Below are 113,560 nucleotides of genomic sequence, written 5' to 3' on the forward strand. Positions count from 1 at the left end.
TTTTCTCTATCCACAGCACAGATGCTGCGCCAGAAGAGTTGCGTCGCTACGCCGAAGAGCTGCAACGCCAAATCAAAGCCGTCGACGGCATCAAAAAGATCGAGCTACACGGCGTTCAACCTCGCGTTGTGCACATCGATATGCCAGACGAGCGCTTGGCTCAATATGGTTTGTCGATCGCACAAGTTTGGAACCAACTGAGCACACAAAACAGCACGTTCGAAGCGGGAAAATTCGATGCAGGTACAGAACGTATTCGTATTGCGCAAACCAGTGAGTTTCAGTCTCTAGAAGACATTCGCAATTTAATCATCAATGGTGGCACCGGCGAGTTTGGCTCGGGGTTGATTCGTCTTGGTGACATCGCCGACATCACCATGGGTTATCAAACACCAGCATTGGCAGAAAACCGCTACAACGGAGAGCCCGCTGTCACCTTGGCGGTGAGCCCAGTTCAAGGCATTAACGTGGTGTCACTTGGCGATACGATTCAAGACATCATCGCTAACTACCAAGCATCACTGCCGCTGGGTGTCGACATCTCGACCGTTGCTTATCAACCTGAAGAAGTACAAAAGTCTATCGACGACTTTGTTGGCAACCTGCTTGAAAGTGTCGCGATTGTTTTTGTGGTGTTGTTGGTCTTCATGGGTTTTAAGAGTGCAACCATCGTTGGCGCAAGCTTGCTCCTGACGATTTTGCTCACGCTTGTATACATGAACATCGCCAGCATCGATTTGCACCGTGTCTCGCTAGGTACGTTTATTCTCGCACTGGGCATGTTGGTGGATAACGCCATTGTGATCACCGATATGATGATCGCCAAGCTCAACAAAGGTATCGAGCGAACTCGCGCCGCGATTGATTCCGTCAAAGAAACCGCTGTGCCACTTTTAGGCGCAACTGTCATCGCGATTATGGGCGCAAGCCCAGTGTTGTTCTCCAAAACCGACTCCGCCGAGTTTGCGAGCTCTGTGTTCTACATTGTGGCATCGTCACTGTTGCTTTCATGGATCGTCGCGATGACGTTTACGGTATTAATGGCGTGGATGTTCATCAAGCCAAAAGCTAACAGCGAAGAGACCAAACCGAGCCGTTATAAACAGTTGGTATTCTGGACGGTGGACAACCCGCGTAAAGCATTAGCCGCTTTGGTTCCGTTGATTTTAGTCACCGCCGTGGCAATCCCGTATGTGGCCGTGAACTTTATTCCTCAGTCGGATCGCTCAATTGTGTTTCTCGATTACTGGCTACCCAATGGTGCCAAGATTGAACAAACCTCGGCAGACATGCGTAAAGTTGAAGAATGGTTGGTCGCACAACCAGAAGTGGAAAGTATCTCTAGCTATGTCGGCACCAGTGCACCTCGCTTCTCGGTAACGGTAGAGCCTGAGCCGCTCGACCCTGCCTACGGGCAGATTCTGATCAACACCAAAGACTACGAGAGCATCAGTTACTTGGTGACGCGTGGTGATGATTGGCTGAAAGAGGCGTTTCCGGATGCCGAACCTCGCTTCCGAGCACTGAAGTTGGCAACCAAAGATAAGTTCGCGGTTGAGGTGCGTTTTTCTGGTCCGGATGAAACCGTATTACATCAACTAGCGGCGGAAGCGAAAACGATTTTTGCTTCAAACCCTGATGCAAAATACATTCGCGATGATTGGCGCCAAGAAAGCAAAGTGCTCAAGCCGATTCTAAACCAAGACAAAATGCGTCAAGCAGGCATTAACCGCGCCGATGTCGCTTTCGCGCTAAAACGTGCATCAGACGGCATGCCGCTCGGACAAATGAACCTGAATGATGAGCTGATTCCAATTCAGTTACGTGGCACATCGCAAAACATGGCGTCACTAGAAACGCTACCTGTGCGCTCGCTACTTGGCTTTAACAGCGTTCCGCTTGGTCAAGTGGTGGATGGATTCGAACTGGTCACCGAAGAGAGCATGATTTGGCGACGCGACCGCGTGAAAACCATCACGGTTCAAGCGGGTGTGAGCCGAGACTCCACGCCAGCGAACGTTAGAAACGCCATTAAAGATCAGATTGAAGCTATCCAACTTCCGGCGGGTTACAGCATAGAATGGGGCGGCGAATATTACGATGAAGACAAAGCGGTCAAAGACATCATGAAGCAGCAGCCAAAGGCAATGCTGATCATGGTGATCATTTTAGTCGCGATGTTCAACGGCTTTAAGCAGCCAATCATCATCCTCGCAACGCTACCACTGGCAGCATCAGGGGCAGTGTTTGCTCTGCTTGGATTCGATAAACCATTTGGCTTTATGGCACTGATCGGAGCTATCACACTAACCGGGATGATCATCAAAAATGGCATCGTACTAATGGATCAAATTGAGCTCGAACGCACAAATGGCAAGAGCTTGTCTGACGCGATCAAAGAAGCCACGGTCAACCGTACTATGGCCATTTCTATGGGTGCGTTAACGACCGCGCTCGGCATGATCCCGCTGCTGTCAGATCTGCTGTTTGACCAAATGGCGGCAACCATCATCGGAGGCTTGGCAGCCGCAACCATATTGTCACTGTTTGTCATGCCTGCGCTGTATCGCCTTGCTTACAAAGAAAAAGCACCATCCACACAAACCAACGCTGAGCTAGAGGAGGCGTCATCGTGAAAAAATTCATTCTAACGCCTGTCGTTCTAGCCCTAAGTTTAGCGGGCTGTGCAGTGGGGCCAAACTACCAAGCACCGACCACCAGCATGGCAGAAACCTACTTGAACGCCGAAAATGCAGGGTTGAGTACCGATTCACAACACGTTGAGTTTTGGTGGACTAAGTTTCACGATCCGGTGTTGAATCAAATGGTTCAAGACATACAGAGCCAAAACATTCCGCTGAAAGTGGCGGCCGAGCGGGTGAAAATGGCCAACAACTATAAAACCATGGTGGAGTCATTCAAGGTACCGACAATTAATCTCGGTGCGGGTTACATGAACTATCAGTTCAGTAAAAATGACTCTTCACTCGGTCCGATATTGAATCCGCTTAGTGATTCCGTGTCGGGTCTGCCACCTCAAATTGGTAACGTCACCCTAATGGATAATCAGCACGATGGCGTATTTGCAGGCGCGAGTATCGCTTGGGAGGCTGATCTGTTTGGGCGCATTGACCGCCAAGCGAACGCGGCACAAATTCGTCTCGAACAAGCTCAGATTTATCAAAGCGGCTTGAACACGGTGATCACGGCGGATTTGATTCACAACTACTTGCAATACCAAGGTGCAAGCGAGCGCCTTGAGTTGGCAAAGTCGAACTTAGAAGATCAACGACGTACACTCGACCTCGTCGAGAAAGTCGTGCGCAGCGGCTACGGCTCTGATCTCGATTTAGCCCAAGCAAAGGCCACGCTTGCGGCGATGGAATCGCTCGTTCCGCAGTTAGAGATTGCACAACAAGCGCACAAACATCGTTTAGCAGTATTGCTTGGTGAGCCGCTAACGCAAGTCGAAATCCGTCTGTCTAAGCAACATAGTGTACCTGTCATGCAGGACATGGTGCCGGTCGGTTTACCTTCCGATCTGTTGAAACGTCGTACCGATATCCGCTTAGCAGAGCGCGAAATGGCCGCGCTCAATGAAGAGTTAGCAGCAAGCGTTGCTGATCAATATCCGAAGTTCTTTTTGACGGGCGCTCCGGGGTTGTCGGCGTCAAGCTTTGACGATCTTTTCAGTAGCGATTCTTTCGGTTGGATGGGCGCGGCAGGCGTAAGCTGGAACTTGTTCGATGGGGGGCGTGGCGAGGCAATTGAAGCCATCAACCAAGCGCGTTTTGATTCGGCGACATTGTCTTATCAACATACGGTCGAGGCGGCTTTGGCAGAAACCGAATCCACGCTGTTTACTTATGGTCGCAGCCAAGAAAATCAGCGCCGAATCGATGAGGCATTGAAAGCCACCAATAACGCCGTCAACAAAGCCAAGTCACTGTACCGAGCTGGCTTGATTGATCACTTATCGGTTTTAGATGCGCAACGTCAGCAACGCATGATGCAAGATCAGCGAGTCGCAGCAAAGTTACAAACCGCACAAGCTACGATTGCGCTCTACAAATCACTTGGTGGTGATTGGACGCTACAACCAGAAGCACAACCCGAAACGAATGCCAAAGGTTAGGTTTCTTACAAGCCTCACACCTTTGCATCATAACGGATGCCGTTAAATCGGTTAAAAAGAGGCCACTTAGATGGCCTCTTAGTTTGTGAGGCAAATATTTCTACCACCTATACCCTCTCTCGGTTGTATAATGCATGCTCTGAAATATTTTGTTACGTTACTTCGGTAACCCTTGGATTACAACATGAACAACAGCAGATGGGTCGGCTTTATAGGCGGCACGATTGTCTTACTTAGTACCTTTATCCTCTTCGGATCTTCCGTCCACGCTGCTTGGTACCGAATCCCTGCGGAAGCCATTCATGGTATCGCCTTCACTCTGGCTTTTGGTTTAGGGTTAAACAGCCTACTGGCGTACGCGACGGCAATGCTTACTCTCGCAGCGCTATTCTACATAGGTTTTGTTGTTGGCTACCGTATTCATCAGAAACTTAAATAACCTTCTGTCTCAACCTGAGCTTAATAACGGATACTTAATAACTAAAAAGGGAGCAAAGGCCCCCTTCCCAGATATCAGCATATAGATGTTCTATGCCCGTTTTAATCATTGAGGTGGTATACCCTCAACGACTGTTGCATGCCTAAAACATCATCACCTAAATACTCAACCGTCATTGGAACGTTGGTCAGCAGAGTAAAACTGGAGTCACTGAACCTTCCATCAACATCACTTTCCAAATGAACAAAAAACGTAGGCTTGTCAGCAATCAATGTAATTTGGCTTCCTTCAATAGAGACATCAATATTGGCTTTTGCCATAGGCAAAGTTTTCAGCTCATGAGTGCAAAACCATGTGTTGCTTATTCTGTCTTCACCGATTTGCGCTTCAACATAGAAGAAGCCTGACGTAAGCTCATCCTTCTCAACCGATTCATCCAATTGCCACAAAATCGTATTGCTGTCTGCTATGACCGTTTGTTCTAAGCTCCAACATTGCTTTTCTTCCCCTTGCCAATCTACCCACTTGAGCAGTGCGTTGACGCTTGCGGGCTCTTTGGCATCATTGAGCAAATGCAGGCTCAACTTGCCTGTATGCTCGGAAAATACCAAATACTGCGGCGCAAAAAAGCGTTTTGCATGGTAGTGCAACTGCTTCCAACGACCACTGTATTCCAAGCTAGACCAAGAACTGACAGGCCAGTTGTCGTTGAGTTGCCAGTACAGCATGCCGCGACAAACTGGAGAAATGGCACGCCAATGATCGCACGCAGTTTTGATCGCGATTGCCTGCTGAACTTGGCTTAAATACAGCATGTTCTCGAATCCAGAGGGAAAACGGAAATAACGCGTGAACATCTCTGTGATGATACTGTTACCACGAGGATTCTTCTGATGTTGTTCAAAGGTTAGGGACGTGATATTCCAATCTTGCTCCGGGACAAACTGCTTAACTTCTGCAAAAGACGGCCAAGATTGAAAACCAAACTCAGAGCAAAAACGAGGATTCACGTCAAGGTAGGCATTGAATGATTTTCCTGAGTGCCAAACGTCCCAAAAGTGCATATCGCCTTTACTATCATCATGCCACGCGTCACCGAAATCCAGTTCACCATTACACGGGGAACTTGGCCAGAAACGACGAGCGCTATCTTGCTCGGTAATCTCCTTCTCAATCATGCGGTTGAGGCGATCGTAGTTAACCGTGTATTTGACTTTGTTGTGCTTGGATTCTTCATACCAACCAATGGCACCAATCACTTCATTGTCACCACACCAAAGTGCTATTGATGGGTGCTCTTTAAGCCTAGGGATTTGGTATCGAAGCTCATCTTCGACCTCTTTTAAGAAGTCATTATCAGATGGGTACAGTGAACATGCGAACATCATGTCTTGCCACACCAACAAGCCAAGTTCATCACAAAGGTTATAAAAGGTTTCACTCTCATACTGACCACCGCCCCACACACGTATCATATTCATGTTGGCGTCAACCGCACTTTGCAAAAGGTTGCGATAACGTGTTTCGCACTCTCGCCCCGGCATTGCGTCAATAGGGATCCAGTTGGCGCCTTTGGCATTAATTGGTACGCCATTGACGATAAACTCCATCGCAGAGCCATGTTCATCAGCTTGGTTATTTAGGGTTAACTGACGCAAACCAACGTTGCGCGTTAACTTTTGCTCTCTGCAAGAAATGGTAATGGGGTAAAGATAAGCTTCGCCATACCCCGATGGCCACCAGCGTTGAGGCTCCGAAATGTGGAACTGGCAATGATAGTGACCACTTCCGTTTGTTTGAATGCATTGACGCTCGCCATTAAATTCAACCATCATTTCATGGCGTTGACTGTCCGTTTCCACTTCAACTACTACATCAAGAAACACACTCTCATCGGCTTGCCATTGCTGCTCTGTCGAGAAGCATTTGAGCCAAAGCTCATTCACAATGTCGATTTGAATGGGGTCGTAAATACCCGATACCATCAAGCAAATGCCCCAATCCCATCCTGAATGACATTGCGTTTTTCGGATCAAATTCATATGCGGAATTTGATTATTTCCCATTGCGGAAGGGATTGGGAAAGGCAATTTTTTGGCGCGTTCCACACCTTCTATATCGACTCTGGCGAATTGAACAAGAACAGTATTTATGCCCTGTTTTAAATAAGGTTTGATATCAACTCGTTGTTGAGTAAACATGTTGCTGCAAGTTAGTGCTAACTCACCATTAATATAGAAGGTTGCCAAGGTATCGACACGAGTTAGCGTCATCCAAACTTGCTTGGCAGACAACGTAAACGCGTCGACTTCAAACTCACGCGAGATATGCCACTCACACTCTTCAATCCAACGAACTTTGTTTTCATTATCGGCAAAATAAGGATCCGGAATGCGCTCTGCTTGTAAAAGCGCCGAAATATTATCGCCCGGAATAGACATTGGAATTTCAATATCGGGACGCTGTGGCGAGGTAAGCAACCACTGTCCATTAAGTTCGAAATGAGCCATTGAGTAAACCTCAGTTTGGAGAAGAAACATGTTTGCTCAATGTAATCCTGAGTAATCCATGCAAAAACAAGGGAAATGTTATTTACATACGAAATGCGGTGCACTTCACGTAAAAACACTTTCCTTTGATCTCTACCCAAAAATCAGCAACTTGGCTAACCTGTTAAAAATTAATCGAAATCTAAGGTTATATTTGCAACTTCGACATGTTAACATCATCGGCTTTTTGAACATCCTCACACTTTTCGTCGAAACGATGTGAGGGGAAATGCACGGCTTCATAGCCCTAAAAAGCGAAGTAATTATGTCAAATATGACGAATGCCGCCTCCCACACAGCGCCTATTCAGGATGCTGACTATTCTGCTATTCATCCCCCATCTCTGCTCAAGCGCCTCGAACTCACCAATCCTGTCTTTTGGTTAAGTGGTAGCTTCCTCACTCTATTCGTTTTACTTGCCCTAACGAATACCGACTCTCTAACCGCAATGGTTAACACCGGCTTCGGCTTTGCTACTAAATATTTCGGAGCTTACTGGCAAGTACTGCTTCTTCTGAATTTCCTTATTGGTTTGGCTCTTGCGTTTGGTCGCACTGGTTATGTGCGTCTAGGTGGTCTAGCGAAACCTGATATTGATAACTTTAAGTGGTTGTCAATTGTACTCTGTACCCTACTTGCAGGTGGTGGTGTGTTCTGGGCCGCTGCTGAGCCTATCGCGCACTTTGTGACTGCCCCACCTTTATACGGTGAAGCTTCACCGAAAACTGCCGCAATCAATGCTCTATCTCAGTCTTTTATGCACTGGGGCTTCTTAGCTTGGGCGATCCTTGGTGGTCTATCTTCCATTGTCTTAATGCACTTGCATTACGATAAAGGCCTGCCTCTTAAGCCGCGTACTCTGCTTTACCCTGTGTTTGGCGATAAAGCCATTAAAGGCTGGATTGGTGATGTTGCTGACGCATGTAGCATTATTGCCGTAGCAGCAGGAACAATCGGCCCTATAGGCTTCTTAGGTTTACAAATTAGCTACGCGCTAAACTCATTGTTTGGCCTGCCAGATACGTTCGTAACGCAAAGCATGGTTATCATGGCAGCGATCCTGATGTATACCCTTTCCGCACTAAGCGGTTTAAGCAAAGGTATTCAAATCGTCAGTCGTTACAACATTATTTTGTCTGTGCTGTTAATTGGTTACATCCTGTTCTTTGGACCGACAAGCTTTATTGTTGATGGCTATGTACAAGGCGTTGGTCGCATGGTAGATAACTTCTTCCCAATGGCGCTTTACCGTGGTGATACGGGCTGGCTAAGCTGGTGGACAGTATTCTTCTGGGGTTGGTTTATCGGTTATGGCCCAATGATGGCGATCTTTATTGCTCGTATCTCTCGTGGTCGTACAATTCGCCAGCTGATCATGTCTATTAGCATCGCAGCACCGCTGATTACTTGCTTCTGGTTTAGTATTGTTGGCGGCAGTGGCCTTGCGTTTGAGCTTGATAACCCTGGCTTGATTTCATCTGCGTTTGAAGGCTTTAACTTGCCTGCAGCACTGCTAGCGATTACGGGTGAATTACCTTATCCAATGATCATTTCGGTTCTGTTCCTGATCTTAACGACAACATTTATCGTGACGACGGGTGACTCAATGACTTACACAATCAGTGTAGTAATGACGGGCTCAACAGAACCAAACGCAGTGATTCGCTCATTCTGGGGCTTGATGATGGGTATTGTCGCTATTGCGCTTATCTCAATGGGCTCTGGTGGTATTTCTGCATTGCAGTCTTTCATTGTAATTACCGCCGTGCCTGTGTCTTTCATTTTGCTGCCAAGCATTTGGAAAGCGCCTGGCATCGCAAGTAAAATGGCAAAAGAGCAAGGACTAGTTTAAACCGCCTCTCTAACCAATATGCGAAAAAGAGCCCTTCATTGGGCTCTTTTTAATTCTGCACTTCATCCTACGCTATCAATGCGAATCATCACTGCATCTGGACGCCAATACTCGAATTCGCAGTCCATTAATTTGCCATCTTGTTTGTAGTTTACTCGACGAATTTTCAGAACCGGCTGTCCTTCAGCCAAGTTCAACGCTTTAGCGACATGAGCAGGTGCTGACGTTGGAATCACATCAAAACGAGAGCGCTTTGTCTCGTAACCATACTTCTCACGATAAATGCCCGTCAGCGACATGGTGAGGTTCTCGGACAATATGCCTTCAAACAGTGCCGCTTTGAGTACATTTTCAACAAACAATACCGCTCGCCCATCAATAAAACGCAACCGTTCAATCACATAAATTGGGGTAATTCGCTCAACCTCTAACGATTTTGCATATTCACCTGCAGCCATTTCACTTCGTACGTTGAGTAACTTGGTTTCTGCAATACGATGCTGCTCTCTAATCATTTGATGGAAGTGAGAACGAGACAACGGGTTGTAACAGATCCGCTCTGGAGATACGTACCAGCCACGACGCTCTTCTCGGTAGATCAGGCCTTCAGTTTCTAAAGACACCAATGCATCTTTGATAGTGATTCGAGTCGTAGAAAATAGTTCACTGAGCTCTCTTTCTGATGGCAATTTTTGTCCTTCCGACATGATGCCGGAAAGAATCTGCTGCTTTAAGCTGCTTCTAATTTTTCCTAATTGGGTACCAAATTGTCCGGTGCCTGTCGCTCTCATTCTGATCTAGTCCAACGATAATTTGATGAACAACATAAGGCGTGTAAGTAACAAAAATATGACATTAATCAACAGAACACATATTGAGCGTATGAAATATAAGTGCCATAGAAATTCATAAAAACTGTCAAATTACTTGCGCTAAATCGTCACATTCCATCCATAGCATACAAAGCGAACTTACTGACCTAGTCCAGAAGGATGGAGACAATGAAAACTTTGCTAAGTCGTTCAATTACTGCACCAGCGGCAATCATCGCGGTAACGCTTGCAGCACCAACAGTAGCGAAAGAAGCCGATATTGAGTCATTGGTTACCGCAGCACAAAAAGAAGGGGCGGTTTACAGTGTAGGTATGCCTGACAGTTGGGCGAACTGGAAAGACACTTGGGCTGATTTAAAGTCAAATTACAACCTTAAGCACCAAGACACGGATATGAGCTCGGCTCAAGAAATCGCAAAATTCGAAGCTGAGAAGAACAACGCGACCGCAGACATTGGTGACGTAGGCTTTGCCTTCGCACGTGTAGCGGTTAAAAAAGGCGTCACTCAACCATACAAACCAACAACTTGGAATGACATTCCAGATTGGGCAAAAGACGAAGATGGTCATTGGGCACTTGCTTACACTGGCACTATTTCTTTTATCTCCAACAATAACCTCGTAAAAGACGCGCCAAAAACGTGGGATGACCTATTAAAAGGCGACTACAAAGTGACCGTAGGTGACGTAGGCGTAGCAGCACAGGCAAACAACGCGGTTCTCGCCGCAGCGTTCGCCAACGGTGGGGACGAATCCAACCTCAAGCCTGCGCTCAAATTTTTTTCTGAACTCGCGAAGCAAGGTCGTCTTTCATTTACCGATCCGAACATCGCCAACCTAGAAAAAGGCGAAGTTGAAGTGGCGATCATGTGGGACTTCAATGCGTTGAACTACCGCGACAAAATTGACCGCGACCGCTTTACAGTAAGCATTCCTCAAGATGGCTCTGTGATTTCTGGTTATACAACCATAATCAATAAATACGCGAAGAACCCTAATGCAGCAAAGCTTGCTCGTGAGTACATCTTCAGCGATCAAGGGCAAATCAACTTAGCAGAAGGTTATGCGCGTCCAATCCGCACCAACATCACACTGCCTCAAGCAGTGCAAGACAAGCTAATTGCTAATGATCAATACAGCAATGTTCACCCAGTGACTGACTTCTCAGCTTGGGAAAAGTCAGCACGTAAGCTGCCACGTCAATGGCAAGAAAGTGTCTTAATCCACCAGCAATAAGAGTGAGTCGTTATGAGCAATAAGGTCATCCTTGTTGTTCTAGATGGACTGAACTATCAGGTAGCCCGTGATTGCATGGGCTACCTCAATGGTCTTCTAGAACAAAGTCGTTCCCAACAAGAAACTCGCGCAACGCTTTATCCTGTGCAGTGTGAGTTGCCCTCAACGTCTCGCCCACTTTATGAGTGCATTTTAACGGGCGTTCGCCCTGTAGAAAGCGGCATCGTAAACAACAATATCGTTCGTCTATCCAAACACGATTCCATTTTCAGTTTGGCAAAATCCCAAGGCAAAGTGACCGCTGCGGCTGCCTACCACTGGGTCAGTGAGCTTTATAATCGCGCGCCATTTGAACCTGTTCGCGATCGTTTCACGCATGATGAAACCCTGAATATCCAGCACGGCTGCTTTTACCATTGGGATCATTATCCTGATGAAGCCTTGTTCCTGGATGGAGAGTATTTACGTCGCAACTATCAACCTGATTTTTTACTGATCCACCCGATGAATATCGACGATACAGGACATAAGTTTGGCCTAGACTCTCGCCAATACCGCAATTGTGCGCGAGGTGCAGACATTATTCTTTCCAACTACATCGAACAATGGCTTGCTGATGGGTATCAAATCATTGTGACCAGCGATCATGGCATGAACAACGATCTTTCTCACGGTGGGATTTTACCTGAAGAGCGAGAAGTTCCCCTGTTTGTCATTGGTGATAAGTTTACCCATCAAGATTGTCATATTAAGCAAACTGATATTTGTGGCACCGTTTGTCAATTGCTAAACCTTGACCACACCAAGCCATACACTCAGGAATTGTTAGCACTATGAGCAGTTCTGTCCTCTCCCCAAGCTCTAGCGAATCACGCTCAAATTTGGCAAGTACTTGGTTAAAGCGCTTTAAGCCAGCCGTTTGGTTGGCGCCTTTCGCGCTGTTTTTCTACCTATTTCAACTTGCACCGATGATTTGGGTATTGTTAAACAGCTTTATCTACGATGACAAGCTTGCCTTAGATAACTACATTGAAGTGCTCGACTCCGCCTTTATGATGCAGGCGTTTGGCAACAGCTTGTGGTTAGCTGTGTGGTCGAGCATTTTTGGCTTAGCCATTGCGACTTTGTTGGTCTCTTCTCTACGCAGAGTCGATTCTAAAGTCCGCGACGGTGTGATTGCGTTTACGAACATGAGCAGCAACTTTGCAGGCGTACCTCTGTCATTCGCTTTTATTATTATTTTAGGCACCAATGGGGCAATTACCCTTTTGCTCAAACAGTATGGCTTACTCGGTGATTTCGACCTTTATGGTAAATGGGGCCTGCTGGCCATTTACATCTACTTCCAAATCCCGCTGGCGGTGTTGTTGCTCTACCCTGCGTTCGACGCGCTGAGTGATGATTGGCAAGCAGCTGCTGCGCTATTGGGAGCCAAAACATCGCAGTATTGGGCGAAAATCGCTCTGCCAGTGCTCTCACCAGCCTTGTTCGGTACCTTTATTATCTTAATAGCCAACGCAATCGGCGCATATGCGAGTGTTTATGCGTTGACCTCCGGTAACTATAACGTCATCACAATTCGAATTGCGAGTCTGGTATCGGGAGACCTGTTCCTTGAACCTAATCTCGCCGCTGCAATTTCGGTGATTCTAATGGCGTTACTTGCCTTTATCACATTGATTAACCAATGGCTCATTTCGAAAAGCTATGCAGGTAGGAAGTAGTCATGCACAACGTTAATACTCGATTCCATAAAACAGTGGTTTATTCCATTGTTGGGATCATGCTCATTCCGATTTTAGCGACCTTTGTCTATTCGCTTTCATCACGCTGGGGCGCTACTGTGCTTCCGGATGGTTTCACTTTTGATTGGTACGTTAAATTGCTGACCGACCCACGCTTTTTGCAAGCTTTTGGGCGTTCGCTGTTTATTTGTATTGCTTCGCTAACCCTCAGTGTGATTCTAGTTCTGCCAGCGATATTCGTGGTGTTTTACTACTTTCCAAGGCTCGATAAGCTCATGAACGTATTGATTTTGCTACCATTCGCTGTACCACCAGTGGTGTCCTCCGTCGGCTTGCTTCAACTTTATGCTGACAGTGAAATCTCCCTTATCGGTACTCCTTGGATTCTAGTAGGTACTTACTTCACCATCGCGTTACCGTTCATGTATCGTGCGATTTCTAATAGCTTTGAAGCAATTAACCTTAACGATTTAATGGACGCTGCACACTTGCTAGGGGCAAGCACAACCAAAGCGTTTTTGATGGTCATTTTACCTAACCTCAAAAAAGGACTGATGGCATCGCTTTTCCTTTCATTTTCATTTCTATTGGGAGAGTTTGTGTTCGCCAATATTTTAGTCGGCACACGTTATGAAACCCTGCAAATCTACTTGTATAACATGCGTCAGACGAGCGGCCACTTTACGTCTGCCTTAGTGATGACCTACTTCCTATTTATTTTTTTACTGACTTGGTTGGCAAGTCGTTTCAGCCGAGGAGTCAAACAATGAGCTACGTAACAGCGAAAAATCTGACTAAACGTTTTGGTGATAACACCGTATTTGAGGACATTCACTTTAACATCGAGCAAGGTGAATTCATTACGCTTTTGGGCCCTAGCGGTTGTGGTAAATCGACGCTACTTCGCAGCCTTGCAGGGCTTAACCCTGTCGATGGCGGCGAGATTTGGGTAAACGGAGAAGATATCACGCATCAAGTCCCGCAAGAGCGTGGTATTGGGATGGTCTTTCAATCGTATGCGCTGTTTCCCAATATGACCGTTGAAGGCAACATTGCATTTGGCTTAAAAATGAAAAAGCTTGCGAATGATGATATTCGACGTGAAGTAGCTAAAGTCATCAAACTGGTGGATCTGGCAGGTAAAGAAAAACACTATCCACATCAACTTTCTGGCGGTCAGCGCCAGCGTGTCGCACTCGCCCGAGCGTTGGTGGTTAAACCTCGCATATTATTGCTTGATGAGCCACTTTCTGCGCTTGATGCCAAAATCCGCAAACATCTTCGTCAGCAAATCCGAGATATTCAGAAAGAGATGAATCTCACCACTATCTTCGTAACTCATGACCAAGAAGAGGCGATGATTATGTCTGATCGTATCTTCCTAATGAGTAAAGGGGAAATTGTTCAAGCAGGAACACCTGAAGAAATTTATACTCATCCTGCTAACGAGTTTGTGGCCGGTTTCATGGGGCACTACAACCTTGTAGAGGCCAATAAAGCCAAGCAACTCTTCAATATTGATACCGAATGGAAAGTAGCGATTCGCCCAGAGTCTATATATGTAAAAGAGCAAGGTCGTCAATATGATAGCCACATCTCAGCGCCACAAGTAGGTACGATCACCAACCACCAGCTTCTAGGTAATATTATTCGCTATCAAGTGAACGTTGAAGAGTGTGAGCTCACTGTTGACTTACTTAACCGCTCTTCAGAACGCTTACTAGCGAATGGCAGCCAACTAGAGCTACTCTTTAACCTAAACGAAATACAACCAGTGAGAGCCTAAACATGTCCAAACCTTTGTATGTTTTTGATATGGATGAAACCCTAATAAACGCTGACTGCGCAATGATTTGGAACGAGTTTATGGTTGAGAGAGGCATCGCGACTGATCCTTTATTTATTAAGGAAGATCAGCGTCTAATGGCCTTGTACTCTGAAGGCAAAATGGACATGGAAGATTACCTAGCGTTCTCCATGAAGCCACTAGAAAACATGCCGATTGAAGAAGTAAACGCCTTGGTTGAAGAATGTGTTGAAAGCCATATTCTGGCTAAACAATTTCCTCAAGCCAAAACTCTGATTGAGCAACTGTCTCGTGATGGTATAGATATGGTTATCATCTCTGCCAGCGTCACTTTTTTGGTGGAAGCCGTTGGTCGCCGTCTTAATATTCCAACCGTACTCGGAATTGATTTAATTGAGAAAGACAACTGTTATACCGCTGAAATCGACGGTGTCCCTAGTTATCGTGAAGGTAAAGTCACGCGCTTAAAACAGTGGCTAGAAAATCAGCCTGAGCCTTATTCTGAAATCCATTTCTATACCGATTCAATCAACGATTTGCCTTTATGTGAATACGCAGATTACACCTACCTGGTAAATCCATGCCCACGCCTAAAAGAACACGCGAATCGATCAAACTGGATGCTATTACGTTGGAATTAGGCTTCAGTCTTTATAGAAATAAAGGGCAGCTAACTGCTACTCTTTTCCTTTAATTGTCTGGTTATACGTGAACTCAAATTTGAGACCATCGAAAAACAAACACACCAGTAACAAAATGGCGTAAGCCATGTCGAATTATTAAAAATAATGAAGATTTAGCAGTGTGATATGACAAGATTTATATAACCAAAATGGATAAAGAAAGGGCCATCTATATCTCATGATGTATTCAAATTCGACAGTCAAGCATTCCAGGAACAATAGAACAACATATTCACAATCCAGACTAACGATAATGAAAACATTGATTGAAGAATTAACATTTTAACAATCATTGCAACAATGTTAACTTTAGCTCCGTTGGTCGCGCTGGTGGTAAGCCTCTCACCAAGCCTATTGTCAGTTTTATATGGACGTTCGACCACCTCCAAAATGAATAGACACCCAATTTGGTGCCCTTTATTACGCCCGCAGAGGAAATTCTTTGCGGGCTTTTTTCTTCCAGCTTTATTGGTCTGGCAGTAAAAACAAAAAAGCCAGCCTTTTATGGCTGGCAAGTAGAGCAACAAGGTCAGTGCTTACTGCTAACTAGCACTGAACTCGTATTGGATTCATTTCCGTCTGTTAGTCTCTTTATCGGCGGTTATGACTTGCTTGCTTTCTCTTTGTGGCACGTTACCTTTACTAACTGTTCTTGCTCATCTTTAATGTTTTTCACGATACGCTCATCGCGTGCGTGGATGGCATCCATATTCATTTGCTGAATATCTGCTACAGCTTCATGCTTCATTTCAGAAAAGTCCTGACGTAAATCTGAGCTCCACTCCTCTTTGTCTAAAGTGTTAGCAGCAGCGATTGGTGATGACATTACAACAATAAGACTTAGAGTAGATAGAAATACGCTTTTCATAATAAGCTCCTTGAGGATTAGCAGTTCGTTTTAGTTACAATTTATATACTGCACATACGATGCCAACTTTTATTTTGTTATTTTTCAATAACTTAACCAAGGCAATATATTCATCATTATCTCCATCTGGTAAATTTCGCTAACCTAGTGTTAAATTAACCAAGAGAATTAAACACGAAAAAGCATTCATAAAAAGAATAGTTTATCAGGAGATTTTCTCGCTGTTCTTTCATCGAATAAATTACGTAACAACCCACTCTAGAACTGCTTTGAATCAAAATACAGAAATAAAAAAGCAGCCCGAAGGCTGCTCCTAATCGTTAACATCAAGCTTGTTAACTCTATACATTTACTTCAACGCTCGACGTCACTGGCGACTTTCTGAAACGATTAATCAAACGATGGATAAACCTCTTAATCGATCTGAAAATATTTTTAATATCTTCAAGCATTAAATACAAACAAGGCACCAGCACTAAAGTCAGAATCGTTGCGTACAACACCGCAAAGCCCAAAGCTACAGCCATTGGTATGACAAAACGCGCCTGCAAGCTCGTTTCAAACATAATCGGCAATACACCCGCAAACGTCGTTATTGAGGTGAGCGTGATCGCTCGAAAGCGTGCACAGCCCGCTTCAACCACCGCTTGTTTGATGTTCATACCCTTTTCTCTCACTTGGTTTACGTAATCTGTCATAACTAGAGAGTCGTTGATAACCACGCCAGCAGCAGCGATCAAACCAAATGTCGACATCATACTGATATCCAAACCTAGCCAGAAGTGGCCCCAAATCGCCCCCGTCAGACTAAATGGAATGACTGACATTACAATCAAAGGTTGGGTATAACTTTTTAACGGTACGGCTAACAAGATGTAGACGATGATCATGCCTGCAATAAAGAACAGAATCTGTTCATTACGCTGCGCTGCCTGCTCTTCAATATCACCACCCAATTCCGTTTTCACACTCGGGAAGACTTGCTTCATGTCCGGTAAGATATTGTCGTCGATGACCTTCACGATTTCTTGAGGTTCAACCAATTCTTCGTCTATCGAACCATAGACATAAACGGTTTGATACCCGCCTTCACGTCGAATGCTACTCACGCCCGGCTGCTCGTTGATCTTCACCACATCACCCAGCATGACCTTCTTACCTGCTGGCGTGGTAATCACAGCGTAACGTAATGATGAAAATGCTTCACGTGTCAGTTGCGGGTAACGCACCATAACTTTGATTTCTTCACCATCACGAATAAGACGCTGTGCTTCACCACCGTAGAAGCTGCCACCCACTTGCTCTGCGATCATGGTGAGATCCAGTCCGAGATCGTACGCTACAGGCGCAAGAGAGAGGAGTACTTCTTTACTTCCTGAATCAATAGAAGATGAAATATCGTATAACCCTTCTTCCTGCTGTAAACGCTCTATCAAGTAACGCCCAGCCTCGTTCAATTCATTAATATTAGAACCAAACAGCAAGTAACCAAACTCATCTCTGTCACCGCCACCCGCGCTCTGCTCGCGGATTTTGATGCTCTTCATTCCAGGAATAACTGGCATAGCTTCACGCCAACGTCGAGCAAGTTCAAATGTATTGAACGGGCGTAATTCCTCATCAACCAATGGCACCAAAACACGGCCTTCGGTACGGCTTCTGTTGTATGAAAGCACATCACGAATCATACCTTGACCATGTTCTGCGATGGTCTCTGATTCAATTTTTTGCATCACACGTTCGATGGTCTTAAGAGCACTGATTGTTTGCTCACTTGAAACGGTATCGTTCATTTCAATAGTGATCGCAGGATAATCAGTAGGCACTTTAGGGTTAGGGATCACCCGAACATAATTCGCGTTGACCAAAGCCGCACTGATCAGCAGCAAACCGCAAAACACAGCAAACACTGTCCAGCGCCAATGCGTACATGTCGTGACAAAGTTACGATAAGTGCCGTTTACAAAGCCAAAAAAGCGTTGGTTAAATCGGTCACGCCAGCCACCAGGTTTAACTGGCTTAAAGTGAGTATGTGCGAGGTGAGCAGGAAGGATTAACTTCGATTCAATCAAACTGAAGATCAAACAAAGAATCACAACGCCCGCAATACCATAGAAGAAAGCACTATCAATACCGCTAGACAACAAGAAAGGGGCAAACACGGCAATTGTGGTTAAAACGCCAAAAGTAGCTGGCGTGGCAACACGTTTGACACCGCGAACCACATTTTCGACGCCACCGCCTTTTTCTTCAATTTCGCTGTAGGCGCTCTCTCCCATCACGATGGCGTCATCGACCACAATACCGAGCACCATAATGAAGGCAAAAAGAGATACGATGTTTACCGTGATCCCTAATGCAGGCATCATCATCACCGCGCCAAGAAAACACACTGGCAGCCCAATCATTACCCACATTGCCAAGCGAAAGCGCAAGAAAATTGTCAGCATAATCGCTACTAGAGCAGCGCCTTGCAGCAAATTTTTCAACATCATGTCGAGACGACCGTTTAAATAATAGGTCGTATCCACTAAGACTTTGAGCTTAACGTCCTGCGGCAATGTCTTGTTTTTTGCTTCGATATAATTACGAACAGACTCGGCAACAGGGATAATGTTCTGATCACGAGTCGCTTCAACAGACATGTAGATCGCATTTTGCCCTGAGTACTCAAAGTAGCGCTCTTCTTCCGTAAAGCCATCTTTGATCGTGGCGATATCTTGCAGTAAAACCTTCGCACCATTTGCGCCAAGCTTTACAGGAATATTCCTAAACTCATCACCACGGTAGTACTGATTTTCAATCCTTACTGCGATCATCCCTGAGTTTGTTTTGACTTCGCCCGCAGAAAAGTTGGCAGAATAACGACTGATCGCGCTGCTGATATCGCTCAACGTCAAGTCGTATTTACGAAGAACGAGTGGATCAACTTCAATCGCTATCTCTTCCTCTGGTGCACTCAAATACACCAACATGACATTTTTGAGTTGAAGTAATTCATCCTCGACTTGCTTAGCAATGGGTTTGAGCTCTTCAAGCGGTCGGTCCCCAACTAACCCCATTTCTATCACATCTTGACGCCACTCAACTTGGTAGACATTGATCGGCTCCATACCGGCAGGTAAGTTGGATAAAGTATCAATGCGTTGATTTACATCATCCAAGACACGCTTGATATCAGCATTAACGTCTACCTCGATAGAGACATACGCGCTACCTCTAGAGGCCGTTGAGACCGTTTTTTTAATCCCGGTGACATCTTTAATCGATTCCTCAACCTTAACGAGAATACTTTCTTCAATTTCTTGAGGTGAAGCGCCAGGATAAGTCGCACGAACATCAATGTAGTTCACCTCAATGTTCGGAAACATCTGCCTTTGAATAAAGAGAAAACTGACCACACCCATGATGATGATGAACACCATCAAAAGGTTGGCAGCGACGGGGTTATTCGCAAAATAAGCAATTAAGCCCTTTTGTTTAGTATCTTCCATGACAAACTCCTACTTACTGTACGACGGTTTCGGAGTCGTCACTCTTTTTTGCGATTTGTACCGCCATGCCTTTTTGAGGGTACTCCGGCAAGGTAAGTACCAACTTATCACTTTGCTCTAAGCCTTCCCCCACAAGTAAAAATTCACCTTCTGCTCTCAAGACCGTTACCGTCCGAGGTTGAAGTTGATTCTCACCATTCACTACCCATACCGTGCGATTTTTGACTAATTCCTGTGGCAGGCGATAGATATGCTTTAGCTCCTTACCTGTGAAGCTCACTTCAACGTAGGAGCCAAATTTAATTGGAGGCTGCTGATTATCGACACCGTATGGGTCAGCGATTTGAATGACCATGTTAATCATTCGGGTAGCGCTATCAATCATGCCTAAATCACGAACCACTCGACCTTCTCTAGTGGTAGAAAACACACCTTGCTGCGTTACTGTCGCAGTGAGCTCACCAATGGATTCAGGTAAAAATGCACTATCAAAACCGGCGATTGGTACGTGCACCTCCGCCACTTCAATGTTGTTTAGCGTGGCAACTCGAGAGCCAGATGTGACAAATTGACCAACACCAATATCACGCTCAACAACCAGCGCATCGTAAGGTGCTACGACTTTGCAATTTTCTAAATCTCTTTTTGCTCGTTTGAGTGCCGCTTGAGCCGACTTCACTTGCGCTTGCGCGCTCAAAACGTGAGGCTTACGTAAATACAGGTCTGTCACTTGCTTATCGCTCAGTCTCTTGGCCTGACGTTTTGCCACTTCCGCTTTGGCTTGCTCCTCAATCAAGCTCGCACGTGCGCTAGCTAAATTGGCCTCGGCTTGCAAAACCGACGCTTCGTAGTTGTCACTTTCAATCGTGAACAGCACTTCTCCTCGTTTCACGATCCCACCCGTTACAAAATTAGGGTGCCAACTTATCACTTCACCACTGACTTGCGCGGAAAGATGTGTTTTTTCAAAAGGGACTAACTCACCATGGCTGGTTATCACCACTTTATGATCGGTAGGAAAAAGAGAAGAGGCCTGAACGGTAGGCTCTGTAATGGCATCTTTGGTTGACTCTTTTTCCGGAGCTGTCGCGGCGATTGCAGCATATCCTGCATAAGATCCACCAACGACAACGAAAGGTAAAAGCCAACGTAATACGGGTTTTGCTAACATCGAAAATCCTTTTTTATTGTTGTTTTCATCACCATGCTTTTATTAAATCTTTGACTCCCTGTAAGCATGATGGTGAGGGAATTACATTTGAATAGACGTCAAAGCAGCGCGTACCTTGCTTTTTCGGTTGCTAACTACAGAGTTATTGCCAATTCAAAGTTAATAAAATTAACAAAAAATTAACCAACTTCGCAAGTTGCCCTGACTTAACTCTTCTTTTAAATAGCAAGGGACGTGCCAGGCATTTATTTATTAAAATTCAAATAGTTATTATTACTCAACTATTTTAACCAGTGTGCTATTGGTCATAATCACCAGATATTAGTGATTATGACCAATTCAGACACAATCATAATTAAAATAAATGATTATCTGCGTTCAAAAAGGTGAACTTAATCCCGAGAACATGACAATTCATTGATTAATAGCCCGTTATCAAACCTTGTTGGATGCACGCTGCGGCAACTTAGGTCTATAATTTCCGATAAGTAACACTCTGTAAGACAAGGAAATGTACTTTGTTACATACACTCGCTAAGCTACTCTTCCCTTCTTTATTCACAATTTTATCGGCATGTTCATCCGTGTCATTGAACGATCCCAGTGAAAAATCCACTAGCTTCCAACTTGGGTATCAAGATGACTCCGTGCTTGCACAGTACTTTGAAGCTTACGGGAAAAACCCAAAGTCAATAACTGGCTTTTCCCCGTTAAATCAAGGACACGATGCCCTTCTTGCTCGCACCTCTTTAATCGAGTCCGCACAAAAAAGCCTTGATCTTCAATACTATATTTACCGTGGTGACGAAACGAGTCAGCTAATAACGTGGCGCTTGTATGAAGCGGCAAAGCGTGGAGTCCGAGTAAGGCTGTTGCTTGACGATATGCAAAAACGAAACGATGACGTGATGGCAGCCCTCAATGCACATCCTAATATCGAAATCCGCTTATTCAATCCGCATCAGTATCGCGACTCCCGCTGGTTCGCACTTGCCAGTGACTTTGAACGTCTTAATCGCCGTATGCACAATAAATCTCTGATTGCAGACAGTGTTTCTGCCATTGTCGGGGGTAGGAATATCGGCAATGAGTACTTTTCTTTTGAATCACAAGTCGAATTTGGTGATTTTGATCTACTGCTCTATGGTGAGGCGGTACAACAAACTGCAGATCAGTTCGACCTCTATTGGAATAGCGCCTATGCGATACCAATGGAATGGATAACACCGGACTCACAGCAAATTACCGACCTGGCGATTCAAAAGCAGGTCGACAAACTCCAGCTAGAGGAAAAGTTCTCAACCGGCCGTTATGACTTCACTAAACTGGATATGTACCAAGCTCTCAAACAAGGCAATCTCAAGCTCTACTGGGGAGAAGCAAAAGTATGGTTTGACTTACCCGATAAAGTTGCGACCCGAGAGAGCCAACTTATTGATAATTTAACGGAGCTGGTTAAAAGTGTTGAACATTCATTTGTTCTTATCTCCCCCTATTTCGTCCCAACCGAAGTCGGCACTCAAGCATTGAGTAACGCGGCCAAGCGAGGCGTTGATATCACGATAGTGACCAATAGTCTCGCCTCTAACGACGTGTTTGCCGTGCATGGTTGGTACGCAAAATATCGAACAGACCTACTCGAAGCTGGGGTCAAGCTATGGGAAGTAAAAGCGAGCGCGAAACTCAAAAGCAAGTGGAGCCTAACGGGGAGCAGCAGAGCAAGTTTACACGCAAAAGCAATGACGATTGATGACAAGACGCTGTTTGTTGGCTCGATGAACTGGGATCCACGTTCAGCCGCTTTGAATACCGAAATGGCCGTTGTTATCGAACAGCCAGAATATGTGCAAATGTTTCTAGAACAACTGCCGAATCAATTGTCGAATAACGCCTATGCCTTAACTCTACGCGACGGAGACATTGTCTGGACTGACATAAAAACAGGCAAAGAATATGATTCTGAACCAGAGGCCGGAGTATGGCGAAAAATGGGCGCTTGGTTCTCCGGCATATTGCCAATTGAAGATCAGCTATAACAATTGCCAATGTGTCAAAACCTCCCCGATAAAGCAATACAAGAATGGACACTAGATTTGGGGAAACACAATAAATACAAGGAAGTTCAATGTCAGCATAGTGGAACGAGTACTATCAGAAAATTTTAAACCAACCTCACCGACCAAACGTAGAAAATGCCGTAAACCTACTGAAACTCGAGAGCAAAGTCGCTCTTGATATTGGCTGCGGAATAGGCCGAGACAGTCATTTCCTCCTCGAACACGGGTTTAACGTTCACGCATTTGATAGCCATGAAGATGCAGTAAAAACTTGTTTAACACGCTTTGAAGGCCACAAGCGTTTCTCAATTTCACAGTGCTGTTTTACTGAGTTTGACTACCCTCAATGCAGCCTGGTTATCGCGAATGCCAGTTTGTTCTTTTGCCCGGACGAAGGCTTTGAGCAAGTTTGGACCAAAATAGACAGTGCCTTACAACCTGGCGGTATCTTTTGTGGTGATTTCTTAGGAGTAAAAGACTCTTGGGTTGCATCAGAAATGCATCCGAACATTACCGCATTAACGAAAAAAGAAGTGGAAAGTTTATTCGCGGATTACGAACTCATTTCATTGAATGAAAGAGATGAAGACGGAACCACGGTAGTCGGAAGCCCAAAACACTGGCACATGTTTAGTGTGACCGCTCGCAAGCGCTAAAAGCGGTCTCTCAAGAAAGCAGCACTTCAAATCAGTGCTGCTATCAGAGATTAATTGACTGAATACACCACTTCAAAACGCTCCAAAACTAGCGTACGTTTCTCATGCCAATCTATGTTCAACTCATCGCATTCAGCTTTAAAAAATGCAGTATGCGCGTCACGCCACCAGTTTAAGGTTCTATCACCTTCGCCTTCTGCGTAGGCAAACTCTGCGGTTACATCCTCATATTTGCATGTACTTACGTCAGTAATTCGTATCACGCAAACTGGGTCCCCATCCCAATTCGTCACTACTTGTAAATGACCGACTTGGGGCATGCTTTCGCCATGCTCTCGATACCAAAGCTCCAAACTGCACGATGCAGTTTTCTGTCCAATATGAACCAAGTCTGCGCATACATTCGCGTTGTATTCATCGGCACAATAATAGTCAGCACTAACTGATGGTACGGCTGCTCTTTGTTCTAGTGATAATAATTTTAGATACTGCTCTAAGTAATCCTTAGCTCGCGCGTCCATGCTTGCTCCTTAGTCATCATTCCGCAAGGAGAATAAAAGATATCTCGACAAATAACCACAGGGAACAAACTGAAAAACAACAAGAATATGACTTCCACATAGACGACTGTTATTTCTTTTGTAATAACTTTGCTAAACGTTTGTGCTATTTGCTATTGTTGCATGGTCTATCTGTACTCTTCTCGTGAAAGGACGTTATATGCGCTTATTTATTGGTATTTTTTTCTCGCTGATACTTGCCTTGCCGACAATGGCATCGGACGAAAAGTATTCAGAATCGGATCTGTTAGATAGACCATTAATGGAACGCTATATTTTAGATGAGCTAAAAGCACTGCGTCAGGACTATCAGAGCCTGGAAAAACGAATGATCACAGAGATCACCGACCGCGAGCTGACGGTTGCGGATAAATCGTTGAACTATGCCAACGTGACCGTAACCTACTTCTTCTACATCATCGCAGGTGTCGCATCGCTGATCGCCTTTGTAGGCTGGCAATCTCTGCGTGAGTTTAAACACAACACCAAAGAGATGGCGGATAAACGATTAGAAAAGATCGCCCAAGAATACGAGAAGAAATTTGTAGCACTGGAGCGAGATTTAAAACGCAAAACTCGAATTATCAGTGAAAACAATAAAGAAATTGAGAAAATCAACGAGATCCATAACTTATGGTTGCGTGCGCAAAGCTCACAAACACCAGAGCAACGTATTGAAATCTATGATGAGATCTTGCTGATTCGCCCAGGTGATTTAGAAGCGTTGACTTACAAAGCAGACGCCGCGATGGAAATCAACGAATACCACTGGGCACTGAGCATCTGTAACCGCGTACTTGAAGTCGATTACACCAATGGTCCTGCACTGTATCAACGTGCTTGTGCATACTCTCGTCTTGGCATTGAAGAGCAAGCCATTGAAGACTTGGAACGCGCTATTGAATACAGCCCATCTATTCGTGATTTGCTTGCCGAAGAGCGAGACCTCGAATTGCTGCATGGTAACGAGCGCTTTGAAAAGCTCTTACACCTAGCAAACGAATAATGGAATGAACAGCATGAGTAGTCACTTTAACTTAGAAGACGCCAGCCAAGTGTTGGTTGGCGCTTTTGCCCTCGCCGTCCCCATCTCTTTTTCTGAAGAGGCGTGGCGACTGGGTGAAAGCTTGCCAATGGCAAACCTGCTCATGCTGTTAAGCCTTTCTGTCATTTTCCTCAGTTTTTTCGCCTATCAAAGCGTGTTCCAAAGCCACATCAAAAATCGCGTATCCATTTTTATTTTTCGTGTGGTTATCGCGTACCTCATTGCGGCCGTTGTGGTGGCGTTAGTTCTTTTCTGTCTTGATAAGCTGCCACTAATGAATGAGCCTTTGGTTGCGATAAAACGGGTCATCGTCATCACAATGCCGGCGTCAATGGGTGCGATTGTGGTGGACAGTTTCGACAAAGAATAGGAATAACACCTACTCTTCTAACGTTAAGTTAGAACCCGAGTGGTCTTTGCCTAACACATCTTCTGGGTTTCGCAGTGCGCAGGTTTCTAACGACAAACACCCGCAGCCAATGCATCCGCCCAAATCGTTTTGCAGGGCTTTGAGCTTTTGAATTTTTTGCTCCAACTGTTCATGCCAATGGCTCGCCATGACTTCCCATTGCTGTTTGTTTGGCGCTTGATGTTTCGGCAGCTCATCTAGCGCATGTTTGATTTCTTCTAACGACAACCCCACTTGCTGCGCCGCTTTAATCACCGCAACACGGCGCAAAACGCTGCGGTGGTAGCGGCGCTGATTGCCTTGATTTCTCCAGCTCGAAATCAGTCCTTTTTGTTCATAAAAATGCAGGGCAGAGACCTTCACTCCGGAACGTTTTGCCACTTCTCCTACGCTGATTTCCATCCTTGACTCCCTGTGTGTCAATTTTGTTAAAAAAATGCTTTACCTCAAGTTTACTTGAGGTTTTAAAGTTGCACCATCTTAATTAACGCTAAACCTAGATGGTCTCGAAATAATGCGTTCGGAATGAACAAGTTGGTCGACAAACACAGCACCGTTATAGGTCAACGTTTTGAAATCCAAAGGGAACTTGAGGCAAACATAATGAAAAATAAAACTCAGCCGTACTTAGCAGGCCGCTTCTTCGACAGTATCTCATCTGGCTTGTTCATGATGGCACTGCCATGGGTCATGCTTTCCGAGCCCAAAATGGGCACATTCGTCGCTTTAGTTTCTCTGAGCTGCACCGCGATTTCTTTTCTAGCAACGCCTTTCTTTTCCACTTTAATTGACCGACATTCACGCAAAGTACTACTCGTGCTCAATCAATGGATTCAATCGGGTATGGCTTTGGTGGTGTTCATTGCTTATTGGTTAGGGTTTGAGTCACACTGGTTGCTGGCTTTGCGCAATTGGTGTATTGGGTTTCGAGTAATTTTGCATGGACGACCAACAATGCCTTCACCCAAGAAAATTATCAGCACCATGAGTATGCGAAAATTTCGGGTCAGCAAGAAATTGTAATGCAATCCACGACCCTCGGAGCTGGCGCGTTGGGTATTGTTTTGCTTGAAATGTGGGGCATGAAAGAGTTTGCTTTGTTTGCGGCCAGCGCCTCTGCGTTAGCAGCGATGTTCTATATTCTGACGCCTTATACTCAACAATTAAGGGCATCAAAATCCGTTGCTTTCATCGCGCAACTCAAAGAGAGCAAACAAATATTCCGTCTCGAACCCCGATTTTATGGCTTTATTCTGCTCTCTTGCCTCTCTTATCCTGCATTGACGTATTTGAGCAAACTGGTGCCGATTTGGTTTTCTGAACAAGGCATCTCTGGCGATTGGTTTGCAGGGTTCAACATCAGTTTTGGCCTCGGCTCGTTGCTAACCGGCTTCATTGTCACCAAAGTGCTAAGCCGTGCCTCCCATAGCCACATTATGTTTGCTTCGATGGTCATGGTATCTCTGGCGTTTATCGGAATGAGTTTTGCGATAAGCCCGTTGACCATCTTATTGTTTACAGCTCTGTTTGGTGTGTTTAACGCACTAAATCGCATTGCAAGAGTCAACTGGATGCATCACACCGTAGCGGTTCATCAACGTGGTCGTGTTGATGGCGGCATCAGCATGTTTTCCACCACCATTCAATCTCTCAGTTATGTATTAATCGCGATGTTGAGTCATTACGAGCTAACACAATACGGTTTTGCAATAGCAGCTGTTGTCATGGTGTTAGCAGTGGTATTGATGGGATTACTCAGCCGAGACGTCGAGCAGTTTAACGACATGCCCCTTCATGCAGCGGCAAAGTGAAGCATAGAAGTTGAGAAATTGAAAAAGCGAGATAAGAAGATAACCAAAATCGTCTTCCTAACTTTCTACACCAGTACTTTTTCCTCTATCGCTCATCAGCAAGGTTGGGTATTCTGAGGTGACCAACATGAGCAGAAGGAATTCGCAGTGAACTTAAGACAATTGGAAGTCTTTTACGCCATTATGCAAGCAGGAACGGTGTCTGGTGCTGCTCGCTTACTGCACGTTTCCCAACCTAATGTCACTCGAGTTCTCGCCCATACTGAACAACAACTGAGCTTCGCTTTATTTGAGCGTGTAAAGGGGCGTCTCGTTCCCACTCAAGAAGCCAAAGCCTTATTGCCAGAGGCAGAAAAGGTCTATCAACAACTCGGACAATTTCGCTCTCTGACCAACAAAGTCAAACAGGGAACTCAACATTTACGAGTCGGTGCCCCGCCTGTTTTGGCTGCGCACTTGTTAGCGCCGACTGTCGCGTTGTTGTCGAAAGAACACGGCATCTCCTTTGAGCTCTTAACGGCCAATCGCGATGAGCTGTGCTCCGGGTTGCTGAAACATGAATTGGATGTCGCCATCGTGTTCGGTGAAGAAACACCACCAGCGATCATGGGGCACGTATTATTGAAAGAAAACTTAGCACTGATCGCTCCTAAAAGCGCAGCGATACCCGTAGAAAAGACCGTCATTTTAGAAGAACTCATCAGTCACGATTTACCCATTATCGGTTTAGATAGTCGAGACCCTCTGGGCTTGCTGTTGCATCAAACCTTGTCAGCGCGTGACGAGCATTATCAACATGCCATCACCGTACGCAGCTACTCCGCAGCGGCTGAACTGGTGAAACACCAAGCAGGGTTCGCCATTGTAGACCCATGGACTGCAAAACAATATCGCCAAGATAATGCCGTCTCCGTGCATGCTTTGGAGCCAAACATGTCCTTCTCTGTCTCTATTTTATTCGCAGAGCACACGCCTCAATCCATTGCGACAAAGCAATTTATCACCGCCCTAAAACAACAGATGGTTTAAAGGTATAACTTGAAGTTATATCTGCCCAACAAATAAGCATTCGGTTTCCTAAATCAGTCTGGCTACATTAATGAGCAATAACGATGACGAAGGGAACCATCATGCAAATTGCTCAACCTTACCTACTCTTTCTTGGCGATGTAACCGATCCACTCGCAGCAAAAACTGCGCGTGGCATTTACCAATGGCGACCTGAGATTTGTCTTGGCCAAATCCGCCTGACGCCAGAAACCGTATCGCTTGGTTTAACCGACATGACACTACAACAAGCGCAGCAGCAAGGAGCAAAAACGCTGGTACTTGGCACAGCAAATCCAGGAGGCGTCATTCCCGAAGCTTGGCAAGCAACCTTACTTGAAGCGGCAGAAATGGGATTTGAAATTGCATCGGGCATGCACCAACGTTTGGCGGAATTTGCTCCTCTTGCCGCTCTAGAACAACGCGGATTAACCAAACTGTATGATGTTCGCCATTATGATGCACCGCTCAAGGTCGGCAATGGCAAAGCACGCGCAGGCAAGCGAGTACTTACTGTAGGGACAGATTGCTCCGTGGGCAAAATGTATTCTGCCCTCGCCATTGAACACGCATTAAAGCGTAAAAACTGTCGCGCAGAGTTCAAAGCAACGGGTCAAACGGGAATTCTCATCGCAGGCAGTGGCATTTCAATTGATGCCGTAGTTGCCGATTTTATCTCCGGCGCAGTAGAAGCGATCAGCCCCGACTTCACCGACCACGATTGGGACATCATCGAAGGGCAAGGTTCATTATTTAACCCTTCGTTTGCTGGCGTAAGTTTGGGCTTACTTCACGGCGCACAAGCGGACGCTCTGGTACTGTGCCATGAGATTGGTCGCCCGCACATCCGCAACTTACCACATGCGAGCTTGCCAACCATTAAACAAACGATAGAAGCGAATCTGGCCGCTGCTCGCCTCACAAATGCAAAAGCTCAATTAGTGGGTATTTGCTTAAACACTTCGGCGATCAGCGAAGAAGATGCAGCCCAGCTATGCCAGGATTGGAGCGACAAATATCGGGTGCCCGTCACCGACCCTGTGCGTTTTGGCGTAGATGCGGTTGCAGATAGGCTCCTTACGATTTAAGAAACATTTACGGTTTAGAAAATAACTGCGGTTTAGGGAAAACTAGTGAGATGAAAATTCATGTAGAACCCGTCACGATTGCTATGGCGACACCATTTCGCATCTCTCGCGGCAGTCGGACAGAGTGCCACGTAGTCCGCGTGACAATTGAACACCGAGGCATGATCGCCCAAGGAGAATGCACGCCATACCCTCGTTATGGTGAATCAGTTGAATCGGTAATTAAGGCGATTTCTCACGCCACGCATGAACTGCAAAGTTTGTACGCCAAAGGTGACGCTGATGTGATGGCTCTCAAAAGCCAGCTTCAATCATTATTGCCCGCAGGAGCGGCAAGAAATGCGTTGGATTGCGCCCTTTGGCATCTTCTTGCGCTTTTGAGCCACAAGCAACAAGTTCACGACCTCTTTACGTTACCCGAGGCGATTGTGACGGCGATGACGGTTTCTATCGACACGCCGCAAGCGATGGCAAAACAGGCGCAAGCTTACCTTAGCCAAGGCGCAAAACTGCTTAAGGTAAAACTGGATGATGAAAACGTGATTGAGCGCGTTGCAGCAGTACGCGATGCCGCGCCGCACGTACAAATTGTCTTAGATGCGAATGAAGCGTGGCAAAACCTCGACCTCGCGACGGTATTTGATCAACTCGAACCGTTTAATATCATCATGATCGAGCAACCGCTGCCACAAGACCGTGATGACGTACTCGCCAGCATTCCGCACCCCATTCCACTTTGCGCCGATGAAAGTTGTCACACCAGGGAGCAATTGCATCAACTGCTTGGCAAATACGAGATGGTGAACATTAAGCTAGATAAAACGGGCGGGCTCAGTGAAGCATTATTGCTGGCCGACGATGCAAAAGAACTCGGTTTTAGCCTCATGTCCGGTTGTATGTTGGGGACGTCGCTGGCGATGCGTGCTGCGTTACCCATTGCTGCTCAGGCGAGCGTTGTCGATCTTGATGGCCCGGTGTTGCTCGGACAAGATATAACGCCGAGCTTAGTTTATCGCGACGGCGAAATCGTTCTTTCCAAATAGCCTAAACAATCCAGAGGTTTTGCTCCAAAAGTCAGAACCTCTGAGTTTATGATCTCGATTAAAAAACAATCAGCCCCATCATGAAATAAGTCACATAAATTATATGGTTATTACGGCATGCTAAGATTACAGTAGTCCAATAAGGTGGTCTTATGCATCGAGTCATCCGGAAAATGACATGGAAGACGAATAGGCGGTAATCCCGCCCTACTCCAATGCAGTGCGTGGGTTTCTCTAACAACCCACTTCCTAGCAATTCGTAGGTTTTTCACGCCATCTTGCAAGGAGGCTCTATGCCTATAAACAAAATACGCAATATCGCTTTCGTCGGCCAAACCGGGACCGGTAAAACCACGCTGATAGAAAAACTGCTCTTCACCTGCGATGCCACTCACCATTTAGGCAGCGTAGAAAAAGGCGATACCGTTACCGACTTCGACCCTCAATCCATCCAATATCAACACAGTATTGAAGCAACGCCAGTCGCACTGCGCTGGAATAAACATCGGCTCAATATCATCGACACTCCGGGACAAAACGAGTTACTTGGCCGTACGATCAGCGTCTTTCCTGCCGTTGAAACATCCGCCCTTGTCATCGACCCTCAAACACCACTAAACCAAACTTCCGATCGCCTATTCACCTTTGCAAAAGAGCAGCAAAAATGTCAGATGATCATCATCAATAAGCTCGATAACCACGGTAATCAGTTAGAGAGATTGATGGAGAACATCGTTGAGCATTTTGGTGACCACTGCTTGCCGATCAACTTACCTTCGACTGACGGGGAATCTGTAGTTGACTGCTATTTCGAACCAGAATTGGGACGAGAAACCTTACTTGCGACGGTAGATGAAGCTCATGAGACCTTGATTGACCAAGTTATCGAAGTCGATGAAGAACTGATGGAACTGTATCTGGAACAAGGTTCCGAACTCACCGCAGAGCAACTACATGATCCGTTTGAAGAAGCACTGAGAACTGGACATGTGATTCCGGTCTGTTTTGTCTCAGCACAAACCGGCGCGGGCGTCGAGCTTCTGCTTCGTACCTTGGCGGAGATCATGCCCATGCCAAACGAAGGTAACCCTCCTCTATTGGAAAAGAACGGCAAAAAAATCAAAGTAAATTGCGAAACCTTAGAGCACACCGTCGCACACGTGTACAAAGTCAGCGTCGACCCATATATGGGAAAACTTGCCTACTTACGTGTGTATCAGGGTGAAATCAATGCGGGCAGCCAGCTTTATATTGGCGAAAGCAACAAGGCATTTAAAGTTGGGCACTTATATCAACTGCAGGGCAAAGATAGAACCGAGATCCCTCGCGCGCTTGCCGGCGACTTCTGCGTTTTAGCCAAAGTGGATGATCTCGAATTCGATTCAATCGTTCATGACTCTCACGAAGAAGATGGTGTTCAACTCAAGACGTTGGACCTTCCTGACTCCATGTATTCTTTGTGCTTGAAGCCTCTTAAGCGTGGAGATGAGCAAAAATTAGGCGATGTACTGAATAAAATCGCCAGCGAAGATCCTTCGCTGCGCATCGAACATCGCGCTCGCACCAACGAAACCATCATCAGCGGCCAAGGGGAATTTCACCTCAAAGTCGCATTAGAAAAGATGGCGAACGTGTACAAGCTGGACGTCGAAACCTGCCAACCAAGCGTCGAATACTTTGAAACCATCACCAAACCTGCCGAAGGGCATTATCGACACAAAAAACAAAGTGGCGGTGCAGGCCAGTTTGGTGAAGTGCAATTGAAGGTTCGCCCACTCGAGCGCGGTGCCGGATTTAAGTTCATCAACAAAGTGTTAGGTGGCGCAATTCCAACCGCGCTTATTCCCGCGGTCGAAAAAGGTATTTTACAAGTACTCGAAGAAGGGGCGATTTCTGGCAACCCAATCAAAGATGTGGAAGTCACCGTTTATGACGGTAAATATCACTCCGTCGATTCGAAAGAAATTGCGTTTGTCATCGCAGGTAAGAAAGCCTTTTTAGATGCGATCAACAACGCTGATCCTATTGTGCTGGAGCCCATTGTCCAAATGGAGTTACACGTCCCAACCACAAACGTCGGTGACGTGTCTGGGGATTTGTCAGGTAATCGAGGATTAATAGAAGGCACCGAACCGATCGATAGCCAATTCACGTTGTTGAAAGCCAAATCGCCAGTAAACGAGTTGCAAGATTACGCTCGTCGATTGCGAGCTATCACGGGTGGTGAAGGCAGTTTTAGTATGACTTTGAGCCATTACGAGCCCGCGCCACCAGCAGTGCAAAAACAAGTCTGCCAAGGCAGTGCTCAACAAGGTTAATTCCCTAAGATTCAAATCAATCAAATAAAAAAGCGCCCTCAAAATGAGGGCGCTTTTAGGTAAATTAAAATTTATTTATCGAGAGACAAACCGATCTGACTGATTTTGCTTTCAAACTCTTCGATGCTGTTCGCTTTGTAAGTCGGAGCACCGTTAAAGTAGCGCGGTTTCTCTGGCAGCATCGCATTTTTCAGCTCTTGTTCTTGGTCGATATTGTCATGATAAACCGTTACACGATTTGGAATATCCTGCTTTATTACAGCCATATTGGTTCTCCTTGTTTAAATCGAATATTAAGCGTAGAACGTGGTTAACGATGCGTAAAAGCCACTGTGCAAAATTTAGACACCAGCGACAATTTTATACTCAAACCATTGCATTATTTTGTTTCAATGTTCTCTTTAAGTATTCTTGGAGCACACACCTTTCGCGTTTAAGGTAAGTGAAGATTCCACCATCAAAAGACAGGATGTCTCATGTCAAAGCAAGAGCTTAACCAGATGGGCAGTGCCAAAGTTTATCTGGTAGAAAAACACGGCATTTCATTCATTGAAAAGCAGCAGGTAGAACAGGTTGAGGTCGCTTTTTATCAACACCAGGCTAAACCATTCAATGAACTTGGCATTCTTGTACCTGAGCTCATTGATTACGATCACCAACAAAATACGTTACGAATCGAGTATATCCCGCACTCTGTCAATCAAGAATTCCTGCTTGAAGAGCCCCGCGTGATAGAACAACTAGCTAAAATACATAGACTATCTCCGACATCAGATGGTGTTTATCATCCTCATCAGTGGACACAACCAGCCACTTCCCAAGCTTTAAGCACGCTCAAACTAGACGCAAAAACAGAGCGGTTCTTTTATCAGCTACAAGAGCAATCCGGCCCGCTTTTCAACACCAAAAATTTGATCTCTGGAGACACCAATGCCGGGAACTGGGGGCAACGAGATAATGGCGATTTGGTGCTGTTCGACTGGGAACGTTTTTCGACAGGGCATATCGCGATAGACTTAGCGCCACTAGTCAAAGGCATGGGCACATTCGAAGATTATCTTGGTGTGGCGCATACCTATACCAAGACGGCAAAGCAAAGCGATGCGAGTAATTTAGCAAGAACGATTGCAATAGCTAAAACGTGGATGGTGGTAGAAGTGGTGAATATACTGGTCTCGAGACAGAACACTCAGACCAGTAAATACATTGACTGGTTTAAACAAACCTTACCGAAATGGGCAAAAGATCTTAGCGCTCAGATGACGAATTAGGTTCGGATATTTGATACAAACGTCTTTCAGGCTCTGCACAAGAGGTTTCACAATTGCACACCTTATCAACACCGACATTATTCAATCCGCCACAACTCCCTTGAATACGCTTGTTGTGGAAAATGACGCCAAGCGACATCAACAAAATGATTGCGAGAAAACCAAGAAAGGTAAATAACCAAACCATATTAACCTGCCTTATTAGCCATCGTCTTTAGCCTAAGTATAGCAGGGCGAGAAGTCACTTTAAGTAGCCCTGTTGGTGCTTTCGGTCTTGCCAGCAAGGAGAGTTTGGATTTTTTGCCACCACAACCACAGGAACCGCAACCGCCTTTTGGCTTGTGAGCACTTTTCTTATGATTGTTTGAGGGACGACCTTGAGACGGCTCAATGAGAGGCTCTCTTGGAACCGCAAGTACATCTTCCAATGAGCTACGGGTAGAAAGCCTGAATACTTGCGTGCCACTACGAAGTAATTTGGCTAATGCGCGTTCACCGATATTTCGTACAAGTACAGCATCCACATTGTACTCTTGCAGAGACTGAATTAACTGAGACTTCGCATTGCAACCTGCTTGTGGCATCGAAGCAATGTTCGCTAAGTTTTTTAGCATACCGTCAGTATCAGAATAAATAGCAATATATGGTGCTTTAACAAAGTGGTTTGCCACCCGCTCACCATCATTAGGAATAGCATAAATCATAAGTTTGACTCCTCATCCGGAAAAACTAATGCATGACCTTCAACTAAACTTTTTGCGACTTTCAATCTTGCACTTTTTACTGTGTTACCAAAAGTTTGTCTAGAGATGCCCATCTGTTCAGCAGCTTGCTGCTGGCTAAGACCCTCTAAATCGGCCAAACGCAGTGCTTCTAGCTCTTCTGGTAATATGGCGACTTGCTCCAACTGATGAAATGGCACGCCATTGGGTTTGAAACAATGGTGTGCAGCACGTCCGCATATTCGTCTTTCTATCTTTGGTCTTGCCATCATTATCCCTCGAAAACACAGGGTCAAATTACGCCTTAAACTGGCATATGCCAATAACATTTTTAGCATATGCCAATAAACTAAGTTTGCAAAAATCGACACGATAAATACGTAAGACATCAGGATTAATTAGACATCTAAGAATTGACAAACTTTGGTGACAAACGAGCAAAAAGATCAATTCTAATTATCTAGATAATAAAAACGTTAGTTTGCGCAGACTTTTCATACAAATACGCGCTAATGTATTCATTTTATTGGAGAAGAAAAACTATAATCCGATCAAATCATTCATTTGAACACTAATGATTATTTTATTAAAAGGGTGTCTACCTAAGTAACTATAAAGTGCAGGTCGACCACATTGAAATGAGCCTAAAGCGTAAAACAATAGGTGGAGGACCTATCGAACCACCAATCATTACTTGGTCTACGATCCCAGCCATTCTTGCTGAATCACGTCTCTTGAGGGCACCTAGATATATCAGAAAAGGAAGTAAATATGTCTGACTCGAATTGGCTCAGCGAATTCCCAGAAATGGATCGCTCTGATCTTAGAGCTATTCGCAAAACACTCGATGGCGCCTACCGAGATTTCTCTCGTGAATATGGTGAACTTATCGAGTCTCTCTTTGATCCGCTCCTTTCATTTCTTGTCTGGTTTGAAAAACTGCTTATTTCAACACCTTGGGTCGTTGTTTTAGGCGTCTGCACCGCCCTCGTTTATGCCGCTAGTCGCTCTTGGAGACTGGCCATCGCATGTTTTGGCTCACTTATCCTGATTGGCTACTTCGGCATGTGGGAAGACACAATGCGCACGCTCAGTATTATCACGGTGTGTACCATGCTGGCAATCACACTCGGGATCCCTATCGGCATCGCTATGGCGCGCTCTAATCGTATTCAGTCTGTTGTGACGCCATTACTCGACGTCATGCAGACCATGCCGGCATTTGTGTACCTCATCCCAGTTGTTATGTTACTCGGGATCGGCAAAATTCCTGGCCTCATCGCAGTAGTAATCTACGCGATTCCACCTGTTATTCGTTTAACTAATTTGGGTATTCGTTTGGTGGATAAAGAAGTGTTGGAAGCCGCAACCGCATTTGGTGCCAGCAGTAAACAGCGGCTTTTTGGGGTCCAACTTCCGCTCGCAATGCCAACCATCATGGCGGGAATCAACCAAACGATAATGATGGCACTGTCGATGGTTGTCATCGCATCGATGATTGGGGTAAAAGGTTTGGGCCAGCCCGTTCTTAAGTCGATTACCAATCAATATTTCACTCTTGGTCTTTTAAATGGTCTAGCCATTGTCGCCCTAGCGATTCTTTTCGACCGCGCTTCACAAGCGTATGCGAAACGCACTCAAGCCCATCTAGGAGATTTAAAGCATGACTAGTCCACTTATCGAAATCAGCGGTCTGTATAAAATCTTCGGCCCCAAACCCAACAGCGTGATTGAGCGCGTCAAGTTGGGACATAGTAAAGAACACGTGTTGGCGGAAACGGGGCACACGGTCGGGCTAAAAGACATCAACCTCCAAATTAAAAAGGGCGAGATTTTCGTCATCATGGGTTTATCCGGTTCAGGAAAGTCCACCATGATTCGCCACTTCAATCGCCTAATCGATCCAACCAAGGGACAGATTTTGGTGGAAGGGGTAGATGTCATGCAGCTTTCTAACAAGGAGTTAGAGCAGTTTCGTCGTCATAAGATGTCGATGGTGTTTCAACGTTTTGGCTTATTGCCTCATCGCACTGTTATCGACAACATCGCTTACGGTTTGGAAATTCAAGGAATAAGTAAAGAAGCGCGCTTATCAAAAGCAAACGAATGGTTGGATACCGTTGGATTAACGGGTTATGAGAACCAATACCCCGCTCAGCTATCAGGTGGTCAGCAACAGCGTGTGGGCCTTGCACGGGCACTGGCTACCGACGCCGAAATACTGTTGATGGACGAGGCTTTCTCAGCATTGGACCCTCTGATTCGGAGCGAAATGCAGGATCAGTTAATAGAACTGCAACAGCAGTTACACAAAACGATTGTTTTTATTACTCACGACTTAGATGAAGCATTGCGCCTTGGCGATCGCATTGCGATCCTTAAAGACGGTGAGCTTGTCCAACAAGGTTCACCAGACGAAATATTGCTGCATCCTGCCGATGAGTACGTTGAAGCCTTTGTAAAAGACGTCAATAGAGCGCGAGCATTGACGGTTGAGACTGTGATGCAGCCACCTTCATATCGCATTGCCACTAAAACCATTGAAGAAGCGCTCAGTGAGATGAAACGTGTAAAACGTGATTATGCTTATCATGTAACCGATTCAGGCTATCAAGGCGTGATAACGCAACAAGGGTTACTAGACGCGACGAAGTTAGCTCACCCCCCAAGCTGGGATGATGATATCTATGAAGAAGTGCCTATCATCTCTCCCCATTCAGCCATTGAGCAAATATTGACTGAAACCATGTCGTGCGAATACTCACTGCCCGTTGTCGATGAGCATGGTCATTTGAAAGGTGAACTAGAGCGTCGTACTGTTGCTGATCTATTCGCTTATGAAGACAGCACAAAACGAAGCACCTCGCGTTCAAACATCGATAAGGCCTCTTAACTGATTTAATAAAACAGCTCACAGCAATGTGGGCTGTTTTCACTATCTCTGCCCCCCACCCCTCTAGATATTTATTTGTAGACTCAAGCTTGATATCCCAATCAACATTTACATTGTTCTGATTTTCCTGACAATTTCATGCTCATATTCGGTTTTATTGACATAGATAGATCATTCTATTGCTTTTTGATGACGCAAATACCTGATAAATGTCTACTATTACTCTCATACAAAATCTTGATTTAAAGAGGGATAAAATGAAAAAAACAATGTTGGCACTAACAGGCGCGGTAATCATTCTTGCAGGCTGTCAAGATGAGAAACCTGCCGAAACAAGCGCAGTTGAAGTACCTCAAGCGACGGAAACTGAAGTCACTACTAGCGCAGAAGTTACTACAGAGACAATTGACACGCTGCCAGTAGCAGAAGAACAAGTCATCACTGAAGAAACATTTGTAGACTCTGAGCATAACGCACAAAATGCCCTGGACTGGAACGGCACATACAAAGGTACGCTTCCATGTGCGGATTGTTCAGGTATCGACATGACCATCACACTAAATCAAGATGGCACTTACGTACTTGAAGAAAGCTACCAAGACAAAGAAGACGGTCAGTCAAAGTCTGAAGGCCAATTCACTTGGGATGCAAACGGCAGCATCGTAACGTTGACAAACGAAGATGCGCCAAACCAATTCTTTGTTGGTGAAAATGTACTTATGAAGCTAGACATGAATGGCGAAAAAGTAACAGGTGACCTAGCATCGTTATACAATTTAGCGAAACAACAATAAGTCAATATCGATACCTGATAAATAATCTAAATCCGAGCTACCCCAGCTCGGATTTTTTCTTTCCATCGACGGCGGTTGTCTTTCTTATCTTCCTTCTCCGATCTTACATTCCGCTTCTTATCCTGATGGTTCATTACATTTCCATACGCTTTGCTGATAGAGGCTTACAACTTCATTTTGTACAGTGTTCAAAACAAATCAGAACAACTCGGAAAAATGATGAAAAAGACATTAATTGCACTACTAACTCTGACTGCTGCTGGTTCAGCGGTTGCTGGTGATACTTATATTCGTAACGGTAACATCTACAACAATGAAGGTGGCTGGAACGCGGAAGTCGGAGTGGCTCATGGCAGCGATCTTTTCAAAGATCAAAAATACAATACAGCTCCAATTCTAAATGGCGGTTACCATGGTGACGACTTTAACGCCGATCTAAGTGGCATTAACTACCGCTTCTTCGGTAACACCAATGAATTAATCAACATGAGAGCTTACCTTGTTGGCAGTGGTGTCATGCGTGACGGTGATATTGCAAAGAGCCTGAAAGGCACGGATAAACGTCGCTTTGCTGTCGATTTAGGTTTGAACACTGACTTTACGTTAGATCAACACAATGTGATTTCAACATACCTTCAACATGATATCAGTGGTGCTTACAAAGGTTACTTAGCGGGTGCGACTTACTTCCACATTATGAACTTCGGTAGTGTTGATTTTGTTCCTTTTGCTAACCTAACTTATCAAAGTGAAGACTACGTAGATTACTACTTTGGCGTAAAACAACGCGAAGCAAATGCAAACCGCAAAGCGTACAAAGGTGATTCAACAGTAAGCTATGGTTTAGGCTACAAGCTAGTCATGCCAATCAACGATAACTGGCAAGTGAGCCAAATGACACAATACACTCGCCTAGGCAGCGGTATCAGCGACTCATCTATCGTTGATAGTGCAAACCAATGGGTTGTTGGCGCAAGTGTGTCGTACAACTTCTAATCCGATACGCCCTTATAAAGCCATCATTTCGATGGCTTTATGCGTTGGACATTTGCATAATCTTGAACACAGACTCTAGTGTGAATGAGCAATCCATAACCTATGTAAATCGCTATAGCCTGTATTCTTCACCTGCACACCTCGCACTTGCTGTGTTTTTGTCACTTCTTCGTAGCCAACAAACAAAGGCAAATATAGGTACTGATCGCGCAGCGCTTTCTCTAGGTTTAATAAAGACTGTAGCGAGTGATCATCTGCCATCGCCCTGCGAACCTTTTCTCTATGGCTTAACATCTGGCTTTGCTCAAAACTAAAACGCAGTCCAGTTGCTATCGACAGCCATTCGAAGATGCCATATTCAAATGGTGCTTCCATGACTTCCTCAATGAAGAGCAAGTCTGCTTGGTGAGACACTACCTCAGGAAAACTAATGTCATCAATAACAATGATCTCTAACTCTAATCCCGTTGCACGAATCACACTGTGCAACCATTCGGAATGGCGAATTAGACTCGGTATCGTCCAGACAGGTTCAGCTAATACCACTTTACCTTTCAGTTTAGGTATCACACCACCATCTGTTATTGATAAATCTTGCTCATGAGTCTCTAACTGAATGCTGTCAACGGCACTTGGCGCATCATAAATTCGCTTTTGCACATGGATGTAATCAGCGAGTTGATACCAAGTTTCTTTTGTGAGTTGGGATTCCGCGCGTTCGCGGTAGGTCAGATATGAAAATGCGCTAATTTTTTCCACTTCAACGTGATCGGAGCTTTGGTTAAAGCTCAACATATTTAAGGTTTTAACATCACCATGAGACAGCGTTATTTGATCTAACAATGCGCGTGCTGAAAAATACTCTTTGTGCGCTTCAAGAGTCATACTCTCCTGGTTCCAGCCGCTGATTTTAAATGGCCCAGTCCCTATGTGGTAGGAATAACTAGAACCGAAAGAGACGACATCTCGACACAGAATAGACGCATGAGGAGTTGCTAGCATGTATGGAAACAACTTGTTCGGATGCTTCAATATGATTTTTAAGCAGTTAGATGTTTCTGCAACCACGCTATCAATGCATTGCCAGAGCTCGTGAACTGGTCCTTTTATCTCCCTGAGTCTTTCTATACTCCAAACCACATCCTGTATGTTAAGGGGTTCGCCATCATGGCGATATATGCCTGGCCGCAACCATAACGTCATTACCTTGCCTTCCATTTTCCATTCGTGTGCTAACGATGGCTCGATACCACCATTGGAATTTTGGGTCAGCAATACGTCATAAACGCTTTTCGCGACGTGTAATTCAGTGTGACGGTAAGTATTCGCAGGGTCAATTTTGGATACCCAAGGGTAAGAAGAAATCAAAATAGCGTTATTTGATTCGTTCAATCGATTCACTTTTTCAGAAGCGATAGTCAGTGCTCTAACCGCGGTTTGACCGAACCAATCAATAAGTTTCGTTATTGAGTTCATTCTTCCTCTGCCAAGCTCCTCAACCAAAAACTCGGTCATCGCTTGTTGAAGGGAAATAGTAATGTTCAGACGACTGGCGTTACTTCTGCCAATTGCAGGTTTCCAATCTACCCAACCGTAAGAGGCAAGCTTTTTCATCACAATAGAAACATTGCGCCTTGACGTACAAATTACCACTTCAAGCTCAGACAGCGTAACGAAGTGATATTGATGAGGTTCAAAGTGCTTTAACAGTAGATCCAGATACCTAAGATTGACATCGTTCACAAAGATTCCTAAGAGTTATTCCAAAGCAAAAAAATAGCACAGGACGCTTAGCAACTAAACTTCCTGTGCTATATCTAAACAAATTCAAAGCTTGGACTCAGCTCGACCAACAGAAGTCAAAAACGTGTACTAAGCCAAGAGGTAACTTGAATAAGTATTCTTAGAAACGGTAGCTCATACCTACAGAGAACACGTTGATGTCAGCATCAACCGTTACTTTTTCATTGCCAAATTTCGCAATGTCTAGCTCAGGCATCATGTATTCCCACTCAACTTGTAGAGCAAAGTTTTCTGTAATAGCGAACTCTGCGCCTAAACCGTACATGCCTGTCACAGTGCTGTCAGAAATGGTGGTATGGCCTGCGCTACCGTCAATCACAGAGTTGCTAATTTTGAATTCAGCATTGAAGTAAGAAAGACCAGCTTTAGCAAAAAGGTTGAAACGATCACCAATAGGTAGAGTCGCCTTTGGTTGAATCGATAGATACTTCATATCACCAACAGTAACAACTTTGCCGTCTAAAGCGTCGTAGCCACCAATGGCTGCTTCTAGAGAAATGTATTCGTTGAACTTGTAACCACCAAATACTTTACCTGAAAGGCTTGAGTCATCTTCAAGTTTAAGCTTAGTGCTAGCGTTGGTACCACCACCATTGATAGAGCCATTAACATCACCAAACGATGCTTGACCTACCGATGCACCAACGTAAGGAGCTGCGTTTGCAACAGAACATGTTGCTAGAAGGGCTGTCATTAGCCATGTTTTTTTAAACATTGTATTTCACTGCCTGTTAATTATTGAGGTTGTGTTTTGCCCATCCTTAAGCACGTCATGCTATCCATTTCACTCGGTTTCAAAACCAAGTTGATGTTAATGAATAAAAACTCAATAAAACATGAAATATTTAAACACAACTTTGCCACTTTCTTTCTTAATCATGACAATTTAGTCATTTCATAAGCACTGTTGCTTCAACCAATTAGTGAGTTTGATAATTTCCGCCTGCTTGGCTCGGCTCTTTTTATGAATAAAATAAAAGCTGTCCCCCGTCTCTAATCCATGAGAAGGGATATACACCAAATCATGCGCTTTATCTCTTTCATTGAGCATAAAATCATTCGCAAATGCGATGCCTTGGTCATAACGTGCAGCCTCAATTGCCAACAACATATGACTAAAATGTTGAACATCGACATCTTTTGGCAAAGTGTAACCACCCGCTCTGCACCACTCTGCCCAGTCTTTTCCTCTCTCACGATAAATAGAGTCTGTCGACAAAATAGGATATCGCCAAAGCGCTTCTGGAATGGGTTGATCTTGTAACTCTTTCCAAATTTTATGGCTGCATACCGGATACAGCGTTTCCGCGTATAACTTCACCGACATATAGTTGCGCTTTGGCTTCTCTACCGTGATAAAACAATCACCAACGCTATCTGTCTGCTCAGGATCACCAACAACCATATTGAGTGTCAGATCGATTTCCGGATGTAACCGCTTAAAATCAGACAAACGCGGAATAAGCCACTTTACGGCAAGCGAGCTATAAATCGCTAAACGTATGCTGCCTTTGTCCCCTTCTCTCACCTTTTGGCTGGCCATCGCAATAGAGCTAATTGCCGGGCTAATATCCTCTAAATAACGAGCACCAGTATCCGATAAAGAGAGCTTTCTTCCTTGACGAATAAATAATGACTCGCCCAAATAATCTTCCAATAATCGTATCTGATGACTAACGGCACTTTGCGTCACATTGAGCTCTTCAGCCGCAAGCGAAAAGCTAGAGTTTCGAGCGACAGATTCAAAACAGTGAACCGCTCTGAGTGGTGGCAATTTCATTATCTAAAAATCTCATACTTAAACTAATAAATATCACTTCACTTCATCCTATGACATCGCCTACTCTTTGGCAAAGAAAGAGGAGAGGAAATAAGTGAAAGTTACATCGGTCGGCGCAGCTATGCTGCTATTAATTGTTGGGAATCTCATTGCGGTGCTTTCGGACTCTTTAATTAAAAGTGTCGGAAATGAAGTGCCTATTTTTCAGTTTGTCTTTTTCCGACAAATTTCCGCAGTGCTTTTCCTACTGCCTGTCTGCTTGCTGACAAAAAAGACTCACTTTCTTGAAGGATTTAAATGGCATGCTGTCCGCGCTCACGTGTGGTTGCTTGGTGCTATATTTATGGTTTTGGCGATTTCATCTTTACCGCTCGCAACTGCGAACGCAATCTTCTACGCCGCGCCATTAATCATGCTGCCGCTTGCCGCGATATTTTTTGGCGAACAGCTGTCTAAACAATCGATCGCGGCTGCGATCATGGGCTTTGCTGGAGTGTTGGTCATCATTCGCCCAGATCAAATCGACTGGGCAGCGATTTCGGCTTTAGTTGTGGCTATTACCCTGGCAATCAATAACTTGCTCATTCGAAAACTGCCAAAAAATCAATCTGTCATGCAAACGTTATTGATGACAAACTTGGCAGGTATTCCCGTGGCTTTCTTACTTGTTCTGATCGAAGCGGAACCTTGGGACTGGAGTGCTTTCCCTGTCGCTGCTGGCTCAAGTTTGTTCATCATGATTTATGCGGCAACATGTGTGATCGCTTACCGCTCGATTGATAGCAACAAAATTGCCAGCGCTGAATACAGTGGTTTAATTGGTGCCGTGTTTGTGGGATTAATCTGGTTTGGAGAAGTGCCAGACATATTTATGGCGATAGGAACAATAATGATTGTTGTGCCGCTGGTTTGGCTTTCTAAACGAGAACGTCGCAAGAAAAAGCTGCAAGCTCAACAAGAGCGAGAGCAACAAGAGGCGCACGTTACTTAAAATCGCGCTCTATCTCAAAATCTCAAAGACTAAAAAAACCGAGTCGTAAGTACTCGGTTTTTTTATGTGGCTCTAATCCATTCTGATGTAAGCGACCACATGAGATAAAAACTGCCTTGCAAAACGATCATTAAACCGGATGCGATATTCATGATCGGCTTCCGATACTAAACGCCAACCTTCAGCAAAGTACTCTTTGATATCATCGACCGCTTCTTCTTCATTTTTGATGTGTTTCGCGTTCCACTGATAAGTGCAAGAGACAACCATCAGCCCGCCAACCTTGGTGGCTTCTTTTAGAGCATTGATCACGCTAAGTGGCGACTCACATTGATCAATCACATTTAAACATACGACTAAATCAAAGCGAGATTGGAGAGTATCGAGCTCAAAAGGCTGATTAATTAGCGTCAAATCAACATGAGCACATTTCTGTACGATATCTCTATTCTCTACCTCTAAAGCGTTTAAGGTGTTCACATCGTGAAGATAAGTTAGCTCGACTCGTTGTTCTTCTATTAATAGTTGCTTCAAGCCATCCATCAACCTATTTGAAGGCTCAACCAGCGTCGCTTCTTTAAGGCTAGGTAAGCGTTGCACTAACTCATAATAGTTTCTTCCCAGGGCCGCCCCAACCTCAAGTAGGGAACACGGCTGAACGCCGCTCTCAAGTGCCGTCTTCGCAATAAAGTCAGCGACTTGGGAACAATGTGGTGATGACAAAAAAGAGAGTGGGACTTGTTTTGAGCGACTGGTTATCGTCTCAATCTGCTTATCTTCGATGAACTTGTCGAACCATTGCGCTTCGAAATAACCAGCTAAACCGCGATCGGTCAGGTAAAAATCTTCCATGTTTTTTCCGTTCGTACTTTTAGAAAAGTGATTGTATCGAACGCTGAAATTAACTGGTAATTCTGGCTGCACATTCCCGCGGGAAAATAGATGAAAACACCGCTTATGTGAAAAAGCCCTTTCGTCTCAAAGATAAAAGGGCTTGTTAATTACTTCGGTTGAGGAGCTAGTTATTGCGGAAGAACAACTTTGCCATCTTGAATTGGGAACGTTTTTGTCGCTGGCTTGCTCGCTAAGCGAACCGTCGTTGGCGCACCTGAAACTTCATAAGTGACATCGTAACCCACTACTTTTTCAGATGTTGTGTATTCTGTGTGACACTGCTTTTTCGTCGTTGTCACTACATCGCCTTGTTGCACGTTCTCCTGAATCTTACGACCCGTTAATGCACCAGCAATCGTACCAGCTGCAGTTGCAATCACTTTACCTGAGCCGCCACCGATTTGGTTACCCAATGCCGCGCCAGCTGCTGCGCCGCCGACCGTACCAATTATTTTATTATCATCCGTAGGGGCAACTTGCTCCGTTACTACCACGTCTTTACATACTTGGTGTGGATTTTTCACTGTTTCAGTCACCGCTTCAACCAAAGTAATGTTTGCTTGGGTTGGAGCTGGTGGCGTTTTGTCTTTACAGCCTGCTAGTACAGCAACAACTGCCGTTGCAATTGCGATAGATTTCATATTCATGATTTACATCCCAGTATGGTTTGCTTTGATGAGCGGTATAGTAAATCGCAATTAGGAAATCACATCAGGCGAAAACAAACCCTCTGTCATTAACGAGTAAAGAAACACTGTTTTATAAAAGGTACGTCAAGAAACACTCAACAGAATGTCAACTGAGCTAAAACCGTATCATTACTGATTATGATTAGGCTTGATTAACCTATGAGGCTTATTTTTAAGCCAAGCTTAAAAACAGTTCGTCGTCGGTTAAATACTTATGACGGTGACTCAGGTTACGCACGTGCATAAACATAAAATCAGGAAAGCCAGGAGCAATAATGTTGTTTGGTTCCCAGCATACACCACCAACAAACACATATCGCCCTTGCTTGTCATCTTCGTGAAGGGGGTTATTAAGAGGAGAAGAAAACTCTGCGCGACAACCTTCAATCACACAAACAATTTGTCCTTTAAAAAGGCCGATCACGCGCTTAACAAGATTTGCCTTGATGCCACATTTCCATGCTTGACGAGTGGCCATCTCATAGCCATATTTTCGGATCGCTTTCTTTTGCAAATGTACTACTAGGTTCATTTTGACTCCTGATTCAAGCAATTACGCGAAGCCCAAAGTCATAAAAGCAGATAGACGTCTATACCCGAGTGACCTCATGGTACATGGGAATAAACTACGTGATTAGACTGAGTTTAGTGTCCGATGAAAATACACCTTCCACGATGCTGTAACGTATCGATTTACACCAATCATAGGCACATAGCACATCAAAAAAACAACCTCATTTTCGAGTGCTTTCCTACGCTGTATCTGGTTACTTCTGCGTATTACTATAACGAAATCACCCTCTACGTTTGTCTATATAAATTTGTCGTAACGATAGAGGGTGCTTATCAAGAAGGAGGGATAACGCCTACGCGTCGATGAGATAGTTTTGACCTTCAGTTTCTAGACGATCAATCAGTTTACGACACTCATTTAAATCAAGAGGTTGCTCGAAGCGGCGCCTGAGGTTCATCAAAAAGAAGATATCTTCACACATGGCTTTCTCAGGTTCGTCACTGATTTTTGCGACTGGTGAACCATTGCACATGACCATTTTGATCACGATAGAAAGTGGCTGGTAGGCTTCACCCTCTTTATTGACATAATCACCCATATCGTTCGCAAGAAAAGTACCGATACCAAAACTCACCTGAATACGTCCCTGGAAATACTCGCAAATATCTAACGCTTGTTCGAAGTTAAGTCCGTCTGTAAACACCAGCGTTTTTGTTAACGGGTCTATATTAAGCGACTGATAGTGTGCAATCATTTTTTCACCCCAGCTATAAGGGCAACCACTATCGTGACGTACACCGAAATACGCGTTACTTAGCTCTTCATCAAAGTCTTTAAGGAAGGCATCAATACCAATCGTGTCGGTCAGTGCAATACCTAGTGCACCGTTAAACATTTTTTGCCAACGTTGCAAAGCCACTTTTTGCGAATCTCGCACATTCACCAGAGCTTGATGGCCCATAAACCATTCATGAGCAACGGTACCGATAGGCGTCAAATTCAGTTCTTTTGCTAAGTGGTAGTTGCTTGTTCCTGTCAAACATTCCGGCACTTCCTGGCACAAGAACTCCAGCATGGTGCGCTGAGCTTGAAAGGAAAAACGTCGACGCGTCGACATATCAGAAAATTTAAAGTTAGTGATGTTACGACGTTTTAGTTCGGATTTTAGGTACCGAACTTTCTCTTCTAAAACGGTGGTAAATTGCGCTACAGGGATATCTGACCAACGTTGACGGCTACGAACTTCAGACACGATACTCATGATGATCGTTTCGTACAAAATAGTATCTCGCCACAAACCATTGATAGTAATGCGTAACTGGCTTGAGCCATCAGCCTTGGCTTTATTATGGAAAGAGACATCACTTTGCGGGTTAAACCGGAAATGGCGCAATGCATCAACAAAATCAGGATTCAGGTAAGGCGCGACACGCTTGATGTATTCGATCTCTTCTTGCGTAAATTGAATGTCTTGCAGTTTAAGAACTTCTGCTTTTACCTCTGGTAGCAGTTCAGAGAGATCTTCCTCGCTACGCACAATAAATTTGTATGACACCATCGCATCAGGGTAAAGCGCTGTTACTGCGCTCATCATATTGACTTTGTAAACATCAAAATCCAAAGCGCTTTGAATGATGCGGGAAGAAAATAGTTTGGTGGTCATTAGGTGCCCTTCTACACGCCCTTCCTGGGTATATAACTTTTTGTTACTAACTAATTTGCGTAAACAATAAACACCCATCTATAGTTTGTCAACTTTTGTTACTAACCACTCATTTTTATAAGGTTTTTCTGTCTAGAATTCGCACACAGATTGTGAATAAGTCAGATTCATTCGTAGATTTATACTCAAGGCGTACTATGAAGCACTACCAAAAACGTTTCGCACAACTCGTTACTTACCCATTGATTGACCACTTGTTATGCGCTAGATTACTTACAAATCAATATTAGGACCCAACCATGATCGTATCTGTCGACATTATTCCATTCAGGCTATCTGGCTGTGCCGATAAGGGATTGGAAGTGTTGTTGATTAAACGTTCAAATCCAAATCGGCCATACCATGGAGTCTGGGCACTACCGGGCGGATTTGTCTTTGATAAAGACTTAACCAGTGAAGGAGGACGCCCGGCCGATGAAAACTTTGAGGCGGCGCGTCGCCGAATTTGCCGCGAGAAAATCCATACCTACCCTCGTCACTTTAGTGAAGCTTTTATCGACGGCGATCCCAAACGTGATCCAGAAGACTGGAGCTTAAACATTACGCACTACGCCTTAGTCGATCGTAACAATGTAGAGCAAATCAACAATGCAGGTGTACCAGAGTGCCAACTTAAATGGTTTTCGCTACAAGCTATACTCAATGGAGAAGAAACTCTCGCGTTTGACCATCAAAAAACCATTGAAAAAGCGTGGCAGAAGCTTCGTGCATCCATTGAATACACATCGGTTCTTTTGTTTGCATTAGACAAAGAGTTTTTGGTTGCCGACATCATTTCTGCTTATCAAGAGTTTGGTATTGATATTAGCCGAATGACGATTAAGCGCCGCTTGATAGATTCAGGCGTACTAAAACCCACCAATAAAGTCGCTTCTACCAACAAAGGCAAAGGTGGAAAACCCGCAATGGTATATACGCTGACCAGCGACGAAGTAACCTTTTTTCAAAACTGTTTGCGTGGATAAACGCAGGCAATCAGACAGACAAGGAGTCTGCCATGACTGTTCGAGTAAACTATCAAACTACAGCGGTGATCGACGTTGACCCAGAGAAAGGCTTTAGCGAGTTATGTCCAAATGAACTGCCCGTTGCAGGTGCGTTGGAAATCGTACCGGAGCTTCTGAGTAATCATGCCAAAGGCCGATTAAAACTGGTGAGCCGTGACTTGCACCCACCGAAAGCAAAATGGGATGCAGAAACACCAGCCAACATGCTTGAACCCGTCGGTCTACCCAATGTGGATATAAAATGGAACCGCCATTGTGTGCTTGGCACAACAGGTTCTGAACTGCTAGACGGTTTACCACCTGTTTTGGACTATGATTTTCAAGTTAATAAAGGCATGGATCCTGATGCTCATCCTTACGGTATTTTCTTCCATGATATTGCCGATACTAAAACGACAGGCGCACATGAATTTCTAAAATTCAACGGGATTGATACCCTAGTGATCGGTGGTCTCGCGCTAGATTTTTGTGTGAAGAAATCCGTCATGCAAGCACTGGATCTTGGCTACAATGTGGTGGTCAACCTTGCTTCAACTCGCGCAGTGCTGCCTGATAATGTTGAAAATGTGCTGACAGAGCTCAAGGATCAAGGCGCATTATTTGTCGAAAAAGCGGATGACATCATCGTAGAAAAATTCGCCTAGAGACGATAGTAACCGAGAAGGATTTCACTATGCATCAACATGAAAAATTGAATTACGTTGAATTTGGTTCCACCAATATTAACGCTACAAAACAATTTTTTGAGCGTACCTTTGACTGGACCTTTATCGATTATGGTCCTGAATACTCTGCATTTTCAGGACAAGGGTTAGATGGCGGATTCTTCAAATCTGAGTTTGTAAACCAAACCGCAAATGGTGGCGCACTTTTAGTGTTTTATAGCTCAGATATTCAGGCCACGCAGATAAAAGTTGAGCAGCATGGTGGAAAAATTATCCGCCCTATTTTCGAATTTCCCGGCGGCTGTCGATTCCACTTCACCGAACCAAGTGGAAATGAATTCGCAGTATGGTCGGAGAGCCATTAGTACTTACCCCAACACCACTTCCACACCTAGTTTTTTGATTTGCTCAAGGTCGCTTTTCGGAGCGGCTTTGTCGGTTAACAACACCGATATTTCGTTGGTATTGCCAATTGAAGAAGGATAAATCTGTCCAAATTTACTGGAGTCCGTCAGTACGATGTTACGTCTATTCTTTGCCAGAATGGCCTCTGCGATGTCGGCACGCATCATGTCCCGGCTAGTAAAACCAGTGTCTTGGTGAAATCCGTCGATATCCAAGAAAGCCGTGCTGAAGTGAATGTTCTCAATACAGAGTTTGGTGAGCGGGCCAACGAGGCTCTCGCCTTGATGCTGATACACACCACCAAGCAAGATGATGTTGGCAGAAGTGTTACGGATGAGATGGGCGATGTACGCCGATGGGGTAATGATGGTCACATCGCCGCGTTCAGCTAAAGTGCGAGCCAAGAGCGCATTAGCACTGCCGCCCTCGATCAATACGGTTTCGTTTGGTGATACCAAGTCCGCCGCTTTATTTGCAAGTGATTGTTTAATATCGAAACGGACTTCTAATCGGGTATCAATATCATCACTTTGCAATGCGGTAGCTGCGCCGTGTACGCGCTTTAGATAGCCCTGTTGCTCCAGAAAATTCAAATCCTGCCTGATGGTCACGCCCGACACGCCTATAATGTCAGAAAGCTCCGTGACTTGAACGCGTTTACGATCATTCACTAATTGCAGGATTTCATTTTGTCTTGGGTTCACAGGCTCGCTCCTTATTAATGAGCTTGCAGTATACGCCCGAATACTTTCATATGAAAGCAGCCTATGAACGATAGAAATAAGCTAAGTCGCGTTACACCGTAAGCTCAAGACGGTTGCCATCTGGATCTAAGATGCAGCTTTCGTAGTAACCATCACCCGTTTGTCTCGGACCGTCGATCCATTGGTAGCCATCATCTACTAAGGTTTTGGTTAATTGAACCACTGCCTGCTCTGATCCTAAAGCGAAGGCAAAGTGTGCTAATCCTGTTACCTGCATCGCATGAGATTTTTCACAAGCGGTCACACCTTCCATCGACATTAACTCCAATCGTGCTCCACTTTCAAACGAAAGAAAGTAAGATGAAAACTGCTTAGTTGGATTGTGGTATTTATCGTTAGACACCGCGTTAAAATATTTCTCATAGAAGGCTTTTAACTCTTCCAAACGTTCTGTCCAAATCGCGATATGTTCAATTTTCATTAGGATTCCCCTTAGCTCTTAACTGCGCTTAATCTAACGAGGAAAAGCAGCACAAAAAAGAGAGCAAATCACCACCGAGTTGTTCCTGTTTTATGTCCGAACTGCTCATCGATGAGTCATTAAATCTATGGTTGGAGTTGTGTTTGAGCGAAAGTGATGTCCATAATGGCGCAAAGTTTTACAGGATAAAATGATGGAAGAGATTTACTTCGCAGGCGGCTGCCTTTGGGGCGTACAAGAATTTATGCGCCACCTTCCAGGCGTAATCAGCACCGAAGCTGGACGCGCAAATGGCAAGACGGATAACACTCAATCTGAATACGATGGCTACGCAGAATGCGTTCGCACCGAGTTTGATCCAAGCCAAGTGTCGGTTGAAACCTTAATGGGCTATTTCTTTGAAATCATCGACCCATATAGCATCAACAAGCAAGGGGACGATGTTGGTGAAAAGTACCGTACCGGCGTATACAGCCGTGATACCAAGCACCTTGAAATCGCCAAATCGTTTATAGCAACAAGAGACGATGCCGATAAGATTGCGGTTGAAGTCTTACCACTAAAAAACTACGTTCCAAGCGACGAAGAGCATCAAGATAGACTCACTCGTTTCCCAAACGATTACTGCCACATCCCGTTAGATTTGCTGCATAAGTACAAAAATCCGTCTTAATGGATTAGTCAAATTCAGCGTAACAACCCTCCCTAACCTCCCCATGGCTTCAGATTCGGAGCTTACATTCGCCAATGTGTCTCAGGGGAGGAACTAGCTGAGTTCACTATCAGTTCTCCTAAGCCATCACTCCGCTCCGCGACGAAGGAGCGTGGTGATAAATCTATTGCCAACGAGCAACCTGTACCATTGACCCCAACAAGCGCTCAAAACAAGAGTGCTGCTCGCTTTATGTCTTTTCTCAAAGAGGTAGAAAATAGAGCTATTAAAAGGGTTATTGGAGGAGATCTAGCACAAAGCCTCTTTTTTATAGCAAAATTGAATCATATTTGATTCCCTTCTCGTTTATTTTCAAGCTTCATTATTAATTTCAAAATAACTGGAATATAAATCACATAATAAATTTTATAATATTCCGCGTTATTAATGACGGCTATCACACTTAAGCTTGGGTGATACAAAAGTATAGTTATTGTATTTTTTTTACTATTTCCGAAAACCACTTCATTAATTAAATTTGACTCATTACTTCAGTACCAATGAGTCACAAAATGATTACAGAACTAACAAACGTCAATTTAATTAACGGCAATCTTCAAGAAAATAATAAAAAAGAAGTCTTTGAAGAGCTAGCGCAAATGCTATTCGAAAATAATCGAATCAGCAGCAAAGAGGCTTTTTTAACCGACATAGAAGCACGTGAAACATTAAGCGTGACTTCAATGGACGGCATCGCCTACCCACACGCAAAAAGCAAAGCGGTCACAGAGCCTGCAATCGCTGTTGGCGTAAAGCGCGAAGGCATCGAGTATGGCGACGAAGAGGGAGTCAAACCGACCGTATTCTTCATGATTGCTTCACCAGATAACGGTGCCGACCACCATATTTATGTTCTTCAAGAATTATTCGGAAAATTTAGCGAAGAGTTTATTGAAGATATTCATAACGCAAAAGACGAAAACCAAATACTAAATATTTTAATTAATTCATAAGGCGTGAAATTATGAGTACAATCACAGCTCAAGCTAGCAATAATAGCGATTTCAAAAAACTCCTAAGTACCATGAAAGGTCACCTTTTATTCGGTACTTCTCACATGCTTCCATTTATCGTTGCGGGTGGTGTACTACTGGCGCTGGCGGTAATGGCATCCGGTAAAGGTGCGGTTCCTGCAGACGGGTTATTGGCTGATATTTCTAATATCGGTATTAAAGGTCTGGTGTTGTTCCCAATTATTCTTGGTGGCTTCATCGGTTACTCAATTGCAGACAAACCAGCACTAGCGCCAGCGATGATCTCTTCTGGCATCATGGCTGACATGGGCGGCGGCTTCCTAGGTTGTATCGTCGCTGGTTTTATCGCTGGTGGTGTAGTTCTACAACTTAAGAAGATCCCTCTTTCTGCTAACATGACTGCGTTGGGCGCTTACTTCATCTACCCACTTGTTGGTACGCTTATCTCTGCAGGTATCGTTCTATGGGGTATCGGTGAGCCAATCAAGATCTTCATGGCTTCTATGAACGAATTCCTAGCTTCTATGGCTGGCGCTTCTAAAGTGGTTCTAGGTACGATTCTTGGTGGTATGACTGCATTCGATATGGGCGGTCCAATCAACAAAGTAGCAACGCTATTCGCTCAAACTCAAGTTGATACTCAACCATGGCTAATGGGTGGTGTTGGTATCGCAATCTGTACGCCTCCTCTAGGTATGGCACTAGCAACATTCCTATTCAAGAAGAAGTTCACTAAGCAAGAGCAAGAAGCAGGTAAAGCAGCAGCAATCATGGGTTCTATCGGTATCTCTGAAGGTGCTATCCCATTCGCAGCAAACGACCCTGTACGCGTTCTTCCTTCAATCGTTGCTGGTGGTATCGTTGGCTGTGTGTTCGGCTTCCTAACAGACGTACTACTACACGCACCATGGGGCGGTCTAATCACAGCACCTGTATCAAGCAACATCCCAATGTACGTTGTGGGTATCGCACTAGGCTCACTAACAACAGCAGTTATCGTTGGCTTCTGGAAACCAGTCGCTGAAGAAGAAGCAGAAGACGAAATCGCAGAAGCAGCACCTGCACAAGCTCAAGCGGCTCCAGCAGCAGGCGAAGGCGAGTACGACATCGTAGCAGTAACATGTTGCCCATCTGGCGTAGCACACACATTCATGGCAGCGAAAGCACTAGAGAAAGCAGGTGCGGCAGCGGGTCTGAAAATCAAAGTAGAAACTCAAGGTCAAAACGGTATCCAGAACCGCATCACTGACCTAGATGTAGCAAACGCGAAGTTGGTTATTCTAGCTCACGATATCCAAGTAAAAGACGCTCACCGCTTTGCAAAAGCAAACGTTGTTGAGTGTTCAACGAAAGAAGCGATGCGTAACGCAGCGACTCTTGTGAAAGCTTAAACCTTAAGCTCCTCCCCCTAAGAGCCCTTTCCCCCAAAGGGCTCTATTTCAAGTTTTTAAGTTTTAGTAATACCCCTGATTTTTTTAACTATATAACCCTACAATTTACAAGGCTTTAAAAATGAAATTCAAACCTTCCCTACTCGCTTGCGCAGTTCTCAGTGGTCTAGTCGGTCTGACTGGCTGTAACGACGACACAACCAACATTTATGAAGGCGGTGACACCAACCCTGCACTGCCGGATATTCCTGACGGCGGCAAGCCAGTATGTCCTCCAGTTGGCGATGGCGACTGTGATGACAAGCCAAACCCAGAAACACCTGAAATCGACATGGGCGTTCACATCCCAGTAGATTTCGCCGATATGGACGTAACACGCTACGTCAACCCATTCATCGGTACAGGTAACCTAGGCAACACCTACCCTGGTGCAACCACACCACACGGCATGGTGCAGCTTTCTCCTAACAACGGTTCTAACGGCTGGGAATACATTTCAGGCTACTACTACCACGACGCACGTACTTCCGGTTTCTCTCATACCCACCTTTCCGGAGCAGGTGCTGGTGACTTGAACGACATTCTCGTCATGCCAATCAACTCACGTTCGGATTTCATGATTGATGAAGGTTCGGCAACGCTAAACCTAGAAGCGTCTCGCTTCCAACATCGTGACGAGCAAGCGACAGCAGGCTACTACAAAGTCGATCTATTGGATTACGACATCAAAGCAGAATTAACGGCATCTGATCGCGTTGGTGTACACCGCTACACCTTCCCTCGTGATGAGAAGTCAGAAATCATCGTGAATACTGGCTTCAAAATTAACTGGGACTACACCTCAGATTCTTACTTGAAATGGGACAAAGACAACAACCGTCTTGAAGGTCACCGTTTCTCAGATGGCTGGGCACCAAGCCAAAAAGAATTCTTCGTAATGGAATTCGACCAACCAATCAAAAACGTTCGCTTTGCTTACTACGATAAAGAGCAAGGTCGTTACATGGACGTGCCAGAAGGCATTACGGAAATCGGTAACGAAACACGTGGCAAGTACCAATACGCGCGCGCTTACGTTGAATTCGACACATCCAAAGACGGCTTAACGGTTGAAGCGAAATTGGCGCTATCAAACGTTGAGATCGGCGAGAACGGCAAGTCAGGTGCTTCTCTTAACATGACAGAAGTTGCGGGCATGAACTTCGACCAAGTACGCGAAGCGGCAACGAAGAAATGGGAAAACGAACTCGGCAAGATCCAAGTCTCTGGCGACGAGGATTACAAACAGACGTTCTACACCGCGATGTACCACTCGTACCTAGGTCAAACCATTCACTCTGACTTAGATGGTCGCTACCGCCAAGTTCACCAAGGTCGCAACGCTTACCCAGATGGCAACACACCTTGGGGCGATAAGATCGATACGCTGAAAGAGTCGATCCGCACTGCCGATGCTAACAAAGATGGCAAAGCAGACTTCACGCGCTACGACACTTTCTCGTTGTGGGATACCTACCGCGCAGTTCAACCACTATCTTCGATTCTTGAACCTGACCGCCTAGCAGACGTGGTTCTCTCTATGCTGTCTTACGCCGAAGAAGAATGGGTAGATGACAAAGGCAACGTGCGCAAAGGTCGCCTGCCTGAGTGGACATTCAAAGGCAACGAAACAGGCATGATGATGGGCATGCACTCAACGCCTGTGATTCATGATGTGTTGTCGAAAGGCTCACTAGAAAAACGCATGCTCGATCTTGGCTTTACAGAAGCAGAGCGCAAAGACGTCAAAGAACGCTTAGTTGAAGCAATGATCACCGACGCGCGCGCCGCAACGAGCCAAGGCGTAGCATGGATCAAAGAGTACGAAGAACAAGGTTACGTGCCAGCGCAATTGCACGACACTCCACCAGATTCTTACGGCGGTCACTCACCATTTAAAGACTCTTGGACAGCATCTTACTCGCTTGAATACTCAATGAACGACTGGGCAATCGCACAATCGATCAAAGAAGTGTTTGGTGAAGAAGATCCACGCTACACCGAGTTCGCTAACCGTTCTAAAAACTGGCAAGCGCAATTCGACTTCGGCGGTAAGCAATACCAAGGTTGGTTCAAAGCCCGTGACTACGATGGCGAGTTTATCGATGCAGGTTGGGTAGACCCAATCACCGGTCGCGCGGTTGGTAAAGACTGGCGTCCAGACATGTTCAACTGGTCATTCTCTGAATCGAACGGCTGGCAATACTCGTTCAGCGTTCAACACGACATTCATGGCTTGATTGACCTGATGACACGCTTCGACAAGACACAAAACCCTGAAGCAGAACGCGGTGACTTGTTCGCAGCGCGCTTGGATGAGTACTGGTCAACCTACCCAGACCGCAACGCAGGCGACAACCAATTCCCAGTGTTCAACACAGGTAACGTCGGTCAACACGTTCAAGGTAACGAACCAGATATCCACGTACCGTACCTGTACAACTACGTAGGTCAACCTTGGAAAGGTCAGGCAGCCATCGCCGCAGCAACCAACATTTGCTACAAGAACACCGCTGACGGCATTTGTGGCAACGACGACTTCGGTACGCTCTCTGCGTGGTTCGTGTTCCGTGCACTTGGCTTCTACCCTGTGAACGCTTCTTCTGGCATCTACGAAATCGGTACTCCGCTGTTTGAAAGCGTGTCTATCGATGTCGGCAACAACCAGAAGTTCACGGTTACCGCGAAAAACGTTAGCCGCGAAAACATCTTCATTCAATCGGCTCGCTACAACGGCAAAGACTTCAACCGCACTTACCTGACTCATGACGAAATCATGTACGGCGGTGACTTGGAGTTCGTGATGGGCGACAAACCAAATCAACGTTGGGGATCTCTAGAGCAAGATCTTCCACCAGCACAAGGCATCGGTGAGTTCTTGCATGAAGACGAGATGCCAGCAGGTTCTCGTTAATCCCAATAGTGACAACTCAGCCGGGGGAGCGCATCTCCCGGCTATCCCTACAAGAAAACTTTATAAGCAATCCTTTATAAACAGTCTCTTATAAACACTTTTATATACAAATAACGACAAAACGGTATGCACATGTTTAAACGTAATCTTATCTCTTTGGCTATCCTGGTTGGTCTGACGGGTGGCTTGGCTGGCTGTAACAGCGACAACGATTCTTCCTCTTCACTGCCGGGCGATCCAATTGTTGATCTTGCGGTGTTGAAATACGTCGATCCTATGATCGGCACAGCAGCTTCTGGTCATACATTCCCGGGCGCGACGGTACCGGCAGGTATGGTTCAACTGTCTCCAGATATTTTCATCGGTTCTAACACAGACCACGAATCAGGGCTTAACCCTTGGCACTCGGCTTCTGGCTACTGGGATTCATCCAACTACGAAACTGGCGAAGTAGTTAACACTGACGTTCCGCTGTACGGCTTCTCCCATACTCACCTTTCAGGTACAGGCGCAACGGACTTAGGCGACATCTTGGTTCTGCCATACGCAGACATGGCGAACACACAGCTGAACTCTTTCGACAAAGCCAATGAAGAAGCAAGCGCAGGCTACTACAAAACCAAGCTAAACCAAGGTCAAATCGAAGTAGAACTAAGCGCAACCAAACGCGTTGGTTTGCACAAATACACCTTTGCTGATGGCGCAGACCGCAACGTGAAGTTCGATTTGGGCCATACCCTAATGAACAACAACGGCAAGTCTTTGAAGAACAAAGTAGAAGTGGTGGACGAATACACCATTCGCGGTCGTAAAACCTCAACTGGCTGGTTCCAAGGGCAAGATCACCAAGGTCAAGACATCTTCTTCTACGCGAAATTCAACCAACCAATCGCCAAGGCACTGTTGGGCGAACAAGATCTAGAACCAACGCGCGAAATGCGTAATGGTGCGGTTTACTCAGGCGATGATCTGACCGCTTACCTAAACTTCGGCACAGGCGAAGAGCCAATTGAAATCCGCGTCGGTATCTCTCCAGTTAACTGGCAAGGTGCACAGAAAAACTTAGAAGCAGAAGCACCAAGTTTCGACCTAGCACAAGTGAAAGAAGACGCGGAATACGCGTGGGCTGAGAAGCTAGCAAAAATCAAAGTAGAAGGCGGCACAGAAGCAGAGAAAACCAACTTCTACACTGGCATGTACCACATGATGATCGCACCAATCGAGTTCTACGATGTGGATGGTCAATACGTGGATATGCTTGGTACAGTGCGCACACTGAAAGATGGCGACACACCAAACTACTCGATTTACTCAACGTGGGATACGTTCCGCGCGGTTCACCCAATGTGGACTATCATCGACCCAGACCAAGCAACGCTATACGTGAAAGACTTGATTCGTAAATCCAACGACGAGTTTGGTCTATTGCCGAAATGGGAAGGTCACGGCTCAGAAACCGGCACCATGATCGGCTACCCATCGGCAGCGATTTTAGGCGATGCGGTAACCAAAGGCTTGATTGATGCAGAGCAAGCTTACACCGCATCAGTAAAATCAGCACGCTACACACCGCATGAGTACCCACAGATTCATGACGACATCCTAAGCTCACTCATGGCAGGTCAGTTGAACTACCACGAGAAAGAACAGTGTGTTCGTTACCCGAACTGGAACTCAGTGTCGTACTCGTTGGAATTCTCATTCTACGATTGGACGATCGCAGAAATGGCGAAAGCCGCTGGCGATATGGACGCGTATGAAGAGTTCAAAGCTCGTTCTTACAACTCTTTGAAACACTGGGATGCGAACGCAGGTAACGCAGACGGCACAGGCTTCTTTGTACCGACAGAACTGAAAGAAGGCGATCCATGTGCGCTGAAATACGCTTCAACTGACTTCGACCCTTACAAGTCTGACGCGTTCTACTACACAGAAGGTAACGCGTGGCAGTGGCAATGGGCGTTCATGCAAGACTTAGACAAGCTGACTGAAATCATGGGCGGCACACAAGGTCTGAACGACAAGCTGAACAACCTATTTACTGCCGATCCAAATGGCGGCGAAGCGCACCAAGACATGACAGGCTACATCGGTCAGTACATTCACGGTAATGAGCCTTCGCACCACGTCATCTACTTGTACAACCGTACTGAAGAGTCTTACAAGGCGCAGGAATACCTAGACCAAGTTTACGACCAGTTCTACAAACCGACGCCAGACGGCATCATCGGTAACGAAGACGTAGGTCAAATGTCGGCGTGGTACTTGATGTCAGCACTGGGCTTCTACCAAATCTCGCCAACCGATCCAACCTACAGCATCGGTCGTCCAATCTTCGACAAAGCGACGGTAGACATTGGTTCTGGCACGTTCACGGTAACGGCTGAGAACAACGGTCCAGACAACATGTACATCAAAGAAGTAACCATCAACGGTAAGCCTCTGGATGTTTACAACACCTTCCAGCACAGCGAATTCAAAGCAGGCGGCGAACTGCACTTCGTGATGACAGCTGACAAGTCTGAAGCAATGCAAGCCAACCTAGGCGAATAATGATTTTGAGGGGACCTTGTGTCCCCTTTTCTCGTGGAATAAAAACAATGAAACTAAAAAGAACCCTACTCTCTACCGCAGTGTTAACCGCCATGCTTGGTCTTGCTGGTTGTGGCAGCGACTCTGACCCAGAAACTCCGGTTATCTCTACCCCTACTTTGGAATTCGTTGATACCTTGATCGGCACTAAAGGTCTTGGCAACGTCAACCCATCTCCAGTTATGCCAGAAGGTATGATTCAACCGTCACCAGATAACTTCGATCCAAACGGTTGGAATGGCAAAGGCTCACCTGTCGAATACGATCCTGTGCACAGCCTGCTTTCTGGCTTCTCAATGACTCACATTTCTGGCGCAGGTAAAGGCGACCTAAACGACTTCGCCTTCTTGCCATACACCGGCTTCAATACCGATGCCGTGACCATGGATAAAAGCTCAGAAGTGGCAGAAGTTGGTTACTACTCGGTTGATCTTGTAGAAACTGGCGTAAAAGCTGAGCTGTCGGCGACCGACCGCGTGGCATTCCAACGTTACACCTTTAAGCCGGGTGAAGATCGCAAAGTGCGTATCGACCTGCAACACGAACTGTTGGAGCAATACGGCAACCACTCTCGCAGCATCTACTACAAACGCGTTAACGACACTACCGTCGTAGGCGCGCGTACCTCAAACGAATGGGGTCAATGGCAAACCGTGTTCTTCGCGGCAGAATTCTCTGATCCAATCATTGAAGAGAACCTGTACACCAAGCTGGCTTCTGAGAGCAAACTGACTCCAACTGACGCTACGGAAGTCGGCTTGGAAGATTACCGCGGCTACGCAGAGCACAAACCAATGCCGGGCGAGCCAGAACCTGACCCAGAACGTTTGGCAAAACGCGCAAACGATGTCCTGACTCATTTGAACTTTGGTAAAAGCGATGAGCCATTAGTGGTCAAGGTAGCGATTTCTGGCACTGGCGTTGACGGCGCACTGAAAAACCTAGAAGCAGACACCAACGGTTGGGATTTCGACAACGTCGTACAACAAAACCGTGTGGCTTGGGAAAACATCCTTGGCGAGTTTGAACTGAAAGGCGGCAACAAAGCCGACAAGACCATGTTCTATACCTCGCTCTACCGTACGTTTGTTGCTCCATTCCTATACCAAGACGTGGATGGCAAATACCGTGGCATGGATGGCAAAGTGCACCAAGCAGAAGATGGCTTAGTGAACTACTCAGTGTACTCAATGTGGGATACCTTCCGCGCCGCACACCCACTGAAAACCATCATCGACAAAGACCGCGCGATTGAACACGCACGCGATCTATTGAACAAATACCAAACGGGTGGCGTGCTACCAAAATGGGAACTGCACTCGGATTACACTGGTGAAATGGTCGGTCATCCTGCAGTCTCAGTTATCGCCGATATCATGGTCAAACACCCAGAAGCCTTTACCGCAGCTGAGTTTGATTTGGCGTTGAAAGCCGCTGGCGAAACGGTCAACTTTAACCTTGATAAAACTGAAAGCTGGGTGCCTTACCAAGATGCTTGGAACGGCGACAAACGCTTCACAGTAATGACGCGTCATAACGACTACCAAGAAGACGTCGGCTTTATTCCAGCCAACACTAAATGGGCGCCGGACTCTGGCGAAAAACCGGGTTACGTGGAAGGCTTGAAAGTCGATAAATACGACGAGCTCGTGAACGAATCGGTGTCTTACGGTCTTGAGAACGCATACTACGACTGGTGTATCGCTCAGATCGCTAAACTTGCGGGCAACGACCAACAGTACGACCGCTACATGGCTCGCTCAGAGTCGTTCAAGAACTACTTCGATTACAACCCAGAGCAATACGGCAAACTGCAAGACACCAAAGGCAACGCATTGGGTGCAACGGGCTTTATGCGTCCGGCTTACATGAACAGCGGCAGCAAGGTTTGGGCGAACAACCTGAAAGCCGAATGTTTGGACGAGAACATGGCACTGTCTATCCCAGACGGTATGGACTACAACGCGTGTAAAGACCGCAAAGCGCTCAACGAAAGTGACGTGTTCTGGCCTTACCGTGCTGAGCACCGTGGCGAAGACTTTACCGAAGGCAACACTTGGCAATGGACATGGTTTGCACCGCACAACTTGAACGGTCTAGCCAACGTGATGGGCGGCGAGCACATCGACCGCACTGACTTCTCTCTTCCAGAAGATGTAACCGAACAAGGCAAAGCGGCATTCCTCGCTAACTTGAATGCGCTGTTTAATGCGGACTCCAACGCCGACACGAGCCAATCACACGACATGTCTGGCTACATCGGTCAGTTCGTGATGGGTAACGAGCCTGATCACCACGTTCCTTACCTATACAACTGGACGGCGGAACCTTGGAAGACACAAGAAATTGTCGACCAAGCGATGAACGAGTTCTACCACCCAACGCATGAAGGTCTGATTGGTAACGAAGACGTCGGTCAGATGTCGGCGTGGTATGTGATGTCTGCATTGGGCTTCTACCAAGTCACACCAGGCGAAGCAAGTTACACGATCGGTCGTCCTCTGTTCGACAAAGCCGTGATTCCAGTCGCGGACGGTAAATTCACCATCACCTCAGAAAATAACAGCCAAGAGAGCATCTACGTGAAGTCGGTGACCATCAACGGCAAACAATTGAGTGACAACTTCAGCTTCGCGCACAGCGATTTGAAAGACGGTGGTGAGCTGCATTTCGTCATGACTTCAGACAAATCTGAAGCGATGAAAGCGCAGTAACCGATACCCATCCAAATAACGAAAGGGGGCACCTAGCCCCCTAAAAAACTTCACTTCAGTGGAACCATAAAAATGAAACTAAAAAGAACCCTTATCTCTACCGCTATACTCGCTGCCATGTTTGGTCTTGCTGGTTGTAACAGTGATGACGACAACAGCAAATCTGGTACTCCATCCCTCGACACCACGCTAACCCAATACGTCAACCCATTGATTGGTACGGGCGCAGATGGTCACACCTTCCCGGGTGCCGTGGTGCCTTACGGTCTGGTACAACTTTCTCCTGATACCGAAATGGAAGGCTGGGGCTCCGCTGCTGGTTACTTCGACCACGGCAAGCTAACTGAAATCCCAGTGTATGGCTTCTCCCACACTCACCTTTCTGGCACAGGCATTACCGACCTTGGTGACATCTTAGTTCTGCCTTTTACTAAGAAAGAAAACGCCGTTTTCAACACCTTCGATAAAGACAACGAAACCGCAGAAGCAGGCTACTACGCGGTTGAACTGAACAAAGGCGAAATCAAAGCCGAGCTAACTACTACGCAGCGTGTTGGCTTCCACCGCTACACCTTCAAAGAAGGCACCACGCCGCACATCAAGTTCGATTTAGACCACACACTCAACAAAGGTCACTTCAACAACCGCACCATGAAGGGCGATTTGGAGTTCATCGACGCTTACACCATTCGCGGTTTACGCAGCTCGAACGGTTGGGCGAACAACCAGCACGTCTACTTCTACGCCACCTTCAACCAACCTATCGTCAAAGCCATTGCTTTGGTTGACGGCGCAGAAACGGAAATCGATGTGAACAATGACAACATTGACGCAGTGAAAACCATCGCTTACCTAGAATTCGCACCATCATCAACACCGCTAGAAATCCAAGTAGGCTTGTCACCGACAGGCACAGAAGGTGCGGAGAAGAACTTAGAAGCAGAAGCGAAAGGTGTGTCATTTGATACTGCGCGCGCTCAAGCCAACGACGCATGGCACCAAGAGCTTAGCCGCATGATGGTATCTGGCGGCACAGAAGATCAAAAAGAGATCTTCTACACCGCGCTTTACCACGCTTCTATCGCGCCAATGATTTTCCAAGATGTCGACGGTCAATACCCAGCGATGCGTACTCGCATTCAAAAAGACGCGGGTGACACACCAAACTACTCCGTGTACTCCATGTGGGATACCTTCCGTGCAGCGCATCCACTGAAAACCATCATCGACCAAGAACGTGCCGAAGAGTTTGCCAACGATCTAATTCGTAAATACGAAGACGGTGGCATCTTGCCGAAATGGGAACTGCACAGCCACTACACGGGCACTATGATCGGCTTCCCTGCGGTCTCAATCATTGCTGACGCGATGGCAAAAGGTTTAGACATCGACCCACAACTTGCCAAAGAAGCGGCTGAGTTTACGGTGCGTTACCACGAGGCGTCTGAATTCCCTGATTGGACGGAAGACAACAACATCGGCGCAGCAAACGTTGTGCAAGTGAAAGTGTACGAAGAAAACGGCTTTGTTCATCACGGCTACTGGAACAGTGCGTCTTACACGCTTGAGTTTGCTTATGGTGACTGGGCAATGGCAGAAATCGCGCGCATGGCTGGCGATGTAAAATTGCAAGAAGAGTTTATGACTCGTGCCGACAACTGGCTTAACCATTGGGATGCCGAGACAGGCTTCTTACGTCCGAAAAACCACCCGCTTAGCTCATCACCAAACAAACCGCCTTTGGAGTTCAACCAACCGATTGATGAAGAGCGTTTGGATGAGTGTGAAATGGTTGAATGGCCGGAAGGCTCTGGCGTGATGAAAGAGAAATGCCCACTGCTACCGTTCGACCCTTACTACGTGGACGAGTTTGCCTACACCGAAGGGAACGCGTGGCAATGGAAGTTCCAACCAATGCACGATTTCACCCGCCTGAAACAAGAAATCTACCAAGCCGACTTGGCGCAAGGCAAAGACACCACGCCAGAGAAAGCGTTCCGTGAAGACTTGGACGAACTATTCAATGCGCGTTCTTCAAACACAGGTGAAGAGCTGCCAGATCTAACGGGTTACATCGGTCAGTACATGCACGGTAACGAGCCATCGCACCACATTCCTTACCTATACGCGCTAACGGATGAGCCATGGAAAGCGCAAGAGTACCTAGACCGCATCATGTCAGAGATGTACACCAGCGAGCCAACTGGTTTGATTGGTAACGAAGACGTGGGTCAGATGAGTTCTTGGTACTTGATGTCGGCAATGGGCTTCTACCAAGTGACGCCTGCGGATCCGGTCTACACCATCGGTCGCCCTATGTTTGATGAAATCACCATTCCAGTGGAAGGCGGCGAATTCACAGTCATCGCAGACAACAACAGCCCACACAACAAGTACGTGAAGTCCGTAACCATCAACGGCAAACCGCTGGATGCCAACTTCACCTTCAAACACAGCGAAATCAAAGCGGGCGGTGAGCTTCACTTCGTCATGACGGGTGACAAGCAAGAAGCGCTTCAAGCTCAGTAACGTTTTATGTAATTCGTGTTTAAAGAATAAGCAGATAGATTAACTCAGTGGCAGGAAGTGACGCGCTTCCTGCCTAAGGAATCAAGATTATGAACTTTACGAAAACCGCTATCGCCACCGCAGTGATTGCAAGTGTTATTGGTTTGGCTGGCTGCAACGATGACGACGATAACACCTCACCAAGCGTCGATACTTCCAACCTAAAATACGTCGACCCATTCATTGGGACAGGCTTTAACGGACACACCTTCCCGGGTCCTGTTGTGCCAGAAGGCATGGTGCAACTTTCTCCAGATACCGAGCTGATCGGCTGGCACTCTTCATCAGGTTACCACTTTGATAAAAAGACCTTGTTTGGCTTCTCCCACACTCACCTATCCGGCACGGGGATGGGCGGCTTAGGTGACATTCTGTTCCTGCCATTTACCGAAGACAAAGCCAAGTACATCGAAGACAGCGACGACTACCGAGAAGCGATTTCGGTCAAGATGGACAAAACCTCTGAAGTGGCAGAAGCAGGTTACTACTCTGTGAAGATTGCAGAAAACGGCATCAAAGCGGAGCTTACGGCGTCTGAACGTGTCGGCTTCCATCGTTACACCTATCCGCAAGGTCAACCACAACGTTTGAAGATTGACCTCAACTCCATCCTAAACAGTGACTGGGGTTCGACCTCTCTGCGCAACAAACTGACGGTGAGCGAAGACGGCCATACCATCACGGGCGAGCGCGATGCAGCGCACTTCTCTGGTTGGGCGAAAAACCAAAAAATCTTCTTCTATGCGACTTTCGATAAGAAGCTCAAAGACGTCTACATCCTTGCTAATGGTAAGCCTGTTGACGGCCTAACGGCAGAGCACGTTTCTGAATTGGTTTACGATGACCAAGGCAATCCAGTTAAGCGTGTCAAAGCGGACGTAACTGCCTACATCGAATTTGAAGATGAAGACTCACAGGAGTTGAACGCGCAAGTGGCGTTGTCTGCGGTTGATCCACAAGGTGCAGAAAACAACCACGATGCCGAAGCGAATATCTCTTTCGATACTGCGCGCAACAACGCACGTGAGAAATGGGCAAAAGCACTCAACTTCTCTATCGAAGGGGGCACAGAAGATCAGAAAGAGATCTTCTACACCGCGCTTTACCACACCAAGATTGCGCCGATGGTGCATCAAGATGTAGATGGTCGATTCCGTGGCATGGGCAAAGGCTCAATTCGTGAAGGCGAAGGGGAATACTCCATCGCTTATGGTCAAGCAACAGAAGAACAGCCAAACTTCTCGGTTTATTCTCTATGGGATACCCAACGTGCGTTGCACCCACTAAAAACCATCACTGAACCAACCCGTGCGGTGCAGTACGCGAAGAATCTAGTTCAGAAGTACACTGAAAGCGGCTTGCTACCGAAGTGGGAGCACTTGGGTGACGAGACAGGCACCATGGTCGGCTATCCAGCGGTAGCAGTGATTGCCGATGCGATCACCAAATTCCCAGAAGAGTTTACTCAACAAGAGAAAGAACTGGCGCTGAAAGCCGCGATCGACTCTTCGACTTACGAGAGCTACCCTGCATTGCAAGCCGATTGGGATCAGGGCGTCTTGGATCGCACTTTAACTAAGCACATCGATTACATTGAGAAAAACGGCTTCACGCCTGCCATCCAACGTGTCGATGGTGAACCAGTCTTTGAAGACTACACGGTTGAGTCTGTTTCTTACGGTCTGGAAAACGCGTTCTACGATTGGGCTATCGCACAAATTGCCAAAGCAGCCGGTGATACTAAAGCGGAAGAGCAATACCTTGAACGCTCAAAAGGCTACAAAAAGTACTTCGATTACAACCCAACGGAATACGCAGAACATGGTGTAACTGGCTTTATGCGCCCAGTGATGATTGATGAAACCTTCATGACTCCATTCGACCCATACGGTACGGAGCACGAAACAGGCAACTACACCGAAGGTAACGCGTGGCAGTGGACTTGGTTTGTACCGCATGACATCGCAGGCTTAAAAACCATCATGGGTGGCGATGCTGAGTTCCAGAAGAACCTAGAAGCAACCTTCACCGCAGAAAGCCAAGGCACAGAAACACCGGATATGTCTGGTTTGATTGGTCAAGTTGCGTTTGGTAACGAACCTTCACACCACATTCCTTACCTATTCAACTGGACCGCAGAACCTTGGAAGACACAACAAGTCGTCGACCACATTCTTGATGACATGTATTTCGCTGCCCCAGAAGGCGTAGTTGGTAACGAAGACGTGGGTGCCATGTCCGCTTGGTATGTGATGTCTGCATTAGGCTTCTACCAAGTGAACGCAGCAGAGCCTATCTACACTGTGGGTCGTCCGCTATTCGACAAAGCGGTGATTCCGGTGAAAGGCGGTACGTTCACCATCACCACAGAGAACAACGCCGATGACAATATGTACATCAAGTCTGTCACCATCAATGGCAAAGCTTTGGATAACGGTTTCTTCTTCGACCATTCCGAGTTCAAACCAGGTGGTGAGTTGCACTTCGTGATGACGGGCGATCAATCAGAAGCGATGAAAGCACCTCAATAACCTTCACTTGAAATGTGTTCCTCAGGCCAAATCAGTCTGAGGAACATAAGCTCAAATCAATCCCTTCCACTAATGACAGTGTCATTTCTGCTGCCGAAACTTCTTTGCAACCCGACGAATTTTGTCCGCACCACAACGGCGTAAATTCATCTCGGTTTTGCTTCTCCATAAGCGCTCTTAACTGAGTCATTTCAATGGAAGCATATGGGAATTTCGGCGCAGACTCACAGATGTAGCCTAGATCCGACATCGCGCGATTCACAATGCCTCGTGCTGGCCTGCCCGAGAAAACATTGGTCACCGCCGTATGCTGCGCACGCTCACTGGCAATCGCATATCGATGTAAAGACGATGTTTTCGCCTCATCACACAACAAGTAGGCGCTGCCAACTTGAACAGCACTTGCCCCTAACTTCAGCGCGGCTTCTACACCATTTCTATCGGCAATTCCTCCTGCAGCAATAACAGGTAAATTCACGCGCTTAACGATTTGCGGTAACAACGCCAACAAGCCTAATTGAGTAGATAAATCATCCGATAAAAACATGCCTCGGTGTCCACCAGCCTCCAAGCCTTGGGCGATAATGCCGTCAACGCCTTTTGCTTCCAGCCATAGTGCTTCATCCACCGTGGTCGCTGACGAAAGGATCTTCCCGCCCCACCCTCTAATTCGAGCTAACAGCTCATCGTCTGGCAAACCAAAGTGGAAACTAATCACTGGCGGTGCAAATGGTTCAATCGCGTCAGCAATATCATGATTGAAAGGCATTCTTGTCGGAGCGTTTGGCTGAGCCTGTACGGTTGCACCAACTTCAGAAAAATACGGTTGCAGCGTTTTTTGCCACTCTTCGTGCTTGTTGGCGTCATATTCCGGCATTTCATGGCAAAAGAAGTTGAGGTTGAACGGTCGGTTGGTTGCCTGTTTGATAAGTTGAAGTTCTTTTACGATGGCGTCTTTGTTCAGCATTCCACAAGGTAACGAGCCAAGCCCGCCAACATTACTGACAGCTATGGTCATTTGGCTGTCTTGCACGCCGGCCATTGGCGCTTGAATAATCGGTAACTCTGTTCCCAAAAGTGTATTAAATACCTTGTTTATCATGATCTTTCCTTGAAAACTTAACCTTTACCTGTGATGGCTCTGCGCCATAGTTATCCAGACTAGACTTTCACATGATTAACCACTTATAAAGTTAAAGTGATGCATTTGTGCGCTATGCACTTTTGATAGAAATGACAAAGGGAGCCTATGGCTCCCTTGATGTAGTGGCGAACAAGAATTGAAATGGCTATCGTGCTACATCTGATTCAAGCTCTAATTCTGCAACAGAAAGCATGGCAAACTCTTCCTCGGCGGTTGCTGCAACCAATTTGTTGCGGCTGTACAACCCATAATAAACACCACCGATAAGAAACAATCCCATTGTCATGAAAAAGGCTGAGGGATCAAAAGCATAAACACCTGTCATTGCGATCAAAGAAAGCACCAGAGAAATACTCGAAGTAATTATCCCGCCAGGCGTTTTATATGGGCGAGCTAACTCCGGCTGTTTAATTCGCAATAAAATATGGCTCAAGGACATTAATGCGTACGATACAGTCGCACCGACAACAGCCATCGCCAAGATTAAGTCCCCCTCCCCCGTAAGAGAAACCAAGAACCCAAAAACGCCCGGAACCAAAAGCGCACGAGAAGGCACTTTTTTGTCACTGGTTAATGACAAAGTTTGCGGCAAATAACCCGCGCGGGAAAGCGCAAACACCAAGCGACTGTAACCATAAATGATAGAGAAGAAAGAAGCGATAAGACCAGCCAATCCAAGTAAGTTCACGGCCATTGCTATCGTTGAATTGCCTGTAAGCTTCAGCGCGTCAACTAATGGCACCGCGCTATCGCCTATGACCTTTGAACCAACCGCACCAGCCAAAAGAACGACTACTAGAGTTGCGGTTAGTAATAAAAACAACATCGCACCAATGATGCCTTTTGGAACATCTTTTGCCGGATTTTTTGCTTCCTCTGCCGCTAAAGGTACACCTTCAACCGCAAGAAACAACCACATTGCAAATGGCAACGCCGCCCATACGCCATACCACCCAAACGGCAAGATTTCTGTTGCCTGAGCCGTCGCCGGAGCAATATCGAATAAGTTATTAACATCAAAGTGACCAATAAGCACAGCAGCAGTGATTAGAATAGCTAGCACAGCCAAACCGCTGATGACCATCATTACTTTGAGAGCTTCGCCAACACCTGCCATGTGAATAGCGATAAAGACGGCGTAGAAAAGTGCGTAAACAACAGGGCCATCGATACCAACCAATTCATTCACTGCTGAGCCAATAAAAATTACTATCGCAGCAGGCGCGAGCGCATATTCAATCAAAACTGATAAGCCAGTGAAAAAGCCACCTGTCGGCCCCATCGCCTGCCTTGCGAAGCTGTAACCACCACCCGCAGCAGGAATAGCCGCAGACATTTCAGCTAAAGACAATACTAGCGTGAAATACATTACTGCCATCGCGATAGCAGCAATAAGAAAGCCTCCCCATCCTGCTTGAGCGATGCCAAAGTTCCAACCGGCGAAGTCACCAGATATAACATACGAGACACCTAAGCCAGCAAGTAAAATCCAACCTGCGGTGCCTCTTTTTAGCTGCCTTTTGGCCAAGTACTCCTGATGTTTAGACATAGTAAATCCTTCTACTTTGATGAAATTAAAAAGTTGTCGCTGTGTTTATCTTCAACGCTTGCGCCACTTGGCTCATTGATGTCGGAGCGATCTTTCAGGTTCACTCCTGACAGTTGTAATTTTCGAGCCTCCTTGAGCAAGTAAAATGCGCGTTCACAGGCATCGTCATAACTGAGCCCCTGAGGGCGCACATTGGAAATGCAGTTTCTTTGGGAATCTTTAGAGCCTCGTTTAGCCCCCCAAGTGAGATACATACCCATGCTATCCGGAGAAGTTAAACCTGGCCTCTCTCCAATTAAAACCAGCACGGCCTTAGCGTTAAAACATTCACCAACATCATCCCCTACTGCTACTCTTCCTTGCTTTACGATTGTGATAGGTGTGAATTTCCATTGATGTTCATCATCAGCGCTTAAAAGAGAAATCAATCGCGTAACAACAGGCACGGCATGGTTTTGAATTGCGACGGAAGAAAGTCCATCAGCAATAACAATCGCAAGATCAATGTCAGTGTTATGCTCATTTGCTATCGAGTTGAGCGTTTTCCAAGAAGATTCATCGAGCTGCCGTCCTAAATCGGGCCTTTGCAAGTACATAAGCCGATCACTCACTTGGCTGCTCACTACCACTGGAGGCTCTAAGGTATTTTCAAGAATCGAGTAAGAGTCCGACAAACCAGCAACGAGAGACTCAATATTCAAACTGCAATGCACTGCATCCATAGCTTGGGCATGATCCAGCTGAAATGAGAGTAACTCGTTGGTTGGTACACTGTTTCCGCTGCGACCCAGAGCGATCCGAGCAGAGGTGAAGTCGCGTAACTTGCCCCAAGGATTGTGTGTGACAACTTCAGACTCGTCTTGTGTGGACTGAGAAATGGTGATCACTTTACCCATGAGAATACCCCTTATTCAGTTGATTAATTGCTCCCGAAAACGAGCGAGAGATTTGCTCACTTAACCGAACGTCTTGCACGCTCTCGAAAATCTGCATCTCCATTAACCATTGTTCAAACTCTGGAGCTGGCTTCAAACCGAGTACTTTTCTTGCATAAAGAGCATCGTGAAATGAGGTAGTTTGATAGTTGAGCATGATGTCATCAGACCCTGGAATACCCATGATGAAAGAGCACTCGGCAACACCTAATAGTGTCAGCAAGTTATCCATATCATTCTGATCGGCATAGGCATGATTGGTGTAACAGATGTCGCAACCCATAGGTAAACCAAGCAGCTTCCCACAGAAATGATCTTCAAGCCCAGCACGAATGATCTGTTTGCCATCAAACAGGTACTCTGGGCCAATAAACCCAACAACTGTATTAACCAACAAAGGATCGAACTGTTTCGCGACAGCATAAGCACGAGCTTCGCAAGTCTGTTGATCGACCCCATGAAATGCATTCGCAGACAACGCTGTACCTTGTCCGGTTTCAAAATACATCACATTGTTTCCTACACTACCTCGATTCAAAGACAACGCGGCTTCATGGGCCTCTTTCAAAATCGACAAGTCGATTCCGAAGGTATCATTCGTCCCTTGCGTGCCGCCTATCGACTGAAAAACGAGATCGACTGGTGCACCCATTTCAATGGCTTCGATCGTGTTCGTGACATGAGTTAACACACAAGACTGAGTCGGTATTTGATAGTGTTGAATCACCTCATCCATTAAGTTCATTAACTTAATAGCTTGAGGCACATTATCTGTTGCCGGATTGATACCGATAACCGCATCGCCATTTCCGTACATCAGACCATCAAAAATGGTCGCTGCGATACCGTTGAGAGAATCAGTGGGGTGATTCGGCTGTAAGCGAGTAGACAGGCGACTCGGCAAACCAATCGTATTCCGAAAAGCCGTGACAACTTGGCATTTTTTAGCAACGAGAATCAAATCCTGGTTGCGCATAATCTTACTGACTGCGGCCACCATTTCTGGTGTTAAACCTTGACGAATTTTAGCCAACGTTTCACCATCGGCTTCTTCACTCAGCAGCCAATTTCGAAAATCTCCGACCGTCAAGTGCTCAATCGGTTTAAAGGCTTCAAGGTCATGCGTATCGATAATTAGGCGAGTGATATCGTCGCTTTCGTATGGAATAACCGCCTCGTTAAGAAACGTTTTAAGTGGTAACTCAGACAGCGCCATTTGTGCGACTACACGTTCTGCCGCTGACTGAGCACAAACCCCAGCTAACGCATCGCCTGAGCGCTCCGGTGTCGCTTTCGCCATCAAGTCAGCTAATGACTTAAAGGTATAGACTTTACTGCCTTGTTGCCGACGATAAGTTGCCGTCATTGCTCTTCCTCTTCACTGTTTGGTTCGCTTTTTGCTGAACTATCAATAAGCTTTAAGAAAGTATTGCCAAATGTGTTCCGTAGCGTTATCAAAAACTGGCAACATTTATAAACCAATAATAAACAATGAGTTATATAAATACTGCTCCAACATGACTCACAAAAAAGGAATGAGTATCACAAGGATGAGTAACCAAATGCCCCAAACTGCACCAATGCTGTGCATCCATCACACTAAGGATGCAAACCAACAAGCTGCGAGTCTGATAAACTGGCAACAGGAATATGACCAACTCAGCGATGGTCGATTTTTAGGTCAAATTCGAGAACGACGATTTCCCAATTTCCATGTATTTCGTGAAGACAGTAACCGCTCGCTAAGACAGCAATGCAGGGTTGAAGAGGGAGGTATTTGGTTGGGTTTGAGTGCGGAAAATAAGCCGCTACACCTAAATCACAGTCAGTTTAATTCAAGCCAACTTTTGCTTAGGCAAGGTGGCGCTGATTTTGAGTTAATGACACCGGAGCAGTTTTCTATCTATGGAATAGTGCTCGACAAAAACTTCGTTCACATCATAGAAAATCAACTTGAGCTTGGGAGTATCCAAAACAACACATTGCACTTAACGGGTTTGACGGAAAAACACATTCAACAACTTAAATACTACTTAGGCACGTTACTTGGTTCCGCCGAGCCAAGATGGTCTGAAACCACACATCAAGCAATCTTAAAAGATATTGTGCTGGAGTTGTTCTCACTCAGTTCACTGCACACGAGCCATCCGATATCAATCTCTCATCGTCAACACGTGATGCACCGTATAAAACAACAGCTACAGGATCTAGACTACCGTACACCGATAACCGTCAGTGAACTGTGTGACGCAGTACACGTCAGTCGTCGCACACTACAGTACACCTTTGAACATTGCTGTAATACTTCCCCAAAGCAATTCATACACCGAATTCGGCTGAATCAAGTACGTAGAGTGCTACAAAGCCCTGAAGATAATCGAACGATTGCAGAAATCGCTTTTGACTTTGGTTTTTTCCATCTCGGGCAGTTCAGTCAAAGCTACAAGCGGCTATTTGGTGAGACGCCAACTGAAACGAGAAAATGGGAGTCCAGCAAATAAAATGACAGGCAGTATATTCTTTCGGATTCTGAGTTGGGGCTATTTTATGTAGTCGCAATGATTTTCTGAAACTTAGCATGAAGGTCTTCAAGTGCCGCTTCAACATCCGGTTCTGCACGGCTCAAATGTGCGATTAGCGTCATGAAGTAGCAGTCAAAAATCAACGGCATCTTGTCTTCAAGAACAGAGCTTCCGCTTGAAGATTCAAACAAAGCTTGGTTAAACGACTGGTAATAATCCAAATCCCAAATCACCTCTTTCAACAAGGCTCGGCTCAGCTCGACGTTCGCAAAATAGTAGCGATAGTATTTCTCCGTCAGCGCCAAACCAATGTCGATAGCTGTCTTACCTTCCACACTGACTAGCGTCTCTTGGCTGATCTGTTGCAGTTGCGTCAGCATCCCTTCGCGCAAAATCGACAGTTTGGTCGGGAAGTGGCTGAACACCGTACCATCGGCGACTCCTGCTTCTCTCGCAATCTGCCTTGTGGTCGTCATGTCATAGCCATTCTGAGCAAAAGATGCCCACGCGGCTTTTAGGATTTTGTCTCTGGTTTGTTGTCGCTTCGTCATTGATGTATCTGCTTAATGAGCCTGAAAGGATCATACCTTTAGCGGCTGACATTGACAAATTGAGCGCGCTCAATTATAAAAATGAGCACGCTCAATTTTATATAAAAACAAAAGGAATCGCTCATGTTCGTATTAAACAAACTAGTCCAAGGATTGATTTTCTTGCCGACCATATTCTGCTTTTCTTATATTTTAAGACCAATATTGATGGTGATTCTCATCCCAGGTGGGCTCGCACTTTTGGCGTTAATCGGTGGGGCAGAAGTCCGGGCGGAACTCAAAGCCATGCTGCTTGAGGAGCTTTTTGGGGTCAGTCCATCGCACACCACCTCGAAAAAGGCGTGAGTGCGCGAGAAACGTTGGCAAGGTTAAGCAAAAAACAAAACGCGCAGGTATCGAGATATCAATACCTGCTCGATATAGATGTTCTGAAAAGAGGACTGGCGTTAGTCAGTATTCATGTTCTGACCGATTCGCCATAAAACGCCACTAGGGTCAAACAAACAACATTCGCGCATGCCCCAAGGTTGCTCGACCAGCTCAGTCAAACGCGATCCAAATTCCTCATGGCCCACTTTGGATAAGTGCTGATGCCAGCTTTCTGCGTCTTCTACGAGCAAGTGCATCATGAAGTTGTTGCCGTGTTCTGGCTCATAAAAATTCTGTAAAAGAAACGCGCAACTACCTTGAGAGAAGTACGCCACATCACCGAAGTCTGACGCCATATCAAAGCCTATCGCCTCATAAAAACGTTTTGACAGCGCGTAATCTTTCGCAGGAACAAATGATTTGATTTCAACAATATTGAGGTTGTCCATTTCCAATTTCCTAAGCCTTTTTCCATAAAACTGACTGACGTAATCTCGCTCTACGCCTTCTATTCGCCTTGCGTAATCTGCTGTGATGACAGTGACACACACTCTGCCATTTGCGTTTGTAACCACGTGATAAATTTATGTTCGAGTTCTGTACGCTTTTTATCTTGACTCAATAAAACGTAATTGCAACCTGATGGAGAAAACCCAAATGGTGCGACCAAATTACCACGCTTAATATCGTCCATGACAAAAGGATACGATCCCATCGCCGAGCCTAAGCTATCCACCGCGGCTTGTATGCAAAAATAAAAATGCGCAAATGATTGCTAAGTGTTGCCGTTGAAGGTTTCACAACGTGTTGATTGCTGCCAATCCGCCCAAGCATGTGGGGCGGGATTGGTCATTTTCGGCGCGATGCTGGGCTTAAAGACTTAATGCGCTTGCGATCAGATTTCGACCATAAAAATGCGGCTACTAGAGCCGCATTACAATCCACAAACCTTCGGTCTGATAAGTGAAACGTTTATTGAGTGATAACGGTTAGCGTATCCCAATCAATCGTGAAGCGAATTTGTGCCTCAGTGTAGTGGCTAGTTGTACCTTGATCGTACCAGTTACACGCATTGCGAGAGAAACCTTCTTCAACTTCTTTCATGCCCGCTCGTGCGATCATCTCCGTTTTTGGCTCTTCTCCGCGCTCAAATTCTGGTGTGAACACATACTGGAATTTCGGTTTGAAACCGTAGATCAAACGCGGCAAGTTCTCTTCTGGTAATAGGTTCTCGTTTGAACAACCTGTGTAGTGGTAAACGCCCGCCCATTTACCGTAGTACTGGTAATCGTTGGTGTAAATTTGGCTAAGAGAGGTGGTCCACTTAACGCCCATACCGCGTTCCATGGAAGCCTTTGGTTTGGCTGCGGTGACGTAATCCTTACTTGAGTAGCGAGACGTATAAGCCACACCCAGGTCGGTCGTCAACGAGCCAGAAAAACTTGGTGCTGAGCCCGGTGTTGCAGTCGCGGTTAAGCCGATAGACGGAGCAACCGTGGTTGTCGATACGGAAACATCATTGGCTTCGTTTTGCGGTGAGTAATCCTCACTAAATACCGGCGTGCCACCCGCTTGATAGATACTGTAGTCGAATGCGACTGGGTAGTTTTGAGTAAAACGGTCCACAATCGCAGCATCGTAAGTGTGTTTTACACCCGGATTACCTGGTACATAACCATTCCCTAGAGTGATCACGCGAGCCGCTTTTTTGTCGTTCTTTGAATTATGGAATAACTCAACCAGTAACTTCATTTGCACACGGCTACCACGAAACGCATACGGGAAAAGCTCAGGCTCGCTTTGCATCACGACCTCATAGCTTTTTTTCAAGTAACCTTCTAGCGCGATGTCATCAATCAAGACACTTTCTACAACCTTGTTATCAGAAGCAGCGGCAGTAGCGGAAATCCCTAACATTAAGGGAAGCAGTATTTTCTTATTCATTATTTTATTACCTCACTTGGGAACAGTCCCAATTTAAGCTAACACATTGAACAAGTAGCAACAACCAAACGAAAACGATTCACATTATCAATAATTTGACCTACACCCAGAAATAAAAAAAAAACAGCCAACTTACGCTGGCTGTTTCGATACAGTTAATGGATGACCCGAGCGTCCCCTTTAAATAACTGAGACAGATCGATAGTGAATATCGTCACTGTCGGACGTTTAGGCAGAGCATTTTCGATCGAAAACTCTGGCCCAGCTGGAACGAGGGGGAAGTGAATAGCCGTCGGCCACGTTGACGAAGCTTCATTACCGCTCGGCTCAGATATTGAGAAAGAAAACGCAGGTAAACGGGTCATAACACTTACCTCAAATGACTGATTCGCGGGCTCAAGCGAGCCCGCTTAGGTTTTGCAATGTTATTGTTGTTTTAACGCTGACTTAATCACTAACGATTGATAACGTTAGATATCAAGTTCTTTGTCTTCAACGTGGTTGGTGATCATCGCTTCAGTCGTGATCATCAAGCCAGCAACAGACGCCGCGAATTGAAGCGCTGAACGTGTTACTTTCGCAGGGTCCAAGATACCCATTTCGATCATGCTGCCGTATTCACCTGTTGCAGCGTTGTAACCGTAATCGGCATCACCCGCTTTGACAGCATTCGCCACAACTGAAGCTTCGTCACCTGCGTTGGTTGCGATTTGACGAAGAGGCTCTTCCATTGCACGTAGCGCAACTCGGATACCCACATTTTGGTCATCGTTGTCGCCTTTTAGATCCGCCAATTCTTTCGCGATCTTAGTTAGGGCAACACCACCGCCAGCAACAATACCTTCTTCAACCGCTGCGCGAGTAGCGTGTAGCGCATCGTCCACGCGGTCTTTCTTCTCTTTCATCTCAACTTCGGTTGCAGCGCCGATCTTGATCACCGCTACGCCGCCAGAAAGCTTCGCAACACGTTGTTGAAGCTTGTCTTTGTCGTATTGAGAGGTGGTTGTTTCGATTTGTTTTTCAATCGAAGCCACACGATCAGCAATCGCGCTTGCTTCTGCTGCGCCACCCACGATGGTTGTTGTGTCTTTGGTGATGGTCACTTTCTTCGCACTACCTAGTTGCTCTAGCGTTGCTTTTTCGAGTTCTAGGCCGATTTCTTCAGAGATGACCGTACCTGCGGTTAGTACCGCAATGTCTTCCATCATCGCTTTACGGTTGTCACCAAAACCAGGTGCTTTCACCGCAGTCGCACGCACGATGCCGCGCATGTTGTTCACAACCAATGTCGCTAGCGCTTCACCTTCGATATCTTCAGCAATGATCAATAGTGAGCGAGAAGATTTCGCCACTTCTTCTAGCACTGGCAATAGCTCGCGGATGCTGCTGACTTTTTTGTCCACCAATAGGATGTAAGGGTTGTCTAGCTCTACGCTGCCATTTTCTTGGTTAGTGATGAAGTATGGCGACAAGTAACCGCGGTCGAATTGCATACCTTCAACCACAGACAATTCGTTGTCTAGACCTTGGCCTTCTTCCACCGTAATCACGCCATTGCGACCCACTTTTTCCATCGCTTCTGCAATGATTTCACCGATCGCGCGATCGCTGTTTGCAGAAATGCTACCCACTTGGGTAATGGATTCTTTGTCGCTACATGGCTTAGACATTTCACGTAGTTTCTCAACCGCCGCTTCAGTGGCTTTGTCGATACCACGTTTTAGGTCCATTGGGTTCATGCCAGAAGCTACCGCTTTAAGACCTTCGTTGATGAAAGATTGCGCCAGTACAGTAGCCGTCGTTGTACCGTCACCCGCTTCATCATTCGCTTTGGACGCCACTTGTTTCACCATTTGTGCGCCCATGTTTTCGAACTTGTCTTTCAGTTCGATTTCTTTCGCTACAGACACACCATCTTTGGTAATGGTTGGCGCGCCGTAAGATTTATCAAGCACAACGTTGCGGCCTTTAGGGCCTAGTGTCACTTTTACTGCATCCGCCAGTAAGTTCACACCTTTCAGCATTTTTTGACGTGCGTCATTAGCAAATAATACGTCTTTTGCAGCCATAATTATCTCCTCAAAAAACTACTACAAAAATAATTACTCAACGATTGCTAACACATCAGATTCGGACAGAATCAAGTATTCTGCGCCGTCAATTTTCTCGGTTTTCACGCCGTAACCGTCATTGAAAATGATTTGGTCGCCCACTTTGACTTCCATCGCAGCACGTTCGCCATTTTCAAGGCGTTTACCTAAACCAACAGCAATGACTTTCCCGCGGTTTGATTTTTTAACCGACTGAGAAGTTAAAACGATTCCCCCTTCAGATTTATTTTCCACCTCTTGTCTTTCAACAATTAGCTTGTCATTTAAAGGACGAATTTTCATTTTTAAGTGCCTCCTACTTGGAACCAAAAATAAAAGACAGAATAAACATCAAGATGGATTTGCGAGTCGACCGCTCGCTTTCGATGAGAATAATAAGGTCGAAAAATTGGAGTTCAAGAGGTGGATTTCATAAAAATTTTTTATTGAATTGAATAAAATCTTCTATCGAAACTTTTGACATTCACGACCACTTAAAACCTCTTTATGATGGAAAATGTGTTCAATCAAATCTAGAGTGGTTACATACTCTTAAAAAGGATAATCAAACAATGAAAAAGGTCGTATCTCTGTTTCTTGCAACATTGTGCGTTGGCTTGCTTTCTCCCAACGTGGCGGCTTCTGAGCGTGCTGAGCAAGGGTGGCAACTGATTGAGAAAGGCGCAATGATTGTCGATGTACGCACGCCGCAAGAGTTCTCTGAGGGGCATGTAGACAATGCGGTCAATTTCCCTCTATCTGAGCTTGATAAACATTTCCAAGACGTCGATAAAGATCAAGCGATCGTATTGTACTGCCGCAGTGGTAATCGCTCTGGTAAAGCGTATCAATATTTGCAATCGCAAGGGTTCACGAATCTGCACAATGCAGGTGGCTTAGAAGAACTGCAAGACGCCAAATAATCATCTCTGTTCTAATTTCAAAAATAAAAGCACAGAGAGCGTTGCAGACTTATTGCAACGCCCTCTGTTACTAAATAAATCTCTTCCGCTACTACTCTATTTGGGCCCGGCCTCAAACTGAGTCAGGTTATCCGATATCTCAAGCCACGGCGCTTTGGACGCGACAAAAATATGGAAATTTGGCTTGTGGGATGGTGCATCATCCAAGACACCTAAGCGAATATTGACAATCCCATTGTTCTTTTTCGAATACAGGCTCGACCCGCAATGGCGACAAAAACATAACATGGTATTTTCGCTTTTCTGATAAGTCTGAATATCCTCTTTTCCTTGAACAATTAACAACTTATCCAAAGCGACACCACCTGCAGACGAGTAGTCGGAACCTGTGAACTTGCGACATTCCGAGCAATGGCAATTTCCCATGTACTTGAATTCATCTGCCACTTCCAATTTCACCTTACCACACAGACATGAGCCTTTGAGTACTTCCATTTGAGTCCCTTTTTGTTATGAATCTAATTGAATTAGACGAATACACCGACACCTTGCCACTGCAATGCGAAAAATTAAAGGCAGGTAATACAGGTTTTCAAAAATGAAACGAAAATGTAAAACACTCTATTCAGAGGAAAGATAGGTGCGCTCATCACATGAGAGCTCAAGCTATTGTCGATACAAAAACACCAAGCAAGACGCTTGGTGTTTTCTTAATATTTTGTCTAACACAGTCATCGCTCTTAATGAGAGACGCCTTGTTGAGAAAGTGTAGTGCTTAGAAAATGCAGTGCTTAGTAAAACTGGTAGCTTCGTTTGCACTCCAGTCACCTTTTGGCTTATCTTTCAAGTTCTCACACCATTGCTCGCTGCCCACACCATCTTGAAGAACACAGTGCTTCGCAAAGTCTACTGCGTTGTCTGCTGTCCATTCTGTTTTTGGCTTATCGCGCATGTCGTTACACCAGCCTTCAGTGCCCACTTCATCACTACAAGCGGTTAAAGCAGAAGCCGCCAACATCAGCATGACTAGTTTTTTCATAAATTTAAGGTTCCAGTTGCAAACAATATTAAAATAAAACTCAATCGCTTCAACAAATGCCCATTCAACGGTCTGAACTAAGCAATCACTTGTTGAAGTGACTTTTGTATCAACTATAACGAAATTATCAGTCTACGTGTTAAGACACCGAAAAATTATTGAGCCAAGCTGCGTAAATGACACCATAAACACCTATAGGCAGCGCGCTTGCGTTAATGCACTGATCTTAGAAGAACCCGTGCCAAAACATGCTAAACGTAACTCTAACGCCATTTGCTCAAAGTGCTCGACCACCGCTTGAGTGCTTATGGTAGCCGCTTTCAAGACTGCGCCCGCTTGCCCAACGAGATTGGCGCCCAAATGTATGGCTTTCGCCGCTTCAAGTCCGTTATGCACACCACCTGAGGCGATCAAAGGTAATGTAGGATGCTGTGCTCTTATTTGAGTCAAACATTTTGCCGTTGGGATGCCCCAATCGCGGAAAAGCTCGGCTGCACGCTGCATTTTCGGGTTATCTTGGCAATAGCCTTCAACCGCGCTCCAACTTGTGCCACCCGCGCCCGCTACGTCAATGGCATCCACACCGGCGTCAACCAATCGCTGCGCAACGTGACCACTAATACCAAAACCGACTTCTTTAATAATGATCGGAACATTCACGCGAGATTTAAGCTGCTCGATAGCGTGTAAGACCCCAATCCAATTATGGTCGCCATTTTTCTGAAACGCTTCCTGCATTGGGTTTACGTGTACAAACAACGCATCCGCTTGAATGGATTCAACCGCACGCTGCGCATTATCAAGTTTACCTTTGTCGCGCAATTGAGCGGCTCCAAGGTTGGAATAAAGCGGCACATCTTTGGCTAAATCACGAATGGTTTTGCCTAGACCTGCGTGTTGGCGCTCTTCTAAGCTAATACGCTGCGACCCCACGCCCATCGCAATGCCTAATTCACTGGCGGCTTCAGCCAAACGACAATTGATCACTTCAGCGTCTTTCGCTCCACCTGTCATCGAGCTAATCAAAAACGGCAGCGCCAATCGGTGGCCAAGAAACTCCGTCGACAGGTCGATCGCCTGAAAGTCACATTCTGGCAGCGCGCAGTGTTCAAACTCGACAGACTCAAAGCCCGCCGTTTTATGCTTCATGCTCATGTCATGATGTAAAACAGCATCTAGATGTAAATCTTTTCGGTTAGTTTGCGGAGCCATAATGTCACCCTAAAGTAAAACAGTCGCGCAGTATTGCGATCCTTATCAGTAACGTCAATGCGAATTTTCTGAATTCACGAGATTACTTTTCCGAAACCAGTAATGAATCACGACTTACTCTGACATTATAGGAAGAGAAACTTGCCTTCCGTTTTAAACAAGCAGGCGAGTGTTTCTCCAAGTTGAAGTAATCAGCGTGCAAGACACCACGATAAAAATGGGCCGCATACTTCTCTAATTTACTTTGCGTTTTCTGACAGAATCAGAGACACAACGGTGCTTGTGGTGGTTGGAGCAAACTGCTCAGGGTCATCACAGAATTGAATTTTTCCTTTTTCTTCAACGTGGAACAACGGTACTACCGAGTTCCCTTTGTGGTGTGCTAAATAGTCTTGATACGTAAAGTTGTCGCTCAATTTCGTGTGTTTTATCTCTGCACCGCGGCTCAACAAACTGGCCAGCTGGGTATAGCTTACGTTACCGCCCATCAGCAATTTACCGTGGTACTCCTGAGCCACAGAGTGCTTCTCGCTACCATTGCCGTTGGTTTTCACTTTTTGCAAGCAGTGAACTTTATCTTCACCAAACTCGTCGACAAATTGCATGCAAGCCATAATGTTGAAATGCTGGTCAGGCGTTAATGCAACGACTTGTCCCACCCCTATCAGGTTCAAATTGTCATCTGCGTGACTAGAAATCGGATTCCCGTAGTAGTAATCCAGCCCCAACATACGAACTTGACTGATGTACTCCCAGTTAGAATCGGTCATCAATATGCGGCGGTCATAACGTGCCAACGCTTGACCAATTTCTCTTGCTACTCGGTTAGCACCAATCAACAAGAAGCCACGTGGCGCTGGCTCCGCGACGCCCAACATCAATGCGACAGGACGTGCCGTTGCACTTTGTAAAACAACCGTTCCGATGATCACCATGAAGGTCATAGGAACCAGTAAAATCGCTTCATCAATACCGTATTCGGTCAATTTGATCGCGAAAAGAGACGAAATAGAGGCAGCGACAATACCGCGCGGTGCAACCCAAGACAGGAACAGTTTATCTTTAAGTCTCAAGTTACTACGGATGGTTGAGAGGAAAATCGACAACGGACGCGACACCAACTGCATAAATACAAACAGCAATAACGCGCCACTACCCAGCGCAGCAAAATCATCCAAGCTGATGCGTGCAGCAAGGAAAATAAATAGGCCGGTGATCAGCAATATGGTCAAGTGCTCTTTAAAGTGCAGAATTTGTTGAATATTGATGCCCTTTGCGTTGGCAAGCCACATACCCATTACAGTAACCGTGAGTAATCCGGCTTCAGACTCGATATGGTTGGAGACGGAAAATACGCCGAGCACGATCATCAAAACTGCAAATGGCTGCAAGTATTCCGGTAGCCACGCACGGCGCATAATTGTCGCGACTGCTGCGCCAGAGGCTGCACCAAGAATGACGCCCACGGCAATGAGCGTCCCGAACACTTCAACGCTATTTATCGCGCTGTGCGATACGATGAACTCATAAACCATCACAACAAAAAGCGCACCGAGTGGGTCAATCAAGATCCCCTCCCAACGTAAAATATTAGCAAGCGTACTGTTAGGCCTTACCGTCCGAAGAAGTGGCACGATCACCGTCGGACCTGTTACCACGGTTAAGCTGCCGAACAACATGGCGAGCTCCCAAGTAAAACCGAGGAAATAGTGCGTCGCAATACTGGTTGCTGCCCACGAAATGATGGCCCCGATGGAAACGATACTCCAGACTGAGCCACTCACACCGCGAATTTCTTTAAAGTTTAGGGTCAAGCTGCCTTCGAAAAGAATCACCGCAACCGCCAATGAAACCAAAGGAAAGAGCAAATTCCCTAAAATCTCATCTGGATTTAACCACTGCATAAATGGCCCGACAATCAACCCAGCTAGCAGCAAAAATAAAATCGCTGGTAAGCGCAATCGCCATGCCAACCACTGACAACCTAAACCAATGACCCCAACCGCTGATAGAACCAGCGCTTCATTACCCACTTGCATTAATCATTTACCTGTTTTGTCTTTTTTCGCGTGAATGCGCTATACCCAAATAACCTCGGGCGTGCGGTTCAATAAGCATGACTTGGCATGCAGACTAAACGGCTTACCTTCGACTCTTCGACAGCACGCCTCTGAAATGCACATTTTTGAGGTCACTTGGGTATCGCATCAGAGTTATGAATATAGTTGAACCCCAATGACTTAACGACTCATTTCTGTTCATCAGATCTTAAAGTGACACACAAGTATGTCGCTTCGTCGAATTCATCATTACGCATTGAGTTTCATTATGTAGAATGATTCTTAAAGAAAGCGCGGAACCTAGCACTATATGAAGCTAAGGCAAAGCGCTTGGACTAAGCTTTAGCGTACGTGCTCAAAGTTAAGAATCGTGTGTCACGCGACGTACGCAAGGAGAAATGGATTGTACGTAATACTAGCACTGTTCATGGCGTTGCTCGCCATCCTCATCGGAGTGAAAGCCGCCAACCGAGCAGCACTTTTAGAAAAAGAGCTAACCAAACTTCGTGAAGAGGTAACATCACTGCGAGTCAGTCTAAATAAGGACTCGAACCAACCAACGCGTCAACAATCCAGCGTTGAAGAGGTAACAAAAGAGGCAAACTCCTCATCCTCTAAGGAGCATGACCCGATTACCGACCGAGCATCTTATCCAAACGCAACACATCAAGCTCAATACCAGGCAAGCGAAGTTCAACTGGACGTTTTTAGTCAAGAACAAGAGTCTATATTGCCAAGTAGAGTGCAGAGCCTGTTTAGCAACATTCAAGAAAACTGGTTGGTTTGGGTGGGCGCGCTGGCAATGCTAATTGGTGGGGGGTATCTCGTACAGGTTATTGGTAGTCACATTGAGTTTTCGCCATTTATGCGTGTGTCCTTTGCGTTTGTACTCTCGTTACTTATGGTGCTTGTTGGCGAATGGTTCCACCGCAAAGAACAACAAAATCCTCAACGAGCAACACGAGCCCAAGGCTTTACTTATGTGCCTGCCGCCGTTACCGGAACCGGGCTAACTGGCATTTACTGCACGGTTATCTTTGCGTTTGTTGTTTATCAAATGCTGACGCCTAGTGTCTCGCTTATCATCTTAGCCGCTGCTGCATTTTGTAGCTTGGCTCTATCTTTACAGCAAGGGCCGTTGATGGCGGTGCTTGGTCTGATTGGTGGATACACCGCACCGTTATGGATTGGTGGAAGCGAGCCTAATTACTTCTTATTAGCTGGGTATATCAGCGCGATATCGGTCGCGGCAACATTGCTAATGCAAAAAGTGCGTAGTGCATGGATTTCTCCAAGCATCGCACTTCCACATGTGGTTTGGATGCTGTTGCTCATTGAAAGCATGCCGCTTGAGACACTTTTTTCTTGGCTGGCTATTTATCTCTCCATTACTCTTTATCTTATTTTCGCCGTTCCAAGACTGGGTTGGACACTCAATCCTCGTTATCATCACTGCCAGAATAAGTGGACAAATCCGCCGACCGCTACCTCTCTCGCGATTGCGTTATTGACCTTTTCGGCTGTCACTAGAATGCCAGAATTGGACACACTGCAAATGGTGTACTGTTATGCGCTGCTCGTTGCGACAATATGGCTCCCAGCGGTTCGCACAGGTTGGTCATTGCGCGTATTTTTGCCTTCCATATTGGTCTCTGCGACCGCACTTGTTGTCCTCACTGTCGCGTTTGACGCTTTGTATATGCCAGAACATGGTGCCAGTATCTTACTCGCATTGGCCACCAGTATTGCACTGATCTGCTGTCGAACTTATTGCCAGTCACTCAGTGACCGATCGCAACTCAGTGGCGTGCTTCTGTTGGTACTGGCTCCTGCGATGAGTTTGATTACGTTGTTTTATGTCGACGAATTTATGCAAGGCTACCTGTGGCCCTGGACTACATTCTGCGCATTGGTGACCGTTTATTACGTTGTACTTGGTCAACGCTTACATTCGCTAGCATTGGAATGTTCAGCCGTCATGCACGCTTTAATTGTAGGCGTCGCCTTTGTTTGGTTAAGCGATACCTGGTTGACGACAGCCATCTCGATACAAGTTGCCGTAATGGCGTTACAGACTCAATCAGGGGTATTTCGCCCCGCAAGTTGGGCGATTAAAGTCGCGATGGGGATACTGGTCATCCGCCTCACTCTTTTACCCTTCATCCCTGAATGGCAACCCGTAGAAGCAGGACATTGGGCTTGGGTTATTGTGAGTTACCTACCGTCTCTCATCATCCTGCTCTATGCTCGAGCCACGCTAAAGCAAGTGGACCTCGAACTGACCAACTGGTTTGAAGGCGCATTTTTGCATGTATTCTTAATGGCGCTATTCACCCAAACCAACTACTGGTTAACTGGGCAGTACGGCTATTTGGGACACCTTGATTTCACAAGCGCCATCGTTTTTGCTAACCAAGCGTTGGTTATGGGTTTGGTGTACAGCTACCGTAGCCAATTTGCACAACGCTTAAGCCGCATCTATGAAGCCTACAGCTACCTGCTTTGGTGTGCCTTCGCATTGCTGATAATTTTGCTTAATACGGCAGAGTCGCCATTGGTGACTGACAACGTCTCAGCCCAAGCTCTTCCCGTCATTAATATGCTAAGCGTCGGCTGGTTGCTGCCAGCTTGCATCCTACTTATCGCAACCTTTAGAGGCTGGAATACGTTACAGGTTCATCGATTTGCGGTTGCTAGCCTAGGCTTTGCACTTGCTGCTATTTGGTTAGGTATGTCTATCCGTCAATTCTGGCAAACCACATCCATGATGTTGTACCAACCGACCAGCATGGCAGAACTGTTCAGTTATTCAGTAGCAGGTTTGCTCGTGGGTGGATTGCTTACTTGGCGCGGTGTGACACACAGAGGGTTGATGATGCAGCGCGTGGGTCTAGTGGTTTTAGCTTTTGTCGCACTCAAAGTATTCTTATGGGATGTTAGTTCTCTGGATGGGTTCTGGAGAGCAATCAGCTTCTTAGGTTTAGGAGCATCTTTAATCGCGCTTGGGTGGTTATTCCAGAAATTGAATCGCTCGGTGGCAAAAGCACTCGAACCATAAACGAATTAAAGAGAGATTCCCGACAATGCACCGTTCTCGTTATTGGGGGCGATAGCGATGCAAAGCCGGGAATCATTGGAGTGTTCGTTATTTTAGCAACGCAACAACCGTATGACGACGCACGTTTGCTTGTGCATTCAACGCTTGAAAAGTCGAGGTGAACTCACCGGACTTCTGCACAAAACCATCCAGTTTTGCATTCACATCATCCACAGAAAGCTGCGCGGTTTTATTTTGAATTGAGCGCATTTGAGTATTCAATTCACCATGAAATGCTTTCGCTTCCTGCAAGCTCGTTTGCACTTGTCTTAGATGCTGGTTCACTTTGGCAATCGTCTGTTTCATGCCATCGCGTGATGCCAAATCAAACCCAAGTTCTGCAATACCATCTGGCTCTGACTTTAGATTTAGAACGTTCGGCTGGCCCGCAGGAAAACGGTGCCCTTCGCCCGTGACCATCACTTTCTGCTGCATTTGCTGATAAGCGTTGTCTCTGGCTTCAAATAAAATACTGCCATCGTCAGCTAATGAGGCACGCATCCCTAAAGCAATCAAGCTTCGGTCAAGCATTTTGACAGTTCGAGCACCATCGGCTTGTCCATCGAACTGAATCATTACCGCTTGACCCTGAGGGAAATCCAAACGAATTTGCTCAGCCTTGTCACTTAAGCGATGTACGTTCAAGCCAGGAATAGAAAAGCGACGAATGTCTGCTTTATCTAGCTTTAAATGCAGTTCGTTGTCGAGCACTTTCTGGCCGTCGAAACGAGCATGCTCCACAACGTTCTGAATAGTGGCTTTAGAACGAACCAATGTATCTTGCAAGCCAGGCACATTTTGCACGCCTTGATTCACCGCTTGCGTCAAGCCACGTTTAATTTGAGTCAGCTCTTTGCCAATCACCTGCAACGATTTCGATGCGATCTGCACTGCCGTCGCTTGCTGCTGACCCTGGGTCAGTTGAATCCCAGAGACAGAGTAGGCTGACGCAGTGTCAGCCTGAACTTGCGCCGGGCGCGGTTTAATTGCAGCACTTGAGTCTGCAGAACGGGTCGGCATGATAGAGGCTTGTTCTTGCCCACCCAAGCGTATGCTATGGGGTCTAACCTCTACTGTACTCATTACCATAAAAGAACTTCCTAACCTTATAGACGGTCAAACAACGATAGATCATTGATCTTTACATAGCTCGCTTGCGTTGCTTGCAAAGCCGCCATGTAATTGCTCAAGCGTACCGATGCTTCACCGTAATCCAGAGCTGAGAGGTCACCTGATACTTTATCGACGAACAGTTTATTCTCACCATGAGCACCGCCAACCAAATCTAGGTTATTGTGTCGACCACCAATCTCCGTCATCGTGCCAAGTACGCTTGCCAACGTATCATCAATGGCACTCAGGCTTGCGTCCACTTCAGCTTGGAAATTCGGACTCGGGTTCTCAAATTCTGTAATTAGATTATTAATTTGATCCAGTACGTTTTTGCCGCCACCAAGGTCCAAAATATCCTTTGCCGTCATGTTGGAATCCATCGTTACGCCTTTCGCAATCGTCACGACACGTTTATCGCTGTTGCCCTCGATGACATAACTACCGCTTGCACTGTTTATAGCAGGGGTGTCAGTTTTGGTGCCTGAAAATAGGTAATGTCCTTCTTCATCCTGAGCATTGAAAGACGACTCAATTGAATCACGATAGCTCTTTAGCTCCGTGATCATACCGGTACGGTCTTGATCAGTCAGTGAGCCATTCGCGCCCCATAATGCAATATCACGCATGCTCATTAGGCTCTCTTTCACTGAGTCTAAATGTGTTTCTTGACTCGAAAGCGTGGTTTTGACGTTTGCGATATTGTTTTGATATTGGGCGATGGCACTGTTTTCACGATCCAAATTAAGCAGCTTAATCGATGCCATTGGATCGTCAGATAGTTTAGTTAGACGCTCACCTGTCGTCATTTGTTGTAGCACGTGCCCCAGACCTGCATTGTTACCTTGCAGACTTTGCAGCATCATTTGGCTAAATTGATTGTCACTGATTCGCATCTGGGTTTCCTTTAGAATAACTGCAATACAGAATCGAACAGCTGATTCGCTGTGCTGATCACTTTCATGTTGGCATTGTGTGCATTAGCAAACGTCATTAAGTTAGCCGCTTCTTCATCACTGTTAACGGCACTCACATTGTCACGAGCCGCATGTGCTTGCTTGTTCATGGCTAACTTAGCTTGGTAATCGGCGTCTGCTTGGCGTGCTTTAATCGCGGTTTGACCCACCATAGAACTGAATGCGTCATTCAAACTCACTGAGCCATAGCCAGTCACAGAAACAGGCTTGTTGCTTAAATTAATCAACGACTGCAACACATCCGCATTACCTGGCGTACCATCACTTGAAAAAGCAAGCTCACCTGGAGTTAACTCAGTGATATCCAAACTTGCCGCTGGGTTGGCAGGGTCGTAACTGAACAATGGTTTACCTGGGTTACCATTTAAATCTTGTCCAGTAGCGAGCACAGCGTTGTATTCATCCGCTAACGCTTTCGCCATGTCATTCAAAGCCAATTGGTTTGGTTTTAATACATCGGTTTGATAATCGTTAATCGCACCTAATTTGCCACCAAGAGAGTCACCAATCGCAAAACTTTGGCTTGAGAATGTTACGTGTAAGTCTGCTACGTAAGGGTCACTAGGGTCTGGAACGGCTGCGAGTTTGCCATGGTCCGTGCCCATCACAAGTGGCTGACCAGAGGTCAACGTTACCTGAACACTGCCGTCAGGCTGTTCTGTTGTTCTGATTTCGATGGTTTGAGATAACTCGCCGATCAATTTATCTCGTTCATCCATAAGTTGCGATGGGTTGCCACCTGTTCCTTGCATTTCAACCAGCTGCTTGTTTACCTTCGCGATGTTTTCCATGAGGCTATTCGCGTGGTTGAGTGCCGCATTACGCTGGTCGCTCATATCTTTATGTTGGTTGTGCAAAGACTCGGTAAGCGTATTAAAGCGGCGCGCCAACGCTTCAGATTCGTTGATGATTTGTTGACGGTAAGGGATCGACTCAGGCTTAACCGTGGCATCGTTAAGCGCAGCGTTTAGAGAGTCCAAACCAGCAGAAATACTGAAGCCATCGGCCCCTAGCGTATTTTCCAATTGGCTCATGTTGCTGGTGTAACCAGAAGCGTACGCCGCCATACTGTTAGTTGACCACGTTTGCTTAATCAGAAATTGGTCTGTAACGCGGCGAATGCTGGTGACCTCTACCCCTAAACCAGGGCTTAAGCGGTTAGCTTTTCCGTCATCGACTGATGCCATCAATGCTTGTTGACGACTGTAGCCCACAGTATTCACGTTCGCCACGTTTTGTGCCGTTACGTCTAAGGCCACGCGGTTCGCGCCTAAACCTGAAAGGGCAATATTAACTAGGTTCATTTACAGCTCCATTTTCCTGATCAACGGCTGAGAAAACGCGGTAGTCATACCGGCCTCACCGAGCACCTGTTTTACAGAGGCGACGGCTTGAGAGGCGGTATTAAATAAGCTTGAGTTCCCCTCAATCTCGTTAGCATCAAGCTGTGAGATAGATTCAGAATTCGCACCTTTACCATCGTTTGCAGATGAGATGTTACGCGCAGCATCAAAGGCGACTTCGCGCATAGAGGGGCTAAGTTGCTGGATGAGCATATTGGCAATGCCGGAGCTCTGCTTTTTTGCCAGTTCCATTGCCAGTTGCCCATCGTACATATCGCGGAAAACACCTTGCTGCTGGCTTGCAAACGGGCTGTCTTTATCCGCTAGAACATCGCTGCTGCTGCGCATTTGACGCAGCACCATTTGTAAAAACATCGCCTCAAATTGACCCGCTACTACTTCAAGCGCGCCTTCCTGATCTCGACTCTGCTTGATGTTGGCAAGTGCGCTGTTGTCGTGATACAGCATCGAATTCAGTTGAGTTTGTTCATTGGTACTGTCTAGTTTCATCCTTAACTCCTTAAATCACGACCAATTCAGCGTTCAATGCACCCGCTTCGCTCAGTGCTTGCAGGATAGACATTAAGTCAGTAGGTGTGGCACCTAAGCTGTTTACCGCAGTCACAATAGTGTTGAGCTCCGTGCCTGGAGGCCAAATCACCATTTGAGCTAAATCTTCGTTCACATCAAGATCCGTTTGGTTAACGACTTTCGTATCGCCATTTGCAAACGCATTTGGCTGACTGACTTGTTGTGATTCAGAAATTCGCACGGTTAAGTTGCCGTGGCTCACTGCCGCCTCACTCACTTTGACACTCTTACCGATCACGACCGTTCCCGTGCGAGAGTTAAAGACAATTCGAGCCGGCTTGCGGCCTTCCACGACGCTCATTTCTTCAAGCATCGACATCATCACTACGCGCTGTTGGGTATCTTTTGGTGCACGCATATCAATGCGCGCTTTATTGATCGCAACAGCAACGTTAGGCCCAAAAGTATTGTTAATTTCACGCGCGATATTTTTTGCCGTCGTGAAGCTTGGTTTACGCAGGTTTAAGGTGACTTCATCACGCTGGTTGAAATCAGTTTTGATTTCTCTCTCTAACGTCGCACCATTCGGGACGCGACCTGCCGTTGGTGTATTAACTTCGACTTTGGAGCCGCTTCGCCCTTCTGCAGACAAACCGCCCACCACGACGTTTCCTTGTGCAATGGCATACACTTCACCATCAATACCGCGTAAAGGCGTCAACAATAGCGTACCGCCACGGAGGCTTTTCGCGTCACCAATTGAAGACACGACCACGTCCAAAGTTTGTCCGGGGCCCGCCATTGGATCAACGGTTGCTGTCACGCTCACAGAAGCCACGTTTCGTAGCTTAGGGTTCATACTGTCATCAATTTGAACCCCAAACTGACGAAGCATGTTGGTAATAGATTGAGAAGTAAATTTCACTTGGTTTCGGTCACCCTGGCCAGCTAAGCCAACCACCAAACCATAACCAACCAATTGGTTTTCTCGAATGCCGCGTACATCGACCAAGTCCATGATCGGAATTTCCACTTCAGCATGTGAAGTGGTTGGTAATCCCAAGGTCAACACCAATAGGAAAGACGTAAAGAAAGATTGCATTGTCTTCATTAGAAAGGTACCCATGGGCTGTTGAAGAATTGAGTTAGCCATCCGGCTGCGTTGCTGTCAGCCAGAGCTCCGCGACCTGCGTAGGTAATTCGTGCATCAGCAATTCGTTGAGAAGAAACTTGGTTGCTGCGATTAATATCATCCACACGAACAATGCCAGTGAGACGAATAAACTCATCTCCCTGGTTAAGGCGCAGCCATTTTTCGCCACTGATACGCAATACACCATTAGGTAACACCTCGTGTACCGTTACGGTGATAGCACCTTGCAGCTTGTTACCCTGTGAGCTTGAAGCGCTGCCATCAAAGTTGCGGCTGCCATCGACACTAACCCCTAGCTCATCGAACGTTTTCGTTCCTATGGTCGGCGCCGCGAAATTAACCGCTGAGCTTTTGCCAAACTTAGTACCCGCTTTTTTGCTCGATGAGGTTTCTTCTGATAGTTGAACCGTTAACACATCGCCAACTCGGTAAGCACGACGATCCTGAAACAGGGTCATCGTGTATTGATGACGATAAAGGCTACCAGACTGGGTTTCCGGCAACGTGTAATCGAGCGTTGGTGGTGCGTATTCCTCGGCATTTGGCTCAGGCGGAATAAATTCCTGACGGCCGGCACATCCCACCAGCAACACGGCGGCTACTGCCCAACTCTTAGAAAGCCATTTCATTGCTTTTTCCTTCATCATCACCAATTTCATACTTACATTGATTGCGAAACAAACTTCAGCATGTCATCTGCAGCAGAGACCACTTTCGCATTCATCTCATACGCACGTTGAGTCGTGATCATGTCGACCATCTCTTCCACTACTTGTACGTTTGAACCTTCCAATGCACCTTGCTTGATGAGGCCTGCGCCATCTTCACCAGCAATCAGTTCATCTGCCGGGCCGCTGGCTTCCGTTTCACGGAACAAGTTACCACCCACGGCCTCTAAGCCTGCTGGGTTAATGAATTTTGCGAGCGTGATTTGACCAAGCTGCTGTGGCGTTGGATCGTCGGCCGTCGTTGTTGTTACCGTGCCATCAACACCAACAGAGAATGAAGAGGCATTATCTGGGATCTGAATTTGTGGCTCTAACGGCAAGCCTTGGCTGTTCACCATTAAGCCTTCAGAGTTGACATGGAACTGACCATTACGTGTGTACATGATCTGTCCATCCGAGTTTTCGATTTGAAAGAAACCCTGTCCCATAACGGCAAGGTCCAACTCTTGTGTTGTATTTTGAGTGTTACCTTGCGTAAACACTTTTTGCGTGCCAACTACGCGAACACCGCTACCTAGCTGAATACCACTTGGCAACTCGTTAACTTGGTCTACTTGAGCACCAGGTTGACGCTGAATGCTGTAGAAAAGGTCTTCGAATACAACTCGGTCACGCTTAAAGCCAACTGTATTTACGTTCGCTAGGTTGTTAGAAATGGCAGTCATCTTCGTGTCCTGCGCTGCCATGCCTGTTTTACTTACCCATAATGCTGAATGCATTTTTTATTACTCCTTGCGGGGCGAGACTTATCTCGCCGCCATTAATTTATTACCAGCTTGTGCCAACGTCTCGGCCGTTTTCATCATGCGAACTTGCATCTCGAAGTTACGCGTTAACGACATCACGCTAATCAACTCATCAATGGCAGATACGTTACTGCCCTCGATGTGCTCAGGAGAAAGTTGCACGGTTTCATCGGCAGCGAATGGCACGCCATCTACACTGTGCAGTAGGCTGTCACTCTCTTTTTGAAGTTGGTTCATTTCTGGTTTAACCAACTTCAACGTTCCCGCGACGATTTCTGCGCCACCACCTGGCGGAATCACGGATACTTGACCACGCTCGCTAATTTCAATCTTTTGATAATCAGGCACAACCAAAGGCCCATTTTCACCAAGAACAGGAAAACCGTTGATGGTCATGGCACCAAAAGTGTCGACTTGGATATTGCCCGCTCGCGTGTACGCTTCGTTACCCGCAGGAGTTTCAACAGCAAGATAACCCTCACCCATGATGGCGACATCCAACGGGCGTCCCGTTTTCATAATGTCGCCAGAATCAAAACGCGTTGAGGCAGAGTTGGTCACAACCATAGTGCGACCATCAAAACCTGGGCCTTGCATTTCTACACTGCGCACGCGCTCCATATCCGCTCGAAAGCCAGCAGTATCAGCGTTTGATAAGTTGTTTGAACGCACGTGCTGAGCCTTAAGAACTCGACTCGCACCTGACGTTGCAGTAAATAACAAGCTATCCATGCAAAACTCCCATTACACCGCGTTAAACAAAGCTTGAGTTAGCTTGTCGCTGGTAGAGATGGTTTTCGCGTTTGCTTGGTAGTTACGCTGTGCGGTCATAAGCGCCACAAGCTCACTGGTTAGGTCAACGTTAGAACCTTCTAGCGCACCTGGGGTTAAATCACCCAACGTACCTGAACCAGGGACACCCATGATTGGCGCACCAGAGCTAAAGCTTTGAGTCCATGCCGTACCACTCACTTTTGCTAAACCTTGTGTGTTGGCGAAGTCTGCAAGTACAACTTGACCTTGCAGCTGTGATTGGCCGTTAGTGTAGGTCGCGTAAACCATGCCATTACCTTCAACGCGTACTCCTGCAAGCTCACCGGATGTGTAACCGTTCGGGCTGTTAGTACTTACGCCGAATTTCGCACCAAACTGCGTGCTGCCTTTCAAGTTAATGTCGACACTCATCGCATTTGCGCCTGCCGCAGGGAATGAAACATTAAACGGAGCCGTCGGTGAAGAAAGCGAACCGTCTTTGTCAAACGTTACTGGTACCGTTGTCACTGGTGTTGCGCCACCATCCACTTGAACATTCACTTCCCAAGAGTTAGAAGCGGTCTTAGTGAAGTACTGGGTTACCGTGTGCGAGTTACCCAGCGAGTCATAGACTTTTGTGGTGTAAGACGAATTGAATGAGTTTGGATCGTCCGGATTAAACGGCGTTACCGTTTTATCAATGGCAGACGCACTTGCATCAAAGTTTGCAACAAAATCAAGACCGTCTGTCGCTTTTGCATTCAGTGATGACGTAGATACTTGGATATTGCCCACAGAGCCTGTCATCAGGTTGTTGTTGCTATCCACACTGTAACCTTGCAGTTTTGCGTCACTGTTAGCGGTAACAAAGTTATCTTTATCTGTCGCGAATACACCTGAACGCGTGTATAGCGTTTGACCCATGTTGTCTTTAGTGACAAAGAATCCGCCACCGTTGATCGCCAAGTCCATCGCACGGCCAGTTCCTGAGATACTGCCGTCTTTGTCGAAGTTCTGTGAAATTGACGCGACTTCTACACCACCAGGTTGCATGCCGTTGTATACTGCGGAGAATTCTGTGCGGCCACCTTTAAAACCATACGTTGATGCGTTGGCAATGTTGTGACTGATTGTGTTTAGCTCTGTGTTGGTCGCGTCCAGACCACTTAGTGCGATGTTAAAACTCATAAAAAGACCTCTGATTTCCCTATTTGGTTAAGCACCAAACTGAGTGATTTGATAGAAAGGAACGTTGCCAACGCCATGGACATTGACTAATGCTGCGCCGCCAGTATTTGGAATACGCACTTGCTCAACAGTGCCAGCCATGAGCACATTTGGACTTGCTTGCCCTTCTTGCACTTCTACTGCCACTGAGTATTTGCCTGGTTTAAGACCAAGTTCTTCAGGATTAATTGAAAAGTCGACGTCACCTTTGCCGTGAGCACCTAATGGCACTTTAGTGGATTGACCAAACTCATCTTTCACAACTAACGTCACTTGGTTTGAGCTATGAGCGAGTTCGATTTTTCCGTTCTGTACGCCTTCACCAAGCTCAAATTCTTTGGAGTTGACGTAAACAGTTTGTCCGACGAGCCCCGCTGTCGATAGCACTTGCATGTTGTCGAGGAGAATCATGCTCTGTTGCATTGTCTTGGACATATTCTCGGTACTTTGAACTTGAGAGAATTGAGCCAACTGACCAACGTATTCCGTGCCATCAAGTGGGTTAAGTGGATCTTGGTTTTGGATCTGCGCCACCATCAAAGAAATGAATTCGTTCTCTAATGAAGAAGCACTGTTCATATCTTTAGGATTTGGTGCAATGCCATTGTTCTCTTTTGCTTTAGTGCTCACAGGAGCATCAGACGATAAAGGTGTATATTGTGCGAGACTCATTAACTGCCCTGCCCTAATCTAAGCAGACCTTGCTGCATACTTTTCACATTTGATAACACTTCAACATTGGTTTCGAAGCTACGTGTCGCTGACATCATGTCTGCCATTTCAGCCACGACATCGATATCTGGGTAATACACATAACCTTCACCATTGGCCAACGGGTTGTTTGGCTCAAAGCGTTTCTCGGCTTCTCCCGCATTTTTCACAACGTCAACAATGCGAACTTCAGCATTGGGATAAACCCCGTTTTCCGTTGTCAGCTGCGCTTTTTGGTACACAGTCGCGAATACGGGCTTCAGCGCTTTATAAGCGTCATCTGGATTTGCAGACACCGCGTCCGCATTAGCTAAGTTACTGGCGACCGTGTTAAGACGCACAGTTTGTGCTGTCATCGCGGATCCAGTGATCGAGTAAATATCAGTGAATGACATAATTAACGTCCCTCAATCGCTTTCGTTAAGCCATTAAATTTCATGTTGAGAAACGTCAGGCTAGTTTGAAAGTCCATGTTGTTTTGCGTGAATTTCGCTTGTTCAACACCCAGTTCTACAGTGTTGCCATCTTTGCTGTTCTGGTAAGGCACCGAGTATTGGGCCTGAACCTGAAACTTAGGCACTGGTTTGTTCACACCGCCTGCAGCCACCTGGTTCATTACGGTGGTGAAACTTAGGTCTTTCGCCAAATACCCAGGGGTGTCAACATTTGCTAGGTTACTGGCAAGGACTTTGGTACGCTGAACGCGAAAATTAAGTGCCTCTGGATGTACACCTAAAGCATTTTCAAATGTGATCGCCATGCATCTTCCTTACAGTTGGCTCGAATACGCCAACATACAAACAAGATGCGTGCCATAAAAAATAGCCATATATATCAATGATTTACAAACAAGGATGGAAGCCAAACTTCCGGCTCACGGAAAGCATTAAAAGCAAGGGGAAAGTGCTTACTTCCTCAACATTAATGCTAACTCTGCTTGCTCTAATACCAGGACAAACTTTCGCCAACACCTCTGGCAGAACCCTAAGCGTTGAGGAGATAAAATCTGTTGTAGCAGAGCATTTCAAACAAGAAGTGGCCCAAAATGCTCACTCTAACCAGTGGGGAGAATACCAACTGGATTTCGACATGTGGGTACCAGGCTCGGCGAATCACCTACCTGAGTGTGAGTCGCCTCTGGTCATCACTGGTCGCGACAATCAAGCGTTGCCAGTTGGAAACCTTAAGCGCTCAGTAAGTTGCGATGACATCGCTTCACCCTGGCGAATTAACGTCACGATAAAATCTTCTCTGACACTGCCTGTCTTGGTTGCCACAACCACGGTCGGTCGAAATGAAGTTGTGACTGCCAAGCACGTTAAACTGGAAACGCGCACCATCTCGCGACAAGACGATTTTTATACTCGCCCAGGACAAGCAATAGGCTTAGAAACCTCTCGCCGTTTACGTGCAGGGCAAGTGGTCAACCCATCCAATTTATCGGCTCCACCTTTAATCGAAAAAGGCAATGAAGTCATAGTGATTGCGAGCAAAAATGGATTTAGCGCCAGCACGAAAGGAGTCGCCTTAGAAGATGGTGCGAAAGGGCAACAAATTGAAGTAGAAAACCTAAGTTCTGGCAAGGTCATTAGAGCTGTCGTAACCGGGTTAAACCAGGTTCATACTCAATTTTGATTTTGGACTCAGCGTAACATTTTTTAATTTTGGCTCTCGTCAGTAACGCTGAATTTCGAGTACAAAAAAAATATTTAATGTTTATCACATCCTAACCGCCTACTTAATTTAGAACATGATGATGAGGACCACAGCATGAAAATCGACAAAGTCGCGGGCGGTCATGTCCCACAAACAAAATTACAGCAAGCAAGCAAACAGCCTGTCGACGTCGTCGAACAGAGCAAAGTACACGAGCCTGCATTTCAAGCGAATACCGTAGCGATAGATCGCGCTCAAGCTGAAATGGCATCACTACCTGATGTTGATATGGAAAAAGTAGAACAAGTACGTAACGCATTAGCGCGTGGCGAACTTAGCCTAGATACCAAAGCACTATCAAAGGCGATCATGCAATTCCATACAGGTCACGAGTAATAACACACTAGGAAGAGATCATGGCAAGCGCAGTATCGCAGCGAATTCAACAATTTATTCGCTCAATACCTGAGGATATCAAGCTCTATCAACAACTTATCCCTTTGCTTCAACAGCAAAAAACGTTGTACTTAAAGTTTGATGGTGAGGCACTGAGTAACAATGTTCAGAAACAAATGCCAATACTCAATAAACTTAACCGCTCAGCCAGTGATAGAAGCCAGTGTATGCGAGAGCTGGGGTTAGCGTGTAATGACGCCAGCGTAAAACGAATTTTCAATGCTTTGCCTGCCCAAATAGGTATGCAAGCTAGAAAACAATGGGCGCTATTGGAAACGTTGGTAAGTCAGTGCCAACAATACAATCAGAGCAATGGCCACAGCTCTGCGGCGTTCCATGAGTTGGTCAGTCAACTCAAACAACCTGTGCAACACACTTATGAAGATAAATCGTTCTAAACGATGTTCGTCTTGCCTACAGATTCAGTCGCCATCTCGGCTGAGTACTGTAGGCCTTTTTATTTTTATCGCCTTACTATCCTGCCTTTCAATCACCAGTCAGGCGAAACCAAGCCCAGCTGATATTCAAACGCAATATCAAGTTTTAGCCCCATACAAACCACAAATTGCCAAGCGTCTCGATTCATCCAGCCCGGTGATTCATCACATTTTCAAACAACTGCAAAGCCACTCTTTACCAAAGAGTCTAGCCTTAGTGCCAATGTTGGAATCCTCTTACAACCCCAAAGCCGTTTCTCATGCCAACGCCGCCGGACTTTGGCAACTGATACCAGCAACAGCTCAACGATTCGGGTTGACCGTAGATACAAAACAAGACGATCGCTTTGATACAGAAGCAAGCACAGCTGCAGCACTCAAGTATCTGACGTTTTTATACAACAAATTCGATCAAAACATGGCGCTGACATTAGCGGCCTACAATGCAGGTGAAGGGCGTGTCGCACGCGCTATTCAGCGAGCAGGCAGTAACGACTTTCAGAAGCTCACACTACCTAAAGAGACTCGCCAATACGTTAGTCGATTCTTCGCGCTGGAAAAGTTGATAGATATCGGTCAGTTACAATCCTCATCATTTCAACCTTTACTCTTATTTGCTTCAGATGCTCCGATGGTTTCGCAACCGCTGATCGACTTTAGTCCACTACCTCCGTTGGTCAATTTGTGATAAAAATCACGACAAAATCCAATGTCAGAAAAACGTAAAATTACAAGATCGTGTTCGGCCAATTTGAAAACTCGTGATCTCTATGCAAACGTGTGCAAAAAAGTTGAGGTAAGGTATCTCAAAGATAAGAAAGAGTAGTGGTTTATTAAAAGGTACCCAAATTGCGCTTGCCAATTGGGTAGATATGCGTCACATTGCGTTTGCAAAAAACATGAAAACCAATGGTTGGACCTAATAATTATTTACACACTAAATGTAAAACAGCTATTGTTTTCATAGTTCGAAACAAATTTAAAATATCAAGATGACGCTTCGCTTGCGCGTCTGGAATAAGTCCGGGTTCCGGGGGGGAGTCCGGACTTTTTTTATCGATTTAAAAGCTGACCTATTAACAGAACAACGAGTAGGTAAGTCACTATGAGGCAAGCTAAGTTATTTATAGTAATTCTTTAGAAATCAACTGAAGCAAAAACGTTTCGCGCTCGATGCTCATGCCTTTTTTCGGGCTTTCTGCCATGGTCTTTTCATTGTGCGCTATCGCTTCGTGAATGTTCATCCATACTGGACGCATTCCATTTTTAACTTCATAGTCTTCATAAGCCGTTTCGCCTAACTCACGATCGATTTTACATGTATAGCAATACGATACCATGTGCATTACGTCAGCGTCGTCTTTGTACCAAGGACGAAATTCCTCAAAGATTCCGAAAGGCTTAATACCATGGATATTCTGCGCGCCGGTTTCCTCTTCTAGTTCACGAACTAGTCCAGCAATCACATCTTCACCATCATCAATACCACCACCTGGCAAAGTGTAGTCATGGTAACGCTCTGTATAGAGCAACAACACATCTTCACCATCTAGTACGATGGCGCGTGCCGCATTGCGCTGGAAAATAATTTTGTCGTCCAAGTGCTCAATGTCCGGATGAACGGTCGATTTTAAGTGTCTCATCGAAAATACCACTGTCATGTTTTGCGCGCATATTACCGAACTTCACGCTTTAAATCATCGTTGTCGGTCCAAATGCGTTCAAGACATTGGTTTGAACGCAACGGTTCTAACCTTCGTAACAATCCGCAACAAATAGAAGTGTGACGTGATAACCAGTAAAAGATGAGAATATCTAAATTCTTATACGTCCCTCTTACTTTTAACATCGATAAGACAATAATCTCTGAAAGTTGCCTATAATCAATACAATACTCGCCCACCCCATGCGGAGATAAAGAATGAAAAAGACAAATTTAATGATGGCTATGGCTGCAACGTTGGTACTGGCTGGTTGTTCAACTTACGAAGGTGCCACTCGCTCGACTGAGTATACCTCCGTCGCAAATCCTGCAGCCGTTTACTGTGTTCAGCAAGGTGGTGAGTTGGATACCGTTTCGGAAAATGGCGAACGTGTGACCTACTGCGTGCTGTCTGACGATAACCGTGTCGAGCAATGGGAATACTATCGCGACAATCATAAAGAAAGTGAGAGTGGCGACTACTAAATTTTTTTGTCGACACGTCAGATTCCCTCTATCACTTAGGAGCCTTTAGGCTCCTTTTTTATTTGATTTATCAAAACTTTCTCACTTAATTTTTACATACCTCTGACTTTACCGCACATCGATACTATATCGAACAGTGTTCTATTCTTGACATTCCTCTGACATAACTTTCCACTTGGACAATAAAATCCCAAACACAGATCACACTAATTCACATTTCTTCCACATTTTCTGGAACAGGTGAGCAAGATGAAAACACAAATAGTAAAAGAAGCCGAGTCAGCCCCAAGCAACGTTGTTACTGAAGAGTCAAAGCGCATCATTTATAAATCGAGTTTAAGCGCATTGATGATTGTCGCTATCAGTATTCTCGTTAACCTCAGTCTTCGCCTTGATTATGTCGTGTTGGGTTCAAGCCTTGGTGAGCTTTCCATAACAGAAACACTCCAGCTTGTGATGCTCGCGATTGCGTCATGGTCATTTTTTAGCCTATCTAAACAACAGCCTCAGCTAAAGCATGCGGCCATTTTGATTGCCGGCTTTTTCGCGGTGCTCATTATTCGTGAAACAGACTATTGGACAGACATGATTCGTCATGGTTCTTGGGTTTTTCCTGCGCTAGCTGTAACCGCACTGGCTTGCGCCAAAGCTTACCACGGTGGTAAAGGTACCATGAACGAAATGGCGACTATCTTAACGGTTCCCCACATGAAACTGTTAATTGGTGCCGTGATGCTATTGTTGGTCTTCTCTCGCTTGTATGGCATGGGCAGTTTTTGGCAACAAGTGATGGACAAGAACTACATCCGTGATGTTAAAAATATTTCGGAAGAAGGCATGGAACTCCTTTGCTACTGTTTGATCGCATTGAGCGCAGTCCGCACAAAACGCGAACTTAATGAATAGACTCAGGATCCAAGCGGCGGTTCAATGCAGTTAATATCGGATGAACGATCCTTAACGCTTGTTCCGCAGCTCCTACAGATTCATCCAAGGCCGTCATTTCGACGGCCTTTTTCATGTCTTCAATCTGTTGCAAACTATCTTTATCGAGTGGTAAAGCGAGCAATTGCTGAATGGCATGTCTCGCGATCATAAGCGGCTTCTTTCGGACAACCGATAAGTCTCGTAAAAATGCTCCCTGCTTGACCCCTTCTAAATAAACTCGGTAAGTCGTGAGTTCATCCAGTAATAAAAATGCCGCCGCCACAGGCCCTTTATGTGGGTATGGTACGCTGATATGTTTGTTGATATCCAATGGTAAGTTGAGAGTAACGCCCATGGATGCGCACTCAGATTTTAGTACTCGTAATAATCCCTGCTCATCCATCAAGGTTTGGATTTCTATGATTCGCTCAAGGTGGTAGTCATTCGACAACAAGGTGACCTCAACCGGACGCGCTGACCATAACTGGAACAAACCACTATCACACAAAACACGAGAAGCGTAACGCATGTTCTGAAACGTATTCAAAGAGCGATTTTCTAAAAGTACTTGATGTTCAGGGAACGGATGCACAGCGACCGCATTGAGAGATTTAAAATAACTGTACATTGCATCTGCTTCAGAAATGCGTTGACCTTGCGTTAATCCACCACAAAAAATAATCGCCGTTCGCTCTGTCGGCAATGACTCAATCGTATTAGATAAGGCTTCGACTCTTGTTACCCCTTCAACGGTCAATCTGCTATTGACGAGGCGTTTACCTAAAACAATGACCACATTGTCTAACTTCATTTCAAAATCTCGCGCTTAGTTGGCAGTGTTACAAAAATCTTCTTTCACTCCCGGCCTACAGGCTTTAACATCTAGTTAACAACACTGTTCTAGAGACCTTTATAAAGGTTCACTGCTAAAGGAAGTCAATTATGCTGTCGATTTTCGATATATTTAAGATTGGTGTCGGGCCTTCTAGCTCCCACACTAATGGTCCTATGCTTGCCGGATTCCATTTCACTCAACTAGTTAGCGACTCTATGGCGAAAGTGCATCGGGTGCAAGTGGACCTTTATGGCTCATTATCGCTCACTGGTAGAGGGCACCACACAGACCGAGCCACTGTCCTTGGTTTGATGGGAAATAAACCCGATACCATCAAAATGAGTAGCGCTAAAAGTGCGCTACAAAATACGATAGACAACAACACGCTGCTGCTCGCTGGTACGCACCAGATTGAGTTTAGCTACGACCATGACATCGTCTTTCATAGTGACAACCTTCCCCTGCATGAAAACGGAATGACGATTACCGCACTAGACGCTGCGGGAGACCAAGTGGCGTTTGAAATTTATTATTCCATCGGAGGTGGGTTCATCGCCACCGCTGACGAACTAGAAAACGGCACGCAACAAGATGAAGTCGCGGTACCATTTCCTTTCACATCAGCGGATGAGATGCTGGAAAAAGCCGAGACTAACGGTTTTAGTTTGGGAGGTATGATTCTACAAAACGAACTGGCATTCCGCTCAGATGAAGAAATTAGCCAAAGAGCAGAACAAATTTGGAAAGTGATGTCGCTCTGCATGCAACGTGGTTTCGATACGGAAGGGATTTTAGAAGGTGGTCTCAATGTCACTCGTCGTGCACCAAACCTTTTGAAAAAGCTCGAAGCCAACGCTGCAGTTGAGAATGATCCAATGGAGATCATGGATTGGATTAACCTCTTTGCCTTTGCGGTTAGCGAAGAAAATGCAGCTGGAGGACAAGTCGTTACTTCTCCAACTAATGGCGCCGCAGGGGTTATTCCGGCGGTATTGATGTACTACCATCGCTTCATCAAAGAGCTTGATATTAAACAGCTGAAAGACTTTCTTGCAGTCGCTGGCGCTATCGGCATCTTATACAAAACTAACGCATCAATTTCCGGCGCCGAAGTGGGTTGTCAGGGAGAGGTCGGGGTTTCTTCATCCATGGCAGCCGCTGGTTTAACGGCACTCAGAGGCGGCAGTAACGAGCAGATTTGTATTGCTGCGGAAATTGCGATGGAGCATTCATTAGGAATGACTTGTGACCCGATCGGCGGCTTGGTTCAAGTGCCTTGCATTGAAAGAAATGCCATGGGCGCAATGAAAGCCATTAATGCCTCACGTATGGCATTAAAGCGCACGAGCAAATGCCTTATTTCATTAGATAAAGTTATCGAAACCATGTATCAAACTGGTAAAGATATGAACAAAAAATACCGTGAAACTTCCTTGGGTGGCTTGGCCGTCATTCATATGGCACCGCCATGCGAATAATCAAATAAGCCCGCTATATCATTGCTGGCGATGCACTTCGTCAGCAATTTCCTTTCTCGCAAGACCTCTTTTTATTTGCCAGTAATCCTATAACCCCCCTTCAGCCCCCAATCAGTAATAAATATAACAAAATTAAAGAAAAGCAGAATTAAGCACTGCTTTATTCAAATTAATCTAGAACAACACATTAGCATTTAGCCACCTAAGCATTAGAAAATATAGTGCAGCATTTCCACGTTATGCGACAATTATTTCAATACTCAATCTTTCGTTTCATTACTATTTAATAGAAATAACAATACCTACCTTTCTCCGCTAATGTGAGTACAAAATTATGTGGAATAAACTCAATAAATCCATGATGTTCTGCCAAATGATGTTTGGCTTATCATTTTACGGTGTATTAGTAAGTCTAACTCGATTTTTTCTAGAGGATCTAAATTACAACGAAGCCGATACGATGATGATCGTTGGTGCTTTTTCGGCGATCGGGCCACTTTTCGCGATTGCGGGCGGCTTTATTGCAGATAAGTTTTTAGGCGCTTATCGCTCACTTTCTATCGCATATTTCGCTTTTGCATCCGGTTACGTATTACTCGTGCTGGGGGCTTCTGCTTCTAACGTTCCACTTTCAATGTGTGGTATTGCGCTCGCCAGTTATGGCCGCGGCCTGATGTCACCCTCTTACCCTAGCCTCTATAAACGAACGTTCAAATCACAAGAAGATTTTGAAAAAGGATACCCAATCAATTATTCAGTGAATAATGTTGGCGCCTTTTTAGGTCAATATTTGTTCCCAATGATTGTCCTTGTGATCGGCTTTAATGGCGGTTTTACCATCTCTGCTGTTATGGCAGCAGCGGCATTGATCATGCTATTGGTATTCCGCAAAGATCTTGTTGGCGTAGCCTCTGAGCTTGATCAAAAAACCGTAAGTTTAAAAAACTGGGTACTTTTTGCATTGATTTCATTGGCAATGATCGCGTTGGTATTTTTCATGTTTTCAAACATGGATATTGGCCAAAATATCGTATACGCCATCGGAGGGGCGGCGATCGCATACTTCATATCTCTGATGCTTAAAGCAAGCAAAGCTGAGTCTTTGAAGATGGGGACCATCTTAATTGTGACCTTGCTGACAACCTGTTTCTTTGTTTACTACGGACAAATGATGACCTCGATGAACATGGTTGCTATCAACACATTAAAAGGCTCTCTATTTGGTTTTATTCCGCTCGAACCAGAAGCAGCAATGGCAATGAACCCGCTTTGGTGTATGGTTGGTGGTCCTATCGTAGCTGGCTTTTTTGGGTTGCTGGAAAAGCGCGATATCTACCTCTCTACCGCGACAAAAATCGCCTTGGCATTTGTACTGACCGCGATAGCGTTTGGTATCTTGACGTTTGCCGTGACTACCGTGGGTGAAGATGTCGTGATCATGCCAGAAATTTTTCTCGCTATTCACTTCTTCCAGGCGATTGCAGAAGTCATCGTGGGTTCGATGGTCGTAGCGTTTATTCTTTCCGTCGCGCCGAAGCACATCGAAAACTTCTCTGTTAGCCTATTTTCTGTGGCAATCGCATTAAGCGGTATTATTGGTGCTGCATTCTCAACCTCTATCGCGTTAGAGAAAGGACAGACCATCACACAAGACATTGTACAAAACGTATATGGTGATTATTTCCAATTACTCACTGTCCTTGCTGTCGTGATGGTCGCTATCGCAATGGCAGCGTCACTCATTATTCGCAAGATGCTTGATGCGGCGAAAGAAAGCGATACTCAAGCGCAACCAGTCGAGATCGAAGCTGGGGTTGAAGTTCAAAGCTGAGTTTGATGATTTACCTATCTCAAAATATAAAAAATGCCGCGATATTCGCGGCATTTTCTTAACAACAACATGTTCGATTAATCACGTCGACCACGAAGTTCAATTTTTTGTGTAGCAGCATCCGTTTGGATGATTACCCCGCCATAGGCCGTTTCATTTCGACCTTTCAGCGTCAGTTGAGAATCTGCGCGCTCGACGTCGACCTGATTTTTCGTAGCCATCGTCATATCAATCGTGCCCGTGTATGACCCATCGCCAGCTAATGCTATGTTTGTTGAGCAAACCATCAAACCAAGTGCGATTAATTTTTTCATACGTCACCTCTGTTTTTGTTCTTACTTTCTTTCGATGAAAAAACTGTAACAACAGAAACATGTTCATACGAGGAAAGTCATCATTTACCAAATGGAAATCCAAACCACTAAATTGATATGACCAAGCATATTTGCTGTCCACCGTCGCCTTCAATAAACCATAAGATACGACAGCATGCTTAAATTGACCGAACGTTGTCTTTTATTCAGAAATTCAGAGATATGATTTCTCGGCAGAAGATAAATGAGACGATGTATGAGCATTAATCTGGACATTCAAAACGTATTGGTACTAAAACGGATGTATGAGTTACGTAGCGTCCGATTGGTGGCAGATTCACTCGGAAAGACCTCAGGATCAATCAGCAAAAACCTGACAAAAATGAAAGCGCAGCTCGATGATCCTTTGTTCATTCAGACTAAAAATGGCTTTGAACCGACCGCTTTTGTCGAAGCGAACATGCCACATTTTGAACAAATACTCACCAGTATTGATTCCATCAAACCACAGAGTTTTTCACCCGCTCATTTTGACGGCTCGATCACTATTTATGCGAACACATTGTTTTGGGATTACTTTGGTGACAAGTTTTACTTAGAATTACTAAAACACGCCCCAAAAGCAAAGTTCTCTTGTTTACGTTGGGGGAGCGACGCGAAAAAGCGATTAACTGAGGGTGAAAACGCTATTGCGATTCATTATTTTGATGAGGATCTTCCGCAGTCAATTATTCAAAACGAACTAGGTCGAGGAAAAGCCGTATTTTTTGTTCGAGATGAGCATCCCGCTCAACATTTCCAAGAGCTAGAAAACTACCCCTTTTTACTTTTCAAAACGCCGGGATGGAACGACTACCGATACCCGTTGTTGGAAAGACTCAACCATATGGGGTTCCGAACCACACCTAAGGTAGAAATTGAACACCCTGCGATGATTCAAAAAGTGCTCCTACAAACGGATCATTTTGGTATAACCATGAGTGGACATGTGCCTAAGGGCTGCCGAAGTATCGCGCTTCCTGGCGGGTTAGAGCTTGATGTTCGCTACGTGATGAGCTGTCGTCGCTCACAACAGCAAGCCCCGATAAACCAGTGGTTATTCAATGTCATTAAAGATATCACCCAGCCCTAACCTAAAAGTCCTAGGGTGATGACTTGTCTATGTTTTCTTAGGTACTCGATATCGTTGAGGTAAGCGGTATGATGGCAATCTTCTAGGTTCGCTTGAAACCTATCATCACCTTGAGCTGCGACCCCTCTCATATAATCAACTAACGCGGAGAGTCGATGTGTCATCACCTCCACAAGCTCTTCCCGTTCCAATCTCGAACAGCCATAAGCGTCACAGAAGAGTTTTGCACGCTGAATTTGTTGCTCCAAACAGCCCATTTTATCGTGCTCATCGGTTTTAAATGGTGCCCAACCATAGACCGAAAAAGCGACATCCCAAACTCTTGGCGCCGGATGCGCCGTATCAAAATCAAACACACCAACGACAAACTCTCCACGGAGTGCCACGTTATATGGCATGAAATCACCATGACAAATCACCTCTTGTGGTGTTCGTGGTGGCAGCATCCAGTGCAGCGTTTCATTTTGATATTGCTTAAGGAAACCCTCAGATGCATCGTGCATATCGCGTAACATTTTTGCCGCAGATTGGAGCGCGGAAACAGAAGCAATGTTGCCAATCAATGGATAGTTGTAAGTCTCTCCTTCGACATAGCTAACCCACTCTTTTCCTTTTTCAATACCAACCGCTTTAGGGCATGCCGTAAAGCCTCGTGAATGAAGATAGGTAAGTAGCTGATGGATAGTCATCGTCCAATAACTGGCAGGACGAGATATCAAATTCCCTTTTCGATAGATGGCATTTTCTCTACCGCCTTGCATTGTGTCCATAACAGTATCCTGTGTGGATTAAGCGCGCATCAGATAACGTAAAGCTAGATCATCATACACTCAAAGCTTTTAGAGAAGGTTGACTGACCCTATAAGAAACCGCGCATTTTGTTAGGTAAATCGCAAGAATAAGTACCGCTGTAAAAATAGATCGTAAAACATCAAAGGCTTTGTATTAACCATTGGGCAAAGGTGTTTACGTGTGACTTTTCTGATGCTCTAACCATCATATAGTGTGCGCCGGAGCTAGGCATACCCCAATCTCCGATTTGCACTAATATCCCTTGTTGTAACTCATCCTCAACAAGAAAGTCTCTCACCAGTAAGACACCAAGTTGATTAGTTGCAGCTTGAATAGCAAGCAATGAATGTTCAAATTCGGCTATCACTTTGCTCACCTTGCCTTGATAACCTTGGTACGCAAACCATACCTGCCAAGATTCATGATAACCCCCGGTGCAAATTTTAGGTGTTTGAGACAACTTCGTGAGGTCATCAATCGGATTTAACTGAATAAAGCCGTGGCTTGCTACAACGATCCAGTTTTCTTGGGTAAGCTGAATAGCTTGTTGCTCTTGCCAATCGCCATCTCCGTTAATAATTTCTATATCTGCAATCGCACTGGCGTTTGGAACCGTATTCGCGGTTGTCGAGATCTTAAAGGAAACATCTGGAAATTGACGCTGAAAATCGGCCAGCCTTGGCATTAGCCATTGCGAGCAAAAACTGTGGGCGACATGTAAGGTAATTTGCTTGTTCTGTGGGCGAGTAAATAAATGATGGGTCGAGGTTGATAAGGTTTGAAGCACATGGTTAACCACCGGCCAGTATTCTTTTGCTGAGCTGGTCAGCGTAAGGTGCGTACCCTTGCGCTCGAATAATGTTGCATTTAACTGCAGTTCTAGCGATTTCACCTGCTGACTGACGGCCGCACGGGTCACATTTAGCTCCTCTGCGGCTTTAGTGAAGCTCTGTAATCGCGCCGTGGCTTCAAACGCTCGGAGCAAATTAAGCGGCGGTAAACTTTGCATAACACTCTCCCAAATACTTGGCAGCCATGGTATGAACTGGTGATGACAAATTGATGAAAGTGCTGAGTTTGTTAAGTGGGATCAAAAAAGCCAGCGTGATACACGCTGGCTTTTGGAACTGTCTCTTAAGCAGGAATTATTCTGCTTTCTCAGTGGTTTGGTATTCAAACGCAGGAACAACTACTTCAACACGACGGTTCATTTGACGACCTTGACGTGTTTCGTTGCTTGCTACTGGGTTAGCTTCACCCATGCCTTTCACTGTCATACGCTCAGCCGCAATACCTTTTGCTTGGAACTCGTCAGCAACGGCTTTCGCGCGTTTTTCTGTAAGTTGCTGGTTGTACGCAGCAGAACCCGTCGTATCACTGTAACCCGTGATCTCAACTTGAGCTTGTGGGTAAGTGTTCATCAGATCAACGGTACCAGAAAGAGTCGATGCATCTTTCACTTCTGCACTTTCTAGGTCGAATTGTACTGTCGCTGTTGTTTGAGCAGGGTAAACATGCTCAACAATACGTGTTGCAGGGCGTGTTTCTACTACTTCCTCAACCACTTCTTCTTGAACTACTGGCTCAGAGCCGAACTTGTAGTTAAAACCAATACCGAAGAAATCTGAATCCATGTCTTCAATCACGTCATCAGACATATCTTGGTAACGTTGGTATTCAGCACGTAGGCTCCAGTTGTAGTTGATTTTGTACTCAGCACCTAGAGAGCCTGTTGGTACGAAATCTTTTTCGTCACCCGCCATCATGTATGCAGCACCAACTTTCGCGAATAGATTCCAAGAATCTGTTAGCGGTAGGTTGAATTTAGGAGCAAGAGTCAACGCCCAAAGATCACCGTCAACGGTGTTTAGGCCCGGCTTTTTGAAGTTTGCAGTGAAGTCACCAAGGTAATCAACACCGTACTCTGCTGCAACGTACTCGTTGAAGCTGTAGCCCAGGTGCATAGATGCTGCAAAACTGTCGTCGTCACAAGGTTCGTTTAGGTAACACGCATCATTTAGAGAGTTGTAACCTACTTTACCGCCCATGTAAGTGTCAGCAAGTGCAACGTTTGAGATCACACCACCAGCAAGTACAGTAGCCACTGCTATAGCGATTTTTTTCATTATTCTTTTCCTTTTTCTTGTACACAAAGCAACACATCGAGGCAGCATACTGCCGTAAAATATGAAGCCGTAACTTTCTCTTTTCTTCGAACAGAAATAGCTAAATAGCGTAGGAAAGAATCAAAAAATGATATTCAAACGCCAATGACGTAAAACGGAGAAAGATAACCTCAAGACCATCTATTCATGAGCTTCATCCGCATACCCAACCGAGAAATAAAGTCTCGTTGCGTTGGTTTAGCCATAGTCAATTCGTTGCGGAGAATATCACAAAATAGCCAGTTTTCTGTGACGCAAATCACCATAAAAACCCATATTCTCAAATTTAAGAATCAACATTTAAGCCTGTGAATGGCAACAAATTTTTACAGGAGAGAATGGATACCGAAGGCATAAAAAAACAGCTCATTTAAAATGAGCTGTTTTCGAAATAATGAACAGACGTTAAGTTATCGAACTAGATTTTATCCGCCACGGTAAGCGTTGCAGCTAAGACATCTTGCCCAAATAATACACTGCGTTCTGGTGACCAACCATAAAGCGGTTCTGGGTGATTGTTGTTATCTTTAAATGGCATCTCGATCGTGTACGACAGGCATTTGAACTGCTCCGCGACCCAGTTTGAGCCTACCGTCAAATTCGCTTTACCCGGCTCATCTTTATCATAACCAATCTCATCTTGGAACTCAGGTGTAATAGTCAGTAACGCTTGCTTAAATGATGCCTCTAAAGTGGCAAGATTTTCATCGTAAGAAGGAATACCTTCTGAGCCAGCGACGAAGTTGTAAGGAATTGCTTCATCACCATGGATATCTAAAAACATGTCAACACCCGTTTCCAGCATACGTTGACGCACAAGGTAGACTTCTGGACTTTTCTCCATAGACGGAGTTTGCCATTCACGGTTCAAGTTCACGCCTACCGCGTTCGTACGCAAGTGGCCGCGAATACCACCGTCTGGGTTCATGTTTGGTACCACGTAAAGCACTGCTTTTTCCAGTAATGCACGCGCAACAGTGTCATTTTCATCCAGTAAACGTTGGATCATGCCTTCCATGAACCATTCAGCCATGGTTTCACCCGGATGTTGGCGTGCAATCATCCAGATTTTCTTTTTGCCTTCTTCCGGCTCACCAAACGTTAGCAAGCTCATGTCATTGCCGTCTAATGTGTGGCCTAATGTTTCTAGTTGGCAATGGTGCGCACTTTGTGCCATGTGTAACAAGTCTAAATGACGATCGTATGTGTAAGGCGCAAAGTACGCGAAGTAAATTGAGCTACGCTCAGGGATAACAGTGAAAGTCAGCGTGTCGCCATCGAACTCTGCTGGTATACGGAACCATTCTTCACGGTCGTAAGACGCCGCGACATCGTAACCTTGCCACCCTTCTGGATAAGCCGACTTAGCCAAATCAAGCAGTTTGATCGTGTGCGACTGCTCGGCTTCGGTTTCTAGACGGAAATGGAACCACTGGTAGAATTCCGACATATTGTCATTAGGGATTTTAAGTTGGATGTCATTTTTGTCGTCCGCTTTCACTACGTGAATGCTGCCGCTATCGAAGTTGCTGAATACTTTCATTATATTACTCACCTTTTAAATCTGAGCTTGAAAGACAGAGGCTAACACAAGGCTACATCGCCCCCCAATGACTTTCACTGCAAACTGTCTCGTTTGTGGCTAAAGTCTTCAGTTTAGTCGAGCTTATCCGCTTTGCCTGCTGGTCCTGCGAGTTTCGCTAGCCATTTATCCCAAACAAACGGATGTTTCTCATTGTCTTCCGCTTCCTCTTTTCGGCGAACAGCATTTCGTACCATCATTGCTCCCAGCCAACGTATTGGTTCTGGTGGAAAATACCCAAACGGTCCTTGCGCTAAACCACTTCGCGTCCATTCGTTATCTAGCCCTAACACCAACGACGATAAAATTTTTCCACCCATTCGAGTTTGGGCAACGCCATTACCTGAATAACCAAACCCGTAAAAGACATTACTTTGCTCATCCAATTGGCCAAAAAAAGGAAAACCAGTTGCGGAACGATCCGAACCGCCAGTCCAAGAGTACTCAAATTCAGCCCCTTTTAAGCGAGGAAAAAGGTTGTCGAATGATTTTTTTAGTAGCGTTTGATAACGCGTCGGCTTGTTAAACATCGCATCAACTTGGTTGTTGAAAGAGAACTGATTACCGCCTTTACCTAGCATCAAACGGCCATCTGGCGTATCTCGGTAATAATGTACGAAGATGCGTGAGTCCAAGACACTCGAACCTGCTTGCCAACCAGATTGAGACAAAGTATCACCAAGCGGTTTGGTAATAACCATATCCGAAGACACCACAACAATACTGTTTTTGAACTGCTTAAATTGCTCAACCATCCATGCGTTCAATGCCAACACCACCTTATGTGCTTGAATTTTGCCTTCAGGAGTACAAACAGTCGCAGGTTCTCCATAATCTAGACGCGTCATTGGCGTGTTCTCATAAACTTCTACACCCAGATCAATAGCAACACGGCGTAACCCTCGCGCGAGTAAGGCGGGTTGTACGTTAGCAGCAACCGGAGAGTGATAGCCTTCAATATGGCGAGGTGAACTCGCATTGGCACGCAGTTCCTCCACCGAGCAACGACGCCAACTGTTCACATCTAGCCGTTGTAACTCGTCGACAACTGGCTGCATTGCACCTTTCTGAGCCTGATTGGTTGCGGTGTAATAAACCCCTTTTAACGATAATTGCGCATCGATATTGTATTGCTGACAAAAGTCGTCAATCTCCAACACCGCTTGTTCCGACTCTTTTACCAACCAAACAGCATGTTCTTCACCGAATAACCGTTTCAACGTCGGGAACTTGGTAGACCATGTCAGCATACAGCCGCCATTCGCGCCAGATGCCCCACTGCCACACAAGCCCTTTTCGATAACAACCACCTGTTTTTCCCGTCATTCCGCAGCCAATTTCAGAATTAAAACAATGTGATCCAGTGATCGTTTACAAATGTTAGTGCGACAGACCTCTTGACCGCGATCCCCAGTTTTGATCTATTACTGTTATTTAACG

Annotated in this window: 100 protein-coding genes and 4 pseudogenes (1 of these 104 running past the window's edge); 49 read left to right on the forward strand and 55 right to left on the reverse strand. The window is 45.7% G+C overall.

The annotated features are described in order from the left end of the window. The 3 genes from NL643_RS12840 to NL643_RS12850 form a co-directional block, all read left to right on the forward strand. Positions 1 to 2,636: the 3' portion of an efflux RND transporter permease subunit gene (locus tag NL643_RS12840; protein ID WP_253644537.1), read on the forward strand. 427 nt of this gene lie to the left of the window's left edge; only the last 2,636 of its 3,063 coding nucleotides appear in the window; the start codon falls outside the window, past its left edge; it ends in the stop codon at positions 2,634 to 2,636. Next, positions 2,633 to 4,135, forward strand: a complete 1,503-nt coding sequence (locus NL643_RS12845) for an efflux transporter outer membrane subunit (RefSeq protein WP_253644538.1) — start codon at positions 2,633 to 2,635, stop codon at positions 4,133 to 4,135. The genes NL643_RS12840 and NL643_RS12845 overlap by 4 nt, the downstream gene beginning before the upstream one ends. Positions 4,136 to 4,319: 184 nt before the next feature. Continuing rightward, on the forward strand, positions 4,320 to 4,574 hold the full coding sequence (locus NL643_RS12850) for a hypothetical protein (protein ID WP_046875806.1): 255 nt from the start codon (positions 4,320 to 4,322) through the stop codon (positions 4,572 to 4,574). Positions 4,575 to 4,675: 101 nt separating this feature from the next. On the opposite strand, the gene NL643_RS12855 is transcribed toward NL643_RS12850, so the two are convergent. Continuing rightward, positions 4,676 to 7,084: a glycoside hydrolase family 2 protein gene (locus NL643_RS12855; RefSeq protein WP_253644539.1), complete on the reverse strand. Its 2,409-nt coding sequence runs from the start codon at positions 7,082 to 7,084 to the stop codon at positions 4,676 to 4,678. A gap of 304 nt (positions 7,085 to 7,388) precedes the next feature. On the opposite strand from NL643_RS12855, the gene NL643_RS12860 reads away from it, so the two are divergent. Continuing rightward, positions 7,389 to 8,975: a BCCT family transporter gene (locus tag NL643_RS12860; RefSeq protein WP_005392697.1), complete on the forward strand. Its 1,587-nt coding sequence runs from the start codon at positions 7,389 to 7,391 to the stop codon at positions 8,973 to 8,975. A 62-nt stretch (positions 8,976 to 9,037) separates the two neighbouring features. On the opposite strand, the gene NL643_RS12865 is transcribed toward NL643_RS12860, so the two are convergent. Further along, positions 9,038 to 9,766 carry a UTRA domain-containing protein gene (locus NL643_RS12865; protein WP_085569182.1) on the reverse strand — a complete coding sequence of 243 codons (729 nt, stop codon included), beginning with the start codon at positions 9,764 to 9,766 and terminating at the stop codon, positions 9,038 to 9,040. A gap of 210 nt (positions 9,767 to 9,976) precedes the next feature. On the opposite strand from NL643_RS12865, the gene NL643_RS12870 reads away from it, so the two are divergent. Genes NL643_RS12870 through NL643_RS12895 form a run of 6 tightly spaced genes read left to right on the forward strand, consistent with a single transcriptional unit; the run spans position 9,977 to position 15,237 of the window. Beyond that, entirely contained in the window at positions 9,977 to 11,044 is a 1,068-nt protein-coding gene (locus NL643_RS12870) for an ABC transporter substrate-binding protein (protein WP_074189835.1), read from the forward strand. 12 nt (positions 11,045 to 11,056) lie between these two features. Then, a complete protein-coding gene (locus NL643_RS12875) occupies positions 11,057 to 11,881 on the forward strand; it encodes an alkaline phosphatase family protein (RefSeq protein WP_253644540.1) in 825 nt (274 codons plus the stop codon). Then, on the forward strand, positions 11,878 to 12,768 hold the full coding sequence (locus tag NL643_RS12880; RefSeq protein ID WP_253644541.1) for an ABC transporter permease subunit: 891 nt from the start codon (positions 11,878 to 11,880) through the stop codon (positions 12,766 to 12,768). The genes NL643_RS12875 and NL643_RS12880 overlap by 4 nt, the downstream gene beginning before the upstream one ends. 2 nt (positions 12,769 to 12,770) lie before the next feature. Further along, positions 12,771 to 13,559, forward strand: a complete 789-nt coding sequence (locus NL643_RS12885; protein ID WP_213898012.1) for an ABC transporter permease — start codon at positions 12,771 to 12,773, stop codon at positions 13,557 to 13,559. After that, a complete protein-coding gene (locus NL643_RS12890; protein ID WP_109168901.1) occupies positions 13,556 to 14,575 on the forward strand; it encodes an ABC transporter ATP-binding protein in 1,020 nt (339 codons plus the stop codon). Before NL643_RS12885 ends, NL643_RS12890 begins: the two co-directional genes overlap by 4 nt. A gap of 2 nt (positions 14,576 to 14,577) precedes the next feature. Continuing rightward, positions 14,578 to 15,237, forward strand: coding sequence for an HAD family phosphatase (locus tag NL643_RS12895; RefSeq protein WP_104972302.1), 660 nt, complete (start codon positions 14,578 to 14,580; stop codon positions 15,235 to 15,237). 643 nt (positions 15,238 to 15,880) lie between these two features. Here NL643_RS12895 and NL643_RS12900 read toward each other — a convergent pair. From NL643_RS12900 to NL643_RS12910, 3 genes are all read right to left on the reverse strand, one after another. Next, complete coding sequence (locus NL643_RS12900; RefSeq protein WP_046873807.1) at positions 15,881 to 16,147, reverse strand: hypothetical protein; 267 nt, start codon at positions 16,145 to 16,147, stop codon at positions 15,881 to 15,883. Between the two features lie 341 nt (positions 16,148 to 16,488). Then, a complete protein-coding gene (locus tag NL643_RS12905; protein ID WP_253644542.1) occupies positions 16,489 to 19,641 on the reverse strand; it encodes an efflux RND transporter permease subunit in 3,153 nt (1,050 codons plus the stop codon). Between the two features lie 13 nt (positions 19,642 to 19,654). Then, entirely contained in the window at positions 19,655 to 20,812 is a 1,158-nt protein-coding gene (locus NL643_RS12910) for an efflux RND transporter periplasmic adaptor subunit (RefSeq protein WP_139059295.1), read from the reverse strand. Between the two features lie 518 nt (positions 20,813 to 21,330). Here NL643_RS12910 and NL643_RS12915 point away from each other — a divergent pair. After that, complete coding sequence (locus NL643_RS12915; RefSeq protein WP_253644543.1) at positions 21,331 to 22,848, forward strand: phospholipase D family protein; 1,518 nt, start codon at positions 21,331 to 21,333, stop codon at positions 22,846 to 22,848. Between the two features lie 89 nt (positions 22,849 to 22,937). Next, positions 22,938 to 23,525 (forward strand): annotated as a pseudogene (locus tag NL643_RS12920) (class I SAM-dependent methyltransferase). Positions 23,526 to 23,575: 50 nt separating this feature from the next. On the opposite strand, the gene NL643_RS12925 reads toward NL643_RS12920, so the two are convergent. After that, positions 23,576 to 24,046, reverse strand: a complete 471-nt coding sequence (locus tag NL643_RS12925; protein WP_253644544.1) for an ASCH domain-containing protein — start codon at positions 24,044 to 24,046, stop codon at positions 23,576 to 23,578. A gap of 199 nt (positions 24,047 to 24,245) precedes the next feature. Between NL643_RS12925 and NL643_RS12930 the strand changes: the two genes are divergently transcribed. Both NL643_RS12930 and NL643_RS12935 read left to right on the forward strand, forming a co-directional pair. Continuing rightward, entirely contained in the window at positions 24,246 to 25,091 is an 846-nt protein-coding gene (locus NL643_RS12930; protein WP_005392681.1) for a tetratricopeptide repeat protein, read from the forward strand. 13 nt (positions 25,092 to 25,104) lie between these two features. Beyond that, on the forward strand, positions 25,105 to 25,500 hold the full coding sequence (locus NL643_RS12935; protein WP_005373896.1) for a DUF2391 family protein: 396 nt from the start codon (positions 25,105 to 25,107) through the stop codon (positions 25,498 to 25,500). A 9-nt stretch (positions 25,501 to 25,509) separates the two neighbouring features. Here NL643_RS12935 and soxR read toward each other — a convergent pair whose 3' ends face one another. Then, a complete protein-coding gene (gene soxR, locus NL643_RS12940; RefSeq protein ID WP_005392679.1) occupies positions 25,510 to 25,941 on the reverse strand; it encodes a redox-sensitive transcriptional activator SoxR in 432 nt (143 codons plus the stop codon). Between the two features lie 201 nt (positions 25,942 to 26,142). Here soxR and NL643_RS12945 point away from each other — a divergent pair. From NL643_RS12945 to fusA, 5 genes and pseudogenes are all read left to right on the forward strand, one after another. Further along, positions 26,143 to 27,350 (forward strand): annotated as a pseudogene (locus tag NL643_RS12945) (MFS transporter). Between the two features lie 147 nt (positions 27,351 to 27,497). Beyond that, entirely contained in the window at positions 27,498 to 28,379 is an 882-nt protein-coding gene (locus NL643_RS12950) for a LysR family transcriptional regulator (protein ID WP_253644545.1), read from the forward strand. 101 nt (positions 28,380 to 28,480) lie between these two features. Continuing rightward, positions 28,481 to 29,485, forward strand: coding sequence for an N-acetyltransferase DgcN (gene dgcN, locus NL643_RS12955; protein ID WP_253644579.1), 1,005 nt, complete (start codon positions 28,481 to 28,483; stop codon positions 29,483 to 29,485). A 50-nt stretch (positions 29,486 to 29,535) separates the two neighbouring features. Continuing rightward, positions 29,536 to 30,528 (forward strand): N-acetyl-D-Glu racemase DgcA, encoded by a 993-nt coding sequence (gene dgcA / locus NL643_RS12960; protein WP_253644546.1) that lies wholly within the window; start codon positions 29,536 to 29,538, stop codon positions 30,526 to 30,528. Positions 30,529 to 30,821: 293 nt separating this feature from the next. Beyond that, positions 30,822 to 32,846 carry an elongation factor G gene (gene fusA, locus NL643_RS12965; protein WP_253644547.1) on the forward strand — a complete coding sequence of 675 codons (2,025 nt, stop codon included), beginning with the start codon at positions 30,822 to 30,824 and terminating at the stop codon, positions 32,844 to 32,846. Between the two features lie 71 nt (positions 32,847 to 32,917). Here the strand turns inward: fusA and NL643_RS12970 are convergent, their stop codons facing one another. Continuing rightward, positions 32,918 to 33,112, reverse strand: a complete 195-nt coding sequence (locus NL643_RS12970) for a hypothetical protein (RefSeq protein WP_053808086.1) — start codon at positions 33,110 to 33,112, stop codon at positions 32,918 to 32,920. Between the two features lie 210 nt (positions 33,113 to 33,322). Between NL643_RS12970 and NL643_RS12975 the strand changes: the two genes are divergently transcribed. Next, positions 33,323 to 34,117 (forward strand): phosphotransferase, encoded by a 795-nt coding sequence (locus tag NL643_RS12975; protein WP_253644548.1) that lies wholly within the window; start codon positions 33,323 to 33,325, stop codon positions 34,115 to 34,117. Here NL643_RS12975 and nqrM read toward each other — a convergent pair. Genes nqrM through NL643_RS12990 form a run of 3 tightly spaced genes read right to left on the reverse strand, consistent with a single transcriptional unit; the run spans position 34,095 to position 35,108 of the window. After that, positions 34,095 to 34,304 carry a (Na+)-NQR maturation NqrM gene (nqrM, locus tag NL643_RS12980; RefSeq protein WP_005392671.1) on the reverse strand — a complete coding sequence of 70 codons (210 nt, stop codon included), beginning with the start codon at positions 34,302 to 34,304 and terminating at the stop codon, positions 34,095 to 34,097. The genes NL643_RS12975 and nqrM overlap by 23 nt on opposite strands. Before the next feature lies 1 nt (position 34,305). Next, positions 34,306 to 34,821, reverse strand: a complete 516-nt coding sequence (locus NL643_RS12985; protein WP_253644549.1) for a NifB/NifX family molybdenum-iron cluster-binding protein — start codon at positions 34,819 to 34,821, stop codon at positions 34,306 to 34,308. After that, the gene (locus NL643_RS12990; protein WP_243328123.1) at positions 34,818 to 35,108 is read right to left on the reverse strand and encodes a DUF134 domain-containing protein; all 291 of its coding nucleotides are present in this window, start codon (positions 35,106 to 35,108) and stop codon (positions 34,818 to 34,820) included. The genes NL643_RS12985 and NL643_RS12990 overlap by 4 nt, the downstream gene beginning before the upstream one ends. A gap of 502 nt (positions 35,109 to 35,610) precedes the next feature. Here NL643_RS12990 and NL643_RS12995 point away from each other — a divergent pair. The 4 genes from NL643_RS12995 to ompV all read left to right on the forward strand — a co-directional run bounded on the left by NL643_RS12995 (position 35,611) and on the right by ompV (position 39,522). Beyond that, entirely contained in the window at positions 35,611 to 36,510 is a 900-nt protein-coding gene (locus NL643_RS12995) for a proline/glycine betaine ABC transporter permease (protein ID WP_134645422.1), read from the forward strand. Next, positions 36,503 to 37,732: a glycine betaine/L-proline ABC transporter ATP-binding protein gene (locus tag NL643_RS13000; RefSeq protein WP_253644550.1), complete on the forward strand. Its 1,230-nt coding sequence runs from the start codon at positions 36,503 to 36,505 to the stop codon at positions 37,730 to 37,732. The genes NL643_RS12995 and NL643_RS13000 overlap by 8 nt, the downstream gene beginning before the upstream one ends. 257 nt (positions 37,733 to 37,989) lie before the next feature. After that, on the forward strand, positions 37,990 to 38,526 hold the full coding sequence (locus NL643_RS13005) for a copper resistance protein NlpE (protein ID WP_253644551.1): 537 nt from the start codon (positions 37,990 to 37,992) through the stop codon (positions 38,524 to 38,526). Positions 38,527 to 38,745: 219 nt separating this feature from the next. Beyond that, entirely contained in the window at positions 38,746 to 39,522 is a 777-nt protein-coding gene (ompV, locus tag NL643_RS13010) for an outer membrane protein OmpV (RefSeq protein WP_253644552.1), read from the forward strand. A 75-nt stretch (positions 39,523 to 39,597) separates the two neighbouring features. Here the strand turns inward: ompV and NL643_RS13015 are convergent, their stop codons facing one another. The 3 genes from NL643_RS13015 to NL643_RS13025 form a co-directional block, all read right to left on the reverse strand. Beyond that, positions 39,598 to 41,265, reverse strand: coding sequence for an ABC transporter substrate-binding protein (locus NL643_RS13015; protein WP_253644553.1), 1,668 nt, complete (start codon positions 41,263 to 41,265; stop codon positions 39,598 to 39,600). A 160-nt stretch (positions 41,266 to 41,425) separates the two neighbouring features. Continuing rightward, positions 41,426 to 42,040: an outer membrane beta-barrel protein gene (locus NL643_RS13020; protein WP_005373936.1), complete on the reverse strand. Its 615-nt coding sequence runs from the start codon at positions 42,038 to 42,040 to the stop codon at positions 41,426 to 41,428. A gap of 180 nt (positions 42,041 to 42,220) precedes the next feature. Next, positions 42,221 to 43,105, reverse strand: a complete 885-nt coding sequence (locus tag NL643_RS13025) for a LysR family transcriptional regulator (RefSeq protein ID WP_005392662.1) — start codon at positions 43,103 to 43,105, stop codon at positions 42,221 to 42,223. Between the two features lie 94 nt (positions 43,106 to 43,199). Between NL643_RS13025 and NL643_RS13030 the strand changes: the two genes are divergently transcribed. Then, positions 43,200 to 44,096, forward strand: a complete 897-nt coding sequence (locus NL643_RS13030; protein ID WP_150917082.1) for a DMT family transporter — start codon at positions 43,200 to 43,202, stop codon at positions 44,094 to 44,096. A gap of 72 nt (positions 44,097 to 44,168) precedes the next feature. Here NL643_RS13030 and NL643_RS13035 read toward each other — a convergent pair whose 3' ends face one another. The 4 genes from NL643_RS13035 to pncB all read right to left on the reverse strand — a co-directional run bounded on the left by NL643_RS13035 (position 44,169) and on the right by pncB (position 47,856). Then, the gene (locus NL643_RS13035) at positions 44,169 to 44,948 is read right to left on the reverse strand and encodes a bifunctional 2-polyprenyl-6-hydroxyphenol methylase/3-demethylubiquinol 3-O-methyltransferase UbiG (RefSeq protein ID WP_161445720.1); all 780 of its coding nucleotides are present in this window, start codon (positions 44,946 to 44,948) and stop codon (positions 44,169 to 44,171) included. Positions 44,949 to 45,118: 170 nt separating this feature from the next. Then, positions 45,119 to 45,637: a glycine zipper 2TM domain-containing protein gene (locus tag NL643_RS13040; RefSeq protein WP_005392659.1), complete on the reverse strand. Its 519-nt coding sequence runs from the start codon at positions 45,635 to 45,637 to the stop codon at positions 45,119 to 45,121. 214 nt (positions 45,638 to 45,851) lie between these two features. Beyond that, positions 45,852 to 46,211 (reverse strand): hypothetical protein, encoded by a 360-nt coding sequence (locus NL643_RS13045; RefSeq protein WP_006741341.1) that lies wholly within the window; start codon positions 46,209 to 46,211, stop codon positions 45,852 to 45,854. Between the two features lie 334 nt (positions 46,212 to 46,545). Beyond that, positions 46,546 to 47,856, reverse strand: a complete 1,311-nt coding sequence (gene pncB, locus NL643_RS13050; RefSeq protein WP_253644554.1) for a nicotinate phosphoribosyltransferase — start codon at positions 47,854 to 47,856, stop codon at positions 46,546 to 46,548. A gap of 299 nt (positions 47,857 to 48,155) precedes the next feature. Between pncB and NL643_RS13055 the strand changes: the two genes are divergently transcribed. The 3 genes from NL643_RS13055 to NL643_RS13065 are packed head-to-tail and all read left to right on the forward strand — an operon-like array spanning position 48,156 to position 49,953. Next, positions 48,156 to 48,881, forward strand: coding sequence for an NUDIX domain-containing protein (locus NL643_RS13055; RefSeq protein ID WP_005373953.1), 726 nt, complete (start codon positions 48,156 to 48,158; stop codon positions 48,879 to 48,881). A 32-nt stretch (positions 48,882 to 48,913) separates the two neighbouring features. Continuing rightward, complete coding sequence (locus tag NL643_RS13060; RefSeq protein WP_005392655.1) at positions 48,914 to 49,567, forward strand: isochorismatase family protein; 654 nt, start codon at positions 48,914 to 48,916, stop codon at positions 49,565 to 49,567. A gap of 29 nt (positions 49,568 to 49,596) precedes the next feature. Next, a complete protein-coding gene (locus NL643_RS13065; protein ID WP_048624733.1) occupies positions 49,597 to 49,953 on the forward strand; it encodes a VOC family protein in 357 nt (118 codons plus the stop codon). A gap of 3 nt (positions 49,954 to 49,956) precedes the next feature. On the opposite strand, the gene NL643_RS13070 is transcribed toward NL643_RS13065, so the two are convergent. Both NL643_RS13070 and NL643_RS13075 read right to left on the reverse strand, forming a co-directional pair. Next, entirely contained in the window at positions 49,957 to 50,697 is a 741-nt protein-coding gene (locus NL643_RS13070; protein ID WP_253644555.1) for a DNA-binding transcriptional regulator YciT, read from the reverse strand. A 91-nt stretch (positions 50,698 to 50,788) separates the two neighbouring features. After that, a complete protein-coding gene (locus NL643_RS13075) occupies positions 50,789 to 51,178 on the reverse strand; it encodes a VOC family protein (RefSeq protein WP_253644556.1) in 390 nt (129 codons plus the stop codon). 193 nt (positions 51,179 to 51,371) lie between these two features. Between NL643_RS13075 and NL643_RS13080 the strand changes: the two genes are divergently transcribed. From NL643_RS13080 to NL643_RS13115, 8 genes are all read left to right on the forward strand, one after another. Continuing rightward, complete coding sequence (locus NL643_RS13080) at positions 51,372 to 51,851, forward strand: peptide-methionine (S)-S-oxide reductase (RefSeq protein WP_021821351.1); 480 nt, start codon at positions 51,372 to 51,374, stop codon at positions 51,849 to 51,851. 551 nt (positions 51,852 to 52,402) lie between these two features. Continuing rightward, positions 52,403 to 52,843, forward strand: coding sequence for a PTS sugar transporter subunit IIA (locus NL643_RS13085; protein ID WP_253644557.1), 441 nt, complete (start codon positions 52,403 to 52,405; stop codon positions 52,841 to 52,843). An 11-nt stretch (positions 52,844 to 52,854) separates the two neighbouring features. Then, on the forward strand, positions 52,855 to 54,255 hold the full coding sequence (locus tag NL643_RS13090) for a fructose-specific PTS transporter subunit EIIC (RefSeq protein ID WP_006741333.1): 1,401 nt from the start codon (positions 52,855 to 52,857) through the stop codon (positions 54,253 to 54,255). Positions 54,256 to 54,376: 121 nt separating this feature from the next. Continuing rightward, on the forward strand, positions 54,377 to 57,208 hold the full coding sequence (locus NL643_RS13095; RefSeq protein ID WP_253644558.1) for a GH92 family glycosyl hydrolase: 2,832 nt from the start codon (positions 54,377 to 54,379) through the stop codon (positions 57,206 to 57,208). A 132-nt stretch (positions 57,209 to 57,340) separates the two neighbouring features. After that, positions 57,341 to 59,761, forward strand: a complete 2,421-nt coding sequence (locus NL643_RS13100; protein WP_253644559.1) for a GH92 family glycosyl hydrolase — start codon at positions 57,341 to 57,343, stop codon at positions 59,759 to 59,761. A 47-nt stretch (positions 59,762 to 59,808) separates the two neighbouring features. After that, positions 59,809 to 62,514 (forward strand): GH92 family glycosyl hydrolase, encoded by a 2,706-nt coding sequence (locus tag NL643_RS13105; protein ID WP_253644560.1) that lies wholly within the window; start codon positions 59,809 to 59,811, stop codon positions 62,512 to 62,514. Positions 62,515 to 62,586: 72 nt separating this feature from the next. After that, positions 62,587 to 65,043, forward strand: coding sequence for a GH92 family glycosyl hydrolase (locus NL643_RS13110; RefSeq protein WP_253644561.1), 2,457 nt, complete (start codon positions 62,587 to 62,589; stop codon positions 65,041 to 65,043). A gap of 89 nt (positions 65,044 to 65,132) precedes the next feature. Next, positions 65,133 to 67,613 carry a GH92 family glycosyl hydrolase gene (locus tag NL643_RS13115; RefSeq protein ID WP_253644562.1) on the forward strand — a complete coding sequence of 827 codons (2,481 nt, stop codon included), beginning with the start codon at positions 65,133 to 65,135 and terminating at the stop codon, positions 67,611 to 67,613. 31 nt (positions 67,614 to 67,644) lie between these two features. On the opposite strand, the gene NL643_RS13120 is transcribed toward NL643_RS13115, so the two are convergent. The 4 genes from NL643_RS13120 to NL643_RS13135 all read right to left on the reverse strand — a co-directional run bounded on the left by NL643_RS13120 (position 67,645) and on the right by NL643_RS13135 (position 72,607). Beyond that, on the reverse strand, positions 67,645 to 68,715 hold the full coding sequence (locus tag NL643_RS13120) for a nitronate monooxygenase family protein (protein ID WP_253644563.1): 1,071 nt from the start codon (positions 68,713 to 68,715) through the stop codon (positions 67,645 to 67,647). Between the two features lie 187 nt (positions 68,716 to 68,902). After that, a complete protein-coding gene (eat, locus tag NL643_RS13125) occupies positions 68,903 to 70,306 on the reverse strand; it encodes an ethanolamine permease (RefSeq protein WP_005398344.1) in 1,404 nt (467 codons plus the stop codon). 11 nt (positions 70,307 to 70,317) lie between these two features. Then, on the reverse strand, positions 70,318 to 71,202 hold the full coding sequence (gene eutC / locus NL643_RS13130) for an ethanolamine ammonia-lyase subunit EutC (RefSeq protein WP_253644564.1): 885 nt from the start codon (positions 71,200 to 71,202) through the stop codon (positions 70,318 to 70,320). Next, positions 71,195 to 72,607 carry an ethanolamine ammonia-lyase subunit EutB gene (locus tag NL643_RS13135; RefSeq protein WP_005388715.1) on the reverse strand — a complete coding sequence of 471 codons (1,413 nt, stop codon included), beginning with the start codon at positions 72,605 to 72,607 and terminating at the stop codon, positions 71,195 to 71,197. The genes eutC and NL643_RS13135 overlap by 8 nt, the downstream gene beginning before the upstream one ends. 184 nt (positions 72,608 to 72,791) lie before the next feature. Here NL643_RS13135 and NL643_RS13140 point away from each other — a divergent pair, with 184 nt between their 5' ends. After that, entirely contained in the window at positions 72,792 to 73,742 is a 951-nt protein-coding gene (locus tag NL643_RS13140; protein ID WP_226420358.1) for a helix-turn-helix domain-containing protein, read from the forward strand. Positions 73,743 to 73,786: 44 nt separating this feature from the next. Here NL643_RS13140 and NL643_RS13145 read toward each other — a convergent pair whose 3' ends face one another. Then, complete coding sequence (locus NL643_RS13145; protein ID WP_253644565.1) at positions 73,787 to 74,314, reverse strand: TetR/AcrR family transcriptional regulator; 528 nt, start codon at positions 74,312 to 74,314, stop codon at positions 73,787 to 73,789. A 123-nt stretch (positions 74,315 to 74,437) separates the two neighbouring features. On the opposite strand from NL643_RS13145, the gene NL643_RS13150 reads away from it, so the two are divergent. Further along, a complete protein-coding gene (locus NL643_RS13150) occupies positions 74,438 to 74,659 on the forward strand; it encodes a hypothetical protein (protein WP_253644566.1) in 222 nt (73 codons plus the stop codon). 101 nt (positions 74,660 to 74,760) lie between these two features. Here the strand turns inward: NL643_RS13150 and NL643_RS13155 are convergent, their stop codons facing one another. The 6 genes and pseudogenes from NL643_RS13155 to NL643_RS13180 form a co-directional block, all read right to left on the reverse strand. Then, the gene (locus NL643_RS13155; RefSeq protein WP_139060793.1) at positions 74,761 to 75,132 is read right to left on the reverse strand and encodes a VOC family protein; all 372 of its coding nucleotides are present in this window, start codon (positions 75,130 to 75,132) and stop codon (positions 74,761 to 74,763) included. Between the two features lie 59 nt (positions 75,133 to 75,191). Beyond that, positions 75,192 to 75,458: pseudogene (locus NL643_RS13160) on the reverse strand (LysR family transcriptional regulator); the annotation flags it as partial. Positions 75,459 to 75,655: 197 nt separating this feature from the next. Continuing rightward, on the reverse strand, positions 75,656 to 76,627 hold the full coding sequence (locus NL643_RS13165) for a leukocidin/hemolysin toxin family protein (RefSeq protein ID WP_253644567.1): 972 nt from the start codon (positions 76,625 to 76,627) through the stop codon (positions 75,656 to 75,658). A gap of 155 nt (positions 76,628 to 76,782) precedes the next feature. Beyond that, on the reverse strand, positions 76,783 to 76,992 hold the full coding sequence (locus NL643_RS13170) for a hypothetical protein (RefSeq protein WP_005395278.1): 210 nt from the start codon (positions 76,990 to 76,992) through the stop codon (positions 76,783 to 76,785). A 105-nt stretch (positions 76,993 to 77,097) separates the two neighbouring features. Further along, complete coding sequence (gene groL, locus NL643_RS13175; protein WP_005395280.1) at positions 77,098 to 78,696, reverse strand: chaperonin GroEL; 1,599 nt, start codon at positions 78,694 to 78,696, stop codon at positions 77,098 to 77,100. A 33-nt stretch (positions 78,697 to 78,729) separates the two neighbouring features. Next, positions 78,730 to 79,020 carry a co-chaperone GroES gene (locus NL643_RS13180; RefSeq protein WP_005373989.1) on the reverse strand — a complete coding sequence of 97 codons (291 nt, stop codon included), beginning with the start codon at positions 79,018 to 79,020 and terminating at the stop codon, positions 78,730 to 78,732. A gap of 269 nt (positions 79,021 to 79,289) precedes the next feature. Here NL643_RS13180 and NL643_RS13185 point away from each other — a divergent pair, with 269 nt between their 5' ends. Beyond that, entirely contained in the window at positions 79,290 to 79,640 is a 351-nt protein-coding gene (locus tag NL643_RS13185; RefSeq protein WP_047008015.1) for a rhodanese-like domain-containing protein, read from the forward strand. Positions 79,641 to 79,736: 96 nt separating this feature from the next. On the opposite strand, the gene NL643_RS13190 is transcribed toward NL643_RS13185, so the two are convergent. The 4 genes from NL643_RS13190 to NL643_RS13205 form a co-directional block, all read right to left on the reverse strand. After that, complete coding sequence (locus tag NL643_RS13190; RefSeq protein ID WP_104973401.1) at positions 79,737 to 80,135, reverse strand: GFA family protein; 399 nt, start codon at positions 80,133 to 80,135, stop codon at positions 79,737 to 79,739. Positions 80,136 to 80,415: 280 nt separating this feature from the next. After that, positions 80,416 to 80,679, reverse strand: a complete 264-nt coding sequence (locus NL643_RS13195) for a DUF3012 domain-containing protein (protein WP_005395285.1) — start codon at positions 80,677 to 80,679, stop codon at positions 80,416 to 80,418. A 192-nt stretch (positions 80,680 to 80,871) separates the two neighbouring features. After that, a complete protein-coding gene (gene fni, locus NL643_RS13200) occupies positions 80,872 to 81,891 on the reverse strand; it encodes a type 2 isopentenyl-diphosphate Delta-isomerase (protein WP_074189797.1) in 1,020 nt (339 codons plus the stop codon). Between the two features lie 239 nt (positions 81,892 to 82,130). Further along, positions 82,131 to 83,930, reverse strand: coding sequence for a sodium:proton antiporter (locus NL643_RS13205; protein WP_203347666.1), 1,800 nt, complete (start codon positions 83,928 to 83,930; stop codon positions 82,131 to 82,133). A 424-nt stretch (positions 83,931 to 84,354) separates the two neighbouring features. Between NL643_RS13205 and NL643_RS13210 the strand changes: the two genes are divergently transcribed. Next, a complete protein-coding gene (locus tag NL643_RS13210) occupies positions 84,355 to 87,009 on the forward strand; it encodes a DUF2339 domain-containing protein (RefSeq protein ID WP_253644568.1) in 2,655 nt (884 codons plus the stop codon). Positions 87,010 to 87,096: 87 nt separating this feature from the next. Here NL643_RS13210 and NL643_RS13215 read toward each other — a convergent pair whose 3' ends face one another. The 12 genes from NL643_RS13215 to flgB are packed head-to-tail and all read right to left on the reverse strand — an operon-like array spanning position 87,097 to position 97,087. Further along, positions 87,097 to 88,137 carry a flagellin gene (locus NL643_RS13215; RefSeq protein WP_253644569.1) on the reverse strand — a complete coding sequence of 347 codons (1,041 nt, stop codon included), beginning with the start codon at positions 88,135 to 88,137 and terminating at the stop codon, positions 87,097 to 87,099. A gap of 17 nt (positions 88,138 to 88,154) precedes the next feature. Continuing rightward, entirely contained in the window at positions 88,155 to 89,054 is a 900-nt protein-coding gene (gene flgL, locus NL643_RS13220) for a flagellar hook-associated protein FlgL (RefSeq protein ID WP_005395290.1), read from the reverse strand. An 11-nt stretch (positions 89,055 to 89,065) separates the two neighbouring features. Beyond that, complete coding sequence (gene flgK / locus NL643_RS13225) at positions 89,066 to 90,439, reverse strand: flagellar hook-associated protein FlgK (protein WP_005395291.1); 1,374 nt, start codon at positions 90,437 to 90,439, stop codon at positions 89,066 to 89,068. Then, positions 90,440 to 90,988 (reverse strand): rod-binding protein, encoded by a 549-nt coding sequence (locus tag NL643_RS13230; RefSeq protein WP_005395292.1) that lies wholly within the window; start codon positions 90,986 to 90,988, stop codon positions 90,440 to 90,442. A gap of 10 nt (positions 90,989 to 90,998) precedes the next feature. After that, on the reverse strand, positions 90,999 to 92,120 hold the full coding sequence (locus NL643_RS13235; protein ID WP_031780462.1) for a flagellar basal body P-ring protein FlgI: 1,122 nt from the start codon (positions 92,118 to 92,120) through the stop codon (positions 90,999 to 91,001). Further along, a complete protein-coding gene (flgH, locus tag NL643_RS13240) occupies positions 92,120 to 92,791 on the reverse strand; it encodes a flagellar basal body L-ring protein FlgH (protein WP_005395295.1) in 672 nt (223 codons plus the stop codon). Before flgH ends, NL643_RS13235 begins: the two co-directional genes overlap by 1 nt. 32 nt (positions 92,792 to 92,823) lie before the next feature. Further along, complete coding sequence (gene flgG / locus NL643_RS13245; RefSeq protein WP_005395297.1) at positions 92,824 to 93,609, reverse strand: flagellar basal-body rod protein FlgG; 786 nt, start codon at positions 93,607 to 93,609, stop codon at positions 92,824 to 92,826. Between the two features lie 27 nt (positions 93,610 to 93,636). Then, positions 93,637 to 94,368: a flagellar basal-body rod protein FlgF gene (gene flgF / locus NL643_RS13250; RefSeq protein WP_006741308.1), complete on the reverse strand. Its 732-nt coding sequence runs from the start codon at positions 94,366 to 94,368 to the stop codon at positions 93,637 to 93,639. Between the two features lie 12 nt (positions 94,369 to 94,380). Beyond that, positions 94,381 to 95,577 carry a flagellar hook protein FlgE gene (flgE, locus tag NL643_RS13255; protein ID WP_253644570.1) on the reverse strand — a complete coding sequence of 399 codons (1,197 nt, stop codon included), beginning with the start codon at positions 95,575 to 95,577 and terminating at the stop codon, positions 94,381 to 94,383. Between the two features lie 27 nt (positions 95,578 to 95,604). Beyond that, positions 95,605 to 96,288 (reverse strand): flagellar hook assembly protein FlgD, encoded by a 684-nt coding sequence (gene flgD, locus NL643_RS13260; RefSeq protein WP_005395303.1) that lies wholly within the window; start codon positions 96,286 to 96,288, stop codon positions 95,605 to 95,607. Continuing rightward, a complete protein-coding gene (gene flgC / locus NL643_RS13265) occupies positions 96,288 to 96,722 on the reverse strand; it encodes a flagellar basal body rod protein FlgC (RefSeq protein WP_005395305.1) in 435 nt (144 codons plus the stop codon). Before flgC ends, flgD begins: the two co-directional genes overlap by 1 nt. A gap of 2 nt (positions 96,723 to 96,724) precedes the next feature. Continuing rightward, positions 96,725 to 97,087, reverse strand: a complete 363-nt coding sequence (gene flgB, locus NL643_RS13270; RefSeq protein WP_005395306.1) for a flagellar basal body rod protein FlgB — start codon at positions 97,085 to 97,087, stop codon at positions 96,725 to 96,727. Positions 97,088 to 97,164: 77 nt separating this feature from the next. On the opposite strand from flgB, the gene flgA reads away from it, so the two are divergent. The 4 genes from flgA to NL643_RS13290 all read left to right on the forward strand — a co-directional run bounded on the left by flgA (position 97,165) and on the right by NL643_RS13290 (position 99,564). Further along, complete coding sequence (flgA, locus tag NL643_RS13275; protein WP_006741306.1) at positions 97,165 to 97,962, forward strand: flagellar basal body P-ring formation chaperone FlgA; 798 nt, start codon at positions 97,165 to 97,167, stop codon at positions 97,960 to 97,962. 135 nt (positions 97,963 to 98,097) lie between these two features. After that, complete coding sequence (gene flgM, locus NL643_RS13280; RefSeq protein WP_006741305.1) at positions 98,098 to 98,379, forward strand: flagellar biosynthesis anti-sigma factor FlgM; 282 nt, start codon at positions 98,098 to 98,100, stop codon at positions 98,377 to 98,379. A gap of 20 nt (positions 98,380 to 98,399) precedes the next feature. Continuing rightward, positions 98,400 to 98,837 carry a flagellar export chaperone FlgN gene (flgN, locus tag NL643_RS13285; RefSeq protein ID WP_253644571.1) on the forward strand — a complete coding sequence of 146 codons (438 nt, stop codon included), beginning with the start codon at positions 98,400 to 98,402 and terminating at the stop codon, positions 98,835 to 98,837. Continuing rightward, positions 98,818 to 99,564 (forward strand): lytic transglycosylase domain-containing protein, encoded by a 747-nt coding sequence (locus NL643_RS13290; protein WP_253644572.1) that lies wholly within the window; start codon positions 98,818 to 98,820, stop codon positions 99,562 to 99,564. Before flgN ends, NL643_RS13290 begins: the two co-directional genes overlap by 20 nt. 436 nt (positions 99,565 to 100,000) lie before the next feature. On the opposite strand, the gene NL643_RS13295 is transcribed toward NL643_RS13290, so the two are convergent. Next, positions 100,001 to 100,519, reverse strand: a complete 519-nt coding sequence (locus NL643_RS13295; RefSeq protein ID WP_005395311.1) for an NUDIX hydrolase — start codon at positions 100,517 to 100,519, stop codon at positions 100,001 to 100,003. A gap of 278 nt (positions 100,520 to 100,797) precedes the next feature. Between NL643_RS13295 and NL643_RS13300 the strand changes: the two genes are divergently transcribed. Together NL643_RS13300 and NL643_RS13305 are read left to right on the forward strand one after the other, a co-directional pair. Next, the gene (locus NL643_RS13300) at positions 100,798 to 101,064 is read left to right on the forward strand and encodes a DUF333 domain-containing protein (protein ID WP_005395313.1); all 267 of its coding nucleotides are present in this window, start codon (positions 100,798 to 100,800) and stop codon (positions 101,062 to 101,064) included. Positions 101,065 to 101,313: 249 nt separating this feature from the next. Further along, the gene (locus NL643_RS13305; protein WP_253644573.1) at positions 101,314 to 101,970 is read left to right on the forward strand and encodes a hypothetical protein; all 657 of its coding nucleotides are present in this window, start codon (positions 101,314 to 101,316) and stop codon (positions 101,968 to 101,970) included. Here the strand turns inward: NL643_RS13305 and NL643_RS13310 are convergent. Continuing rightward, positions 101,960 to 102,802, reverse strand: coding sequence for a YdcF family protein (locus tag NL643_RS13310; RefSeq protein ID WP_253644574.1), 843 nt, complete (start codon positions 102,800 to 102,802; stop codon positions 101,960 to 101,962). The two genes, NL643_RS13305 and NL643_RS13310, sit on opposite strands and share 11 nt — an antisense overlap. Before the next feature lie 131 nt (positions 102,803 to 102,933). On the opposite strand from NL643_RS13310, the gene NL643_RS13315 reads away from it, so the two are divergent. Then, positions 102,934 to 104,304, forward strand: coding sequence for an L-serine ammonia-lyase (locus tag NL643_RS13315; protein WP_005395319.1), 1,371 nt, complete (start codon positions 102,934 to 102,936; stop codon positions 104,302 to 104,304). Between the two features lie 334 nt (positions 104,305 to 104,638). Then, complete coding sequence (locus NL643_RS13320) at positions 104,639 to 106,135, forward strand: peptide MFS transporter (protein ID WP_005395321.1); 1,497 nt, start codon at positions 104,639 to 104,641, stop codon at positions 106,133 to 106,135. Positions 106,136 to 106,212: 77 nt separating this feature from the next. On the opposite strand, the gene NL643_RS13325 is transcribed toward NL643_RS13320, so the two are convergent. Then, positions 106,213 to 106,449: a hypothetical protein gene (locus NL643_RS13325; RefSeq protein ID WP_005395322.1), complete on the reverse strand. Its 237-nt coding sequence runs from the start codon at positions 106,447 to 106,449 to the stop codon at positions 106,213 to 106,215. Positions 106,450 to 106,705: 256 nt separating this feature from the next. Between NL643_RS13325 and NL643_RS13330 the strand changes: the two genes are divergently transcribed. Further along, on the forward strand, positions 106,706 to 107,581 hold the full coding sequence (locus NL643_RS13330; protein WP_047008005.1) for a LysR family transcriptional regulator: 876 nt from the start codon (positions 106,706 to 106,708) through the stop codon (positions 107,579 to 107,581). On the opposite strand, the gene NL643_RS13335 is transcribed toward NL643_RS13330, so the two are convergent. The 5 genes and pseudogenes from NL643_RS13335 to NL643_RS13355 all read right to left on the reverse strand — a co-directional run. Next, a complete protein-coding gene (locus tag NL643_RS13335) occupies positions 107,578 to 108,351 on the reverse strand; it encodes a phosphotransferase enzyme family protein (protein WP_253644575.1) in 774 nt (257 codons plus the stop codon). The two genes, NL643_RS13330 and NL643_RS13335, sit on opposite strands and share 4 nt — an antisense overlap. A gap of 161 nt (positions 108,352 to 108,512) precedes the next feature. Then, the gene (locus tag NL643_RS13340; protein WP_253644576.1) at positions 108,513 to 109,382 is read right to left on the reverse strand and encodes a LysR substrate-binding domain-containing protein; all 870 of its coding nucleotides are present in this window, start codon (positions 109,380 to 109,382) and stop codon (positions 108,513 to 108,515) included. A gap of 136 nt (positions 109,383 to 109,518) precedes the next feature. Next, on the reverse strand, positions 109,519 to 110,499 hold the full coding sequence (locus tag NL643_RS13345; RefSeq protein WP_005395330.1) for an OmpA family protein: 981 nt from the start codon (positions 110,497 to 110,499) through the stop codon (positions 109,519 to 109,521). 457 nt (positions 110,500 to 110,956) lie between these two features. Beyond that, positions 110,957 to 112,081 (reverse strand): M14-type cytosolic carboxypeptidase, encoded by a 1,125-nt coding sequence (locus NL643_RS13350; protein WP_253644577.1) that lies wholly within the window; start codon positions 112,079 to 112,081, stop codon positions 110,957 to 110,959. Between the two features lie 113 nt (positions 112,082 to 112,194). Continuing rightward, a pseudogene (locus NL643_RS13355) lies at positions 112,195 to 113,439 on the reverse strand (FAD-dependent oxidoreductase); the annotation flags it as partial. Between the last annotated feature and the right edge of the window lie 121 nt (positions 113,440 to 113,560).

The sequence above is a fragment of the Vibrio sp. Y42_MX_L11 genome (assembly GCF_024181785.1).
In the GTDB taxonomy this organism is placed as follows: Bacteria; Pseudomonadota; Gammaproteobacteria; order Enterobacterales; family Vibrionaceae; genus Vibrio; species Vibrio diabolicus.

What these genes read in the sequence shown, in the direction of transcription:
- NL643_RS12850 (WP_046875806.1), top strand. Translation starts at nt 4,320, where the DNA reads ATGAACAACAGCAGATGGGTCGGCTTTATAGGCGGCACGATTGTCTTA.
- NL643_RS12855 (WP_253644539.1), bottom strand. Translation starts at nt 7,084, where the DNA reads ATGGCTCATTTCGAACTTAATGGACAGTGGTTGCTTACCTCGCCACAG.
- NL643_RS12860 (WP_005392697.1), top strand. Translation starts at nt 7,389, where the DNA reads ATGTCAAATATGACGAATGCCGCCTCCCACACAGCGCCTATTCAGGAT.
- NL643_RS12865 (WP_085569182.1), bottom strand. Translation starts at nt 9,766, where the DNA reads ATGAGAGCGACAGGCACCGGACAATTTGGTACCCAATTAGGAAAAATT.
- NL643_RS12870 (WP_074189835.1), top strand. Translation starts at nt 9,977, where the DNA reads ATGAAAACTTTGCTAAGTCGTTCAATTACTGCACCAGCGGCAATCATC.
- NL643_RS12875 (WP_253644540.1), top strand. Translation starts at nt 11,057, where the DNA reads ATGAGCAATAAGGTCATCCTTGTTGTTCTAGATGGACTGAACTATCAG.
- NL643_RS12880 (WP_253644541.1), top strand. Translation starts at nt 11,878, where the DNA reads ATGAGCAGTTCTGTCCTCTCCCCAAGCTCTAGCGAATCACGCTCAAAT.
- NL643_RS12885 (WP_213898012.1), top strand. Translation starts at nt 12,771, where the DNA reads ATGCACAACGTTAATACTCGATTCCATAAAACAGTGGTTTATTCCATT.
- NL643_RS12890 (WP_109168901.1), top strand. Translation starts at nt 13,556, where the DNA reads ATGAGCTACGTAACAGCGAAAAATCTGACTAAACGTTTTGGTGATAAC.
- NL643_RS12895 (WP_104972302.1), top strand. Translation starts at nt 14,578, where the DNA reads ATGTCCAAACCTTTGTATGTTTTTGATATGGATGAAACCCTAATAAAC.
- NL643_RS12900 (WP_046873807.1), bottom strand. Translation starts at nt 16,147, where the DNA reads ATGAAAAGCGTATTTCTATCTACTCTAAGTCTTATTGTTGTAATGTCA.
- NL643_RS12905 (WP_253644542.1), bottom strand. Translation starts at nt 19,641, where the DNA reads ATGGAAGATACTAAACAAAAGGGCTTAATTGCTTATTTTGCGAATAAC.
- NL643_RS12910 (WP_139059295.1), bottom strand. Translation starts at nt 20,812, where the DNA reads ATGTTAGCAAAACCCGTATTACGTTGGCTTTTACCTTTCGTTGTCGTT.
- NL643_RS12925 (WP_253644544.1), bottom strand. Translation starts at nt 24,046, where the DNA reads ATGGACGCGCGAGCTAAGGATTACTTAGAGCAGTATCTAAAATTATTA.
- NL643_RS12930 (WP_005392681.1), top strand. Translation starts at nt 24,246, where the DNA reads ATGCGCTTATTTATTGGTATTTTTTTCTCGCTGATACTTGCCTTGCCG.
- NL643_RS12935 (WP_005373896.1), top strand. Translation starts at nt 25,105, where the DNA reads ATGAGTAGTCACTTTAACTTAGAAGACGCCAGCCAAGTGTTGGTTGGC.
- soxR (WP_005392679.1), bottom strand. Translation starts at nt 25,941, where the DNA reads ATGGAAATCAGCGTAGGAGAAGTGGCAAAACGTTCCGGAGTGAAGGTC.
- dgcN (WP_253644579.1), top strand. Translation starts at nt 28,481, where the DNA reads ATGCAAATTGCTCAACCTTACCTACTCTTTCTTGGCGATGTAACCGAT.
- dgcA (WP_253644546.1), top strand. Translation starts at nt 29,536, where the DNA reads ATGAAAATTCATGTAGAACCCGTCACGATTGCTATGGCGACACCATTT.
- fusA (WP_253644547.1), top strand. Translation starts at nt 30,822, where the DNA reads ATGCCTATAAACAAAATACGCAATATCGCTTTCGTCGGCCAAACCGGG.
- NL643_RS12970 (WP_053808086.1), bottom strand. Translation starts at nt 33,112, where the DNA reads ATGGCTGTAATAAAGCAGGATATTCCAAATCGTGTAACGGTTTATCAT.
- NL643_RS12975 (WP_253644548.1), top strand. Translation starts at nt 33,323, where the DNA reads ATGTCAAAGCAAGAGCTTAACCAGATGGGCAGTGCCAAAGTTTATCTG.
- nqrM (WP_005392671.1), bottom strand. Translation starts at nt 34,304, where the DNA reads ATGGTTTGGTTATTTACCTTTCTTGGTTTTCTCGCAATCATTTTGTTG.
- NL643_RS12985 (WP_253644549.1), bottom strand. Translation starts at nt 34,821, where the DNA reads ATGATTTATGCTATTCCTAATGATGGTGAGCGGGTGGCAAACCACTTT.
- NL643_RS12990 (WP_243328123.1), bottom strand. Translation starts at nt 35,108, where the DNA reads ATGGCAAGACCAAAGATAGAAAGACGAATATGCGGACGTGCTGCACAC.
- NL643_RS12995 (WP_134645422.1), top strand. Translation starts at nt 35,611, where the DNA reads ATGTCTGACTCGAATTGGCTCAGCGAATTCCCAGAAATGGATCGCTCT.
- NL643_RS13000 (WP_253644550.1), top strand. Translation starts at nt 36,503, where the DNA reads ATGACTAGTCCACTTATCGAAATCAGCGGTCTGTATAAAATCTTCGGC.
- NL643_RS13005 (WP_253644551.1), top strand. Translation starts at nt 37,990, where the DNA reads ATGAAAAAAACAATGTTGGCACTAACAGGCGCGGTAATCATTCTTGCA.
- ompV (WP_253644552.1), top strand. Translation starts at nt 38,746, where the DNA reads ATGAAAAAGACATTAATTGCACTACTAACTCTGACTGCTGCTGGTTCA.
- NL643_RS13020 (WP_005373936.1), bottom strand. Translation starts at nt 42,040, where the DNA reads ATGTTTAAAAAAACATGGCTAATGACAGCCCTTCTAGCAACATGTTCT.
- NL643_RS13025 (WP_005392662.1), bottom strand. Translation starts at nt 43,105, where the DNA reads ATGAAATTGCCACCACTCAGAGCGGTTCACTGTTTTGAATCTGTCGCT.
- NL643_RS13035 (WP_161445720.1), bottom strand. Translation starts at nt 44,948, where the DNA reads ATGGAAGATTTTTACCTGACCGATCGCGGTTTAGCTGGTTATTTCGAA.
- NL643_RS13040 (WP_005392659.1), bottom strand. Translation starts at nt 45,637, where the DNA reads ATGAATATGAAATCTATCGCAATTGCAACGGCAGTTGTTGCTGTACTA.
- NL643_RS13045 (WP_006741341.1), bottom strand. Translation starts at nt 46,211, where the DNA reads ATGAACCTAGTAGTACATTTGCAAAAGAAAGCGATCCGAAAATATGGC.
- pncB (WP_253644554.1), bottom strand. Translation starts at nt 47,856, where the DNA reads ATGACCACCAAACTATTTTCTTCCCGCATCATTCAAAGCGCTTTGGAT.
- NL643_RS13055 (WP_005373953.1), top strand. Translation starts at nt 48,156, where the DNA reads ATGATCGTATCTGTCGACATTATTCCATTCAGGCTATCTGGCTGTGCC.
- NL643_RS13060 (WP_005392655.1), top strand. Translation starts at nt 48,914, where the DNA reads ATGACTGTTCGAGTAAACTATCAAACTACAGCGGTGATCGACGTTGAC.
- NL643_RS13065 (WP_048624733.1), top strand. Translation starts at nt 49,597, where the DNA reads ATGCATCAACATGAAAAATTGAATTACGTTGAATTTGGTTCCACCAAT.
- NL643_RS13075 (WP_253644556.1), bottom strand. Translation starts at nt 51,178, where the DNA reads ATGAAAATTGAACATATCGCGATTTGGACAGAACGTTTGGAAGAGTTA.
- NL643_RS13080 (WP_021821351.1), top strand. Translation starts at nt 51,372, where the DNA reads ATGGAAGAGATTTACTTCGCAGGCGGCTGCCTTTGGGGCGTACAAGAA.
- NL643_RS13085 (WP_253644557.1), top strand. Translation starts at nt 52,403, where the DNA reads ATGATTACAGAACTAACAAACGTCAATTTAATTAACGGCAATCTTCAA.
- NL643_RS13090 (WP_006741333.1), top strand. Translation starts at nt 52,855, where the DNA reads ATGAGTACAATCACAGCTCAAGCTAGCAATAATAGCGATTTCAAAAAA.
- NL643_RS13095 (WP_253644558.1), top strand. Translation starts at nt 54,377, where the DNA reads ATGAAATTCAAACCTTCCCTACTCGCTTGCGCAGTTCTCAGTGGTCTA.
- NL643_RS13100 (WP_253644559.1), top strand. Translation starts at nt 57,341, where the DNA reads ATGTTTAAACGTAATCTTATCTCTTTGGCTATCCTGGTTGGTCTGACG.
- NL643_RS13105 (WP_253644560.1), top strand. Translation starts at nt 59,809, where the DNA reads ATGAAACTAAAAAGAACCCTACTCTCTACCGCAGTGTTAACCGCCATG.
- NL643_RS13110 (WP_253644561.1), top strand. Translation starts at nt 62,587, where the DNA reads ATGAAACTAAAAAGAACCCTTATCTCTACCGCTATACTCGCTGCCATG.
- NL643_RS13115 (WP_253644562.1), top strand. Translation starts at nt 65,133, where the DNA reads ATGAACTTTACGAAAACCGCTATCGCCACCGCAGTGATTGCAAGTGTT.
- NL643_RS13120 (WP_253644563.1), bottom strand. Translation starts at nt 68,715, where the DNA reads ATGATAAACAAGGTATTTAATACACTTTTGGGAACAGAGTTACCGATT.
- eat (WP_005398344.1), bottom strand. Translation starts at nt 70,306, where the DNA reads ATGTCTAAACATCAGGAGTACTTGGCCAAAAGGCAGCTAAAAAGAGGC.
- eutC (WP_253644564.1), bottom strand. Translation starts at nt 71,202, where the DNA reads ATGGGTAAAGTGATCACCATTTCTCAGTCCACACAAGACGAGTCTGAA.
- NL643_RS13135 (WP_005388715.1), bottom strand. Translation starts at nt 72,607, where the DNA reads ATGACGGCAACTTATCGTCGGCAACAAGGCAGTAAAGTCTATACCTTT.
- NL643_RS13140 (WP_226420358.1), top strand. Translation starts at nt 72,792, where the DNA reads ATGAGTAACCAAATGCCCCAAACTGCACCAATGCTGTGCATCCATCAC.
- NL643_RS13145 (WP_253644565.1), bottom strand. Translation starts at nt 74,314, where the DNA reads ATGACGAAGCGACAACAAACCAGAGACAAAATCCTAAAAGCCGCGTGG.
- NL643_RS13150 (WP_253644566.1), top strand. Translation starts at nt 74,438, where the DNA reads ATGTTCGTATTAAACAAACTAGTCCAAGGATTGATTTTCTTGCCGACC.
- NL643_RS13155 (WP_139060793.1), bottom strand. Translation starts at nt 75,132, where the DNA reads ATGGACAACCTCAATATTGTTGAAATCAAATCATTTGTTCCTGCGAAA.
- NL643_RS13165 (WP_253644567.1), bottom strand. Translation starts at nt 76,627, where the DNA reads ATGAATAAGAAAATACTGCTTCCCTTAATGTTAGGGATTTCCGCTACT.
- NL643_RS13170 (WP_005395278.1), bottom strand. Translation starts at nt 76,992, where the DNA reads ATGACCCGTTTACCTGCGTTTTCTTTCTCAATATCTGAGCCGAGCGGT.
- groL (WP_005395280.1), bottom strand. Translation starts at nt 78,696, where the DNA reads ATGGCTGCAAAAGACGTATTATTTGCTAATGACGCACGTCAAAAAATG.
- NL643_RS13180 (WP_005373989.1), bottom strand. Translation starts at nt 79,020, where the DNA reads ATGAAAATTCGTCCTTTAAATGACAAGCTAATTGTTGAAAGACAAGAG.
- NL643_RS13185 (WP_047008015.1), top strand. Translation starts at nt 79,290, where the DNA reads ATGAAAAAGGTCGTATCTCTGTTTCTTGCAACATTGTGCGTTGGCTTG.
- NL643_RS13190 (WP_104973401.1), bottom strand. Translation starts at nt 80,135, where the DNA reads ATGGAAGTACTCAAAGGCTCATGTCTGTGTGGTAAGGTGAAATTGGAA.
- NL643_RS13195 (WP_005395285.1), bottom strand. Translation starts at nt 80,679, where the DNA reads ATGAAAAAACTAGTCATGCTGATGTTGGCGGCTTCTGCTTTAACCGCT.
- fni (WP_074189797.1), bottom strand. Translation starts at nt 81,891, where the DNA reads ATGGCTCCGCAAACTAACCGAAAAGATTTACATCTAGATGCTGTTTTA.
- NL643_RS13205 (WP_203347666.1), bottom strand. Translation starts at nt 83,930, where the DNA reads ATGCAAGTGGGTAATGAAGCGCTGGTTCTATCAGCGGTTGGGGTCATT.
- NL643_RS13215 (WP_253644569.1), bottom strand. Translation starts at nt 88,137, where the DNA reads ATGGTAATGAGTACAGTAGAGGTTAGACCCCATAGCATACGCTTGGGT.
- flgL (WP_005395290.1), bottom strand. Translation starts at nt 89,054, where the DNA reads ATGCGAATCAGTGACAATCAATTTAGCCAAATGATGCTGCAAAGTCTG.
- flgK (WP_005395291.1), bottom strand. Translation starts at nt 90,439, where the DNA reads ATGAACCTAGTTAATATTGCCCTTTCAGGTTTAGGCGCGAACCGCGTG.
- NL643_RS13230 (WP_005395292.1), bottom strand. Translation starts at nt 90,988, where the DNA reads ATGAAACTAGACAGTACCAATGAACAAACTCAACTGAATTCGATGCTG.
- NL643_RS13235 (WP_031780462.1), bottom strand. Translation starts at nt 92,120, where the DNA reads ATGAAGACAATGCAATCTTTCTTTACGTCTTTCCTATTGGTGTTGACC.
- flgH (WP_005395295.1), bottom strand. Translation starts at nt 92,791, where the DNA reads ATGAAATGGCTTTCTAAGAGTTGGGCAGTAGCCGCCGTGTTGCTGGTG.
- flgG (WP_005395297.1), bottom strand. Translation starts at nt 93,609, where the DNA reads ATGCATTCAGCATTATGGGTAAGTAAAACAGGCATGGCAGCGCAGGAC.
- flgF (WP_006741308.1), bottom strand. Translation starts at nt 94,368, where the DNA reads ATGGATAGCTTGTTATTTACTGCAACGTCAGGTGCGAGTCGAGTTCTT.
- flgE (WP_253644570.1), bottom strand. Translation starts at nt 95,577, where the DNA reads ATGAGTTTTAACATCGCACTAAGTGGTCTGGACGCGACCAACACAGAG.
- flgD (WP_005395303.1), bottom strand. Translation starts at nt 96,288, where the DNA reads ATGAGTCTCGCACAATATACACCTTTATCGTCTGATGCTCCTGTGAGC.
- flgC (WP_005395305.1), bottom strand. Translation starts at nt 96,722, where the DNA reads ATGTCATTCACTGATATTTACTCGATCACTGGATCCGCGATGACAGCA.
- flgB (WP_005395306.1), bottom strand. Translation starts at nt 97,087, where the DNA reads ATGGCGATCACATTTGAAAATGCTTTAGGTGTACATCCAGAGGCACTT.
- flgA (WP_006741306.1), top strand. Translation starts at nt 97,165, where the DNA reads ATGATTTACAAACAAGGATGGAAGCCAAACTTCCGGCTCACGGAAAGC.
- flgM (WP_006741305.1), top strand. Translation starts at nt 98,098, where the DNA reads ATGAAAATCGACAAAGTCGCGGGCGGTCATGTCCCACAAACAAAATTA.
- flgN (WP_253644571.1), top strand. Translation starts at nt 98,400, where the DNA reads ATGGCAAGCGCAGTATCGCAGCGAATTCAACAATTTATTCGCTCAATA.
- NL643_RS13290 (WP_253644572.1), top strand. Translation starts at nt 98,818, where the DNA reads ATGAAGATAAATCGTTCTAAACGATGTTCGTCTTGCCTACAGATTCAG.
- NL643_RS13295 (WP_005395311.1), bottom strand. Translation starts at nt 100,519, where the DNA reads ATGAGACACTTAAAATCGACCGTTCATCCGGACATTGAGCACTTGGAC.
- NL643_RS13300 (WP_005395313.1), top strand. Translation starts at nt 100,798, where the DNA reads ATGAAAAAGACAAATTTAATGATGGCTATGGCTGCAACGTTGGTACTG.
- NL643_RS13305 (WP_253644573.1), top strand. Translation starts at nt 101,314, where the DNA reads ATGAAAACACAAATAGTAAAAGAAGCCGAGTCAGCCCCAAGCAACGTT.
- NL643_RS13310 (WP_253644574.1), bottom strand. Translation starts at nt 102,802, where the DNA reads ATGAAGTTAGACAATGTGGTCATTGTTTTAGGTAAACGCCTCGTCAAT.
- NL643_RS13315 (WP_005395319.1), top strand. Translation starts at nt 102,934, where the DNA reads ATGCTGTCGATTTTCGATATATTTAAGATTGGTGTCGGGCCTTCTAGC.
- NL643_RS13320 (WP_005395321.1), top strand. Translation starts at nt 104,639, where the DNA reads ATGTGGAATAAACTCAATAAATCCATGATGTTCTGCCAAATGATGTTT.
- NL643_RS13325 (WP_005395322.1), bottom strand. Translation starts at nt 106,449, where the DNA reads ATGAAAAAATTAATCGCACTTGGTTTGATGGTTTGCTCAACAAACATA.
- NL643_RS13330 (WP_047008005.1), top strand. Translation starts at nt 106,706, where the DNA reads ATGAGCATTAATCTGGACATTCAAAACGTATTGGTACTAAAACGGATG.
- NL643_RS13335 (WP_253644575.1), bottom strand. Translation starts at nt 108,351, where the DNA reads ATGGACACAATGCAAGGCGGTAGAGAAAATGCCATCTATCGAAAAGGG.
- NL643_RS13340 (WP_253644576.1), bottom strand. Translation starts at nt 109,382, where the DNA reads ATGCAAAGTTTACCGCCGCTTAATTTGCTCCGAGCGTTTGAAGCCACG.
- NL643_RS13345 (WP_005395330.1), bottom strand. Translation starts at nt 110,499, where the DNA reads ATGAAAAAAATCGCTATAGCAGTGGCTACTGTACTTGCTGGTGGTGTG.
- NL643_RS13350 (WP_253644577.1), bottom strand. Translation starts at nt 112,081, where the DNA reads ATGAAAGTATTCAGCAACTTCGATAGCGGCAGCATTCACGTAGTGAAA.